96 protein-coding genes, 2 pseudogenes and 1 riboswitch (1 of these 99 only partly in view) are annotated in these 111,654 nt (G+C 71.5%); of the genes and pseudogenes, 41 read left to right on the top strand and 57 right to left on the bottom strand.

What is annotated here, in order from left to right; translation table 11 throughout:
- Positions 1–312 precede the first annotated feature (312 nt).
- Positions 313–870, top strand: a complete 558-nt coding sequence (locus ACWCPI_RS07555; RefSeq protein ID WP_451037195.1) for a VanZ family protein — start codon at positions 313–315, stop codon at positions 868–870.
- Positions 871–957: 87 nt separating this feature from the next.
- The gene (locus ACWCPI_RS07550) at positions 958–1,164 is read left to right on the top strand and encodes a PspC domain-containing protein (protein ID WP_388809121.1); all 207 of its coding nucleotides are present in this window, start codon (positions 958–960) and stop codon (positions 1,162–1,164) included.
- A 64-nt stretch (positions 1,165–1,228) separates the two neighbouring features.
- Here the strand turns inward: ACWCPI_RS07550 and ACWCPI_RS07545 are convergent, their stop codons facing one another.
- On the bottom strand, positions 1,229–2,503 hold the full coding sequence (locus tag ACWCPI_RS07545; RefSeq protein ID WP_451037194.1) for an MFS transporter: 1,275 nt from the start codon (positions 2,501–2,503) through the stop codon (positions 1,229–1,231).
- A 63-nt stretch (positions 2,504–2,566) separates the two neighbouring features.
- Between ACWCPI_RS07545 and ACWCPI_RS07540 the strand changes: the two genes are divergently transcribed.
- Positions 2,567–3,529, top strand: a complete 963-nt coding sequence (locus tag ACWCPI_RS07540) for a LysR family transcriptional regulator (RefSeq protein ID WP_451037193.1) — start codon at positions 2,567–2,569, stop codon at positions 3,527–3,529.
- A gap of 69 nt (positions 3,530–3,598) precedes the next feature.
- Here ACWCPI_RS07540 and ACWCPI_RS07535 read toward each other — a convergent pair whose 3' ends face one another.
- Positions 3,599–4,360, bottom strand: coding sequence for an alpha/beta hydrolase (locus ACWCPI_RS07535; protein ID WP_451037192.1), 762 nt, complete (start codon positions 4,358–4,360; stop codon positions 3,599–3,601).
- Positions 4,361–4,519: 159 nt separating this feature from the next.
- On the opposite strand from ACWCPI_RS07535, the gene ACWCPI_RS07530 reads away from it, so the two are divergent.
- The 3 genes from ACWCPI_RS07530 (at position 4,520) to ACWCPI_RS07520 (ending at position 7,419) form a co-directional block, all read left to right on the top strand.
- Complete coding sequence (locus tag ACWCPI_RS07530) at positions 4,520–5,683, top strand: adenosine deaminase (RefSeq protein WP_451037191.1); 1,164 nt, start codon at positions 4,520–4,522, stop codon at positions 5,681–5,683.
- Between the two features lie 137 nt (positions 5,684–5,820).
- Positions 5,821–6,180 (top strand): ATP-binding protein, encoded by a 360-nt coding sequence (locus ACWCPI_RS07525; RefSeq protein WP_451037190.1) that lies wholly within the window; start codon positions 5,821–5,823, stop codon positions 6,178–6,180.
- 222 nt (positions 6,181–6,402) lie between these two features.
- Positions 6,403–7,419 carry a sigma-70 family RNA polymerase sigma factor gene (locus ACWCPI_RS07520; protein ID WP_451037189.1) on the top strand — a complete coding sequence of 339 codons (1,017 nt, stop codon included), beginning with the start codon at positions 6,403–6,405 and terminating at the stop codon, positions 7,417–7,419.
- Here the strand turns inward: ACWCPI_RS07520 and ACWCPI_RS07515 are convergent.
- Positions 7,303–7,689, bottom strand: coding sequence for an STAS domain-containing protein (locus tag ACWCPI_RS07515; RefSeq protein WP_451037188.1), 387 nt, complete (start codon positions 7,687–7,689; stop codon positions 7,303–7,305). The genes ACWCPI_RS07520 and ACWCPI_RS07515 overlap by 117 nt on opposite strands.
- A 165-nt stretch (positions 7,690–7,854) precedes the next feature.
- Between ACWCPI_RS07515 and ACWCPI_RS07510 the strand changes: the two genes are divergently transcribed.
- Complete coding sequence (locus ACWCPI_RS07510) at positions 7,855–8,775, top strand: AEC family transporter (protein ID WP_451037187.1); 921 nt, start codon at positions 7,855–7,857, stop codon at positions 8,773–8,775.
- A gap of 7 nt (positions 8,776–8,782) precedes the next feature.
- Here ACWCPI_RS07510 and ACWCPI_RS07505 read toward each other — a convergent pair whose 3' ends face one another.
- The 10 genes from ACWCPI_RS07505 to ACWCPI_RS07460 all read right to left on the bottom strand — a co-directional run bounded on the left by ACWCPI_RS07505 (position 8,783) and on the right by ACWCPI_RS07460 (position 20,686).
- Entirely contained in the window at positions 8,783–9,367 is a 585-nt protein-coding gene (locus ACWCPI_RS07505; protein WP_451037186.1) for a Uma2 family endonuclease, read from the bottom strand.
- 94 nt (positions 9,368–9,461) lie between these two features.
- Positions 9,462–10,739, bottom strand: a complete 1,278-nt coding sequence (locus tag ACWCPI_RS07500; RefSeq protein WP_451037185.1) for a thymidine phosphorylase — start codon at positions 10,737–10,739, stop codon at positions 9,462–9,464.
- Positions 10,740–10,831: 92 nt separating this feature from the next.
- Positions 10,832–11,239: a cytidine deaminase gene (locus tag ACWCPI_RS07495; protein WP_451037184.1), complete on the bottom strand. Its 408-nt coding sequence runs from the start codon at positions 11,237–11,239 to the stop codon at positions 10,832–10,834.
- On the bottom strand, positions 11,236–12,513 hold the full coding sequence (locus ACWCPI_RS07490) for an ABC transporter permease (RefSeq protein WP_451037183.1): 1,278 nt from the start codon (positions 12,511–12,513) through the stop codon (positions 11,236–11,238). Before ACWCPI_RS07490 ends, ACWCPI_RS07495 begins: the two co-directional genes overlap by 4 nt.
- The gene (locus tag ACWCPI_RS07485; RefSeq protein WP_451037182.1) at positions 12,510–13,634 is read right to left on the bottom strand and encodes an ABC transporter permease; all 1,125 of its coding nucleotides are present in this window, start codon (positions 13,632–13,634) and stop codon (positions 12,510–12,512) included. The genes ACWCPI_RS07490 and ACWCPI_RS07485 overlap by 4 nt, the downstream gene beginning before the upstream one ends.
- A complete protein-coding gene (locus ACWCPI_RS07480; protein WP_451037181.1) occupies positions 13,634–15,211 on the bottom strand; it encodes an ABC transporter ATP-binding protein in 1,578 nt (525 codons plus the stop codon). Before ACWCPI_RS07480 ends, ACWCPI_RS07485 begins: the two co-directional genes overlap by 1 nt.
- Positions 15,212–15,419: 208 nt before the next feature.
- Positions 15,420–16,469, bottom strand: coding sequence for a BMP family lipoprotein (locus ACWCPI_RS07475; RefSeq protein ID WP_451037180.1), 1,050 nt, complete (start codon positions 16,467–16,469; stop codon positions 15,420–15,422).
- A 288-nt stretch (positions 16,470–16,757) separates the two neighbouring features.
- The gene (locus ACWCPI_RS07470; protein WP_451037179.1) at positions 16,758–17,819 is read right to left on the bottom strand and encodes a BMP family lipoprotein; all 1,062 of its coding nucleotides are present in this window, start codon (positions 17,817–17,819) and stop codon (positions 16,758–16,760) included.
- 318 nt (positions 17,820–18,137) lie between these two features.
- Positions 18,138–19,358 (bottom strand): M20 family metallopeptidase, encoded by a 1,221-nt coding sequence (locus tag ACWCPI_RS07465; protein ID WP_451037178.1) that lies wholly within the window; start codon positions 19,356–19,358, stop codon positions 18,138–18,140.
- A gap of 380 nt (positions 19,359–19,738) precedes the next feature.
- Positions 19,739–20,686, bottom strand: a complete 948-nt coding sequence (locus ACWCPI_RS07460) for a LysR family transcriptional regulator (RefSeq protein ID WP_451037177.1) — start codon at positions 20,684–20,686, stop codon at positions 19,739–19,741.
- Positions 20,687–20,782: 96 nt separating this feature from the next.
- Between ACWCPI_RS07460 and ACWCPI_RS07455 the strand changes: the two genes are divergently transcribed.
- Positions 20,783–21,964: a nuclear transport factor 2 family protein gene (locus tag ACWCPI_RS07455; protein ID WP_451037176.1), complete on the top strand. Its 1,182-nt coding sequence runs from the start codon at positions 20,783–20,785 to the stop codon at positions 21,962–21,964.
- A 94-nt stretch (positions 21,965–22,058) separates the two neighbouring features.
- Positions 22,059–22,505 (top strand): DUF6086 family protein, encoded by a 447-nt coding sequence (locus tag ACWCPI_RS07450; protein ID WP_451037175.1) that lies wholly within the window; start codon positions 22,059–22,061, stop codon positions 22,503–22,505.
- A 34-nt stretch (positions 22,506–22,539) separates the two neighbouring features.
- Here the strand turns inward: ACWCPI_RS07450 and ACWCPI_RS07445 are convergent, their stop codons facing one another.
- The 4 genes from ACWCPI_RS07445 to ACWCPI_RS07430 all read right to left on the bottom strand — a co-directional run bounded on the left by ACWCPI_RS07445 (position 22,540) and on the right by ACWCPI_RS07430 (position 27,378).
- Positions 22,540–23,610: a hypothetical protein gene (locus ACWCPI_RS07445; RefSeq protein WP_451037174.1), complete on the bottom strand. Its 1,071-nt coding sequence runs from the start codon at positions 23,608–23,610 to the stop codon at positions 22,540–22,542.
- Between the two features lie 153 nt (positions 23,611–23,763).
- A complete protein-coding gene (locus ACWCPI_RS07440) occupies positions 23,764–24,702 on the bottom strand; it encodes an N-acetylneuraminate synthase family protein (protein ID WP_451037173.1) in 939 nt (312 codons plus the stop codon).
- 13 nt (positions 24,703–24,715) lie between these two features.
- Complete coding sequence (locus ACWCPI_RS07435; RefSeq protein WP_451037172.1) at positions 24,716–25,990, bottom strand: cytidylyltransferase domain-containing protein; 1,275 nt, start codon at positions 25,988–25,990, stop codon at positions 24,716–24,718.
- A gap of 41 nt (positions 25,991–26,031) precedes the next feature.
- Positions 26,032–27,378, bottom strand: coding sequence for a DUF6716 putative glycosyltransferase (locus ACWCPI_RS07430; protein WP_451037171.1), 1,347 nt, complete (start codon positions 27,376–27,378; stop codon positions 26,032–26,034).
- Between the two features lie 198 nt (positions 27,379–27,576).
- On the opposite strand from ACWCPI_RS07430, the gene ACWCPI_RS07425 reads away from it, so the two are divergent.
- The 3 genes from ACWCPI_RS07425 to ACWCPI_RS07415 all read left to right on the top strand — a co-directional run bounded on the left by ACWCPI_RS07425 (position 27,577) and on the right by ACWCPI_RS07415 (position 31,200).
- Entirely contained in the window at positions 27,577–28,557 is a 981-nt protein-coding gene (locus tag ACWCPI_RS07425) for a glycosyltransferase family 2 protein (protein WP_451037170.1), read from the top strand.
- A complete protein-coding gene (locus ACWCPI_RS07420; protein ID WP_451037169.1) occupies positions 28,557–29,915 on the top strand; it encodes a polysialyltransferase family glycosyltransferase in 1,359 nt (452 codons plus the stop codon). Before ACWCPI_RS07425 ends, ACWCPI_RS07420 begins: the two co-directional genes overlap by 1 nt.
- 124 nt (positions 29,916–30,039) lie before the next feature.
- Positions 30,040–31,200 (top strand): acyltransferase family protein, encoded by a 1,161-nt coding sequence (locus tag ACWCPI_RS07415; RefSeq protein ID WP_451037168.1) that lies wholly within the window; start codon positions 30,040–30,042, stop codon positions 31,198–31,200.
- 67 nt (positions 31,201–31,267) lie between these two features.
- Here the strand turns inward: ACWCPI_RS07415 and ACWCPI_RS07410 are convergent, their stop codons facing one another.
- The 3 genes from ACWCPI_RS07410 to ACWCPI_RS07400 form a co-directional block, all read right to left on the bottom strand.
- A complete protein-coding gene (locus ACWCPI_RS07410; protein ID WP_451037167.1) occupies positions 31,268–32,611 on the bottom strand; it encodes a polysialyltransferase family glycosyltransferase in 1,344 nt (447 codons plus the stop codon).
- Positions 32,608–33,594 carry a glycosyltransferase family 2 protein gene (locus ACWCPI_RS07405; RefSeq protein ID WP_451037166.1) on the bottom strand — a complete coding sequence of 329 codons (987 nt, stop codon included), beginning with the start codon at positions 33,592–33,594 and terminating at the stop codon, positions 32,608–32,610. Before ACWCPI_RS07405 ends, ACWCPI_RS07410 begins: the two co-directional genes overlap by 4 nt.
- Before the next feature lie 103 nt (positions 33,595–33,697).
- On the bottom strand, positions 33,698–34,348 hold the full coding sequence (locus ACWCPI_RS07400) for a TetR/AcrR family transcriptional regulator (RefSeq protein ID WP_451037165.1): 651 nt from the start codon (positions 34,346–34,348) through the stop codon (positions 33,698–33,700).
- Positions 34,349–34,421: 73 nt separating this feature from the next.
- Between ACWCPI_RS07400 and ACWCPI_RS07395 the strand changes: the two genes are divergently transcribed.
- Positions 34,422–35,834 (top strand): FAD-dependent oxidoreductase, encoded by a 1,413-nt coding sequence (locus ACWCPI_RS07395; protein WP_451037164.1) that lies wholly within the window; start codon positions 34,422–34,424, stop codon positions 35,832–35,834.
- On the opposite strand, the gene ACWCPI_RS07390 is transcribed toward ACWCPI_RS07395, so the two are convergent.
- Both ACWCPI_RS07390 and ACWCPI_RS07385 read right to left on the bottom strand, forming a co-directional pair.
- Positions 35,831–36,403, bottom strand: coding sequence for a Uma2 family endonuclease (locus ACWCPI_RS07390; RefSeq protein ID WP_451037207.1), 573 nt, complete (start codon positions 36,401–36,403; stop codon positions 35,831–35,833). The genes ACWCPI_RS07395 and ACWCPI_RS07390 overlap by 4 nt on opposite strands.
- Positions 36,404–36,502: 99 nt before the next feature.
- Positions 36,503–38,083 (bottom strand): acyl-CoA mutase large subunit family protein, encoded by a 1,581-nt coding sequence (locus ACWCPI_RS07385; RefSeq protein ID WP_451037163.1) that lies wholly within the window; start codon positions 38,081–38,083, stop codon positions 36,503–36,505.
- Positions 38,084–38,231: 148 nt separating this feature from the next.
- Here ACWCPI_RS07385 and ACWCPI_RS07380 point away from each other — a divergent pair, with 148 nt between their 5' ends.
- Complete coding sequence (locus ACWCPI_RS07380; protein ID WP_451037162.1) at positions 38,232–39,047, top strand: L,D-transpeptidase family protein; 816 nt, start codon at positions 38,232–38,234, stop codon at positions 39,045–39,047.
- 228 nt (positions 39,048–39,275) lie between these two features.
- Here the strand turns inward: ACWCPI_RS07380 and ACWCPI_RS07375 are convergent, their stop codons facing one another.
- From ACWCPI_RS07375 to ACWCPI_RS07360, 4 genes are all read right to left on the bottom strand, one after another.
- Positions 39,276–40,388 (bottom strand): hypothetical protein, encoded by a 1,113-nt coding sequence (locus ACWCPI_RS07375; protein WP_451037161.1) that lies wholly within the window; start codon positions 40,386–40,388, stop codon positions 39,276–39,278.
- Positions 40,388–41,050 (bottom strand): RNA polymerase sigma factor, encoded by a 663-nt coding sequence (locus tag ACWCPI_RS07370; RefSeq protein WP_388810084.1) that lies wholly within the window; start codon positions 41,048–41,050, stop codon positions 40,388–40,390. Before ACWCPI_RS07370 ends, ACWCPI_RS07375 begins: the two co-directional genes overlap by 1 nt.
- A 396-nt stretch (positions 41,051–41,446) precedes the next feature.
- The gene (locus tag ACWCPI_RS07365; protein WP_451037160.1) at positions 41,447–42,316 is read right to left on the bottom strand and encodes a hypothetical protein; all 870 of its coding nucleotides are present in this window, start codon (positions 42,314–42,316) and stop codon (positions 41,447–41,449) included.
- A gap of 244 nt (positions 42,317–42,560) precedes the next feature.
- The gene (locus tag ACWCPI_RS07360) at positions 42,561–43,178 is read right to left on the bottom strand and encodes an RNA polymerase sigma factor (RefSeq protein WP_451037159.1); all 618 of its coding nucleotides are present in this window, start codon (positions 43,176–43,178) and stop codon (positions 42,561–42,563) included.
- 264 nt (positions 43,179–43,442) lie between these two features.
- On the opposite strand from ACWCPI_RS07360, the gene ACWCPI_RS07355 reads away from it, so the two are divergent.
- Together ACWCPI_RS07355 and ACWCPI_RS07350 are read left to right on the top strand one after the other, a co-directional pair.
- Positions 43,443–44,327 carry a septum formation family protein gene (locus ACWCPI_RS07355; protein WP_451037158.1) on the top strand — a complete coding sequence of 295 codons (885 nt, stop codon included), beginning with the start codon at positions 43,443–43,445 and terminating at the stop codon, positions 44,325–44,327.
- Positions 44,328–44,634: 307 nt separating this feature from the next.
- Positions 44,635–47,268 carry an FG-GAP-like repeat-containing protein gene (locus tag ACWCPI_RS07350; RefSeq protein ID WP_451037157.1) on the top strand — a complete coding sequence of 878 codons (2,634 nt, stop codon included), beginning with the start codon at positions 44,635–44,637 and terminating at the stop codon, positions 47,266–47,268.
- Positions 47,269–47,341: 73 nt separating this feature from the next.
- Here ACWCPI_RS07350 and ACWCPI_RS07345 read toward each other — a convergent pair whose 3' ends face one another.
- On the bottom strand, positions 47,342–47,737 hold the full coding sequence (locus ACWCPI_RS07345; RefSeq protein WP_451037156.1) for a hypothetical protein: 396 nt from the start codon (positions 47,735–47,737) through the stop codon (positions 47,342–47,344).
- A gap of 166 nt (positions 47,738–47,903) precedes the next feature.
- Between ACWCPI_RS07345 and ACWCPI_RS07340 the strand changes: the two genes are divergently transcribed.
- Positions 47,904–48,398, top strand: coding sequence for a DUF1877 family protein (locus ACWCPI_RS07340; protein WP_451037155.1), 495 nt, complete (start codon positions 47,904–47,906; stop codon positions 48,396–48,398).
- 22 nt (positions 48,399–48,420) lie between these two features.
- On the opposite strand, the gene ACWCPI_RS07335 is transcribed toward ACWCPI_RS07340, so the two are convergent.
- The 3 genes from ACWCPI_RS07335 to ACWCPI_RS07325 form a co-directional block, all read right to left on the bottom strand.
- Positions 48,421–49,026 (bottom strand): hypothetical protein, encoded by a 606-nt coding sequence (locus tag ACWCPI_RS07335; protein WP_451037154.1) that lies wholly within the window; start codon positions 49,024–49,026, stop codon positions 48,421–48,423.
- A gap of 117 nt (positions 49,027–49,143) precedes the next feature.
- Positions 49,144–49,671, bottom strand: a complete 528-nt coding sequence (locus tag ACWCPI_RS07330) for a hypothetical protein (protein ID WP_451037153.1) — start codon at positions 49,669–49,671, stop codon at positions 49,144–49,146.
- A gap of 89 nt (positions 49,672–49,760) precedes the next feature.
- Complete coding sequence (locus tag ACWCPI_RS07325; RefSeq protein WP_451037206.1) at positions 49,761–51,359, bottom strand: beta-N-acetylhexosaminidase; 1,599 nt, start codon at positions 51,357–51,359, stop codon at positions 49,761–49,763.
- A 230-nt stretch (positions 51,360–51,589) separates the two neighbouring features.
- Here ACWCPI_RS07325 and ACWCPI_RS07320 point away from each other — a divergent pair, with 230 nt between their 5' ends.
- From ACWCPI_RS07320 to ACWCPI_RS07270, 11 genes are all read left to right on the top strand, one after another.
- Positions 51,590–52,165 carry a 2-oxo-4-hydroxy-4-carboxy-5-ureidoimidazoline decarboxylase gene (locus tag ACWCPI_RS07320; protein ID WP_451037152.1) on the top strand — a complete coding sequence of 192 codons (576 nt, stop codon included), beginning with the start codon at positions 51,590–51,592 and terminating at the stop codon, positions 52,163–52,165.
- A 188-nt stretch (positions 52,166–52,353) separates the two neighbouring features.
- Positions 52,354–52,734, top strand: coding sequence for a succinate dehydrogenase, cytochrome b556 subunit (gene sdhC / locus ACWCPI_RS07315; RefSeq protein ID WP_388809228.1), 381 nt, complete (start codon positions 52,354–52,356; stop codon positions 52,732–52,734).
- A gap of 5 nt (positions 52,735–52,739) precedes the next feature.
- A complete protein-coding gene (locus tag ACWCPI_RS07310) occupies positions 52,740–53,222 on the top strand; it encodes a succinate dehydrogenase hydrophobic membrane anchor subunit (protein WP_451037151.1) in 483 nt (160 codons plus the stop codon).
- A gap of 23 nt (positions 53,223–53,245) precedes the next feature.
- A complete protein-coding gene (sdhA, locus tag ACWCPI_RS07305; RefSeq protein ID WP_451037150.1) occupies positions 53,246–55,000 on the top strand; it encodes a succinate dehydrogenase flavoprotein subunit in 1,755 nt (584 codons plus the stop codon).
- Positions 55,000–55,761 (top strand): succinate dehydrogenase iron-sulfur subunit, encoded by a 762-nt coding sequence (locus ACWCPI_RS07300; protein ID WP_451037149.1) that lies wholly within the window; start codon positions 55,000–55,002, stop codon positions 55,759–55,761. Before sdhA ends, ACWCPI_RS07300 begins: the two co-directional genes overlap by 1 nt.
- Positions 55,762–55,940: 179 nt before the next feature.
- Positions 55,941–56,555 carry a Uma2 family endonuclease gene (locus ACWCPI_RS07295; RefSeq protein WP_451037148.1) on the top strand — a complete coding sequence of 205 codons (615 nt, stop codon included), beginning with the start codon at positions 55,941–55,943 and terminating at the stop codon, positions 56,553–56,555.
- A 112-nt stretch (positions 56,556–56,667) separates the two neighbouring features.
- A complete protein-coding gene (locus ACWCPI_RS07290) occupies positions 56,668–57,078 on the top strand; it encodes a VOC family protein (protein WP_451037147.1) in 411 nt (136 codons plus the stop codon).
- A gap of 130 nt (positions 57,079–57,208) precedes the next feature.
- Positions 57,209–57,616, top strand: coding sequence for a hypothetical protein (locus ACWCPI_RS07285; protein ID WP_451037146.1), 408 nt, complete (start codon positions 57,209–57,211; stop codon positions 57,614–57,616).
- 12 nt (positions 57,617–57,628) lie between these two features.
- Positions 57,629–58,183 carry a thiol-disulfide oxidoreductase DCC family protein gene (locus ACWCPI_RS07280; RefSeq protein WP_451037205.1) on the top strand — a complete coding sequence of 185 codons (555 nt, stop codon included), beginning with the start codon at positions 57,629–57,631 and terminating at the stop codon, positions 58,181–58,183.
- Between the two features lie 186 nt (positions 58,184–58,369).
- Complete coding sequence (locus ACWCPI_RS07275; protein ID WP_451037145.1) at positions 58,370–59,395, top strand: trypsin-like serine peptidase; 1,026 nt, start codon at positions 58,370–58,372, stop codon at positions 59,393–59,395.
- Positions 59,396–59,432: 37 nt separating this feature from the next.
- Complete coding sequence (locus ACWCPI_RS07270) at positions 59,433–60,182, top strand: TetR family transcriptional regulator (RefSeq protein WP_451037144.1); 750 nt, start codon at positions 59,433–59,435, stop codon at positions 60,180–60,182.
- 51 nt (positions 60,183–60,233) lie between these two features.
- Here ACWCPI_RS07270 and ACWCPI_RS07265 read toward each other — a convergent pair whose 3' ends face one another.
- On the bottom strand, positions 60,234–62,654 hold the full coding sequence (locus ACWCPI_RS07265) for an MMPL family transporter (protein WP_451037204.1): 2,421 nt from the start codon (positions 62,652–62,654) through the stop codon (positions 60,234–60,236).
- Between the two features lie 165 nt (positions 62,655–62,819).
- Here ACWCPI_RS07265 and ACWCPI_RS07260 point away from each other — a divergent pair, with 165 nt between their 5' ends.
- Together ACWCPI_RS07260 and ACWCPI_RS07255 are read left to right on the top strand one after the other, a co-directional pair.
- The gene (locus tag ACWCPI_RS07260; RefSeq protein WP_451037143.1) at positions 62,820–63,545 is read left to right on the top strand and encodes a response regulator transcription factor; all 726 of its coding nucleotides are present in this window, start codon (positions 62,820–62,822) and stop codon (positions 63,543–63,545) included.
- Positions 63,542–65,005: an ATP-binding protein gene (locus tag ACWCPI_RS07255; protein WP_451037142.1), complete on the top strand. Its 1,464-nt coding sequence runs from the start codon at positions 63,542–63,544 to the stop codon at positions 65,003–65,005. Before ACWCPI_RS07260 ends, ACWCPI_RS07255 begins: the two co-directional genes overlap by 4 nt.
- Before the next feature lie 12 nt (positions 65,006–65,017).
- Here ACWCPI_RS07255 and ACWCPI_RS07250 read toward each other — a convergent pair whose 3' ends face one another.
- From ACWCPI_RS07250 to ACWCPI_RS07240, 3 genes are all read right to left on the bottom strand, one after another.
- Entirely contained in the window at positions 65,018–66,574 is a 1,557-nt protein-coding gene (locus tag ACWCPI_RS07250) for an ABC transporter substrate-binding protein (RefSeq protein WP_451037141.1), read from the bottom strand.
- Between the two features lie 234 nt (positions 66,575–66,808).
- Positions 66,809–68,221, bottom strand: coding sequence for a metallophosphoesterase (locus tag ACWCPI_RS07245; protein ID WP_451037140.1), 1,413 nt, complete (start codon positions 68,219–68,221; stop codon positions 66,809–66,811).
- Positions 68,222–68,278: 57 nt separating this feature from the next.
- On the bottom strand, positions 68,279–68,518 hold the full coding sequence (locus ACWCPI_RS07240; protein ID WP_356579840.1) for an SCO4848 family membrane protein: 240 nt from the start codon (positions 68,516–68,518) through the stop codon (positions 68,279–68,281).
- Positions 68,519–68,609: 91 nt separating this feature from the next.
- On the opposite strand from ACWCPI_RS07240, the gene ACWCPI_RS07235 reads away from it, so the two are divergent.
- Positions 68,610–69,893 (top strand): D-alanyl-D-alanine carboxypeptidase family protein, encoded by a 1,284-nt coding sequence (locus ACWCPI_RS07235; protein ID WP_451037139.1) that lies wholly within the window; start codon positions 68,610–68,612, stop codon positions 69,891–69,893.
- Here ACWCPI_RS07235 and ACWCPI_RS07230 read toward each other — a convergent pair.
- The 4 genes from ACWCPI_RS07230 to ACWCPI_RS07215 are packed head-to-tail and all read right to left on the bottom strand — an operon-like array spanning position 69,841 to position 72,785.
- On the bottom strand, positions 69,841–70,794 hold the full coding sequence (locus ACWCPI_RS07230; RefSeq protein WP_451037138.1) for a YihY/virulence factor BrkB family protein: 954 nt from the start codon (positions 70,792–70,794) through the stop codon (positions 69,841–69,843). The genes ACWCPI_RS07235 and ACWCPI_RS07230 overlap by 53 nt on opposite strands.
- Positions 70,782–71,237, bottom strand: a complete 456-nt coding sequence (locus tag ACWCPI_RS07225; protein ID WP_451037137.1) for a GtrA family protein — start codon at positions 71,235–71,237, stop codon at positions 70,782–70,784. The genes ACWCPI_RS07230 and ACWCPI_RS07225 overlap by 13 nt, the downstream gene beginning before the upstream one ends.
- 26 nt (positions 71,238–71,263) lie before the next feature.
- Positions 71,264–72,256 (bottom strand): decaprenyl-phosphate phosphoribosyltransferase, encoded by a 993-nt coding sequence (locus ACWCPI_RS07220; RefSeq protein WP_451037136.1) that lies wholly within the window; start codon positions 72,254–72,256, stop codon positions 71,264–71,266.
- A complete protein-coding gene (locus ACWCPI_RS07215) occupies positions 72,249–72,785 on the bottom strand; it encodes a phosphatase PAP2 family protein (protein WP_451037135.1) in 537 nt (178 codons plus the stop codon). Before ACWCPI_RS07215 ends, ACWCPI_RS07220 begins: the two co-directional genes overlap by 8 nt.
- A gap of 133 nt (positions 72,786–72,918) precedes the next feature.
- Here ACWCPI_RS07215 and ACWCPI_RS07210 point away from each other — a divergent pair, with 133 nt between their 5' ends.
- Both ACWCPI_RS07210 and ACWCPI_RS07205 read left to right on the top strand, forming a co-directional pair.
- A complete protein-coding gene (locus ACWCPI_RS07210) occupies positions 72,919–74,274 on the top strand; it encodes an FAD-binding protein (protein ID WP_451037134.1) in 1,356 nt (451 codons plus the stop codon).
- 24 nt (positions 74,275–74,298) lie between these two features.
- Complete coding sequence (locus ACWCPI_RS07205) at positions 74,299–75,054, top strand: decaprenylphospho-beta-D-erythro-pentofuranosid-2-ulose 2-reductase (protein ID WP_451037133.1); 756 nt, start codon at positions 74,299–74,301, stop codon at positions 75,052–75,054.
- A 130-nt stretch (positions 75,055–75,184) separates the two neighbouring features.
- Here ACWCPI_RS07205 and ACWCPI_RS07200 read toward each other — a convergent pair whose 3' ends face one another.
- Together ACWCPI_RS07200 and trpS are read right to left on the bottom strand one after the other, a co-directional pair.
- Positions 75,185–75,763: a 2'-5' RNA ligase family protein gene (locus ACWCPI_RS07200; protein ID WP_451037132.1), complete on the bottom strand. Its 579-nt coding sequence runs from the start codon at positions 75,761–75,763 to the stop codon at positions 75,185–75,187.
- A 222-nt stretch (positions 75,764–75,985) separates the two neighbouring features.
- Entirely contained in the window at positions 75,986–76,999 is a 1,014-nt protein-coding gene (gene trpS, locus ACWCPI_RS07195) for a tryptophan--tRNA ligase (RefSeq protein ID WP_451037131.1), read from the bottom strand.
- 89 nt (positions 77,000–77,088) lie between these two features.
- Here trpS and ACWCPI_RS07190 point away from each other — a divergent pair, with 89 nt between their 5' ends.
- The 3 genes from ACWCPI_RS07190 (at position 77,089) to ACWCPI_RS07180 (ending at position 79,530) form a co-directional block, all read left to right on the top strand.
- On the top strand, positions 77,089–77,691 hold the full coding sequence (locus ACWCPI_RS07190; RefSeq protein WP_451037130.1) for an RNA polymerase sigma factor: 603 nt from the start codon (positions 77,089–77,091) through the stop codon (positions 77,689–77,691).
- Positions 77,692–77,887: 196 nt separating this feature from the next.
- Positions 77,888–78,721, top strand: a complete 834-nt coding sequence (locus ACWCPI_RS07185) for a hypothetical protein (RefSeq protein ID WP_451037203.1) — start codon at positions 77,888–77,890, stop codon at positions 78,719–78,721.
- A 119-nt stretch (positions 78,722–78,840) separates the two neighbouring features.
- Positions 78,841–79,530, top strand: coding sequence for a hypothetical protein (locus tag ACWCPI_RS07180; protein WP_451037129.1), 690 nt, complete (start codon positions 78,841–78,843; stop codon positions 79,528–79,530).
- A gap of 147 nt (positions 79,531–79,677) precedes the next feature.
- Here ACWCPI_RS07180 and ACWCPI_RS07175 read toward each other — a convergent pair whose 3' ends face one another.
- Positions 79,678–81,126, bottom strand: coding sequence for a glycine hydroxymethyltransferase (locus ACWCPI_RS07175; RefSeq protein WP_451037128.1), 1,449 nt, complete (start codon positions 81,124–81,126; stop codon positions 79,678–79,680).
- Between the two features lie 31 nt (positions 81,127–81,157).
- Positions 81,158–81,260, bottom strand: a riboswitch (ZMP/ZTP riboswitch).
- 162 nt (positions 81,261–81,422) lie between these two features.
- On the opposite strand from ACWCPI_RS07175, the gene rocD reads away from it, so the two are divergent.
- Positions 81,423–82,637 (top strand): ornithine--oxo-acid transaminase, encoded by a 1,215-nt coding sequence (rocD, locus tag ACWCPI_RS07170; RefSeq protein ID WP_451037127.1) that lies wholly within the window; start codon positions 81,423–81,425, stop codon positions 82,635–82,637.
- Between the two features lie 87 nt (positions 82,638–82,724).
- Here rocD and ACWCPI_RS07165 read toward each other — a convergent pair whose 3' ends face one another.
- The 3 genes from ACWCPI_RS07165 to pdxR all read right to left on the bottom strand — a co-directional run bounded on the left by ACWCPI_RS07165 (position 82,725) and on the right by pdxR (position 85,921).
- Positions 82,725–83,909 (bottom strand): glutathionylspermidine synthase family protein, encoded by a 1,185-nt coding sequence (locus ACWCPI_RS07165; protein ID WP_451037126.1) that lies wholly within the window; start codon positions 83,907–83,909, stop codon positions 82,725–82,727.
- Between the two features lie 16 nt (positions 83,910–83,925).
- On the bottom strand, positions 83,926–84,282 hold the full coding sequence (locus tag ACWCPI_RS07160; RefSeq protein WP_451037125.1) for a hypothetical protein: 357 nt from the start codon (positions 84,280–84,282) through the stop codon (positions 83,926–83,928).
- A 202-nt stretch (positions 84,283–84,484) separates the two neighbouring features.
- A complete protein-coding gene (pdxR, locus tag ACWCPI_RS07155) occupies positions 84,485–85,921 on the bottom strand; it encodes a MocR-like pyridoxine biosynthesis transcription factor PdxR (protein WP_451037124.1) in 1,437 nt (478 codons plus the stop codon).
- A 47-nt stretch (positions 85,922–85,968) separates the two neighbouring features.
- Here pdxR and ACWCPI_RS07150 point away from each other — a divergent pair, with 47 nt between their 5' ends.
- The 3 genes and pseudogenes from ACWCPI_RS07150 (at position 85,969) to ACWCPI_RS07140 (ending at position 87,719) form a co-directional block, all read left to right on the top strand.
- Positions 85,969–86,499 carry a carboxymuconolactone decarboxylase family protein gene (locus ACWCPI_RS07150; protein WP_451037123.1) on the top strand — a complete coding sequence of 177 codons (531 nt, stop codon included), beginning with the start codon at positions 85,969–85,971 and terminating at the stop codon, positions 86,497–86,499.
- A pseudogene (locus ACWCPI_RS07145) lies at positions 86,496–86,973 on the top strand (carboxymuconolactone decarboxylase family protein). Before ACWCPI_RS07150 ends, ACWCPI_RS07145 begins: the two are co-directional and overlap by 4 nt.
- Positions 86,970–87,719: an isocitrate lyase/PEP mutase family protein gene (locus ACWCPI_RS07140; RefSeq protein ID WP_451037122.1), complete on the top strand. Its 750-nt coding sequence runs from the start codon at positions 86,970–86,972 to the stop codon at positions 87,717–87,719. Before ACWCPI_RS07145 ends, ACWCPI_RS07140 begins: the two are co-directional and overlap by 4 nt.
- A 3-nt stretch (positions 87,720–87,722) precedes the next feature.
- Here ACWCPI_RS07140 and ACWCPI_RS07135 read toward each other — a convergent pair whose 3' ends face one another.
- The 6 genes from ACWCPI_RS07135 to ACWCPI_RS07110 all read right to left on the bottom strand — a co-directional run bounded on the left by ACWCPI_RS07135 (position 87,723) and on the right by ACWCPI_RS07110 (position 95,712).
- Positions 87,723–88,679 carry an ABC transporter substrate-binding protein gene (locus ACWCPI_RS07135; RefSeq protein ID WP_451037121.1) on the bottom strand — a complete coding sequence of 319 codons (957 nt, stop codon included), beginning with the start codon at positions 88,677–88,679 and terminating at the stop codon, positions 87,723–87,725.
- Between the two features lies 1 nt (position 88,680).
- Entirely contained in the window at positions 88,681–90,630 is a 1,950-nt protein-coding gene (locus ACWCPI_RS07130; protein WP_451037120.1) for an ABC transporter permease, read from the bottom strand.
- Positions 90,630–91,763: a quaternary amine ABC transporter ATP-binding protein gene (locus ACWCPI_RS07125; protein WP_451037202.1), complete on the bottom strand. Its 1,134-nt coding sequence runs from the start codon at positions 91,761–91,763 to the stop codon at positions 90,630–90,632. The genes ACWCPI_RS07130 and ACWCPI_RS07125 overlap by 1 nt, the downstream gene beginning before the upstream one ends.
- A gap of 17 nt (positions 91,764–91,780) precedes the next feature.
- Entirely contained in the window at positions 91,781–93,310 is a 1,530-nt protein-coding gene (locus ACWCPI_RS07120) for a GMC family oxidoreductase (RefSeq protein ID WP_451037119.1), read from the bottom strand.
- A gap of 72 nt (positions 93,311–93,382) precedes the next feature.
- Entirely contained in the window at positions 93,383–94,909 is a 1,527-nt protein-coding gene (locus ACWCPI_RS07115; RefSeq protein WP_451037118.1) for an aldehyde dehydrogenase family protein, read from the bottom strand.
- A gap of 233 nt (positions 94,910–95,142) precedes the next feature.
- Positions 95,143–95,712, bottom strand: a complete 570-nt coding sequence (locus ACWCPI_RS07110) for a DinB family protein (protein ID WP_451037117.1) — start codon at positions 95,710–95,712, stop codon at positions 95,143–95,145.
- 54 nt (positions 95,713–95,766) lie between these two features.
- On the opposite strand from ACWCPI_RS07110, the pseudogene ACWCPI_RS07105 reads away from it, so the two are divergent.
- Positions 95,767–95,901, top strand: a pseudogene (locus ACWCPI_RS07105) (GNAT family N-acetyltransferase); the annotation flags it as partial.
- A 161-nt stretch (positions 95,902–96,062) separates the two neighbouring features.
- On the opposite strand, the gene ACWCPI_RS07100 reads toward ACWCPI_RS07105, so the two are convergent.
- From ACWCPI_RS07100 to ACWCPI_RS07070, 7 genes are all read right to left on the bottom strand, one after another.
- Positions 96,063–98,435 (bottom strand): hypothetical protein, encoded by a 2,373-nt coding sequence (locus ACWCPI_RS07100; protein WP_451037116.1) that lies wholly within the window; start codon positions 98,433–98,435, stop codon positions 96,063–96,065.
- Positions 98,432–100,573 (bottom strand): hypothetical protein, encoded by a 2,142-nt coding sequence (locus tag ACWCPI_RS07095; RefSeq protein ID WP_451037115.1) that lies wholly within the window; start codon positions 100,571–100,573, stop codon positions 98,432–98,434. Before ACWCPI_RS07095 ends, ACWCPI_RS07100 begins: the two co-directional genes overlap by 4 nt.
- Positions 100,574–100,649: 76 nt before the next feature.
- Positions 100,650–103,379, bottom strand: coding sequence for a hypothetical protein (locus ACWCPI_RS07090; RefSeq protein WP_451037114.1), 2,730 nt, complete (start codon positions 103,377–103,379; stop codon positions 100,650–100,652).
- Positions 103,376–107,122, bottom strand: a complete 3,747-nt coding sequence (locus ACWCPI_RS07085; protein ID WP_451037113.1) for a tubulin-like doman-containing protein — start codon at positions 107,120–107,122, stop codon at positions 103,376–103,378. Before ACWCPI_RS07085 ends, ACWCPI_RS07090 begins: the two co-directional genes overlap by 4 nt.
- A 67-nt stretch (positions 107,123–107,189) precedes the next feature.
- Entirely contained in the window at positions 107,190–109,463 is a 2,274-nt protein-coding gene (locus ACWCPI_RS07080; protein ID WP_451037112.1) for a VWA domain-containing protein, read from the bottom strand.
- 270 nt (positions 109,464–109,733) lie between these two features.
- A complete protein-coding gene (locus tag ACWCPI_RS07075; protein ID WP_451037111.1) occupies positions 109,734–110,285 on the bottom strand; it encodes a Pycsar system effector family protein in 552 nt (183 codons plus the stop codon).
- Positions 110,282–111,654: the 3' portion of a hypothetical protein gene (locus tag ACWCPI_RS07070; RefSeq protein WP_451037110.1), read on the bottom strand. Its footprint extends 337 nt past the window's final position; 1,373 of the gene's 1,710 nt are visible here — the last part of the coding sequence; its start codon lies beyond the right edge, outside the window; its stop codon occupies positions 110,282–110,284. Before ACWCPI_RS07070 ends, ACWCPI_RS07075 begins: the two co-directional genes overlap by 4 nt.

Here is a 111,654-nt window from a genome sequence, read left to right as displayed (position 1 = left end):
GTGACCGGCGTCAAGAAACAGCACTTGTCAGGCACCCCCAACCGCCGGTCCGAGGACGGACACCCCCCGGCACGGCCCCGCCCCACCCACCCCCCCGCAGGCGCGACACGCACCCCCACCACCCCGCACAGGCGCCGCAGGCATCCACGCGCACCCCCACCCACCCCGCACAGGCGCCGCAGGCATCAACACACACCCCCACCACCCCCAGCCCCCACGAATCACCCCGAACCCACCCCCCTGTGGCGGACACCTCACCCCATAACGCCGCCCCCCGGAACCGATCCTGCCGGGGGGCGCGTCTAGGGGGGCGTGCAGCGTCAAGGCTCCATCGGCGGCAGCGCCGCGATCAGCAACCCGCTTCGTGTGACGGGCAGCGTCCTGCTGGTCGCCCATCTGGCATTCGTCGCCTGGCTCACGCTGCGCCCGCTCGACGTCCCCTGGGTGATGCCCGCCAACCTCCACCCCTTCGCCGGGATAAGGGCCGACCTGGCCCTGGGCTGGCAGGAGGCCGCCCGACGTATCGCCGAGGGCCTCGCGCTGCTCGCGCCGCTCGGCGTACTCATCCCCATGGCACACGGCAGAATCTGCGCGTCCCCCCTCGGCTCCCTGGTCCGCACGGTCACCGCCGCCGCCCTCATCTCCCTCGGCATCGAACTGCTGCAGACCGGCGTACCCGGCCAGGTCGTGGACATCGACTCCCTGCTCCTGAACACCGTCGGCGTGGCCCTGGCCCACGCGTCGATCGTGCCCGCCTCCCGCGCCTGGCTCCGCCGCAAGTCCCGGCGCGCGCACCGCTCGACGGTCCCTCAGGAGGAGCTGTCTCAGGGACGGACCCCGACGATTCCCAGGGTCGGGATAGCTCCGTAGAGTGACGTTTTGCCCGCTTCGTCGCCGTAGCGTGGATGTCAGTCGAGGCATCCACCTCCCACCGACGTCAAGCGAAGGAGCCGCACCATGACCGCGCTCGCCCGACCCACCCACGGCCGCATGATCGGCGGAGTGTGCGCCGCGCTGGCCCGGCGCTTCGGCACCTCCGCGACGACGATGCGGGTGATCTTCCTGGTCTCCTGCCTGCTCCCGGGCCCGCAGTTCCTGCTCTACGCAGCGCTGTGGATCCTGCTGCCCTCGGAGGACAAGGCGAAGGCCCGCACGGCCTGGTAGCCGCGCAGACGAGTGCGCCCCCGCCGTCGGCGGGGGCGCACCGGGCAGTGTGGTGTCACACGGCTCACGCGGCCGTGACCGCCTCCCGCCGCCGCAAGCGAGCCGCCCGTGTCCCGAACACCGTGATCGTCACGACCCCGGCCACCGCCAGCAGCCCGACCCCGACGGTCCCGGCCCAGCCGCCCGAGTGGAACGCCACCGCGCCCAGCATGCTGCCCGCGCTGGAACCGACGTAGTAGGCGGACTGGTACAGCGCCGACGCCTGGGCCCGCCCGTGCGTGGCGGTCCTGCTGACCGCCGAGGACGCCACGGCGTGGCCCGCGAAGAACCCACCGGTGATCAGGACCAGCCCGAGCAGCACCAGCGGCAGGGACCCCGCCAGGGACAGCAGCAGACCGGCCGCCGTGGTGGCGCCGGCGGCGTACAGCGCGCCGCGCCGCCCCAGCCGGCCCACGAGCCGTCCCGCCGTCGACGCCGACACCGTGCCGACCAGGTACACCAGGAAGATCGAGCCGACGACGCCCTGGGGCAGACCGAACGGCCCTTCCGTCAGCCGGTAGCCGATCACCGTGTACACGCCGCCGAACACCGTCATGAACAGCGCGCCGATGGCGTAGAGACGGCGCAGAAGCGGGTTGGAGAGATGACCCCGCACCGTCCGCACGAGCACCCGCGGCCGCAGCGACCCCGGCTTGAAGTGACGCGGTGCCGGGAGCAGCATCCGGAAGGCCACCGCGCAGGCCACCGCGAGCACGCCGACGACCCCGACGGCGACCCGCCAGCCCCACTCCTGCGCGACCCAGCCGGTGACGACCCGGCCGCTCATGCCGCCGACGCTGTTGCCCGCGACGAACAACCCGATCGCCGTGACCAGCGCCTTCGGCCGGACCTCCTCGGCGAGATAGGCGGTCGCCGACGCCGGCAGTCCCGCCAGCGCCGCGCCCTGGACCGCCCGCAGCGCGACCAGGACGGTGAGGTTCGGCGCGAAGGGGACCAGCAGTCCGACCGTCACGGCGACCGCCAGGGACGCCGTCATGACCGTACGGCGTCCGAACCGCTCCGACACGGCGCTCATCGGCAGCACAAACAGCGCCAGCCCGCCCGTGGCCGCCGCCACCGTCCAGCTCGCCGCGCTCGCCGTGACCCCCAACTCGCCGGAGATCAACGGCAGAAGGGCCTGCGTGGAGTAGAGCAGCGCGAAGGTCGCGACACCGGCGAGGAAGAGGGCGAGGCTCATCCGGCGGTAGCCGGGGCCGCCCGGGGCCATCCGGGAGTCGAGGAAGGGAACGGAGTGCGCGGCGCCCACGAGGGTGGACGCCCCGGTACTGGCGGGAGACATGCTTCGAAGCTACGTACGCCCCTACTCATCCGTCCAATGCATGGATTCGCCATAATCGTTCCCATGGTGCATCAACACAGCTCACAGCCTCGCCTGTCACCGTCCGGTGACACAGAAGACATGGCGGAGATGTCGAGACTGCTCGCGCCCCGCCTCGCGTACTTCGCCGGTGTCGCCCGCACCGAGCACGTCACCCGGGCCGCTCAGGAGATGCGGGTGCCCCAGTCCACGCTGTCGCGTGCCATGGTCCGCCTGGAGCAGGACCTCGGCGTCGACCTGTTCGCCCGCCACGGCCGTACGGTCTCCCTGACCCCCGCCGGCCGCACCTTCCTCGCTTCGGTCGAACGCGCCCTCACCGAGATCGGCCGCGCCGCCGACGAGGTCCGGGCCGACGCCGACCCGGCCACCGGGAAGGTCGCCTTCGGGTTCCTGCACACCATGGGCGCGGAGACGGTTCCCGAGCTCCTGCACGCCTTCCGCGCCGACCATCCCCGCATCCGCTTCAGCCTGGTCCAGAACTACGGCGAGGCGATGATCGAGCGTCTGCGGGCGGGCGAGCTGGACCTGTGCCTGACGTCCCCCGTGCCGGACGCTCCCGACCTGGTGGCCCGCCGCCTGGACGAGCAGAAACTCCGCCTGGTCGTGCCGGCCGACCACCGCCTCGCCGCCCGCAGACGCATCCGTCTGGTGGAAGCGGCCGACGAGACCTTCGTGACGCTGGAACCCGGCTACGGCCTGCGCCGTATCACCGACGACCTGTGCCGGGAGGCCGGATTCAGGCCGCGCGTCGCCTTCGAGGGCGAGGAGGCGGAAACACTGCGGGGCCTGGTCGCGGCGGGCCTGGGGGTGGCGCTCCTGCCTCCGCCGACCGTCCCGCGGCCGGGGGTGGTCGAACTGACGGTCACGGCCCCGAGGGCGGCCCGGGAGATCGGCGTGGCCTGGCTGGCGCACCGCCCGGACACGCCCCCGGTGGCGGCCTTCAAGAAGTTCCTGCTGTCCAGGAGGGGCAACCTGCTGCCGGCCTGACGAGTGGGGAACCACCGGACGATCCGCACCGCGGGCCCGACAGCCGACCCGACAGCCGCCCCGCCCCGGCTACCGGCGCAAGGACTTGCCGAATCCGGCGGCCAGCGGCATGCGCAGCCCCAGCGGCGGCGGAGCGGCGAACGCGTCCACGACCGGCCGCGAGAACGCCCGCCCGAACAGCACCCCCATGACGAAGTCCTCGGCCAGCGCGAGGACTTCGTCCCGATGCTGCTGCAACCCGTGCCGATCGGAGTGCACTTCGAACCGGCACACCTCCCGGTTCGCCTTCTTCGCCCGCGCCGCCAACCGGAACGACAACTCGGGATCGGTCCGCTCGTCGTTCGTGCCGTGCACGATCATCACGCGCCGCCCCCCGAGCTGCTTCACCGGTTCGGGCGACGCCGCCACATCCTCCTCGGGCAGCCAAGGGGCCATCGCCAGGACGGAGTTCACCGCTTCGTGTCCGCCCGCCTGGAGGGCCGCCCGCCCGCCCATGTCGACCCCGGCGAGGCAGACGGGAACGTCGCCGTAGCGCCGTACGACCTCGTCGGCGGCCCACAGCGCGTCGCTGCGGTGGTTCGCGTCGCTGCCGTTCCAGCCGCGGAACCGGTAGTGGACGACATGCGCGGCGAGCCCCTCCTCCCGCCCGGCCCGCGCCAGACGGCGCCCCAGTGTCCGCAGATACGAGGGCGCCAGCAAGATCGCCGGCTTGCGATGTGAGACCTCGTCACCGCCGGGAAGCAGGAGCACCACACCGCTCACCGCTGTCGGCTCCGGTCCGATCGCCTTGCCCAGTCGGGCTCTGCGAACCGGCGTCGCTTGCTGTGCCATGACAGAACAGTGTCAGAAGTGCGGGTGTACGCCACCCGTCCGTGGGGTCACTGTTACGTATCGACGGATTCGTAAAGCGCGGTGCGCGACCGGCGGCGGGCGAGCGGCGACCGTGCCGTCACCCAGCGATCTACGCGGGTAGGCCTTTAGAGTTCGAAAATGACGAGCGAGACTGCCCCGAAGGCACACACCCCGAGCTCGGACCAGATCCGCCGAGCGCCGAAGGTTCTGCTGCACGACCACCTCGACGGCGGGCTCCGCCCCGGCACGGTCATCGACCTCGCCCGCGCTTCCGGCTACTCCCAGCTCCCCGAGACCGACCCCGACAAGCTCGGCGTCTGGTTCCGCGAGGCCGCCGACTCCGGCTCGCTGGAGCGGTACCTGGAGACCTTCTCCCACACCGTCGGCGTGATGCAGACCCGTGACGCCCTCGTCCGGGTCGCGCGCGAGTGCGCCGAGGACCTCGCCGAGGACGGGGTGGTCTACGCCGAGGTGCGCTACGCACCCGAACAGCACCTCGAAGGCGGACTCCGCCTCGAAGAGGTCGTCGAGGCGGTCAACGAGGGCTTCCGGGAAGGCGAGCGGCTCGCCCGGGCGAACGGCCACCGCATCCGGGTCGGCGCCCTGCTGACCGCGATGCGGCACGCCGCCCGCTCCCTGGAGATCGCCGAACTCGCCAACCGCTACCGCGATCTCGGCGTCGTCGGTTTCGACATCGCGGGCGCCGAGGCCGGCCACCCGCCCACCCGGCATCTGGACGCCTTCGAGTACCTCAAGCGCGAGAACAACCACTTCACCATCCACGCCGGCGAGGCCTTCGGCCTGCCGTCGATCTGGCAGGCCCTGCAGTGGTGCGGCGCCGACCGGCTCGGGCACGGGGTGCGCATCATCGACGACATCCAGGTGCACGCCGACGGCTCGGTCAAGCTCGGCCGGCTCGCCTCGTACGTGAGGGACAAGCGCATCCCGCTGGAGCTGTGCCCCAGTTCCAACCTGCAGACCGGCGCCGCCGACTCCTACGCCGCCCACCCCATCGGCCTGCTGCGGCGGCTGCACTTCCGCGCCACCGTCAACACCGACAACCGCCTGATGTCCCACACCAGCATGAGCCGGGAATTCGAGCATCTTGTCGAGGCATTCGATTACACACTCGACGACATGCAGTGGTTCTCTGTCAATGCGATGAAATCATCGTTCATTCCTTTCGATGAACGACTCGCGATGATCAATGACGTGATCAAGCCCGGATATGCCGAACTCAAGTCCGAGTGGCTCTTCCAGCAGACCACGTCTACCAGCGACTCTGCAGCTGAACAGGACTGACCGGGGAGACCGCGCGTACACGGAGCGCAAACGGCATTCACAATCCGTCCTCATTTCGATGTTTGCGGCGGCAGCCGCGGCGTGTTTACGGTCGAGGACCGCTCAGAACCCCGTAACGAATTTCGAGGACGCATTTCATGAAGCAGTCTGCTGCCAAGACCCTCGGTGTCGCCGCTCTCGGTGCCGCCTTCGCCGCCGCGGGTGCCGGCGTCGCGAACGCCGCACCGGTCGGCCCGGAGGCCGCCGGCACGGCGCTGGACACCGTGACCAAGTCGATCCCCGCCGAGAACCTCTCCCAGGCGACGCCCGCCGCCACGGCGGGGCTGGCCCAGGGGCAGGAAGCGGTGACCACCGGCCTCGCCGCCGCGCAGCCGGCTGCCGAGCAGGCGGTCGCCGGAGGCCCGACCGGTCTGGTCGCCGGACTGCTCGGCGGCCTGCCGGTGCAGGGCGGCCTGCCCACCCAGGGCCTGCCGGTGAACGGCCTCCCGGTCGCCTGACCCGTCGTCGCACCCGGCCCGCGCCGCTGGGGCGCACCCTTCTGCGGGGGTGCGCCCCAGCGGCGTTCCGGGACCCTGTGCGCGGCGGCCGCAGCCGGCATCGGGACCCTTTGAGCTGCGCCTTCGCCCGCTCCGGGGGCCGTTGTCAGTGGGCTGCGGTAGCTTCCGAAGTGTGGGGCGCTACGAGGCGCCCCCGGGACAGGCCACAGGGGTGGGTGGACGATGAGCGACGGTACGGCGACGACGACGGACCTCGACGTCAGGCTGGAGAAACACCGCGTCGAACTGACCGGGTACTGCTACCGCATGCTCGGCTCGTCCTTCGAGGCGGAGGACGCGGTGCAGGACACGATGGTCCGCGCCTGGCGCAGCTACGACAAGTTCGAGGGGCGCTCCAGTCTCCGCTCGTGGCTGTACCGCATCGCGACGAACGTGTGCCTGGACATGCTGACCGCCGGCAACAAGCGGGCCAGACCCATGGACCTCACGGAGTCGACGCCGCTCGCCCACGCGGCGCTCTCGCCCCGCCCGGACAACACCTGGCTGGAGCCCATGCCGGACAACCGGGTGCTGCCCACGACCGACGACCCCGCCGAGGCGGCCGTCGCCAAGGAGTCGGTCCGGCTCGCCTTCATGGCCGCCCTTCAGCAGCTGCCGCCCAAGCAGCGGGCGGTGCTGATCCTGCGCGAGGTGCTGGCCTGGAAGGCGAGCGAGGTCGCCGAACTGCTCGGGACCACGGTCGCCTCGGTGAACAGCGCGTTGCAGCGGGCGCGCGCCACGCTCGCCGAGCAGCAGCAGCCGGGCGGCGACGCGGCCGTCTCCGACCCGCTGGACGACGAGCAGCAAAAGCTCCTCGACCGGTATGTCGCGGCGTTCGAGGGCTACGACATGACGGCGCTCACGGCCCTGCTGCACGAGGACGCCATCATGACGATGCCGCCGTTCGACCTGTGGCTGACGGGTGCGCGGGACATCACCGGCTTCATGACGACGCTCGGCGCCCCCTGCGCCGGCTCGCATCTGGTTCCGGTGCAGGTCAATGGGCTTCCGGGGTTCGCCCAGTACAAGCCGGACCCGGAGAAGGGCGGCTTCGCTCCCTGGGCGGTCCAGGTCCTGGAGATCTCAGACGGCCGGATCACCGGGTTCCACTGCTTCCTCGACACACAGCGTTGGTTCCCGCTGTTCGACCTCCCCCTCCACCTCGAAGCAGAGGCCGACGAGGTCGAGGAGGGCGTGTAGCGCGGGATCGGCGTCCCTGAGCCGGATGTGGCCTCCGGCTCGCCGCGCGGCCAGCTGAAGCCGCGCCAGCAGTTCCACGACGCCCAGCCCCGGCGGCCCCAGCCCGCCCACGTCACACACCAGGACCCCGGCCCCGGTGGCCTCCAGCAGCGCCCGCGCCCTCTCGCACAGCCCCGCCACCTCGTCCCGGGTGACGGGGCCGGCCAGCACGAGTACCGCGGGTGTCATGGCGTCCACGACCGGTAGACCGGGCAGGGGCACAGAACTCATCGGACGGCAGGCCCCTCGCCCGGTACCCGGTGTCCGTGCGCGGGATGTCCGCCGACCGGGATCACATTGACCCGCGACCCTCCTGCCCAGGAGGGTTTGCTGTATGCGCCACCTATCAGCACCTCCCCGGATCCACTGTGGTCTTCTCCCCGCCAGGGAGGTCCCGTGCAGGGGGTGTTGACCGGATTCGCGGTGATCGCGGTCGTCATCGGGGTGGGCTATGCGATCGGCCGGCGCGGCCACCTCGGTGTGCACGGCCGGGAAGTCCTCACCAAGCTGGCCTTCCACGTGGCCTCACCCGCGCTGCTCTTCACCACGCTCGCGCGGACCGACCTCTCGGTGATCTTCTCCAGCCGACTGCTGGTCACGGCGCTGAGCACGGCCGCGGCGGCCGGGGTGTTCGTCGCGGTGGGGGCCGTACGGCGCTGGGGCGTGGGCCGTACGACGATCGGCGCGCTGTGCTCCAGCTATGTCAACGCCGGCAACCTCGGCATCCCGATCGCGGTGTACGTGCTCGGAGACGCGTCGCTCGTGGCGCCGGTGCTGCTGTTCCAGCTGGTCGGGGTCACCCCGGTCGCCCTGACGATCCTCGACCTGTCCGGCGGGGGCGGGAAGGGCCCGCTGTGGCACCGGCTGCTCACCCCGCTGCGCAACCCGATCGCGGTCGGCTCCCTGGCGGGCGTGGCGGTGTCGGCGACGGGCCTGAGGGTCCCGGCTCCGGTCCTCGACCCGCTGACCCTGATCGGCGGCATGTCGGTCCCGGCGGTCCTGCTGGCCTTCGGTATCTCCCTGTGCGGCAGCACGATGCCCGGCCGCGGCCCGGACCGCCATCCGGTCCTGCTGTCGGTCGCGCTGAAGTCGCTGGGCCAGCCGGCGGCGGCCTGGGCGCTCGCGGCGGGGGTCTTCGGCCTGCGGGGCGCTTCGCTGCTGGACGTGGTGGTGACGTCGGCCCTGCCTGCCGCGCAGAACCTGTTCACGTACGCGTCGAGTTACGGGGTGGGTGAGCGGCTGGCGCGCGACTCGATCCTGCTGTCGACGGTGCTGTCGGTGCCGGTGCTGGTGGTGGTGGCGGCACTGCTGGGCTGACGGCCAGTCAGTCGACCGGGAACTCGCCGGTGTCGACCGTCACGTCGAAGGGCTCCGGCAGCCTGATGGGGTCACCGAACTTCACGGCGCTCAGGACACGGTAGACGTCCCCCTTCGGCTCACCGAAGAGCGTGGCGGTGGGCCCTCCGGGGGCCCAGCGGTCGATCAGCAGGTAGAGCGGAATCCCGGCGGTGGCGTAGGCGGCGGGCTTGCTGACGCGGTCGTGGTGGGCGTTGGACTCGGAGGTCACCTCGACGACGAGTTCGGCGAGGACGGCCGGGATGTGGGAGTCCGCCTCCGCGCATTCCCGCACGGGAGCCACGAGCAGGTCGGGGATGAGCATGCCCAGACGGGACGGTACGGCGATCGCCAGTGTCTGGAAGATCTCCCAGTCCTCGGGGATCACGGAGTAGAGGCGACGCTGAATACGGGCCGCGATCACGTTGTGGCGGGACGCGGGAGCAGGTGACACGGTGATGATCCCCTCGATGATCTCCACCTTGCTGCCCTCGGGCCATTCCATCTCCTCCCAGAACCGGACGAGCTCGTCCCAGTTCTGGTCGGGGTCCTCGCTCACGGTGAGTGCCCTCATGGCGTCTCCTATCGGTGCTTCACCGATCCCAGCATGCCGAACGGGACCGGCGGGGGGCCACCGATCCCGTTCACCCGATAGGGAAACCGCCTGGTCAGGCGATACGTTCCAGCACCACCGGCGACGCCGTGAAGTCCGTCCCCGCCGCCGCGATGTCGTACGAGCCCTCCACCGACTGGAGCGCGTACTCGAAGCGCTCGGGGGTGTCCGTGTGCAGGGTCAGCAGGGGCTGGCCCTCGGTCACCGTGTCGCCCGGCTTGGCGTGCAGCTCGACGCCCGCGCCGGCCTGCACCGGGTCCTCCTTGCGGGCCCGGCCCGCGCCCAGACGCCAGGCGGCGACGCCGATGTCGTAGGCGTCGAGGCGGGTCAGGACACCGGAGGACGCGGCCTTGATCACGTGCTGTTCGCGGGCCACCGGCAGCTCGGCGTCCGGGTCGCCGCCCTGGGCCGCGATCATGCGGCGCCAGACGTCCATCGCGGAGCCGTCGGCCAGGGCCTTGGCCGGGTCGGCGTCACGGACACCCGCCGCTTCCAGCATTTCCCGGGCCAGGGCGACCGTCAGCTCCACGACGTCCGCGGGGCCGCCGCCCGCCAGGACCTCCACCGACTCACGGACTTCGAGGGCGTTGCCCGCGGTGAGGCCGAGCGGGGTCGACATGTCCGTCAGCAGGGCCACCGTCTTCACACCGTGGTCCGTGCCGAGGCCCACCATGGTGGACGCCAGCTCCCGCGCGTCCTCGATGGTCTTCATGAAGGCGCCGGTGCCGACCTTGACGTCCAGGACGAGGGAGCCGGTGCCCTCGGCGATCTTCTTGGACATGATCGACGAGGCGATCAGCGGGATGGCCTCGACCGTGCCCGTGACGTCCCGCAGGGCGTACAGCTTCTTGTCGGCGGGGGCCAGTCCGTCGCCCGCCGCGCAGATCACCGCGCCCGTGGTGTCCAGGACGTTCAGCATCTCCTCGTTCGACAGCAGCGCGCGCCAGCCGGGGATGGACTCCAGCTTGTCGAGCGTGCCGCCGGTGTGGCCGAGGCCCCGGCCCGACAGCTGCGGGACGGCGGCGCCGCAGGCCGCGACGAGCGGGGCCAGCGGGAGGGTGATCTTGTCGCCGACGCCGCCCGTGGAGTGCTTGTCCGCGGTCGGGCGGGACAGGGACGAGAAGTCCATGCGCTCGCCCGAGGCGATCATCGCGGCCGTCCAGCGGGCGATCTCGCGGCGGTTCATGCCGTTCAGCAGGATCGCCATGGCGAGCGCGGACATCTGCTCGTCGGCGACCTCCCCGCGGGTGTAGGCGTCGATGACCCAGTCGATCTGCGCGTCACTGAGCTCGCCGCGGTCCCGCTTGGTGCGGATGACAGAGATTGCGTCCATGGCCATGGCTTTCCTTCCGGCCGTACGTTCGAAAAACTACGGCCCTTCTGAGCGGCTCGCTCGATGGAGCGCTCAGAAGGGCCGCACGGGAGTTACTTGTCGAGGTGTCCCCGCCCGAAGGCCTGGGGCAGCATCCGCGACAGCGGCAGGATCCCCTCGGGTGTCTCCAGCAGCAGGTCCGGGCCGCCGAACTCGTGCAGCAGCTGACGGCAGCGGCCGCACGGGACCAGGATGTCGCCGTCGCCGTCGACGCAGGTGAAGTGCGTCAGCCGACCGCCGCCCGTGTTCTGCAGCTCCGAGACCAGCCCGCACTCGGCGCACAAGCCGAGGCCGTAGGAGGCGTTCTCGACGTTGCAGCCGGTGATCGTACGGCCGTCGTCGACCAGGGCCGCGACGCCGACCGGGTAGCCGGAGTACGGGGCGTAGGCGCGGGACATGGCGTCCCGGGCCGCCGCGCGCAGCTTGTCCCAGTCGATGTCGTGGGCGGGGGGCGGGGTCACTTGCCCTGCCCCTTCCGGTACGGCAGTCCGTCCGCCTTCGGCATCCGCAGGCGCTGCGCGGACAGCGTGAGGACGACGAGGGTGATGACGTACGGGGTGGCGGAGACGACCTGGTTGGGGACCTCGTCGGTGGTGATGTACCAGGTGAACACCAGGGCGCCGACCACCGCGGTGATCATCGACGGGGCGTACTTCTTGCGGATCACCAGCCAGACGGCACCGATGATCAGCAGCAGGGCGCCGAGCAGCAGCAGCGCGTGGACGTTCTCCGAGCCGCCGCGCAGGTTGAGGCTGTCGGTGTACCCGAACAGGCCGGCGCCGAGGGCGAGGCCGCCCGGCATCCAGTTGCCGAAGATCATCGCCGCGAGGCCGATGAAGCCGCGGCCGCTGACCTGGCCCTCCAGGTAGAAGGGGTTGGCCACGATGGACAGGAAGACGCCGCCGAGGCCGGCCAGTCCGCCGGAGATGACCACGGCGATGTACTTGTACTTGTAGACGTTCACGCCGAGGGACTCGGCCGCGACCGGGTTCTCACCGCAGGAGCGCAGGCGCAGACCGAAGGCGGTGCGCCACAGGATCCACCAGGTCGCGGGGATCAGCGCCACGGCGACGAGGGTCAGCCAGGAGACGTTGGTGACCAGACCGCCGAGCAGGCCGGCGATGTCGGAGATGAAGAACCAGCCCTGGTTGTTGAGGTCCCGCAGCGCGTCGGACAGGCCGGGCACGGTGAAGTTGCCGAGGGACTCGACCGCCGGGGACTGCTTGGCGGAGCCGCCCGCGTGGCCCTCGAAGGCGAGGGGCGCGAGGTAGCGGGTGGCGCCGAGGGCGAGGATGTTGATGGCCACACCGGAGACGATGTGGTTGACGTTGAAGGTGACGGTGACGAAGGCGTGCAGCAGGCCGCCGATCGCGCCGCCGAGGACGCCGACGAGGACGCCGGTCCACGGGCCCCACTGGAATCCGGCCCAGGCACCGAACCAGGTGCCGAGGATCATCATGCCTTCGAGGCCGATGTTGACGACGCCCGCGCGCTCGGCCCACAGGCCGCCGAGACCGGCGAGGCCGATCGGCACGGCGAGCTGGAGCGCGGTGGACATCTGGCTGACGTTGGTGATGCCGTCGGCGCCGGTGATGATGCGGACGATCGAGGTCAGCGCCAGGGCTCCGGCGATGACCAGCAGCAGGACGGGCCACGACAGGCGACGGCCGGTGGGGGCCGCGGGCTGCAGCGTGGGCTGGTTGACGTCGACCGCTGAAGTCTGCGGGGTGGTCATCGGCCCGCCACCTCCTTCGTGGTGTTGTTGTCGGCGCCGAGGACGTGACCGGCGGCCAGTTCGGCGCCCACGCGGCGCTGCTGGCGGCGCAGGCCCCACTCGCGGACGGCCTCGTAGGAGACGACGACCGAGAGCACGATCAGGCCCTGCATGATGACCGCGATCTCCTTGTCGTAGTCGTGGAAGTCCAGCTCGGGCGAGGCCTTGTCGAGCCAGGCCCACAGCAGGGCGGCGAACGCGATGCCGACCGGGCTGTTGCGGCCGAGCAGGGCGATGCCGATGCCGAGGAAGCCGATGCCGGTGGGGAAGTTCAGGCTGTAGGTGTGGGTGTCGCCGAGCAGGATCGGCAGGCCGGCGAGGCCCGCGATGCCGCCGGAGAGCAGCATGGCGGTGAGCACCATGCGCTTGGGGTCGACACCGCTGGCCGCGGCGGCGGTCTCCGAGGCGCCGGAGGCGCGCAGGTCGAAGCCGAAGCGTGTGCGGCTGAGCACGATCCAGTAGGCGATGCCGAGCAGGACGGCGAGGAAGACCAGGCCGTAGATCTCGCCGGCGTCGCCCATGTCGATGCCGGGCACCCAGCCGGACTCGTACATCTCGCCGGTGGTGTTGTTGTTGCCGACCTTGACGCCGAAGACGCTCGGCAGCCACAGGTAGGCGATCACCGAGGTGGCGATGGCGTTGAGCATGATCGTCGCGACGACCTCGCTGACGCCGCGGGTGACCTTCAGGACACCGGCGATGCCGGACCAGAACGCGCCGGTGCACACCGCGGTGAGCAGCAGCAGCGGGATCTGCAGGGCGGTCGGCAGGTTCGCATGGGCGCCGACGATGGCGGCCATCATGGCGGCGAGCTGGTACTGGCCGTCGACACCGATGTTGAACAGGTTCATCCGGAAGCCGATGGCCACCGCGAGGGCGGCGATGTAGTACATCGAGGCCTGGTTGATGATCAGGACCTGGATGTCGGAGAACGAGGCCTGCTCGAACATCAGGGTGTACGGCTCGACCGGGCTCTTGCCCGAGGCGATCAGCACGATCGCGCTGAGCACGAAGGCCACGGCGAGCGCGATGACCGGTCCGGCCACGGCGAGGAGCACGCGCTCCTTGTCGAACTTCTTCATCAGCGGGCCTCGTCTTCACCGGACTCGGGAGACTTGCGAAGGTCGGGAGTCTCGGGGGTCGTCTCTTCGTGCTCCAGGTGCCCGGTGGCGGCACCCGTCATGGCCGAGCCCAGCTCCTCCGGGGTGATGGTGGCGGGGTCGGCGTCCGCGACCAGCTTGCCGTTGTAGATCACGCGGAGGGTGTCGGACAGGCCGATCAGCTCGTCCAGGTCGGCGGAGATCAGCAGTACGGCCAGGCCCTCGCGGCGGGCCTCACGGATGTGGTCCCAGATCGCGGCCTGCGCGCCGACGTCCACACCGCGGGTGGGGTGGGCGGCGATCAGGAAGCGCGGCTTGTGGCTCATCTCGCGGCCGACGATCAGCTTCTGCTGGTTGCCGCCGGACAGGGAGGCGGCGGTGACGTCGATGCCGGGGGTACGGACGTCGTACGCCTCGACGATGCGGCGCGTGTCCTCCTGCGCGGCCTTCGGGTCCAGCCACACGCCCTTGGCGTTGGGCTTCTCGGTGACGTGGCCGAGGATGCGGTTCTCCCAGAGGGGGGCCTCCAGGAGCAGGCCGTGGCGGTGGCGGTCCTCGGGGATGTAGCCGATGCCCTGCTCGCGGCGCTTGCGGGTGGGCCAGGCGGTGATCTCCTCGTCGATCAGCGTGATCGTGCCGGAGTCGGCCGCCTTGAGGCCGATGAGCGCGTCGACCAGTTCGGTCTGGCCGTTACCCTCGACGCCGGCGATGCCCAGGACCTCGCCCGCGTGGATGGTGAAGGTGATGTCGTCCAGCAGGGCCTTGCCGCCGGCCGTCTCCAGGCGCAGCTTGTCCACCGCGATGACGGGACGGTCGGTGACCGTCGACTCGGCGGTCTCCGGGGTGGGCAGTTCGCTGCCGACCATCATCTCGGCGAGCTGGCGCGGGGTGGTCTCGGCGGGCACGGCCGTACCGACCGTCGTACCGCGGCGGATGACGGTGATCTCGTCGGCGACGGAGAGGACCTCGCCCAGCTTGTGGGAGATGAAGATGACCGACAGGCCCTCGGCCTTCAGCTCGCGCAGGTTGTCGAAGAGCGCGTCGACCTCCTGCGGGACGAGCACGGCGGTCGGCTCGTCGAGGATCAGCGTGGTGGCGCCGCGGTAGAGGACCTTGAGGATCTCCACGCGCTGGCGGGCGGCGACGCCGAGTTCCTCGACCAGGAGGTCGGGCTTGACGCCGAGGCCGTAGCGCTCGGAGATCTCCTTGATCTTCTTGCGGGCCTTGGCGCCGATGCCGTACAGCTTCTCGCTGCCCAGCACCACGTTCTCGAGGACGGTGAGGTTGTCCGCGAGCATGAAGTGCTGGTGGACCATGCCGATGCCGCGCACGATGGCGTCGGCCGGCGACGAGAAGGTGACCTTCTCGCCGTCGATCGCGATGGTGCCCTCGTCCGGCTTCTGCATGCCGTAGAGGATCTTCATCAGCGTCGACTTGCCGGCGCCGTTCTCGCCGACGAGGGCGTGGACGGTGCCCTTGCGGACGGTGAGGTGGATGTCGTGGTTGGCCACGACGCCCGGGAAACGCTTGGTGATCCCGGCGAGCTCGACGGCGGTCACCTGACCGTTGACCGCCGCGTCGGCCGGAGGGCTGCTGGACGCGTTGATGGCGCACTCTCCTGGGGACGGGGGTCGTCTACGCGCGTAGCGCCCCTATGGCCTGAAAGGGGGCCGACGCACCGCGACAACGGGGTACGGGCGAACACCCCCCGTACCCCGTCTCGCGGACGTAACCCCTCGGTTACCGCTGCTCAGGGTGTAGCTTCACTCAGCTGGTCTTGACCTTGATCTCGCCGCTGATGATCTTCTCCTTGGCCGTCTTGATGGCTTCCTGGACCTCGGCGTCGTCCGCGAACTTCGGGTTGGAGTTCGACAGGCCCACCTCGCCGGACTTCAGATCGCCACGAACGATACCGGTCTCGGGCTTACCGTCCTTGACCGACTTCGCCAGGTTGTAGACCGCCTTGGCGACATCCTTCATCGCCGAGGTCAGGATGGAGTCCTTGTACTTGGCGAGGGCTTCCTGCTGGTACTGGTCGGAGTCGACACCGATGGCCCACACCTTGTTGGCGGCGGCGGCCTCGATGACACCCTGGCCCGACAGACCGGCGGCCGCGTAGACGACGTCGGCCTTCTTCTCGATCTGGCCCTCGGCGGCGGACTTGCCCTTGTCGGGGCTGGAGAAGCCACCCTCCTCCGCGGTCTGCGTGAGGTACTGGGAGAGGACCTTGACCTTCGGGTTCGTGTCCTTGACGCCCTGCTCGAAGCCCGCCTGGAACTTGTGGATCAGCGGGATGTCCACGCCGCCCACGAAGCCGACCGTGTTCGTCTTGGTGCTCTTGGCGGCGGCGACACCGGCCAGGTACGAGGCCTCCTCCTCGGAGAAGACCAGGTCGGCGACGTTCTTCGCCTCGACCGTGGAGTCGTCCACGATGCCGAAGGTGGTGTTCGGGAACTTCTCCGAAGCGCCCTTGACGGCGGCGGCGTAGGCGTAGCCGACACCGATGACCGGGTTGTAGCCCTTCTTGGCCAGCGACACCAGTCGCTGCTCCTTGTCGGCGTCCGTCTCGCCCTCGGTCGGCTCGACGTCGTCGGTCTGGTAGCCGAATTCCTTCTTCGCCTTCTCCAGGCCCGCGAACGCGGCGTCGTTGAAGGACTGGTCGCCCTTGCCGCCGACGTCGTACGCGATGGCGAGACCCTTGTCGCCCTTCGACTCCGACGACGAGGCGGAGGTGGAGGTGCCGCCGCAGGCGGAGAGCGCGAGGGCCAGGGAGGCGGTCGCTGCGCCTGCGACCGTGATCCGGGAAATCCGGCGCATGTTGTGTGACTCCTGTCGTACAAGCGCCGGACGGTACAGCTCGGTACAGCTTCACAGCAACGGCGCTGGCTTTCGCCGCAGAGTAACGCGCGTAGACCTGCCAGGAAACCCCTTCTGTCCACCTTGTTATGCGCCCGTGGCCAACTCCACTCGCGGCCTTGACCAAGGGCTTGCCGAAAGCAAAGGGAGGGTGGCGCTGGGTGACGCGAGCGAGGCCGGAACGGCGAAACGGACGGGCGGGCACCCTCTCGGATGCCCGCCCGTCCGTACAGAGGTGTACGACCGCTGCTACTCGGTCTTGACCTTGATGGAACCGTCGATGATGCCTTCCTTGGCCTTGGCCACGGCGTCCGTGAGACCCGAGATCTTCGTGAACTCCGGGTTGGACTCGGACAGGCCGACGCCGTTGACCTTCAGGTCGAAGGTCTGGATGCCGGTCAGCGGCTTGCCGTCGTGGACGGACTTGGCCAGCGTGTAGACCGCGCCGCCGACGTCCTTGAGGGCGGAGGTCAGGATGTAGTTCTTGTACGCCGCCAGGGCTTCCTGCTTGTACTGGTCCGAGTCGACGCCGATCGCCCAGACCTTGGCCTTGGCGGCGGCCTCGATGACGCCCTGGCCGGACAGGCCGGCCGCCTGGTAGACGACGTCGGCCTTCTTCTCGATCTGGCCCTCGGCGGCGGCCTTGCCCTTGTCGGGGCTGGAGAAGCCGCCCTCCTCCGCGGTCTGGGTCAGGTACTGCGAGACGACCTTGACCTTGCCGCCGCTGGTGTCCTGGACGCCCTGCTTGTAGCCGGCCTCGAACTTGTGGATCAGCGGGATGTCCACGCCGCCCACGAAGCCGACCGTGTTCGTCTTGGTGGCCTTGGCCGCGGCGACGCCGGCCAGGTACGAGGCCTGCTCCTCAGCGAAGACGAGGGAGGCGACGTTGTCGCCCTCGACCACGGAGTCGACGATGCCGAAGGTGGTCTTCGGGTACTTCTTGGCCACGGCCTCCATCGCGGGGGCGTAGGCGAAGCCGACACCGATCACCGGGTTGTAGCCCTGCCGGGCCAGCGAGGACAGACGCTGCTCCTTGTCGGCGTCCGTCTCGCCCTCGGTCGGCTCGACGTCGTCGGTCTGGTAACCGAACTCCTTCTTCGCCTTCTCCAGGCCCGCGAACGCCGCGTCGTTGAAGGACTGGTCGCCCTTGCCGCCGATGTCGTACGCGATGGCGACGCCCTTCTTGTCGCCGCCGTCGCCGCCGTCGCTGCCGCCGCCGTTGTCACTGCTGGTACCACCACACGCCGTGGCGGCGAGGGCGATCGACGCGACCCCCACCGCGACACGGGTCAGTTTGGATGTCCGACGCATCGTGAAGTCCCCATTCTCCAAGCCCCGCAGTGGGTGCTGAGTTCGGCGCACATTAACGCGCGTAGACACTCCTGGGAACGGGGTTTCGCCGTGCCGTTATCCATTCGTGCCGATGGCCGGTTACGTCCTTGTGAACCACCGGACCGAAAGGTACGCAAGGGGCGACTGCCCCCGGTGCGCACCACGCACTCCCGCGACCTCGCACACCAGGGGTGCCGCCGCCGTGGTGGCGCCCCGGACCGCCCGCCATGGGGCCAGACTCCCTCCGCTTCGCCGGGGCCGCAAGCGGAGGGCGCCGAGGGTCCAGGTCGAGACGGTCTAGCCGGCGGCGTCGAGGAGCGCCGCCGCCGTGAACAGCTCCACGCCGACCTTGATCGCCGACTCGTCGACGTCGAAGTCACCCTGGTGCAGGTCGCGGCCGATCCGGTCGCCCGGATGGCGGACGCCCAGGCGGGCCATGGCGCCCGGGACGCGCTCCAGGTACCAGGAGAAGTCCTCGCCGCCGAGGCTCTGCTCGGTGCCCTGGACGGACTCGGCGCCGAGGCGGGCGGTCATGGCGTCGCGCAGCAGGGTGATGGCGTCCGGGTCGTTGACCACGGGCGGGACACCCCGTACGTAGTTGATCTCCGACTTGGCGCGGTGCAGGTTGGCGACCTCGTCGATGGCGGCGACGACCAGGTCGGCCGCCTGCCGCCAGGTGTCGAGGTCCAGGCAGCGGACGGTGCCGGACAGCTCGGCGTGCTGCGGGATGACGTTCGGCGCGTGACCGGACTCGATACGGCCCCAGGTCACGGAGAGGCCGCTGCGGGCGTCGGCGCGCCGGGCCACCAGCGCGGGCACGTCGGTGACGACCCGGGCGACGGCGGTGACCAGGTCGGTCGTCAGGTGAGGGCGCGCGGTGTGCCCACCGGGGCCGTCCAGGGCGATTTCGAGCCGGTCGCAGGCCGAGGTGATCGCACCCCGCCGCAGCCCGATCTTCCCCGCGTCCACCTTGGGGTCGCAGTGCACGGCGAGGATCCGGCCCACGCCTTCGAGCGCGCCGCACGCGATGGCGTCCGCGGCGCCGCCGGGGAGCACCTCCTCGGCGGGCTGGAAGACCAGGCGGACGGGGCGGGGCAGCTGCCCGCGCCGCAGGAGGTCGGCCAGGACCAGCCCGGCGCCGAGCACCACGGTGGTGTGGACGTCGTGGCCGCAGGCGTGCGCCCGGTCGGGCACGGTCGAGCGGTACGGGCACTCACTCTTCGTGTCCGGGATGGGCAGGGCGTCGATGTCGGCCCGCAGGGCGAGTATGGGCCGCTCGCCGTCCCACTCCCCGATGTCACAGATGAGGCCGGTTCCGGAGGCGAGCACGCGCGGCTGGAGGCCGGCCTTCTCCAGGCGGGCCTTGATCGCGGCGGTCGTACGGAACTCCTGGTTGCCGAGCTCCGGGTGCATGTGCAAGTCGCGCCGGAACTCGATGAGTTCGGCACGGAGCGCCTCCGGCAAGGTGCCGGGAAGGACGGCTTCCCCGGTGTGATCGGCCTCGGACTCTGGGGACATCAGTCGGTTCACCCTCTACAGGGTAGGACGCCGGAGTGGCCAACTCGCCCTCGATCAACAAAAGTTCAACCCGTTGGGGGCAGAAAACCCGGCCGCTCGACGCATGGGCGTGGATGAAGATGGGTAGGTAAGTCTTTTCTCTACGCATACCACGCCGGGAACAGAACCGTCGGTTCTGTTCATCTTTCGGGATCGCGCATCCTCGGTGAACTTCCGGACATCCGTCCACCGCCGCGGGAGTCGGCCCATGCGCGCCGAGTACCCGGAGATCGCCGACTTTCTCGGCGCCACCGGGGCCCTGCGGGCGCCTGCGCCCGCCACGGGCCGCCGGCGTCCGTCCGCCGTGCACATCCCGTACGCGGCTCAGCGCGGGCGCCGTGCTACGGCGGCTCCGGTCGGCCGGCGTCCGTCCCGGCCGGCCGGTGGGCGGCACGGGCCGGACGAACCGAGCCGAACGCCGCCGCGAGATGGCCCAGCAGCGGCGCGACGCAGGGGTGCGGGTCGCGACGCGGTGTGATCGCGTGGATCCCGCGGGTCGGAGGATCGACGAGGCCCACGGTGGTGAGGTCGGCCCGCAGCGCGCACGTCAGCACCCCGGGTACCAGCGCGATGGCGTGGCCCGTGGCGACCAGGGCGGTCTTGCCGGGCAGATCGGCCGCGGTGAGGTCGATGCGGGCGGTGACCCCGGCGCGGGCGGCGTGCTGGCGCAACAGCGCCGCCGAGCCGTCGTTGTCCTCGACCCAGGTCTGGTCGGCCAGCTCCTGGATGTGTACGCGGCCGCGCCCGGCCCGCGGGTGGCCGACGGGCAGCACGACGACCATCTCGTCCATGCCCAGGCACCGTCGTTCGAGACGCGAGTCGTCGGGCAGTCCGGGTGGCGCGTCCGTGACGACGGCGACGTCGAGGTCGCCGTCGAGTACGCGGTCGTGCAGTTGTGCGCTCAGCCCGGGCACCAGGCTCCACCGGACGGGTCCGGCCGTGTCCAGCAGGCTGCGGACCGCGGCAGGCACGACCCCGGCGGCCAGGGACGGCGTCGCACCGACGGCCAGGGGCCGGCTGAGCACGCCGTCCCGGACATCCCGTACGGCACGAACCGCGCGGTCGGCCTCGTTGAGGGCGGCCAGGGCGTGGTACCGGAACGCCTCTCCCGCCGGCGTCGGGCGCACGCCGCGCGGGTGCCTGTGCACCAGCGGCTCGCCGAGCCGGCGCTCCAGCGCGGCGATCTGCCGGGAGACCGCCGACTGCGTGTAGCCGAGCTCGGCGGCCGCCGCCGACAGGGACCCGAGGCGGCACACCGTCACGAACGTCCGCCATTCAGTCAGGGGCATGGCGGCCAGTATGCCCGTCCGCCATGCGTGACGCGCATGGCAGCCCTTCACGATCTGCGCTTTTCGCAACCGCCCGGGGGGCTCAGTCTGGGGTCCATGACCGCACCGCACCAGACCGCACCGCACCAGACCGCACCGCATCGCATCGCCGTCCTCGGCCTGGGCCGCATGGGCGCCGCGATCGCACAGCGACTGTCCGACCGTGCCTGGGACGTCGTCGGCTGGACACGCTCCGGACACACCACAGCGGCCGTCGAGACGACCGGCGACCCCCGCGAGGCCGTGGCGAAGGCCGACACCGTGATCCTGGCGTTGTTCGACGGCCGGGCCTGCGAGCAGGTCGTCGACCACGTCCGCGACGCGCTGCGCACGGACACGGTCGTGGTGAACACCAGCACCGTCGCCCCGGCCGAGGCATCGGGGCTGGCCCGGCGGCTCGGCCCGTCCTACGTCCACGCGCCCGTGCTCGGCTCCGTGCCGGCTGCCGCCGCCGGCACCCTGCAGTTCCTCGCCGCCGCCGGCACCGGCACACTGCACCGGGTCCGACCGGTCCTGGAGGCGCTGGGCACCGTGCGGCGGGTCGAGGGCGCCGCCGACGCCGCCGCGCTCAAGCTGATCGCCAACCACAGCCTCGCCGGTGCCGTCCTCGCGCTGCGCGACTCCTTGCGGCAGGCCGACGCCCTGGAGCTGCCCCGGGCCCAGGTGCTGGACGTCCTGGAACTCGGCCGGCTCGGCGGGCTCGTCGGCGCCAAGCGCCCCTTCCTCACCGGCCGACCGGTCACCGCCACCGCCGAGTTCACGATCGGCGCGCTGGCGAAGGACATGGCGCTGCTGGCCGCCGCGTCGAACATCCCCCTGCCCTGCGCGGCCGACCTGGCGGCCGGCCCTGCCGACGCCGACATCGCCGTGGCGGCCACGGCCCCCGCGGTGGGTGACGCCGTGCTCGAACCCCTCCGGGCCTACGTCCGCGGACACGCCACGGGCGATCCGGCCCACTTCCGCGACGCGTTCCTGCCGACCGCCCACATCGAGGGGGTCAGGGACGGCGCGTTCGTCTCGTGGCGCCTGGACGAGTACTGCGCTCTCTTCCGGGGCCGGCCGGCCCCGGACGAACCGGCGCGCTCCCGCCGTGTCGACGCCGTCGACGTCCACGGCACCGTCGCGACCGCGGCGATGACCCTCCGGCACGGCGCGGACACCTTCACCGACATCTTCCTGCTGGTCCAGGTCGACGAGGGCTGGCGCATCGCCAACAAGGCCTACCACCGGCACTCCTGACACCGGCACGCGCCGACGAGAAGGTGCCGACCGGACGACCACGACCCGCACGATCTTCTAACCTGTGCCGGGTGGCTGAGGAGGGGGATCGGCGATGAGCATGTACTTCGACCTCGGGGACGAGACGCTGTGGAACCCGTCGAACGGTGCCGGCCGCCTCTTCCTGCGGCAGGTCGAGGTCTTCGAGGCCGAACTCGAAACGGCCTCGGGAATCGGCCGGGGCAGGCATGGGGGCGACCCGGACACATGTGAGGTCGATCCGGCCGTGTACGCAAAGTTCGTACGCGCCCTGGTCGCCTGGCACTGCCGGACGGGGCACTCAGTGATCCTCGCGCTCTCCGAAGGGTTCGTGGCGACAGCGGTCGCGCTCGCACGGCGCGCGGGGATCGAGGTGACGGTCCCCGAGTCCGGGTCCGACGTCGGGGGTGGTGGCGTCCGGCACGACGTGCAGGTGCCCCGCAGCCCCCGGACCGCGTCGGCGGCCGACGTCACCGCGCTGGACACCCGAGCGCGGGAGATGGACCGCTGGATGGCCCGCTGAGCCGGTGCACCCGCACCGCTCCCCGCCACGGCGATCACACGGCTGTGACCGCCGACAACCGGTGCACGTCCCGAGCCGTCCCCGTGACCCCCGACAAGAACCCCTGCGCCCGCGGCGAGGCGTTCTCGGTCAGCCATGCCGGGTCGATGTCGCAGACCGCGACACGGACGTCCGTGCCGGTGAGGGCCAGGGGCAGGGTGTGCACGACCGTCGACGGGAAGCTCAGGATCGTTCGGCCGATCGGGCCGCGGCGGGCGATCAGCTCCAGCGGGAGGTCGGGGCGTACGACCTCCAGGCCGGTCTCGACCGCCAGCCGGTGGAGCTTGTCCGCGCTCTCGCGGCGGTGGGCGAAGTAGCGGGTGGCGCCGTGGGTCTTCGCGAGGGAGCCGACGGCCTCCAGGTAGCGGTCGTTGTCCACGACGCCGGTCTCGACGAGGGACGTACCGACCATGTCGGCGCCCTTGGTGATGCGGGGCGGGCCGAAGCGGTCGCGGGTCCAGGCGAAGGTGTTGGCCGTGACCGTGACGCCTCGCGGGGTCTGTTCCATCGGCATCGAGGAGAAGATCTCGACACTGCGGTGGTCGCTCGGGGTGAGGCGCCTGCGGGCGGCGGAGGACACGGGGGCGAAGACCAGGTCGCGGGGGCCGGGACGGCCGCCCTTGCGGTGCCAGCGCACCAGGCGTTCGCCTCGGGCGAGCTGGGCGACGAACTCCATGGTCGCCGTGCCGTCGTCGACGACGACCAGGTCACGGGCCTTGGTGATGGTCAGCAGGAGCTGGACGTAGCGGGAGAACGGGTCGCCCAGGACCACACGGTCGGCCCGGCGCAGCCGGCCCGTGAGACCGCCGATGGTCTGGAAGGGAGCGGCCGCGCCGCCCCGTGCCTCCTCCCAGCGGACCTCGTGTCCGTCCTCGCGCGCCAGTTCCGCCATCCGGCGCAGCTGGCCGCGGGTCATGGGGTCGTTCGGGGCCAGGACGACGAGGGTGACTCCCGCGCCGACGGCGTGTTCGCGGGCGTGCGCCCACTCCAGCACGTTCAGGAGCTGTACCGGGCTCTCGACGAAGGCGAGAGTGCGGGGGCCGGTGTTCCCGGCGCGGAGGCTCATCGACGTACGACCTACCCGTCGTAAGGCGCTCATGCGGCGCTCGTGTGCAGGCTGGGGATCGACTCGTGATCAAGAGCCCGAAGGGCGCCGAGTCCGAGCACCCCGGCTCGGGGCACTCGGACGTCGGCGCGCTCGGACTCGGTGCGTTCCGGCTCAGACCTGGACCGGCTCGCCCGCCGCCGCGGCGATCTCCGCCTCGGCGACGACGCCGGTGACGCGGCGCAGCTTCTTCATCGGGCCGAGCTCGGAGTCGTAGACCTTCTTGACGCCGTCACCGAGGGAGGCCTCGATGGTGCGGATGTCGCGGACGAGGCGGGTCAGGCCCTGCGGCTCGACCGAGGCGGCCTGGTCCGAACCCCACATGGCGCGGTCGAGGGTGATGTGGCGCTCCACGAAGGTCGCGCCGAGGGCGACCGCGGCCAGCGTGGTCTGCAGGCCGGTCTCGTGGCCGGAGTAGCCGATCGGGACGTTCGGGAACTCCTTCTCCAGCGTGTTGATCACGCGGAGGTTCAGCTCCTCGGCCTTCGCCGGGTAGGTGGAGGTGGCGTGGCACATCAGGATGTTGTCGGAGCCGAGGACCTCGACCGCGTGGCGGATCTGCTTCGGCGTCGACATGCCGGTGGAGAGGATCACCGCGCGGTTGGTGGCGCGCAGGGAGCGCAGCAGCTCGTCGTCGGTGAGGGAGGCGGAGGCGACCTTGTGGGCGGGGACGTCGAACTTCTCCAGGAAGGCGACGGCCTCGGTGTCCCACGGGGAGGCGAACCAGTCGATGTTCTTCGACTTGCAGTAGTCGTCGATGGCCCGGTACTCGTCCTCACCGAACTCCACGCGGTGGCGGTAGTCGATGTAGGTCATCCGGCCCCAGGGGGTGTCGCGCTCGATGTCCCACTGGTCGCGGGGGGTGCAGATCTCCGGCGTGCGCTTCTGGAACTTCACGGCGTCGCAGCCGGCCTCGGCGGCCACGTCGATGAGCTTGAAGGCGTTCTCCAGGTCACCGTTGTGGTTGATGCCGATCTCGCCGCAGATGTAGACGGGGCGGCCCGGGCCGACCTCGCGCGAACCGAAGGTGCGGATGCGGGAGTTGGTGCTCATGGCAGAGATGTCCTTACTTGGTGAGGGAATCGAGAGAGGGGCCGAGGATCCAGCTGGCGATCTCTCGGATCGCGCCGTCACCGCCGGGGACGGTGGTGACCGCGCGTGCGGCGCCGCGCACGACGTCGTGGGCGCTCGCGACCGCCACGGGCCAGCCCACGAGGGCGAAGCACGGGAGGTCGTTGACGTCGTTGCCGACGTAGAGCACGCGCTCAGGCGCGATGCCCTGCTCCTCGCACCACTGCTTCAGCGCGAGGTCCTTGCGGTCGATGCCGTGCAGCACGGGAATCTGCAGCTTCCGTGCGCGGGCGGCGACCACGGGGTTCTGCTCCGTGGACAGGATCAGCATGTTCAGGCCGCTCCTGCGGAGGGCCGCGATGCCGAGGCCGTCTCCGCGGTGCACGGAGACGAACTCCTTTCCATCGGCGTCGATGAGCACCCGGTCGTCGGTCTGGGTGCCGTCGAAGTCCAGTACCACCGCGTCGATGTCGTCGGCGGTCGGAAGCGCGCCGGGCCGGTCCGCGTCGAACAGCGGCGCCAGGGCCCGGGCGCGGGCCAGGTCGTGCGGGTCGTCGATCTCCAGCACGCGGGCCGGCTCGGTCCGTACGAGTTCGGTGCGGCCGAAGAAGCGGTGCTGGTGCTTGCGGAAGCCGGGCGCGTCCATCGCGTAGGCGGCGCCGGTCTCCAGCAGGTCCTGGGGGCGGTCCTGGCGGCGGGGGCGGAAGGACTTGTCGTGGTTGACGCCGTACCCGCCGCCGACGGCCGCGTCGGCCTCCGCGACGGAGCCCGCGATGACCTCGTCCGCCGTGTCCTCGGCGTCCCGCCAGATGAAGCCGTGGAAGGGGGCGACGGTCACGGCGGTGTCCGCGCCGTTGTCGACGATCGCGCCCGCCACCCCGTCGATGTCCTCGCGGACGATGAACGGGCTGGTGCACTGCACGAGCAGGACGACGTCCACCGGCGCGCCGTGCAGGGCCTCGTGGGCGTCCATGGCGTGCAGCACGGCGGCCTCGGAGGTGGCGGTGTCGCCGGCGATGGCGGCGGGGCGCAGCACGACCTCGGCGCCGGCCTCGCGGGCGGCGGCGGCGATGGCCTGGTCGTCGGTGGAGACGACCACGTCGGTCACGAGCCGGGAGGCGAGGCACTCGCGTACCGCGCGGGCCACCAGCGGGACGCCGCCGACGGGCAGGAGGTTCTTCGCGGGTACGCCCTTGGAGCCGCCCCGCGCGGGGATCACCGCGAGCACGCGGCGCACCGAAGCGCCTCGGCCCGCTTCCGGGTTGGACATGGATTCTGCTCCTTGACGAGCTCGACGTGGTATCGGGCGGCTCACAGCTCCCCCATCCGCCGGATGACGGGCGCCACACGCTGCACTCCGTGCCGGTAGGCGCCGCGCGCCGCCCGGCGCACGATCTGCCGGACCGGGCCGGGGTCCTTGTCGTGCGCGGGGGCACCGGGCAGCGGGCCGCCGTCGGGGCCGAGGTGGTGGCGGGCGAGGATGCCGGGCAGATAGCCGGGCGCGGTGGCCGGCGTGTAGTACGGGGTGAGGGCGGGCAGCCCGCCGGGCCGGTCCAGCAGCTCGGCGATGCGCTCGCGGGCGGCGTCGAAGGCGGTGGCGTACGAGCCGTCGGCGCAGACGCCCTGCCGGGCCACCCACTGCTCGTCGGGCACCGGCCGGTGGCCGTCGTCGAGCTGGTCCCAGGAGGCCAGGCAGCCGGAGCCGACGAAGTGGTGGTTGCCGAGCACCTCGCGCACGCCGAGGTCGGTGAGGACGACGGTGGGGATGCGGCGGTGCAGCGACTCCAGCGCGGCGGTGGAGCTGATGGTGACCAGCAGGTCTGTCCGGTCGAGGACCTCGCCCATGTTGCCGTACACGAGGCGGAAGTTGGCGGGCGGGTCGAGTCGCTGCACCAGCTTCTGGTACGGCAACTCCTCGATGTGGGTGGTGTGTTCGCCCGGCTTGGAGCGCAGCTTGAGCAGCACCTCGCGCTCGGGGTGCTTGCGGGCGTGCTGGATCAGGCGGTTCAGCAGGTACGTGCGGTCCCGGCGGTTGTCCGGCACCGAGGGTTGGGCGGCGAAGACGACCGTGTAGGGCCCGCGCCCCTGTTCCGCGGACGGGCCGCGTTCACCCGGGTAGGGCTTGCCGCCGAGGAACGGCAGCGCCACCTCGGTCACCGCCGAGGCGTCGGCGCCGACCCCCTCGTACACCGCGCGGAAACGCTCGGCGTCCTGGCGGGAGTTGGCGAGGACGAGGTCCGCGCCGTGCCGCAGCAGCAGGCCGTCGGCGAGCTTCTCGTAGACGACGCCGACGTAGCCGGTGACGACCACGGGGCGCTGCGGCTGTCCCTCCCAGACCCGCTTCAGCCCGTGCAGCACGGCCTGCACACCCCCGCCGACGAGGGCGAGCACCAGGACGTCGTACGGCTCCCGCGCCATGGTGCGCAGAAACTCGACGGCGGTCACCTCACGGAGGAGGTCGGCGTGGACGCCGACTTCCTGGAGCTGGCGCGGGGTGGGAGTGGCCCGGCCGCGCAGGAGGTAGCCGTCCAGGCGGATGTCCGGGTCTTCGGTGTTCGCCTGGGCGATGCGGTTCGCGGTGAGCGCGCCCCATTTCCACCGGGTATCGGAATCCGCGAGTACGGCAACTCGCCGGGTCTTCGTCGCACTTTCTGGCACGTCGAAGACGCTAGGAAGGCATTCCGAGGTTCCGCCCAACCTGAATGCAACAAACGGTTAACAGCACACCGACGAACGGCGAATCGAGGTCCGGGGACGTCGAAAAAAAGCCTGGTTCACGGCATCGCCACGCGTCGTTCACCTGACATCAAGGTCCGGGTAAAGACGGGTGACGGACCGCCCCCTAACGTCCTTCGCGTGGTCAAGCTCTCCGTCATCGTGCCGTTCTACAACGTGCAGCAATACGCACCGGACACCGTGAAGAGCCTGCGTGCGAACGCACGTGAGGACTTCGAGTTCATCCTCGTCGACGACTGCTCGACGGACGCGACCTGGGAGGTGCTCGCGCGCGCGGAGCGCGAGCTGCCGGGTGCGGTGGTCGTCAGACACGAGCAGAACGGAGGACTGGCCACCGCCCGCAACACCGGTATCGACAGGGCGCGCGGCGAGTACCTGACGTTCCTGGACGGCGACGACTGGCTCGCCCCCGGCTACTTCCCGCAGCTTCTCGCCGCGATCGAGGAACTCGGCTGCGACTTCGTGCGCACCGACCATGTGCAGTGCACCGGGCGGGCGCGCAGCGTCCACCGGGTGCCGCACGGCCGGCGCGGGACGGTGATGAACCCGCGGGAGGCGATCCTGCCCGCCGACCGGTCGACGTCGGTGGACTACGCGTACGCCTGGGCGGGCATCTACCACCGCCGGCTGGTCGACCGCGGGCTGCTGCACTTCACCCACGGCTTGCGCACCGCGGAGGACCGGCCGTGGATCTGGAAACTGCACCGGGAGGCGGAGTCGTTCGCCGCGGTGGGACTTCTGGGTGTCTACTACCGGCGCGGAGTGGCGTCCTCGCTCACTCAGATCGGTGATGTCCGGCAGCTGGATTTCATTCGCGCGTTCGACCAGGTAATCGAGGAAACCGCGCGGGATGTGGAGGCGGATAAGCTGCTGCCGAAAGCGGTGCGCACTTATTGCGCCATCATGGCTCACCACCTCGGACAAATCGAGAGGTTCGAACCCGCCGTGGCTCGAAAACTGCGCTCGCTGAGCGCCGCAGCCCTGAAAAGAATGCCGCAGGACGTGCTCGCGGAGGTAATGGACTCGATGGACGCCCAGCGAGCGGCCCGGCTGCGGCGGGTGCGCCGCAGGTCGGTGGGGGCACGGACGGTGGCCGCCTGATGCCGCGCACCACCCAGATCTTCTGTGCCTCGACCCTGTACGGCGCCGCGACCCTCGCCGCCGCCCTGGACGCCGGGCTCTTCGAACCGGCGGACCGCCGGCTGCTGCTGGTCACCAACAACGCGACCAACCCCGAGATCACCCCGTCCGTCGACGCGATGCCGTGCTTCGACCGGCTGCGCGACCGCTTCGACGAGGTGCTCTCCTGGAACGCGACGATCTCCCCGTTCCATCCCGGCGGCTGGTCCCCCCGCGCCGACGACATCCCCCTGTGGGAGCGGTACGTACGGCTGCTGTGGAACCTCGGCGACGACGAGGTCCGCCTCGCGGTCGAGTCCGTCCACGTCAATCCGGCTCTGGCGCTCTGCCGGCTGTTCACCGGCGCTCCCGTCGACGTCTACGCCGACGGCCTCATGAGCTACGGCCCCACCCGCGACAAGATCGACCCGCTGGTCGGCACCCGTGTCGGGCGTCTGCTGCACCTCGACCTCGTCCCGGGCCTCACCCCGCTGCTGCTCACCGAGTTCGGCGTCCCGGCCGTGCCGGTGCCGCATGAGGCGTTCTTGAAGGTGCTCGGCGAACTCGCCGAGGCGGAGCGCGGGTTGCCCGAGGCCGCCGGTGGCGAACAGCCGGCGCTGCTGCTCGGCCAGTACCTCTCGGCGCTCGGCATCCTGACCGACGCCGAGGAGGAGGAACTGCATCTGCAGATGGTGCGCGGCGCGGTCGGGCTCGGCCATCGCAGGCTGGTGTTCAAACCGCACCCCGTGGCGCCGGCCCGCTGGTCGCGGCGTCTGGAGGACGAGGCGGCGAGGCTGGGCGCCGAACTGACCGTGCTGGAACGGCCGGTGCCGGCCGAGGTGGCCTTCCAGCGGCTGCGGCCCGCGCTGGTCGCCGGCTGCTTCTCCACCGCGCTGCTGACGGCCGCCGGTCTGTACGGCGTTCCGGTCGCACGAGTCGGCACCGGGCCCCTCCTGGCCCGCCTCGCGCCCTACCAGAACAGCAACCGGGTGCCCCTGACCATCGTCGACGCGCTGCTGCCGGACATCGCGGACGCCGAGGCGGTCGAGGGCTGGACGATGCCGGCGCGTGCACGGGTGGACGAGCTGACCGCGTTGCTGAAGGCGGTCGGCTTCGCCATGCAACCGAAGATCCACCCGCAGCTGCGCGGCGCGGCCGAGTCCTACCTCTCCCAGCACCTGAACCCGCACACCTGGCGCTACTTCAAGCGCAGGCGCCTGACGTCGCTGGCCCTGCCCGGTGCCGTGCCGGCCCAGCTCTCCTTCCTCCCGCGCAACGCCACCGTACGGCGACTGGCGCGGCGGGCAAAGGCGTTGAAGCGGGCGGCCGTCGGGAAGTAGCCCGCGGAAGGCGTTCATGACGGTGACATCTTCGATCCCCCTGTGCGTCAGCCGTCACTCACCTGCCACCCGTCGGGGGGACATAGCGTTCGTTCACTCGACGCCCCACGAGAAGGGTCCCAGGATGAGCACGGCTGAGCAGGCCACGGCACCGCTGGCACCGCCGGCACCAGCGGCACCCCGGCTGGACCAGGTCCTCGCCGAGCGGCCTCCTGTGCGGCGGCCCCGGGGGGAGAGCCGGCTGCGCGCCTTGGACGGGCTGCGGCTGCTGGCGGCGCTGATGGTGTGCATGTACCACTTCACCGGCAAGAACGGCGAGGTCGCCGCCTCCTGGAACCAGTCCCCCGGCACCGTGTTCCCGACGCTGTCGCAGCTGTCCACCTACGGCAGCCTGGGCGTCCAATTCTTCTTCGTCATCAGCGGCTTCGTGATCTGCATGAGCAGCTGGGGCCGCAGCCTGGGCGACTTCTTCCGGTCCCGGATATCCCGCCTGTACCCGGCGTACTGGGTGGCCGTCGTCATGGTGACCGGCGCGGCGGTGCTGCTGCCCGTCGTCGTCGCCCCGGTCCGGCCGGACGAGTTCCTGGTCAACCTGACGATGATGCAGCAGCCGCTGGGCGTGGAGCGGGTGCTGGGCGTGTGCTGGACGCTGTGGGTGGAGCTGAAGTTCTACGTGCTCTTCGCGTTGTTCGTGATCTGGAAGGGCGTCACCTACCGTCGTGTGGTCACCTTCTGCATCCTGTGGACGCTGGCCGGTGCCTTCGCCCGGGTCGCCGACAACCCGCTCACCGACGAACTGGTGATGCGCGACCACGCCCCGTTCTTCGTCGGTGGCCTCGCGCTGTACCTGATCCACCGCTTCGGCAGCGACCTGCTGCTCTGGGGGATCGTGGGCATGTCGTTCCTGCTGGGGCAGCGCTACTCGGTCATGGCGCTGTGGCACCCCGCTGAGCAGGGCGACTTCCACCGCTCCCCGTACGTCATCCAGGCCGTCGTCTTCCTCGCCTTCGCCGCCGTCGCGGTGGTGGCGCTGGGCTGGACGCGCTGGGCCGACTGGCGCTGGCTGACGGTGGCGGGGGCGCTGACGTACCCCTTCTACCTGATCCACGAGCACCTGGGCTGGTTCTTCATCCGGGTGCTGCACCGGGGCCTCGGGCTGGGCTCGTACACGACACTGGCGCTGTCCGTGGGGAGCCTGCTGTCGCTGGCCTACCTGATGCACCGGTTCGTGGAGAAGCCGTTCGGGCCGAAGCTGAAGAGGGCGTTGCCCGCCGTGCGGTCCTGAAGCGCGAAAGGCAGTGGGGGCGCCCCCGTGACCCGGGGGCGCCCCCACTGCCGTGCACCCGCTTCTTCTACTTGCGAGCCGTCGACCGCAGCTGCCGTACGGCCTTGCGTACCGCCGGATGCCGGCGCAGTGCCTCCGCGCGCACCGGGCTGCCACCGGGCAGGCGCAGGCTGGTCAGGCGACGGCGCTTGAAGTAGCGCTGGTTCCGGTCCAGGTGGGCGGTGAGCCAGGCGGTCACCTCGGCTCGCAGGGCGTGGTGCTTGCGGGACTGCATGCAGTAGCCGACGCTGCGCACCAGCGGCGCCAGTTCCTCGGCCGCGCCGGTGAGTTCGAGCGGTGCGCCGAGTTCGGCCTGCTCCGCGTCGGGCAGGGCCGCGTCGATGATGGTGAGCGGGATGCGGTTGCTGTTCTCGTACGGGGTGATGCGTTCGAGGAGCAGGTCCGTGCCGACGCGGGCGACCGGGATGCCGTAGAAGGCGGCTGCCGTCATCAGCGCGGTGGAGAAGCAGCCGATGACCAGCTTCGGCTTGAGGTTGGCGAAGACGGTCTCGGCGAGCACGGGCTCGTTCAGCACCGCGAGCCGGACGCCGAGTTCGTCCGCGACCGCCTCCAGGGAGTCGTTGAAGACGGCGGGCGCGCTGGGGTGCGGCTTGAACAGGACGTCCCTGTGGCCGGCCCGGGCGGCGGCGCGCAGCATGCGGATATGCAGCTGCTCCTCCTCGTCCTGGCTGATCAGGTCGATGGCCGAGAGGTACTGGCCGAGGAGGACCGCGGTGGGCGGGTTGTCGACCGGGAGGCGCTCGGCGAGGACGCCGGCGCCCACCTCGCCGATCTCCGCGAGGACGTCGACGATCGCCTCGTTGGGAACGGCCTCGGGCTCGACGCCGTACTCGGCGAGGAGCATGGGCGTGAGGCCCGGCACCAGGTCGAGGTGGAGGACGCGCTTGATACGGGTGCTCATGCCGTGCGGGATGCGGTTGCGGGTGGGGCCGTAGCTCATCAGGCCGTCCGCGTACACATGGATCGGGCTGTCCGCGAAGATGTCCGCGACCGCGCGGGAGGGGTTGGCCTGGATGGACTCGCAGGCGATCTCCACGGGCTCGTCGCCCAGGTTCCAGGCGAGGCGTACGGCCTTCTCCCACAGCAGGGTGTCCTGGCCGCGCGGCGACCAGCCGGCCGGATGGTGCGGGGAGATGAACTCGTTCCAGGAGCGCACCTCGTCGAACTCGGGGCGCAGCTTCTCGAAGCCGGCCATCCGGTCCAGCGGGGTGCCGACCTCGGGGACGGCGGAGGTGTTGCTGACGACGAGGATGCGGCGGACGCCCTCGCGCGGTCCGAACTGGCCGGCGCGGATGGCGGCGGTGACGGTCGCGGCCGCGTACTGCGTGGCCGAGAAGAACAGCTGGATCATGCCGCCACTCCCTTCATGCCGCCCCGTATCCGGCGCAGCATGTACACGCGTTCCTCGCCCATCCCGACGAGGGCCTCCTCCAGTTCGTCCTCCGACATCCGGCCCAGCGCCTCGGCGGCCATCTGCTTGAGCCGGGCGGCGATGCTGCGCTCGAACCGGCCGCGGCTGAGCAGTTGGTGGGCGATGACGACGCAGTAGTTGCGCAGCGCCTTCTTGCGCAGCCGGTCCACATCGGGGTCGTCGGCGAGCTCGGCGAGGACGAGGTCGAAGGAGCGGAAGAAGTCCAGCTGGCGCACATCGCCGATCTGGGTCAGCGAACTGGCCACGCCCCGGCGGTAGAAGACCCCGCGCAGGCTGGCCACGGCGTAGGACTCGGCCCTGCGGTGCAGGTCCCAGATCCAGGGGCGGTCCTCGGCGGTCTTGAGACCGTCGTGGAAGCGCAGCATGCCCCTGTCGAGGAGGCGGCGGTGGTAGACGCCTGCCCAGGCGTAGGGGTAGTCGACCATGGTGGTGTCGTCGACGGGGAGGATCGAGGTGCGCGGGTCGAGCGGGGTGTGCCGGCGGCCCTCGGGCGCCCGGTGGACGGTGCGTTCGACGCCTGTCACCTGGACGTGGTCGGTCCGTACGAAGTCGACGTCGAACCGCTCGACGGCGTCCACCAGATCGGCGAGATAGCCCGGCGCCAGCCAGTCGTCCCCGTCGAGGAACGTGAGGTAGCGGCCCTCGGAGGCGTCGATCCCGGTGTTGCGCGCGGTGGCCAGTCCGCCGTTGTGCTCGTGTCGGATCACCCGGCTGTTCCTGAGTCTCTTCGTCAGCGTCAGCAGCGCTTCGTACGTCTTGTCCTTGGTGGACCGGTCCTCGACGAAGATGAACTCGAAGTCGTCCCGTTCGTTGTTGACCAGGCTGGTCACGGTCTCGGGTACGTACGACTCGATGTTGTAGCAGGGAACGATCACGGACAGTGTCGGGGGGCGGTTGGTCACGCGTACACCTGGGCTCTCTCCGGGGGGATCCCTGCGACCGTAGGAGACCTTCGGCGCCGGACACCGACTCCCCGCCGACCACCGGGTGAACGAAAGGTAACGGTCAGCTGATCCCGTATCGCGCCCCGATCCCGGCGATCACCACCGCCAGGCCTTCCTCGAAGTGCGTGTCGTAGTCGGTGAAGATCTCCGCGCCGGCCTGGGCCGACAAGGGGAAGTCAGCCATCAGCCGGGCCCGTTCCGCCACGTCGTACCCCTCCCTGCGCTCCCCCGCCACCGGCTCCACACCCTGCTCCTCCGTGACGAAACCGAGCGTGTAGAGGTACGTCGTCGAGATCGCCCGGACCGCCTGGGCGAGGGTGAGGCCGGCGGCCGTGAACAGGCGCAGGTTGTCCTCCATCTGCTCCGCGTGGTCGGTGCCGGTGAAGCGGGAGCCGCTGAACACCTTCGCGCCGTCGCGGTAGCCGAGCAGTGCCGCGCGCAGTCCGCGGTTGGACCGGAGCAGGCGTTCCCGCCAGGTGTCCGCGGGGTCCAGGGGGGTCGCGGTGACCATCCGGCGGTACATCTCGGTCGCCATCTCGTCGAGCAGCGCCTGTTTGTCCTTGAAGTGCCAGTACAGGGCCGGCGCCTTGACGTCCAGTTCCCTGGCGATGGCGCGCAGGGTCAGGCCGTCCAGTCCGACCTCGTTCAGGAGCCTGAGGGCGGTGTCGGCGACGCGGTGGCGGTCGAGGGGTGCTCGGCGTTCTGCGTTCACGCTTGACAGCTTAACGACGTTAAGGGCACGCTCGTGACCCATGGAACTTAACAGCGTTAAGGGGGATCGCCCGATGCGTCCAGGTAAGGACATCGACGTTCTGATCGTCGGCGCCGGCCCGACCGGCCTCGCCCTCGGCATCGACCTGGCCCGGCGCGGAGTGGACGCGCTGCTCGTGGAACGGGCCGAGGGGCTGTTTCCCGGCTCACGCGGCAAGGGCATCCAGCCGCGCACGATGGAGGTCTTCGACGACCTGGGCGTGCTCGACGCGATCCGCGCCGCGGGTGGCGGCTATCCGGTCGGGATGATCTGGCAGGACGGCGAACGGATGGGCGAGCACCAAATGTTCGACCCGGCCGAGGTGACGGAGGACTCGCCGTACACCGAGCCGTGGATGGTGCCGCAGTGGCGGACGCAGGAGATCCTCCTCGCGCGGCTGCAGGAGCTGGGCGGGAAGGTCGCCTTCGGCCGGGAGGTCGTGGGGGTGACGCAGGACGCGCAGGGCGTGACCGCGCACTTCGCGGGCGGCGAGAGCGTCCGTGCGCGGTACCTCGCCGCCGCCGACGGGGGCCGTTCGGCGGTGCGGCGGGCCCTCGGTGTCGGCATGACCGGGGAGAGCGTCGACCCGAGCCCGATGATGGTGGCGGACGTCAGGATCACGGGCCTGGACCGCGACAACTGGCACATCTTCCCGCCGCGGGGGGAGGGCGAGGGCTTCCTGGCCATCTGCCCGCTGGCGGGTACGGAGGACTTCCAGGTCGTGGCCCGGTTCGCGGAGGGGGCGTCGGTGGACGTCACCCTGGAGGGCATACGCAAGGTCGTCGCGGCCCGGTCCCACCTCGCCCCCGAGGACGTGACCGAGGTGCGCTGGGCCTCGGACTTCCGGCCGCGGGCCGCTCTGGCGGACCGGTTCCGGGACGGGCGGGTGTTCCTCGCGGGCGACGCGGCGCACGTCCATTCACCGGCGGGCGGGCAAGGGCTCAACACCAGCGTGCAGGACGCCTACAACCTGGGGTGGAAGCTGGGGGCGGTACTGCGGGACGGGGCGGACGCCGCTCTGCTGGACACGTACGAGGAGGAGCGGCGCCCCATCGCCGCCGACATGCTCGGCCTGTCGACCGGGGTCCACCGTGGGGAGGTACGGCGCGGCGAGGCCACCCGCCAACTCGGCCTGGGCTACCGCGAGTCGACCCTCACGGAGGAGACACGGGCGACACCGGGTCCGGTACGGGCGGGTGATCGCGCCCCCGACGGCACACTGGGCGGCGTACGCCTCTTCGACGCGTTCCGGGGGCCGCACTGGACGTTGGTGGCGGTGGGCATGGAGGCGCCGGAGGTTCCGGAGACGGTTCGGGTGGTCCGGGGGCGGGCGCAGGAGTCGTACGGCAGCGGGCTGTTCCTTGTGCGGCCGGACGGTTATGTGGGGTGGGCCGGGGGCCAGGCGGCCGGGCTTGTGGGCTACCTGGGCCGGTTCGGGCTTCGTTAGTCGTCGCCGTCGAGGAGGGTGTCTACGGAGAGGTCGGGGGTGACGCCGACGGATTCGGGAACGGGGACGGCTTGGCCTCGCTTGTAGCGGGCGGGGTCGGGGTACTTGCCGTCAGTCGGGTTCCGGTAGAGAAGGACCTCGTCGTGTTTGCGGTCGGCGACAAGGTAAACGGGGATGTTTGCCCGCGCGTAGATGTCGACCTTGGTGGCCGTGTCATTGGTCCAGTTGGAGGAGGTCACCTCCAACACCAGACGGAACACGTGTGGCGCGTAGCAGTTCTTCTCGACGAGTGCGTCTTTGTAGTCGTCGTCTACGACAGAGAAGTCCGGCACTGCGTAATCGTCCGGCCCGGTCGGCAGCCACAAGCCGATGCCCTGCACGTATCTGAGCCCCGCCTGCCTGGCCTTGATCCGCAGAAACTCCTCGATGAGCCAGGTCAGCGTCTCTTGGTGCGCCCCATCCGGCGGTGGTGTCACAACAATGCTCCCGTTGAGGATCTCCACCCGGTGCCCGGGCAGCTCCTCCCAGAGCCGGTCGGCAGCATCGGCAAGCGACGACTCGTGCAGCATCACAGCCACGGCACCCTCCTTTCGGGAACACCCTCCACGAGCGTAACCGGGGGCGGGCGATTTCCGCCCTCGATCGCCCATTCGAGGGAATCGCCCAGCTCAGAAGGCATCCGAGGGAACGTAGGTGCCCCACACCTCGCGCAGGGCGTCGCACACCTCCCCCACAGTCGCCCGAGCCCGCAACGCCTCCCTCATCGGGTACAGCACGTTGTCCTCCCCCTCCGCCGCCTTCTTCAGGGCGTCGAGGGCCGTGTCCACCGCCCCCTGATCCCGCTCCGCCCGCAGCTTCGCGAGCCGTTCCGCCTGCTGGGCCTCGATGGCCGGGTCCACGCGGAGCGGCTCGTACGGCTCCTCCTCGTCCAGCTGGAAGCGGTTGACGCCGACCACGACCCGCTCACCGGAGTCGGTCTCCTGGGCGATCCGGTACGCGCTGCGCTCGATCTCGGCCTTCTGGAAGCCGTGCTCGATGGCCGCGACCGCACCGCCGAGGTCCTCGACCTTCCGCATGAGCTCCACCGCGGCCGCCTCGACGTCGTCGGTCATCTTCTCGATGACGTACGAGCCCGCGAAGGGATCGACCGTCGCCGTCACGTCCGTCTCGTATGCCAGCACCTGCTGGGTCCGCAGGGCGAGGCGGGCGCTCTTGTCGGTCGGCAGCGCGATCGCCTCGTCGAAGGAGTTGGTGTGCAGGGACTGCGTACCGCCGAGGACCGCCGCGAGGCCCTGGACGGCGACGCGCACCAGGTTCACCTCGGGCTGCTGGGCGGTCAGCTGCACGCCCGCCGTCTGCGTGTGGAAGCGCAGCATCAGGGACTTGGGGTTCTGCGCGCCGAACTCCTCCCGCATCACCCTGGCCCAGATCCTGCGCGCCGCGCGGAACTTGGCGACCTCCTCCAGGATCGTCGTACGGGCCACGAAGAAGAAGGACAGGCGGGGCGCGAAGTCGTCGACGTCCATGCCCGCCGCCACCGCCGTGCGGACGTACTCGATGCCGTCGGCGAGGGTGAAGGCGATCTCCTGCACGGGCGAGGCACCCGCTTCGGCCATGTGGTAGCCGGAGATCGAGATCGTGTTCCACTTGGGGATCTCGGCCTGGCAGTACTTGAAGATGTCGGCGATCAGGCGGAGGGATGGCTTCGGCGGGAAGATGTACGTCCCGCGCGCGATGTACTCCTTCAGCACGTCGTTCTGGATGGTGCCGGTCAGCTTGTCGGCACTGACGCTCTGCTCCTCCGCGACCAGCTGGTAGAGGAGCAGGAGCAGGGCCGCGGGGGCGTTGATCGTCATCGACGTCGACACCTTGTCCAGCGGAATCCCGCCGAACAGCACCCGCATGTCGTCGATCGAGTCGATCGCCACGCCCACCTTGCCGACCTCGCCGTGCGCGATCGGCGCGTCGGAGTCGTGGCCCATCTGGGTGGGCAGGTCGAAGGCGACGGAGAGGCCCGTCGTGCCGTGTGCGATCAGGTCGCGGTAGCGGGCGTTGGACTCCCTCGCCGTGCCGAAGCCCGCGTACTGACGCATCGTCCAGGGACGGCCGGTGTACATCGTGGGGTAGACGCCTCGGGTGAAGGGATACGCGCCGGGCTCCCCGAGCTTCTCGGACGCGTCCCAGCCGTGCAGCGCGTCCGGCCCGTAGACCGGCTCGATGGGCAGTCCGGACTCCGACTCGCGCGCCATGGTGTTCCTCCGTGTCGCCGTTCACCGCTGTGTCCCACCATGCCCCGTAGTTCGCAACCGGTCACCCGCGGGGAACATCTCAGGTGACATCAGGGCGGTCGGGGGCGGCCGCGGTGAGACGCCGGGGGTCGGGATGCGTACCAGGGGCATGGGGAGATCGACTGCCGTACTCGCCGCGGGTGCCGCGCTCGTGGCGCTGTGCGGCTGCACGGTCCAGGGCCAGGACGGAGAGCGGCGGTCGCCCGTGCGCATAGAGCTGCCGGACGGCACCCCGTCGCCCAGGTCGGCCCCGCCCGACGACAGACCCGGCGCTCCGGACCCGCCCGCGGCACCGGCCGTGCTGTGGTCGCGGGGCGACGAGGGCCGTGACATACGGGAGCTCCAGGCCCGGCTGCGGCAGATCGCCTGGCTCTTCGACGGGCCGACCGGGACCTACGACGACCTGACCGAACAGGCGGTCAGGGGCTTCCAGGGAAAGCGGGGACTGCCGAAGACGGGAAGGACGGACGAGGTCACCTGGCGTCGGCTGCTGAAGATGACCCGCGAACCCGGCAAGTGGGACCTGTATCTGATGGGCGGCCAGCCGGCCGACGCGCCGGACGCGCGGTGCCTGACCGGCCGGGTGCTGTGCGTCAGCAAGACGAGCCGGACGCTGCGCTGGATGATCGACGGACGGACGGTCCTGACCGTGCCGGTGCGGTTCGGGTCGCAGTACACACCGACACGGGAAGGTGTGTTCAGCATCTATTGGAAGTCCCGGCACCATGTGTCGACGCTCTATGACTCACCGATGCCGTACGCGATGTTCTTCAGCGGTGGCCAAGCGGTGCACTACTCGTCCGACTTCGCGGCGACGGGCTACGCCGGCGCCTCGCACGGCTGCGTCAACGTACGGGACGAGCGGGCGATCGCGGAGATGTTCGCCCAGGTGAGGACCGGCGACAAGGTGGTCGTCCACTGGTGAGGCCGGACGCGGATGTGGGGCGCGGGCGGGACCGGGGGAACGTGTCCCGCCCGCGCCGATGCACGAGCCGCAGGTACGGGGGGAACCCCGGCTCTGTGCGACGGCCGATGACCAGTCGGCTCACTCAGTTCAGCGCCACGGGGGCCGAAAGTGTCACTCCTGGCGCGAGGAATTTTGAAGAGCCGACATAATCGCAGGTCAGCGACTTGCGGGGGCCCGCTCCGGTTCTCAGAGCGCGCCGGACGACGCGTTCGCCGTCACGGGCGCCGGCGCGGCGAGGCGATCCGGTACCAGCGCGGTCACGACGGTCGGGGCGTGCGCGGCGCCGAGCGTGCGGGGATCCTGCCGGCTGCCGTCGCCGTCGCGTCCGGGGTCGCCGCCACGGCCGTGACCGGAGTGGCCGGCGCCGTGCGAGCCTCCGGGGCGGTTGCCGTGGTGGCCCTTGCCGCCCCGGTCGCCGGAGTCGTCCTCGTCCTGGCTCCTGCCCCGGTCCCTCTCCCGGTCCCGGTCACGCTCCTTGTCCCGCTGCGCCCCGGTACCACCGACGGCGAGGTCCAGGACCTTCTTGCAGTACTTGGGCACCCGCTGGGAGCCGCCGGCCGCACCCTCCAGGTCACGGCGGCGGTCGAGGGAGAGCTGTCTGCCGTCACGCATGTCGCGGCAGGACGAGGCGAGGTCCTGCCACCGGCCGTCGGACGACCCGCCGTGCTCCTCGCCGGCATCGTCGCCGTCGCCGCTGGGACCACCGGGTGCCGTGTCCCGGTTGCCGCCGGAGCCCGTGGAGCCCGGCGAGGCGCCCTCGCCGGTGCCGCCGTCGCGCTCGGTGCTCCGCGGCCGGGGTGAGACGAGCGTCCGTTCATGCGGAGCCGGTGCAGAGACCGTGGCGGCCGGGCGAGCCGGTTCCTCCCCGCCGAACGGCGTCGGCAGGACTCCGGTTCCGGCCGCGACCGCGACCCCGCCGACCATGCCGACGGCCAGTGCGGCGGCGAGGGCGAGGCGCAGGGGACGGCCCCGGCGGGGGCGGCGGGCGGCCGGGGCGGACCGGCCGATCCGGACGAGCCCGCCGTCGAGGGCGGGCGAGGCGCCCGGTGCGGAGCGGTGGCCGACCGGCATGGCAACGTCGTCATGACCCGCGCGCGCCGCGCGGAACGCCGCCAACGCGGCGGCCTCTCCGGGCAGTTCCGTGCTGCTCAGCGGAGGTTCGACGGTCAGCGACTCAAGGGTCTTGGCGAGGCGTTCGGCCTGGTCGCGATCGGCCGCGTCGACAGCTTCGAGTGACTCTCCGCGCAGCAAACGCTCCGCCGTTTCGCGGTCCAGCCACCTGTACTGCTCGTCGGCCATCACACATCCTTCTGCGTCCGCGAACGCGTCTGCGTCACACTCGCGGACGTCACCGCGCGGCCGCGCGGTTCTCGCTGGGGAGGCAGGGCGTCGAGCACCCCGGTCGATTCCGGATCGTCGCCGAGCAGCTCGGCGAGCCGCTTCAGGCCACGGTGCGCGGCCGTCCGTACGGCACCCGGCCGCTTGCCGAGCGTCTCCGCGGCCGTCTTGGCGTCGAGCCCCACGACCACGCGCAGGACGACGGCTTCGGCCTGGTCCTGCGGCAGCCGTGCGATGAGGGAGAGGGTGCCGTCGGTGGCCAGGGCCTCCATGGCCTCTCCCGCGGTGTCGGACTCGGCCGCCTTCCCGGTCAGCTCCGTCTCGTCGCCGCCGATCGCGGGGCGGCGGCCGCGCATGCGTATGTGGTCCAGGGCGCGGTTGCGGGCTATTCGGGCGGCCCAGCCGCGGAAGCGGTCCGCGTCCCCGCTGAAGCGCTCCAGGTCGCGCGCTATCTGCAGCCACGCCTCCGACGCGACGTCCTCGGCGTCGGGATCGCCGACCAGCGTCCGTACGTACCCGAGCAGCCGCGGGTGCACGGAGCGGTACACAGTCCGGAACGCGGTCTCGTCCCCGTCCTGCGCCGCAAGCACCGCGGCGGTCAGCTCCGCGTCGTCCCCCAGCACTGGATACCTCAAATTGATGGTCGCGGCATGAAGACCGCAGGTCGTTGCGGTGGTCTTACACCCTCCGCGTCCGGCGCGAAAGGCACGTTACGGCCTGAAAGCGCTGCTCGTCCATGTCCGTACAACATGCAACTACCCGGGAAACGGGGAATGTGTCCCTTCGGGTGTGACAGAAAACGCAGTCACGGCGCTGTAGAGAGTACGGGCCGCCGCGCGGCCCGTGCCGCGCGACGGCCGGGGCCTCTCCTGTGGGGGGTGGCGGCCCCGGCCGTCGCCTCGGCGCCGGCGATCGGTGCGAGCGGTGACCGCGGGAGCGGTGAACGCAGGGACGCACTGCGACTGCGACTGCGACTGCGACTGCGACTGCGACACGTAACCCGGGCGTGGGCCGCGGGGTCAGCCCTTCTTCTCCGAGCTCTGGTCAGAGTTCTGCCCCGAGTCCCTTTCGGAACTCTGCTCCGAGCTGTTCTCGGGATTCTGCTCCGCGTTCCTGTCGGAGCTGTTCTCCTGGCTGTCCTCCGGGCTGTTCTCGGCACCCTCGCCCGGCGCCTGCTCACCCTCGCGGTCCTGCTCGCCCCCGCGGTCCTGCCCGTTCTGGGGCGCCCCGCTCCCGTCCGGCGCCTGGCTCGGCCCGGTCTTGGCGGCCGCGAGCTGCTCGGCGCAGTACGCCTTCACCTTGTCGGCACCGCCCGCCGCACTGACGAGGCGCTCCCAGGCCGCCGCGTCCAGGGCGTTCCCGCGCTCCTCGACCTGGCTGTAGGCACGGCACCTGGCCTCGGTGTCCTGAGCGGTGGAGGGGTGGGCCGGCTTCCCGGCATCGGACGGCCCGGCGGAGTCCCCGGCGGCAGGACGGTCGGGGGCGCCGGACGACGAGGCGGCCCGGCCCCTGTCGCCGGCGGAGGTGTCGGGCGCGTCGGCCGAGCCGATCGCGGCGACGGCCACTCCGCCCAGCGTGAGGCTCACGGCGAACAGGGAGAGCAGGGTCTTCACCGAGCGCGCGAGACGTCGTTGCTCACGGGGCCGCCAGTCGTCCCGGCGCCGGGTGCCGGTCTGAGCAGCCCTCGCCGCCCGGGCGGCCCGGAACGCGGCCACCGCACGCTGCTCGCCCTCGGTGTCCGGGCGGTGCCCGCGCAGCACGGCGGCGACGAGCAGCGCCTCCAGCTCGGCCTCGTCCAGCGCCAGGGCCGGGCCGGGGCCGGAGACCCTGCCGTCAGGGTGCACACGCCGACGGCCGGTGGACCCACCGCCGCTCTGCTGTTCACCCATGTCCGTTCCCGTTCCTGTCCGACCTTGCCCGATGTGCCCCTGGGGGCGTTGCGCGGTCTCCGGGCCTTTCCTGGCCGGAGAAGCACACGTGACCTGTGTGACCCATGTGACGGCTGTGGCTCACGAGTCCCGTAGCCCTGTACGTCACCAGGACGCCGTACGACTCATCGTTCGCTCCGCTCGCTTCAGCGAAGCGCCGCTGCGCCGCTCGCGCCGCTCGGGCCGCCGCCGTCACCCACACTGTTCATTTCGATTCCCCCAGCGTCCGGGGGCCGTCTTCCGTCACACCTTCGACGCCCAGCTGTTTGGCAAGGCGCTTCAGACCCCGGTAGGCGGCCGTCCGCACCGCGCCCGGGCGCTTGCCGAGGACGCGTGCCGCGGCGGGCGCGTCGAGACCGACGACGACCCGCAGCAGCACGGCCTCCGCCTGGTCCCGCGGCAGGCCGCGGACCAGCTCCAGGGCGTACTCCGTGGACAGCGACTCCAGTGCCTGGTCGTACGTGCTGTGCGGACCCGGAAGATCCAGCACGTCCTGTTCCAGCGCCGACGAGCGGGGCCGCACCTTCTGCCGGCGCAGATGGTCCAGTGCCCGGTGCCGGGCGATGGTCGCGCTCCAGCCCCGGAACCCGGCTCCGTCGCCCTTGAACCGGCCGAGGTCCCGGGCGATCTCCAGCCAGGCGTCGGACGCCACGTCCTCCGCGTCGTTGCCGACCAGGCCCCGCAGATACCCGAGCAGTCCCGGCTGCACCAAGCGGTACGCGACCGCGAAGGCAGCCTCGTCACCGTCCTGGGCCCGCGCGACGGCCGCGCCCAATTCCCCGTCGTAGGCGTGCACCCGACGGGGTTCCCCTCCTCGGCCCAAGAACTGTCCTCGTCCGTACCGGTTCGTAGCGAATCCGCACCTTCGGGTACGGCCACCCTTGCCCACGCTCCTCCACGGTCAACAGCGCTCGGGCTCACAGAAGTGTCACAGGGCACGCCTCGCCCGCCCCCGGCTACAACCATCGCGGCCCATCGGCAGTCAGAGACGCCGTGACGCCATGGGAGCCGTGTGACGGCCCCGTCACGGCAATGGCATACGATGCGCGCGTTTCGCATAAAGTTCCCATAAGAGGATGTACACGTCATGGCAATCCGTGCCCCTTATCGTTCCCTTCGCGGCATTTCCGCCGCCGTCGCACTGCTCGCGATCGGCGCGGCGGGCTGCTCGGATGTCTCGGATGCCGTCGACAGCGCCAAGGACGGCGCGAAGAAGGTGGCCCGTCAGCGGTCCGTGTTCACGCTGAACGTCGGGGACTGCTACAACCCGAACACCAAGGGCGAGGGCGAGGAGATACTCGTCGAGATCGTGCCCTGCGACGAGGCACACGCGGGCCAGGTCGTGGCCGACTTCCAGATCACCGGAGTGAAGAAGTACCCCGGCGAGGCCGAGGTTTCGGCGATCGCCGACAAGCGCTGCCCGGTCGAGGCGAACAAGTACGCCCCGGACACCTGGGCGCTCTCCAAGGGGGTCTCCCTCTTCTACTACACGCCGACCCAGCAGAGCTGGCAGACCGGCGACCGTGCCGTGAGCTGTACGTACACCAAGGAGTCGGGCAAGTTCACCGGCTCACTGGCCGGCAAGTCCCTCAAGCCGGAGCAGAAGACGTATCTGAACGGCTCGAACGCGGTCTACGACGCGCTGTGGGCGAACCAGCCCGAGAAGGAGACCGTCGAGGAGGACCTGCCCGGTTACAAGGCGCAGGCCAAGGCCGTCGCCGCCGCTCTGGAGAAGCACCTCGCCGGCCTGGACGGCATCGAGGGCGCGGAGGTCGGCAAGCTGCGCGAGCAGCTGAAGAAGACCGCCGCGCAGTGGAAGAAGGCGGCGAACGCCGCCGACACCGACACGTTCTACATCGCCTACGACCCGGCCTTCACCGGCATCGACCCGAACAAGACGGTCGCCGCCCGCAAGGAGCTGGGCCTGGCCACCACCGTCCCGGCCGACGAGGCCGAGGTCTGGGCGGGCTGACGCCCGAGAAGAGGCGGGGCCATGTCCGACACGGACGTGGCCCCGCTTTCTCGTGGCCCCACACCGTCGTGGCCCCACCACCTCATGGCCCCACCACCTCGTGGCCCCGAGCTCCCCGTCGGCTCGCCACGAACGCATGCGCGAGTGACGTTTTGTGATCACCATGCGCTGGTCCTGATGCCACCTGTGTGACAGGTGATGCTTTCGTGACCATTTCCTAGGGGTGGGACAGTTGAGTCCTAGCAGGACCCGTGCGTACAAACCGCTCAGTCTCAAGAGACGCGCCTGGCTGACGCTGGGAGCCGTCGTGCTCAGCGGCGCCGGCGTCGTCACGTACGCCATCGCGGACCAGCCGGCGCCGGCGGACGCCGAGGCGGGCGGCCGCGAGCCGTCCGTGCACACGCTGAAGCTGAAGGACCGTGGCTCCGGCCGCAAGGGCCTGGCGAAGCAGGAGACCAGCCGGTTCAGCGCGGTGGTGCTGACCTGGAACGACCCCCAGGCCGGCGCCCAGGGCACCCCCGAGGTGCGCACCCGGGACCTCAGGACCGGCAAGTGGTCCGGCTGGCAGCGAGTGACCGTCGAGCCCAGCCAGGCCGACGGCGCCGAGGGCGAGCGGGCCGCCCTGCGCGGTGGCACGGAGTCGGTGTGGACCGGTGACGCCGACGGCATCGAGGTGCGGATCGTCGACGCGGACGGCACCGAGGCCGGAGGCCAGCCGGCCGGCATGGACGTCAAACTGCTCGACCCGGGCACCGACCCGCGGGACGAGTTGAAGCCGGCCGCGTTCGCGGCGGAGGAGACCGCCGAGCCCACGACCGCGGCGCCCACGACCGAGTCCCCGGTGCCGACCGACCCGCCCACGACACCCGGAGAGCCGACGCCGACCGACACCCCCACCACGCCGGGAGAGCCGACGCCGACCGGTTCCGGCACGCCCACCGACTCGGCGTCCCCGACCGCCTCCCCGACCCCGACCTCCACCGTCCCCGCCCCCCGGCCGTCGACGGTCGTCAAGCCGCCGGTCATCACCCAGACCGAGTGGGGCGCGTCGACCGAGTACGACGGCACCCCGGAATACGGCAGCGAGATCAAGGCCGCCGTCATCCACCACACCGGCGTCGACAGCGACAACACCCTGTCCTGCGCCGAGTCCCGGGCACGGCTGCGTTCCATCCAGCAGGCGCACATCAGCCAGGGCTACTTCGACATCGGCTACAACTTCGTCGTCGACAAGTGCGGCCAGATCTTCGAGGGTCGCAGCGGCGGCATGGAACTGCCGGTGACCGGCGCCCACGACGCCGGGTTCAACACCGACACGGTCGGCATCTCGTACATCGGCAACTTCGAGACGGCCGCGCCGAGCCGCGCCGGCATGGACGCGATCTCCCGGATCGTGGCCTGGAAGTTCGGGATGTACGGCATCGACCCGACCGGCAAGGTCACACTGACGTCCGGAGTCCCGCAGGGCTACAGCGGCAACAAGATCCCGCAGGGCACGTCCGTCACCCTGCCCCGGGTCCTCGGCCACCGGGACACCAACTCCACGGCCTGCCCGGGCGCCAACCTCTACCCCAAGCTCAGCCGGATCGCCCAGGTCGCCAAAGCCCCGGGCATCTCGCACGCCCTCGCCACCTCGGACTTCGACCGTGACGGCATCAGCGACCTGGTCGCCGGCACGCCCCGCGCGCTGAGCAACGGCGGCACCCTCACCGTCCTCCCGGGCGGCATCGACGGCCCGGTCACCGCGGCCAAGGTGACGCTCACCCAGAACAGCACCGGCGTCCCCGGCTCCCACGAGTCCGGCGACAACTTCGGCGCCGCCACCGCATGGGGCGACGTCAACGGCGACGGCTACGCCGACCTCGCCATCGGTGCGCCCGGCGAGGACGACACCAGCGGCCACGCCGACCGCGGCTCGGTCACGGTGCTCTACGGCCCGGCGCTCGGCTCCGGGTTCTCGTACACCACGTCGGGCAGTGTCACGGCGACCGGCGCCAAGCTCGGTTCGACGGTCACCGTCGGCGACTTCAACGGCGACGGCAAGGCGGACGTGTTCGCGGCCGGCACCGGCAAGGGCGGCAACTGGCACGCGCGGCTCACCGGCGGCGCCACCGCGGCCGGCACGCTCACCACGGCCACCGGCTCCGTCGCCCATCTGGACGCCGCGACCGGCGACTTCAACCGGGACGGCTACGCGGACGTCGCCCTGAACTACCGCGACACCGGCGGCATCGGCCGGATCGTCCGCTTCGCCGGCTCGGCGACCGGCCTCACCAAGGCCGGCGTGCTCTCCGTCAAGGGCGGCCGTTCCCTCGCCGCGGGCGACGTGAACGGCAACGGCTACGACGACATCGTCATCGGCCAGCCGGTGGCCGCCGAGTCGGGCGGCAGGTCCGGCGGCCAGATCACCATGGTCCCGGGCACGTCCACCGGCTTCACCACCACCGGCATGACCACGATCCACCAGGACACGACGAACGTCGCGGGCGGCAACGAGTCCGGTGACGACTTCGGCGCCTCCGTCTCGGTCGGCGACTACAACGCCGACGGCTTCGCCGACGCCCTCACCGGCGTTCCCGGCGAGGACTTCCCGCGTGGCGGCGTGAACCAGTCCGACGCGGGTGACGTGCTGCTGGTCAAAGGCACCGCCTCCGGCCTCACCGGCACCGGCTCGATCCGTATCTCGCAGGAGACGTCCGGCGTCCCGGGCACCGCGGAGGGCGGCGACCTGTTCGGCTCCGCGGTCTCTCTGACCGACCTGTCCGGCTACGGGCGCGCCGACCTGACACTCGGCGCGCAGGGCGAGGACGGCACGGACGGCATCGTCCTGTACCTCCCGAGCAACAGCACGGGCCTCGGCTACAGCCAGGCGGTCATCTACAGCAAGACCGTGCTGGGCACGCCGACGGACGCCCACCTCGGCCAGACGCTGACGCCATGACCGCCGGGTGAAAGCCGAACCGGCCGGGGTCCCGCCCATTCACGGGACCCCGGCCGGATTCCGTCGGCCCGCCCTACCGCACGGACCCGCCCTGCGTGGCGTCCCGGCACAGCAGCCGCAGCGAGCCGTCACCCGCGAAGCACCGGCGGGCCTCGTCGATGGGATCCCACAGTCGCCCGTCGGGCGTACGGATCCAGTGGTCGCCGCCGGACGCCCACCACTCGGCGCCCGTCTGACGGGCGATCACCTCACCGGCGTACGCGCCGAGTCCGCGCAGCGTGGTCTCGACGGCGGCGTACGGCGTTCCCTCGCCGCGCAGTTGGTCGATCATCCGGTCGACCCGCCACAGGCTCTGCGCCGAGTAGTCGAGCCTCAGCCGCGCCCCCTCACGCATCACCGACACGGCGTCCGCCGCCCACCGCACCGGCTTCGTCGCAGCTGAGGGCCTGGTCTCCGCTTGAGTCGTCACATACTTGGCAGCGCGGCCCGGTCACTTTTCGTCACGCGGATCCCCGGGCTGCCCAGGACCGGTGCAGGACCGCCGCACCCCGCCCCCAGGACGGTCACAGGACTCCCCCAGCGGCCGGGTTTACCCGGGAGTGACGCTTCGCCGCCGCCGTGCGCTCCTGTCACTGATGAGCATGTACTTCCATCTCCGCGCCGTGCCACCCTCGGCCCTGCGCAACAGCGCCTCCTGGTTCCAGCGCCTGTTCGAGGACGACTGGAACACCGTGCGGGACCGGATCGGCCGGCACCGCGAGGAAGTGCTCGACAAGCAGTACGGCGATGTCGAGCTCCTCTACTGCGGTGCTCCTCCGCACCATGCGCCGGAGGGCCCCCGGACCCAGGTGGTCCTGGGCGGTCACCCGCTGTCCCACACGGACGCGTCCCAGCCGCCGTTCCTGCTGCTCACCGCGGCCCAGGTGACCGGGGTCGCCGCGTACCTGAGCGCGTCCGACTTCGACGACCTGTGGCAGCGCGCGCGCACGAAGCTGCTGCGGCCGTACCGCCTGTCCGACGCGGAGCCCGAGGTCCGCGGCCTCTTCGCCGCGACGCACCGCGACCTGACCGCCTTCTACGCGCAGTCGGCGCACCACGGCGACGCGGTGGTCAAGTGGCTGGTGAGCTGACCACGCCGGAGGCGACGGCGCCTCAGCCCCGCCCCCGGGCACGCCGGGACACCACCGCCCGCAGCACCCGGCGCCCCTCCGTCGACACCTCCAGTGCCCGGCGCAGTCCGCCCGCGCCATGCCCGGCGAGCAGTTCCAGGACGCTGATCTGCCGGCGCAGTTCGGCGGCGACGAGCGGTGACATGCCCTCCGTACGCCCGCCGACGGGAGCCCCGCCCGCGCGCACCGAGTCGAGCGCCTGCGCACCCGCGGGGGGCGCATCGCCTTCCGCGGGGTCCAGGAGCCGGTGTATCTGCAGGGCGGCGACCGAGCAGGCGTCGGCCCAGATCCGCGCCTCCGCGGCGGACCGTACGACGGGGGCGGCGGCCAGCATCCGCCGGGCGAGCAGCGCGGCCTCGTCCTCGGCGCCCTCGTCGTCCACGACCTCGGCGACGCCCAGCTTCGCGCGCACCTGGTCCAGCAGCTCGCCCCACTCGGCCGGGTCGCCGACCGCCGCGAGGTTCGCCCACAGGGGTCTGAGCACCTCGTCGTCCCCGCCCAGCAGGGGCACGCACCGATCCAAACAAGCCAACCCGCTGGCGGCCAATCCGCGTTCGTCGGCCTGAGCGATCAGTTCCACCAGGCTCATCCACGCCTCCCTTAGCGGGTCGTCTTCGAGGGTCTGGGTCCCCGCGCAGGACCCGAACGGGCCCGTTCCTTAACGGAGCCCGCACTTCCCCTTACTGCGTGCAACGGCCCCGGATTGTCACAGCGGCACCACACCGAGCCGGTCGAGCAGCCGGAAGAAGAGGTTTTCGGCCAAAGGATCCGCTTCAGCGGTGAGTACGTCGACCAGCGAGTCGGCGTTCACCTCGTGCCCCGCCTCGGCCGCCCAGGCGACGGCCCGCGCGGCGGCGTCTTCCGGTTCGAGGAAGTAGTCCTCCAGGGTGAGTCCCGCGCCCTCCTCGCCCGCGCCGTCGCCGTCCCCGGCGCCGAGGTGGGCGGCCATGGCGGCCCGCCCCAGGCAGGTCGTCCACGCCCCGCTCTCCGGCGCCGCCGCCTCCACCACCACCGAGGCGCTGTCCATGACGTAGCCGAAGAGCGCGGGCGCCCCGGTCTCGCGGGCCAGGTCGTTCATGTTCCCGATCCCGCCGTCACCGCTCGGGTACTCCCACACCTGCCAGCCGCCCGGAGCCCGGCCGCGCAGGGTCATGCCCCCGGCATCCGACAGCGCGTCCAGCTCCGCCAGCGACCGCTCGTCCCGGCCCACGACGAAATAGCCCCAGTAGCCCATTCGCGGATCCCCCCGGCTGTTCGGTTCGCCTCGGGCCGAATACACCACAGTCGTACGGGGGTTCGCAGCCGTATGGGCCGATCCGCAGCTCAGCCGAGCCGGTCCGCGAGCTCCCTGAAGCGCTCCCAGGACAGCTCGGGCCGCCCCTCGTCCCACAGCTTCTGTGCCGTCGCCCGCAGCGGCATCCTGATCCCGGCCGCGACCTGGGCCTGCGTCTGTGAGTTCGCGAGGTCGCACCAGACCGCGAAGGACCCGCCGAGGATCTGGTCGTCGTACGTGGCCGGCACGGCCGTGGTCCCGCGTACGACCCGCGGCGTCCACTGCTCGTAGATCCGCCGTCCCGTCGGATAGACGAAGGTCTGCGGCTCCCCGAGCACGTAGTAGAGGAACTCGTCGTTGTAGTTGATCAGCTTGCGCCCGGCACGCAGGTACTCCACCGGCACCCGCGCGCCGATCTCCTTGCCGGTCCAGTACGCCACCTGGATGTCCTTGTCCGGCTGGACGGAGGTGTTCCGGAAGAACCCGTCGTTCCACGCCCTCGGCGTGCGGTCGTGGGCACGGACGGTGGCGGCGCGGTCGTTGAGCCACTTGGTGGTCAGGTCGGCGACGGTCCCGCCGGCTCCGAACTCCTCGCGCGCGGCTGCCGCGAGCTGCGGATAGGCCGCCTGCGGGTCGGACACGGTCAGCGCCTGGTACTCGTCGCCGCCGAGATGCCACTGGTCGCCGGGGAACAGAGCGGCGTACTCGTCGAGCAGGTCGTCGACGATCCGCGCGGACTTCGGGTCGGAGATGTCGATGGCCCCGCGCGTGGCGACACCCGACGCGTTCCGCAGCTGGAGGTCGGGGTGCGCGGCGATCACCGCCCCGAGGTGTCCGGGCGAGTCGATCTCGGGCACGACGGTGATGTGCCGGGCGGCCGCCAGCTCGACGATCTTTTTGACCTGGGCCTTGGTGAGGTGCTGCCGCGAGACGACCTCGGGGTGCGAGTCGGACTCGACACGGAAGCCCTGGTCGTCGGAGAAGTGCAGCCCGAGCTGGTTGAACTTCAGGTCGCCCAGCTCCCGCACCCGGTCCTCGATCCAGTCCGCGGTGAAGTGCTTGCGGGCGATGTCGAGCATGAACCCGCGCACCGGCTTGGCCGGCTCGTCGCGCACGACGCCCTCCGGCGCCGTACCCCCGCCCTGCACCGCCTGCTTCAGCGTCCGGGTCCCGTAGAAGACCCCCGCCTGCCCCGGCCCGCTGACGGTCACGCGCCCGCCGCGCACGGTCATGGTGTACGACTCCGGGTTCGCGCCCCGGTCACCGCCCAGCGTCAGCCGTACGTCCCCGGCACGCGCGTCGTCCTTCTCACCGGCGTACGTCAGCCCCAGCTCACCGGCGACGAGCCGCCCCTCGTCGGCGAGATCGGCGTCGCCCACCACGACGCGCTGCCCGCGCGCGGGACGCCAGCCGGGCCCGCGCTCGGCCGTGTGGGCACCGACGGCGGGGATGGTCTGCGGAGTCTTCGACAGCGGGTACGACCGGCTGGGCGTCGGCGTGGGGGCGCCGGGCCGCTTCGGAGCCGACGGGGAGACGTCGCCTGCCGCGCCCGGCGTGGATCGCCCTTGCTCCGAGGCCGCGGACCCGCTGTCGTCGGTGGTCGCCAGGAGTCCGAGGCTCACCCCGGCGGCGACCGTCACGACGACCACCGCGACGATCAGCGCCCAGGTCTGCTTGAGCGCTTTCTTCGCCGGTTGCCGGCGCCTGTGCTTGTGCTGGCTCACGGCGCCAACCTAGGCCCTGTGAGCTCGGCCGGGCGTCCACCACACGTTCCGAAACTCTCCCGTTCGACTGAAATTCGGGCATCCGTCGGACACCTCACGTCCACACTCGATAACGTGGCGCCACTCCTCTCCCAAAATCCTCTGCCGAAACCCACGTGACGCCCACACACCTTCCTGGCCGAGTGGCCATACCGTCGCTCCCCGAGCAGACCCGCACTCCACCGTCTCCGAACGCGCTGGAGTCCTTCAACACCGCCTCCGCCGACGAGGTGAAGCGGACCCTCCTCACCTGCCTGCACAGCGTCCGCTGGGCCATCCGCATCGCGGACCACCGCCCGTATCCGGACGTCGACTCCCTCTTGGCCGCGTCGGACGAGGCGGCGTACGACCTGTCGCCGGCTGATCTGACGGAGGCGCTGGCAGGAGAAACGTTGCCTGTGCTGCCGGAAGGGGTCTACGGGGCGGCCCATACGGCACTCAACGCGGCAAACGCCGCATATGAGGCCAAGTTCGGCCACGCCTTCGTCATCTGCCTGGACGACCTGCCACCGGCGGAGGCCCTGGACCACGTTCTGCACGCCATCCGGTCTCGATTGGCGAACGATCCGGACGACGAGCGAGCCCTGACGGCAGAGGAACTGCGGCGCCTCGCGAAGGGGCGGTTGGTGCGCGCCCTCAGGGGCGCGGGGAACCGCGCGACCAGCCCCAACGGCACCGCACCCGGCAGATAACCGCACACACTTTCCCATTAGCCGCCAATCACCCATCCGCGTGCCAGTTTGATCACACCACCTGCCCCCCGCTCAGCCCAGCGGCAGCGCATGGCTACGATGCTGGGGGCCGGTGGACCGTACCCGGCCGGGCCCGACCGACAGCACAAGCCGGCGCGGCCCCAATCCCCGCTCCCGGAGGAACTTCCGTGCCGGCTGGAACGCTGTACCGCGGCCGGGAAGGAATGTGGTCCTGGGTGGCTCACCGAGTCACCGGCGTCCTCATTTTCTTCTTCCTGTTCGTTCACGTGCTGGACACCGCCCTCGTCCGTGTCTCCCCCGAGGACTACGACAAGGTCGTAGCCACGTACAAGACGCCGATCGTCGCGCTGCTGGAGTACGGCCTCGTCGCCGCCATCCTCTTCCACGCGCTCAACGGCCTGCGCGTCATCGCCGTCGACTTCTGGTCCAAGGGCCCGCGCTACCAGAAGCACATGCTCTGGTCCGTCGTCGGCCTGTGGGTCGTGCTGATGATCGGGGCGATCTACCCCGTGCTCGGCCACGCCGCTCGTGAACTGTTCGGGAGCTGACGCGCATGTCCATCACTGAGAAGACCGCGTCCGGGATCGGCCCCGTCGAGGGCGGCTCGGTCTACAACGTCGACAACCCGGCCCCGTTCATCGAGGCCCCGCGCAAGCGCACCAAGAAGACCCCGCGGTCCACCCGCGGCAACTTCGAGATGGCCGCCTGGCTGTTCATGCGCCTGTCCGGCATCGTCCTCGTCGTCCTGGTCATCGGCCACCTGCTGATCCAGCTCGTGCTGGACGGCGGCGTCTCCAAGATCGGCTTCGCCTTCGTGGCCGGCCGCTGGGCGTCCCCGTTCTGGCAGGTCTGGGACCTGCTGATGCTCTGGCTCGCGATGCTGCACGGCGCCAACGGCCTGCGTACGGTCATCAACGACTACGCGGAGCGCGCGAACACCCGGCTGTGGCTGAAGGGCCTGCTCTACACCGCCACGGTGTTCACCATCCTGCTGGGCACGCTGGTGATCTTCACCTTCGACCCGAACATCCGCTAGGCACGGGGCTGAGGCAACCACTCATGAAGATCCACAAGTACGACACCGTCATCGTCGGCGCCGGTGGCGCGGGCATGCGCGCGGCCATCGAGTCGACGAAGCGCAGCCGCACCGCCGTGCTGACCAAGCTCTACCCCACCCGCTCCCACACGGGCGCCGCGCAGGGCGGCATGGCCGCCGCGCTGGCCAACGTGGAGGAGGACAACTGGGAGTGGCACACCTTCGACACGGTCAAGGGCGGTGACTACCTGGTCGACCAGGACGCCGCCGAGATCCTGGCGAAGGAGGCCATCGACTCCGTCCTCGACCTGGAGAAGATGGGCCTGCCGTTCAACCGCACGCCCGACGGCACGATCGACCAGCGCCGCTTCGGCGGTCACAGCCGCAACCACGGCGAGGCCCCGGTCCGCCGGTCCTGCTACGCCGCGGACCGCACCGGCCACATGATCCTCCAGACGCTCTACCAGAACTGCGTCAAGGAGGGCGTGGAGTTCTTCAACGAGTTCTACGTCCTGGACCAGCTGATCACCGAGGTCGACGGCGTCAAGAAGTCGGCCGGTGTCGTCGCCTACGAACTGGCGACCGGTGAGATCCACGTCTTCCAGGCGAAGGCCGTGATCTACGCCTCCGGCGGCTGCGGCAAGTTCTTCAAGGTGACGTCGAACGCGCACACGCTGACCGGTGACGGCCAGGCCGCGGTCTACCGCCGGGGTCTGCCGCTGGAGGACATGGAGTTCTTCCAGTTCCACCCGACCGGCATCTGGCGCATGGGCATCCTGCTGACGGAGGGCGCCCGCGGTGAGGGCGGCATCCTCCGCAACAAGGACGGCGAGCGCTTCATGGAGAAGTACGCGCCGGTCATGAAGGACCTCGCGTCCCGTGACGTCGTCTCGCGCTCCATCTACACGGAGATCCGCGAAGGCCGCGGCTGCGGCCCCGAGGGCGACCACGTCTACCTGGACCTCACCCACCTCCCGCCGGAGCAGCTGGACGCCAAGCTGCCCGACATCACGGAGTTCGCGCGGACGTACCTCGGCATCGAGCCCTACACGGACCCGATCCCGATCCAGCCCACGGCCCACTACGCGATGGGCGGCATCCCGACCAACGTCGAAGGTGAGGTCCTGGCGGACAACACCACCGTGGTCCCCGGCCTGTACGCGGCCGGCGAGGTCGCGTGTGTGTCCGTGCACGGCGCCAACCGCCTGGGCACCAACTCGCTGCTGGACATCAACGTCTTCGGCCGCCGGGCGGGCATCGCGGCGGCGGAGTACAGCCAGCGGGCCGACTTCGTCGAGCTGCCGGAGGACCCGGCGCGGCTGGTGATCGACCAGGTCGAGCGGCTGCGCAGCTCCACCGGCACCGAGCGGGTGGCGACCCTGCGCAAGGAGCTCCAGGAGACCATGGACGCCAACGTCATGGTGTTCCGTACGGAGCAGACGATCAAGACGGCCGTGGAGAAGATCGCGGAGCTGCGCGAGCGCTACAGGAACGTCTCGATCCAGGACAAGGGCAAGCGGTTCAACACGGACCTGCTGGAGGCCATCGAGCTCGGCAACCTGCTCGACCTGGCCGAGGTCATGGCGGTCTCCGCGCTGGCCCGCAAGGAGTCCCGCGGCGGTCACTACCGCGAGGACTACCCCAACCGCGACGACGTCAACTTCATGCGCCACACCATGGCGTACCGCGAGGTGGGTGACGACGGCTCCGAGACCGTCCGTCTCGACTACAAGCCGGTCGTCCAGACCCGCTACCAGCCGATGGAGCGTAAGTACTGATGGCTACCCCCGTTATGGACAAGGCCGAGGCTCAGTCCGCGGCCTCCCCGTACATCACGGTCACGTTCCGGGTCCGCCGCTTCAACCCGGAGGTCTCGGCCGAGGCCACGTGGGAAGACTTCCAGCTGGAGATCGACCCCAAGGAGCGTGTCCTCGACGGCCTCCACAAGATCAAGTGGGACCTGGACGGCACGCTGACCTTCCGCCGCTCCTGCGCCCACGGCATCTGCGGCTCGGACGCGATGAGGATCAACGGCAAGAACCGTCTCGCCTGCAAGACCCTCATCAAGGACATCAACCCCGAGAAGCCGATCACGGTCGAGCCCATCAAGGGCCTGACGGTCCTGAAGGACCTGGTCGTGGACATGGAGCCGTTCTTCCAGGCGTACCGGGACGTCATGCCCTTCCTCATCACGAAGGACACCAACGAGCCCACGCGCGAGCGTCTGCAGACGGCCGAGGACCGTGAGCGCTTCGACGACACGACGAAGTGCATCCTCTGCGCCGCCTGCACGTCCTCCTGCCCGGTCTTCTGGAACGACGGCCAGTACTTCGGTCCGGCGGCCATCGTCAACGCGCACCGCTTCATCTTCGACTCGCGTGACGAGGCCGGCGAGCAGCGCCTGGAGATCCTCAACGACAAGGACGGCGTCTGGCGCTGCCGGACGACCTTCAACTGCACGGACGCCTGCCCGCGCGGTATCGAGGTCACGAAGGCGATCGCCGAGGTGAAGCGGGCGCTGATCACGCGCCGCTACTGAGGCCGTTCTCGGTACGGCTTCCCGTACGGATGTGAGGGCCCCTCTTCCCGGGCCGGTACCCGGGAAGAGGGGCCCTTCGGCATGGGCTCACACGTTCGAGTGGACGCGATCGTTCCGGACGGGCGGGCGGTGCCCGGCCTACGATGATGCTCTCGACACCAGCCCCTAGGAGGCACGCGATGTCCGCTGCATCCGTCGAGCAGCCCTTCGACGACGACGAGCCGTTCTCCCTGACGGCCATCGCCGACGAGATCATGGAGCGCCATCCGGGCTACCGCGTCGAGATCATCGGAGGCCACCTCCTCGTGACCCCATCACCGGATGCCCCGCACGCGCGTGCCCTGACGAAGCTCATGCGCCCCTTCATCGCTGCAGGGCTCGACGACGACGGAACCGAAGTCCTCCAGAACGTCGGCCTCTGGCTCCCCACCGGCGACGAGGACTACGCCATCCCCGACCTCGTGGTGGTGGACGCCGACATCGACGACCACTTCGTCGAGAACAACGCGTACGACCCGGGCTGCTTCCGCCTGGTCCTGGAAGTCACCTCCGGGAACTGGAAGGACGACCTCAAGACCAAGGTCACCGCCTACGCCAGGGCCGCGGTTCCCGTGTACGTCGTCGTCGACCGCAAGCACCAGCGGCTCCACGTCCTCACCGACCCCGCCGGGGACACCTACGAGAGCCACCGTCCCCACGCCCCCGGCGAGATCGTCACTCTTCCGGACTCCATCGGCGCCAAGGTCACGCTGGACGTGGCGGAGATCCTGAAGGCGGGCCTGCCGAAGAAGTGAGGTGGCGGGGCAGCCGAACGGGGGGTGACGGGCCACCCCCGGCACCAGCGCGGGTGCAAGCCACCCCTGCACAATCACGGCCTCCGGCCGATCATCCCCTTATTCTGACGCCATGTCAGATGACGAGTCCTACGAACTGCTCGGTTTCGACAACATCCTGCTGCCGGTCGGCGACCTGGGTGAGGCCGTCCGGTTCTACGAGTGCGCCGGGTTCGCGGTCGGTTTCCGACTGGACGAGGCCGGGATCGCGCTGCTGAAGGTCGGGGGCGAGACGCCGGGCATCCTGCTGCGGCACGAGGAGGCGCTGGGGCATCAGCCGCCGCCGTGGCCCTCCCCGCGGGTCTGGCTGGAGGTGCCGGACGCGCGGGCGGCGGCGCAGGCGCTGGCGGACACCGGCATCACTCCGCTCGACGCGCCCTTCTCCGGGGCCACCGGCTGGACCGTGGAGATCGCCGATCCCTGGGGGAACGTCATCGGGTTCACGGACTACAGCAAGCGACCGGAGCTCGGGCGCAGGCCGTGAACAAAGCCCCGCACTGGCGACCGACGGAGACGTGACACAAGCCTCACCCCACCGAGTTGAACACGTTCAAAGACGGGGTCTAGAGTCTTCCTCGTCAGCATTTTGAACGTGTTCAAGAAGGGTGGGGGCAATGGACCGCACGGTCATCGCCTACGTCATCTACCTGGTCGTCAGCATCGCCCTGACCGTCTGGGTCGCGCGCACACTCAGCCGCAACGGACGGATCTTCCTCGCCGACGTACTGCGTGGGAACGAGAAGCTCGCCGACGCCGTGAACCACCTCCTGGTGGTCGGCTTCTACCTCGTCAACCTCGGCTTCGTCGCCCTGTACCTCGGCGACGACGAGACCGTCGTCGACACCCGCGGCGTCTTCGAGGCCCTGTCGACCAAGCTCGGCGTGGTGCTGCTGGTGCTCGGCGTGATGCACCTGGGCAACGTCTACGTGCTCAACAAGATCCGGCGGCGCGGTGTGATGGAGCGTGAGCAGGTGCCGCCGGTCGCGCCGCAGAACTGGGTCGCCCCGACGGTCGGGGCGTGAGCGGTGAGCGACGTGACGGACGACGCCGTCGCGGCCGGCGGACCCGGCGCTCCGCGCCCCGGGCCCGCCGCCCCGGTCCGACGGCTGACCGTGCTCTACGACGCCCGGTGCTCCCTGTGCGCCTTCCTGCGCGACTGGCTGGTGCGGCAGCCGCAGTTGGTGCCGCTGGACCTGGTGCCCGCCGGGTCCGACCAGGCGCGGCAGCGCCACCCCGACCTCGACCACGGCGCCACGCTCGACGAGATCACCGTCGTCGGTGACGCCGGCCAGGTCTACCGGGGGCCCGCCGCATGGATCGTCACCCTGTGGGCGCTGCGCGAGCACCGGCCGCTCGCCCATCGCCTCAGCACTCCGGCAGGGGCCCGGCTCGCCAGGGGAGCCGTGCTCGCCGCCGCCAAGTGGCGCGAGGGGCCGTGGGGCACGGCGGCGCAGGGCGGGGGTCAGTGGCACGAGCCGCAGTGGGGCGGGCGCGTCTACCGGGCGGCGGACGGGTGGTCGTACGACCCTCGCGCGGGCTGGACGTACAACCCGCCGGCATGCGACAGCGGTGCCCGCACCACTCGTTGACGCCCGGGTCAGGGCACCGACGCGTCCGACGGGCCGGCTTTCGAACCCGATTTGGCATGCACCCTTCCAAAACGGGGCGGGAGTTGGCACTCTGCCCCCGGTTCTCCACTCCGCACTCGCACCGACTGTCTGTCAGCCGGGCGGCTCACCCCGGCCGCCCGGGCCCCCATCGCAGAAGGAGTACGCGTGAGAGGCACACCCGGCGTCACCCGCATACCCCGCCCTGTCCTCGGCACCCTGGTCGGCGTCACCGCGCTGGTCACCGCGGGCGCCCTCGCCGTCCCCGCGAGCGCCGCGCCGAGGACCGGCACCTCGAACAACGTCAGCTCCGTCCCGGCCGGTGCGCAGCAGCAGGCCCGTGACTTCTGGACCGCGGAACGGATGCGGGCGGCGACCCCGCTGGACCTGGTCACCGTCGACGGCCGGGCAGACGGCGGCAAGGCCCTGAGCAAGGGCACGCCGTCCACCGTCGCGCCCAGCGCCCCGGCCAAGGCGCTCGGCAAGGCCGTCGGCGACATCGGGCTGATGGCCTTCCCCAACAGCGGCGGCCAGTGGACCGGCGGCGGTGCGGTCGTGTCCACCGCGGGGCGGGTGTTCTTCACCCACCAGGGACGTACGGCGTCCTGTTCCGGCAACGCCGTCACCAGCGCCAACAAGAGCACCGTGATCACGGCGGGCCACTGCGTGAAGCTGCAGGGCGCCTGGCACACCAACTGGGTCTTCGTGCCCGGCTACCACGACGGGCAGGCCCCGTACGGGCGCTGGAGCGCGACGAAGACCCTGTCCACGCCCCAGTGGACGGCGAGCGAGGACATCAACCACGACATCGGCGCCGCGGTCGTGGCCCCGCTGGACGGCAAGAAGCTGACGGACGTCGTCGGCGGACAGGGGCTGGCGTTCAACACCGGCTACAACCTGCGCATGTACTCGTTCGGCTTCCCGGCCGCCGCCCCGTACGACGGCGAGAAGTTCATCTACTGCAGCGGCACCACCAACCGGGACTTCCTGCTCTCCGCCGACCACGGCATGAACTGCAACATGACCGGCGGTGCCAGCGGCGGCCCCTGGTTCACGCGGTTCGACGAGGCCACGGGAACCGGCCTGCTGTCCTCGGTGAACAGCTTCAAGTACAACTTCCTGCCGAACCGGATGTACGGCCCGTACTTCGGTACCGACGCCCAGAACCTGTACCAGACGGCGCAGGCCTCCTGACGGTCGGCCGAAACGCCACTCGTTAGGCTCTCTTTCCGTGCCCTCGAAGAACGACAGCCCTGAACAGGGCGACACGCCCAGCAAGTCCGAGCAGACCCGTGCGCTCATCCTGGAGACCGCCATGCGGCTGTTCCAGGAGCGGGGCTACGACAAGACGACGATGCGGGCGATCGCCCAGGAGGCCGGGGTCTCCGTCGGAAACGCGTACTACTACTTCGAGGGCAAGGAACACCTGATCCAGGGGTTCTACGACCGGATCGCCGCCGAGCACCAGGCGGCGGTCCGGCCGATCCTGGCCCGGGAGACCGACCTGGAGGCGCGGCTCGCGGGCGTGCTGAAGGTGTGGCTGGACATCGCCACGCCGTACCACGAGTTCGCCGTGCAGTTCTTCAAGAACGCCGCCGATCCCGACAGCCCGCTCAGCCCCTTCTCCGCCGAGTCGGAGCACGCGCGCGTGGAGGCCATCAGCATCCACCGCCAGGTCCTGGCGGGCGCGAAGACCAAGGTGCCCGAGGAACTGCGGGACGTGCTGCCCGAGCTGATGTGGCTCTCCCAGATGGGGCTCGTCCTGTACTGGGTGTTCGACCGCACCGAGGGGCGCGAGCGCAGCTACCGGCTGGCCGAGCGAGGGGCCCGCCTGACCGCGCGGGGCGTCTCGCTGGCCCGGTTCCGGGTGCTGCGGCCGCTGGTGCGTGAGGTGCACGAGCTGTTCACGGACTTCCTGCCCGGGATGACGAACGCGCTCCCGGATCCGGCGAAGAAGACCGGCGGGAAGGCCGGCACATAGGCCACCGGCAGGGGGCGCCCGCCGAGGACGAGCGCCCCCGAAGCGCCCTCGTCAGGGCCGCCTGACCGCGTCCAGTTCCCCTTCCGCCAGCTCCACGTCGTACACCAGCGGGCCGTCCGCCACGACCACCTGCCCCGCCCGGGAGCCGTAGGGCTCGGCGGTCGTCGCCAGCAGATACGTCCCCGGACCCGGCACCGAGACGATGTACGAGCCGTCGGCGAGCGAGGTCACCCCGTCAAGCCGACGGCCGCCCACGGTCAGCAGCGTCACCGCCGCGCCGTCGACCGGCTCACCGTCTGCCGTGCGGATGAACCCGTGGACGACCGAGGACCTGCCCGCGGCGTCCGGCTCCGCCCCGGCCACCGGCGGCGCCTCGTCCTTCGGCTCGACCGCCAGGTGCGGCAACCGCTTCTCCAGCCAGTCCGGCAACCACCAGTTCGCCCTGCCGAGCATGTGCATCGCGGCCGGCACCAGTGCCGTCCGCAGGACGAAGGCGTCCAGGGCGACGGCGGCCGCGAGACCCACGCCCGCCATCGCGCCCTCCATGTCACCGCTCAGCACGAACGCGCTGAACACACAGATCATGATCAGGGCGGCGGAGTTGATGACCCGGCTGGTCTCCGCGAGGCCGACGCGGACGGCACGGGCGTTGTCCTTGGTGTGCACCCACTCCTCGTGCATCCGGGAGACCAGGAACACCTGGTAGTCCATGGAGAGGCCGAAGAGCAGGGAGAGCATGATGACCGGCAGGAACGAGGTGATCGGTCCCTCCTTGCCGACGCCGATCAGCTCGGTGCCCCAGCCCCACTGGAAGATCGCCACCAGGACGCCGAAGGACGCGGCCGCCGCGATGAGGTTCATCAAGGCGGCCGTCAGCGGCACCACCAGCGACCGGAAGGCCACCAGCAGGAGCAGGAAGCCCAGGGCGATGATCGTCGCGACGAAGTACGGCAGGCGCTCGCCGGTCACCGCCGCGAAGTCCTTGAAGACCGCGGTCACGCCGCCGACATGGGCCTCGGCGCCGGAGTCCGGGATCACGTCCTCGCGCAGGCGGTCGATGAGCCGGTCCGTCTGCTCGGACTGGGGTGAGGTGGTCGGGACGACCTGGATCACCGTCACGCCGTTCGCGGGCGGGACGGCTGCCACGTGGGCGACTCCCTCGGCCGACCGGATGCCGTCGACCAGGCCGGCGGGGGCGTCGCCCTCGACGACGACCTGCAGGGGGCCGTTGACGCCGGGTCCGAAGCCCTCGGCGAGCAGGTCGTACGCCTGGCGCGTCGTGGTCGACTCCTGGTGGTTGCCCTGGTCGGTGGCGCCCAGACGCAGGGACAGCACGGGTATCGCGAGGGCCGCCATGACGACGACGGCCATCGCCGCGATCGGCCGCGGGCGCCTTTGGACGTACGACGACCAGCGCGCCGCGAGCCCGCTCGTCTCCTCCGGCTCCGGCCCCGCCGCCGCGAGCCGGCGCCGCTGCCGCCTGCTGAGCACCCGCATGCCGAGCAGGCCGAGGAGGGCGGGCAGCAGGGTGATGGCGGCGAGCACGCTCAGGACGACAGTGAGCGAGGTCGCGATGACCACGCCGTCCAGGAACCGCATGTTCATCACGAGCATGCCGGCGAGCGCGATACAGACCGTGCCGCCCGCGAACAGCACCGCGCGGCCCGAGGTGTTCAGGGCCGTGACCGCCGACTCCTGCGGCTTCATGCCGCGCAGGATGCCGCGCCGGTGCCGGGTGACGATGAACAGGGCGTAGTCGATGCCGACGCCGAGGCCGATCAAGGAGCCGAGCAGCGGGGCCACTTCGGGCACGTCCGCGACATGGCTGAGCAGCATCGTCCCGATCAGGCCGGTGCCGACGCCCGCGATCGCCACGACGATGGGCAGCAGCATCGAGAAGAGCGAGCCGAAGGCGAGGAAGAGCACGAGCGCCGCGGCGAGGATGCCGACCGCCTCCGCCGTGCCCTGCGGCGGCTCCTGTGTGCGGGCGATGGCCTGACCGCCGAGTTCGACCTGGAGTCCGTCGCCTCCGGCGGCCTGCGCGGTCTCGACGACGTCCTCGATCAGTTCCTTGGGGATGGCGTTCGCCTGCTCGGTGAAGGTGATCTGCGCGTACGCGATGCGCCCGTCCCGGCTGATCTGCGCGGCTCCCCGCGCCGCGTACGGGTCGGTGACCTCGCCGACCCCCTCCATCCGCCCGATCTCCTCGAGGGCGGGCCGGATCCGGGACCGTACGGACTCGTCCCGCACCGATCCGTCGTCCACCTTCCACACCACCGTGTCGGTGTCGCCCGCCCGCTGCGGGAAGGCCTTCTCCATCAGGTCGTACGCGGTCGCGGAGTCCGTGTCCGGGAGGGAGAAGACGTTCGCGTAGTTCGTGCCCGCGGCCGAACTCGCCGCGCCCAGGCCGAACAGTGCCCCCAACCACAGCAACAGGACCACCAGCCGGTGCCGATAGCACCACCGTGCCAATGCCGCCACGCTCAACGCTCCTTAATCGGTCTCGGTCGGTCCCCCAGGTCCTGGGCAACAGGATGGGTGGCGGGACGCTCGTGTGGCAGGCAACGGCCATATCTCTCAAGGAACTCCAAAGGGCGAACCCGCCCGGTTGTCGGTGGCCGCGTCGATACTGGGGCCATGACGACGGCTCCCGGCACCGTGCTGGTGGTGGAGGACGAGGAGAGCATCGCGGACGTCCTCGCCATCGCCCTGCGCTACCACCGCTTCGAGGTCGTGATCGCGAGCACGGTCCGCGAGGCGCTCGCCCTGACCGAGCGCATCCGGCCGGACGCGGCGCTGCTCGACGTCATGCTCCCGGACGGCGACGGCCGCGCCCTCGGGCGCGCACTGCGGGAACGCCGGCCCGACCTGGCGCTCGTCTTCCTCACCGCGCGCGACTCGCCCGCCGAGATCGTCGGCGCCCTCGGCTTCGGCGACGACTACATCACCAAGCCGTTCAACATCGACGAGGTGATCGCCCGCGTCACGGCGGTGCTGCGCCGCACCCTCCCCCACGCTCGAACCGGCTCGCGCGCCGGCACCCCCACGGCCGACGTCCTGCCGCAGCGCCCACCGCTTCGCTACGGCGACCTGGAACTCGACGAGACGACGTACTCGGTGCGCCGCGCGGGCCACACCGTCGAACTCACGCCCACCGAGTACGCGTTGCTTCGCTTCCTCGTGCGCAACGGCGGCCGGATCGTACCCAAGGACCAACTGCTGCGCCATGTGTGGCAGTACGAGCACACCCCGCCCGAGTCGACCGTCGTGGAGACCTACATCAGCTACCTGCGGCGCAAACTGGACGCCCTGGGACCGCCGGTCATCACCACCCGGCGGGGCGTCGGATACGGGCTGAAATGAGGCTGCGGGGACTGCGGGGCAGACGCGGTGTCCACTCGCTGCGCGGCAAGCTGACCCTGGCGAACGTGGCGCTGCTGGCGGTGGGCATCGCCGCGGCGACCGCGATCAGCCTGATGACCGCCCGTTTCTACCTGCTCGACAAGGTCGACAGTGAGCTGAAGGGGGCCCGCACCACGCTGCACAGCGCCGACTTCACCCTGCGGCAGATCGAGTCGCTCAGCGAACTCGGCATCGCCCTGGACAAGTTCACCGACGGCGGCGCCAAGGACACCGATCCGCTGCCGAACCCGACGATGGTGTACGTCGCCCTCGACTCCGCCGGGCAGCCGGTGGCCCTGGGCCCGCTCGAACCGACGCCCCGCCAGCACGCGCTGGCGGCGGCCGCGGAGGATCCGGTCGCGCTGGCCGCCGACGAGGAGCCGCGGAACGTACGGGTCGAGGGCGACCGTCACCGGATGGTCGGCGCGCGCCTGTCCGACGGCACCGTCGTGCTGATCGCCGTGCCGACCGAGGGCCTGCACGAGGGCATGGGCAAGGCGCTGCGGATGGACCTCGCCGTCGGCACCGTGCTGCTGGCGCTGCTCGCCTGCCTGACCATGTTCGGCGTGCGCCGCCGGCTGCGGCCGCTGGAGGACATGGTGGAGACGTCGTCGGCGATCGCCGAGGGCGATCTGACCCGGCGCATCCCCTCCAGCCGCGAGCCCACCCTGGAGGTCGAGCAGCTGCGGGTCGCCCTCAACTCCATGCTGCACCAGGTGGAGTCGGCGTATCGCACGCGCGAGCGCAGCGCGGCCCAGCTGCGGCGCTTCGTCGGTGACGCCTCGCACGAGCTGCGCACCCCGCTGTCCGCGATCCGCGGCTACCTCCAGCTGTACGACAGGGGGATGCTCCGGGAACCTGCCGAGCGCAAGCGCGTCTGGGACCGGATGAACGGCGAGGTCGACCGTATGGGACGCCTCGTCGAGGAGCTGCTCACGCTCGCTCGTCTCGACCAGCGGCCCGAACTGCGGTTCCGCAACGTCGACCTGGGCCGCCTGGTGCGGGAGGCCGCCGAGGACCTGCGGGTTCAGCAGCCCGAACGGCCGATCACCGTCGGCGCCGAGGGCACCCTGCTCGTGCACGCCGACGAGGCGGGGCTGCGCCAGGTGCTGGGCAACCTGCTGAGCAACGTCCGCACCCACACGCCCGCCGAGGTGCCGGTGCGGCTCGGGATCGAGCGGGCGGACGGGGTCGTACGGCTGTGCGTGCAGGACGAGGGGCCGGGGCTGCGCGAGGAGGACGCCGCACGCGTATTCGACCGGTTCTTCCGGGCCGGCGGGGGCGCGGGCAGCGGTCTGGGGATGGCGATCGTGCAGGGGGTGGTGGAGGCCCACGGCGGCGGGGTCACGGTGCGAACGGCGCCGGGCGAGGGACTGGCGGTGACGGTGACGCTGCCGGCGGGGACGGCGGTGCGCCCGTGACCCGGCGGAGCGTCAGATCCAGGTGAGACGCCAGAGCCGGAACACTCCGGTGCCGTCGGACAGGTACTGGCCGCCGCCGACGTCCTCGCTGGTGACCACGTACTCCTTGGCCTGCCACAGCGGGATGACCGGGACGTCGCGGGCGACGGTCTCCTGCAGCGAGCGGAAGTCCCGGGTGGCCTGGCTGCGGTCGGCGAACCGCTGACTGGCCGTGATCAGCCGGTCGACGGCCTTGTCGCTGTAGCCGGTGTTCATGGTGCCGTCGGTGCCGACGAGCGGGCCGCCGTAGGTGTCCGGGTCGGGGAAGTCGGCGACCCAGCCGACGGCGTACGCGTCGAGCTTGCCGCTCGCCCAGCGCTTTTGGAAGTCGGTCCACTCGTAGCCCTTGACCGTCACCTTGAACAGGCCGCTCGACTCCAGCTGCCGCTTGATCTCGGCGGCCTCCGCGGCTCCGGCGCCCCGGCCGGTGGCGTATCCGTAGGTGAAGCGGACGGGCAGGCTCACGCCCGCCTCGGTGAGCAGGGCGCGCGCCTTGGCGGGGTCGAGCTCGGGGTAGGTGTCGAAGAACGACGTGGTGTGGCCGGTGATGCCGGTGGGGATCAGCGAGAACAGCGGGTCGACGGTCCCCTTGTACACGGTGGCCGCCAGCCGGTCCCGGTCGATCAGCCAGGCCACCGCCTGGCGCACCCGGACGTCGTGCAGCGGCGACGATTCGCGGGTGTTGAAGTACAGGTTGCGGATCTCGGAGCTGTCGGCCTCGGACACGCGCTGGCCCGGGTCGGCGGTGTTCAGTCCGGCGAGGACCTCGGGGGGCAGCGTCCGCGTGGCCACGTCGATCCGCTTCGCCTTCCAGGCGGCGTCGAGGGCGTCCGCGTCCGCGTAGTAGCGCAGCTCGACGGGGCGGCCGCTGTCCTTGAGAGCGCCCTTGTAGTGCGCGTTGGGGGCGAGTTCCGCCCTGGCGTCCTTCGAGAAGGCGGTCAGGGTGTACGGGCCGGTGCCGTCCACGAAGTCACCCTTGCGCAGCGTGTCCGCCGGGTACTTCTCGCGGTCGACGATGGCGCCGGCTCCGGTCGCCACCTTGAGCGGGAACGTGGCGTCGGGCGACGACAGACGGAAGGTGACCGTACGGCCGCTCGCGTCCACCGAGCCGAGCGTGTCCAGCAGGGAGGACGGGCCGACGTCCGACTTGATCCGCTTGACGCGGTCGAAGGAGTACTTCACGTCCTCGGCGGTCATCGCGCGCCCGCTCGGGAAGGTGAGCCCCTCGCGCAGCTCGCAGCGGTAGGTGCGCAGTTGGCTGCCGACGAAGCCGCAGCTGCGGGCCGCGTCGGGCACGGGCGTGACGCCGCCCGGCTCGAAGGTCAGCAACGACTGGAAGACGTTGCTGAACAGCGCCCAGGAGCCGGCGTCATAGGCGCCGGCCGGGTCGAGCGACGTGACCGCGTCCGTCGTACCGACCGTGATGGTTCTGTCCTCGCCCTGCTGTGACGACCACAGTTGCCAGCCGCCCACTCCCACGGCCGCCGGCACGAGCAGCGACGCGAGAATCCGCATGCGAACCGTACGCATGGGTGTGCCCTCTCCCCGGCCCGTGACGGGCCCCCGCATGAGCTGTGAATTCGAGCCACTCCCCTAAGCGGCGCGCACACCTAATCACACGTTTTTCACCGGGGGGAAGGGGATTTCGGGGACATGGACAAGAACTTACCTACGGGTGTTTCCGGCGAGTTTCACAGACTGCCCACAGGCGCGGCGGGGCGGGCGGGGCCGCCGGCTGACGGCCCGCAACGGTCAACGGCGCACTCAGGCCTGACGGGACGCCAGCTCGATCACCGTGATGTCCGACGGCGCTCCCACGCGGGTGGGCGGGCCCCAGGCGCCCGCGCCCCGGCTGACGTACAGCTGGGTGTCGCCGTAGCGTTCCAGACCGGCCAGCGTCGGGTTCGCCAGCTCCGCGACGAGGTTGCCGGGCCAGAGCTGGCCGCCGTGGGTGTGCCCGGAGAGCTGGAGGTCGACGCCGTGCTCGACGGCGTCGTGGATCTGCACCGGCTGGTGGGCGAGGAGCACGCAGGCGCGTGCGGTGTCCCGGTCGCCGAGCGCTCTGGCGAAGTCGGGGCCCTGGCCCTCGCTCTCGCCCGCCACGTCGTTGACACCGGCCAGGTCGAAGTGGGGCAGTTCCGTGCGGGCGTTCTCCAGGGGTCTCAGACCCAGGCGGCGTACCTCGTCGACCCACTGCCCGGCGCCCGAGAAGTACTCGTGGTTGCCGGTGACGAAGAACGCCCCGTGCCGCGCCCGGAGACCGGCGAGCGGCGCCGCGGCCGGGCCGAGGTCCTGCACGCTGCCGTCCACCAGGTCGCCGACGACCGCGATCAGGTCGGGCTGGGTGCCGTTGATCGTGTCGACGACCTTCTGGGCGAACCCACGGCCCAGGACCGGGCCCAGGTGGACGTCGCTGACGACCGCGATCCGGTAACCGTGCGCGGCGCGCGGCAGCTTGGCCAGCGGGACGGTGACCCGCTTCACCTTCGGTCCGCGCAGCACGCCGTACGTGCCGTGTCCGACGGTGCCCACGGCGGCCGCGGCGGCGGCACCGGCGATCACCCGGGAGACGAAGAGGCGTCGGGTGGGGGCGGCCAGGGGGCGGGACGGGTCGGTGGCGTCCGGGGCGGGCGCCGGGTCCGGGTGGGGGTCGCTCGCCGCGGGTCGCTCGGCACCGGGCGTCGAGGGCCGCCCGGCTGTGGGCGGGTCGGTCGTGAGCGTGGCGGAGGTGTCGGGCGTGAGCACCGGAAGCGGCTGAGGGCCGGCCGGTGCGGCGGCGGGTGGCGTGGCCGCCACGGCTCCCGCCGGCACGGGCTGCGGTACGGCACTCTCGTGCACGCCCGCCCCGGCGCGCGCCCGTCGCTCGACCCACCGGCGCAGCAGCGGGCGTACGACCTCACCCGCCACCACCCCCAGCAGCAGGTACATCGACAGGGCCAGCCACAGGAAGCCCGGCCAGGCCAGGACCTGCTGGAGCCAGAAGGGCGCGCCCGAGCGCTCGGCGACCAGGGCCCCGATCGTCAGCGCCCATCCGCCGGCGATCATTACCACTCCCGCGCGGCGTACGAACCCGGGGCCACGGGTCGTGTCGCGGAACAGCCGACGCCACATCAGCCAGTTGCCCGCCACGACGACGGACAGCACGAGCAGTGCGACGAGCGCGAAGACGATGACCACGCCGACGTTCCCTTTCCTTTGCGTGCTGAGTGAACGTCCGGATCCGCGGCCGAGTTCCTATGACGTGCGGCGCAGTGCGCGCAGTCCACGCAACCCGATGACCCCGATGACCGTCCCCAATACGAAGGAGACGACGGCGAGCAGCAGGTGCACCCAGAAGTACGCCGTCGGGTGACCGTCCTCGAAGGCGAGCCCGCTGCTGTCCTTGATCAGGTTTTTGACGAAAGTGACCCAGATGACCCAGCTCCACACCCCGAAGGCGAGCAGGAACCAGGAGACGGGGCGGCTGAGCTTCATACGTTCAGTATCGCCGTCGCGTGTTCGGTTCCCCCTCCGGGGTGGGGGCGGAAGCGGGACTTCCGTGCAAACGGCAGGTACGTTCTCGCTCGTGCCCGCACCCAAGAAGACCGCCAGGCGATCCCTGCTGGTCGCTTCCGCCGTCCTGTCCTCCCTCGCACTGACCGCGCCCCTCTCCCATGCGGCGCCGAAGCCCTCGCCGAGCACGAGCCCGTCGGCCACTCCTCCGGCGAACATGTCGACGGTGGGCGGTGAGCGGCTGGGCAGGCCCGGCACCCAGGTGAACCTCGCCGGCGGTGTCCCCGTCCTGCCCAAGGACGTGAGCGCCCGCTCCTGGGTGGTCGCCGACGCCGAGACGGGGGACGTGCTCGCCGCGCACAACGCGCACTGGCGGCTGGCACCCGCGAGCACCATGAAGATGCTGTTCGCCGACACGGTCCTGCCGAAGTTCCCGAAGACCATGACGCACAAGGTCGTCCCGTCGGACCTGGCGGACGTCGGGTCCGGGTCCAGCATGGTCGGGATAAAGGAGGGCGAGACGTACTCCGTCCACGACCTGTGGCTCGGTGTCTTCCTGCGCTCCGGCAACGACGCCGTGCACGTGCTGTCCAAGATGAACGGCGGCATCGAGACCACCGTGGAGGAGATGAACGAGCACGCCGAGGAACTCCAGGCCCTCGACACGCACGCGGTGTCCCCGGACGGCTACGACGCCCCCGGGCAGGTCTCCTCGGCGTACGACCTCACCCTGATCGCCCGGTCCGGGCTGCAGAAGAAGGACTTCCGCGAGTACTGCTCGACCGTCACCGCGAAGTTCCCGGGCGAGACCAAGAAGAAGAAGGGCAAGTCGGTCCGCGAGTCCTTCGAGATCCAGAACACCAACCGGCTGCTGGCCGGGGACAGCGACGTCCCCGTCTACCAGGGCATCGCGGGTGTCAAGAACGGCAACACCACGAACGCCGGCTCCACGTTCACGGGCGTGGCCGAGCGAGACGGAAAGGTGCTGCTCGTCACGGTCATGAACCCGGAGAAGAGCGAGCACAACGAGGTCTACAAGGAGACCGCAAGGCTGTTCGACTGGGGCTTCAAGGCGGCCGGCAAGGTGCAGCCGGTCGGTGAGCTGGTACCGCCGCGGAGCGCGGCGCAGGCCAGCGCGCAGCCGGGTGCGAACGACGCCGGCGAGGCGGGTGGCGCCGGGGACTCCGGCGGATCCGCCGAGCCCGCCGTGGGAGCGTCGGCGGCGAGCGGTTCGAGCGGCATCGGGGTCGCTCTCGGGATCACCGGCGGGCTGCTGGTGCTGCTCGCGGCGGGCGCGTTCCTGATCAACCGCCGGTGGCCGCTGCCGGACCTGGTGCGCCGTCGGAACCGTTCCTGACGCGGGGGCTCGCGGGGACTTCGGGGTTGTCAGGGGCCTTTGCGAGTTCGACCTCCTTGCTCTGCGTCGCCGTCCAGGCGGCGCAGAACACGACCAGCTTCGACGTGAAGTTGATCCACAGCAGCAGGGCGACCGGCACTCCGAAGGCGCCGTACATGCTCTTCGTCGCCACGCCCTGCATGTAGCCGCTCAGCAGCAGCTTCAGCAGCTCGAACCCGATCGCGCCGGTCAGCGCGGCCACGATCAGCCGGCGGCGCGGCGGTTCCACGCCGGGCAGCAGGGTCAGCACGTACAGCAGGATGAGGAAGCCGGCGAGCACGGCGACGAGGAACGCGGCCACGCGCAGCAGGACCCCGCCCCAGCCGCCCTCGTCGATGCCGACCTGCCGGGTGGTCCAGCCGACCGTCGCGGACGCGACCGTGGAGGCCAGGATCGTCACGAGCACGGCGCCGCCGAGGCCGACCAGGACGCGCGCGTCCTTGGCGTAGCGCAGCAGGGGGTTCTCCTCCTCGTCGGGCAGCTCCCACACCGCGCGCAGGCACTCGCGCATGGACCCGACCCAGCTGATGCCGGTGAACAGCAGCACGGCCCCGGCGATGAGGCCGATGGTGCCGGCGTTCTGGACCAGGCCGTCGATGTCCAGCTGGTCGGAGATGCCGGGCACCTGGTCGGCGAGCTTGTCCTCCAGCCTGGCCTGCTGCTCCTGGCTGAGCGTCGCGGCTGCCACCGCGGCGGACACGGTCAGCAGCGGGAAGAGCGCGACGAAGCTGGTGAACGTCATCGCGGCGGCCAGCTGCGTCCACTTCACACGTTCCATGCGCTCGAACGAGCGCCACGCGTGCGTGGTCATCAGCCGTGTGAACAACGGCCCCACACCGGGAAGTCTCTTCAGCCAGTCCATGATCCGACTCTGCCCTCCGTCCGGAAGACCAATGTCCGTGTGCCCCAAAACCGCAGCGCCGTAGCCAGTGCCATGCCGATTCCCGCGCCGGAGAGGGTGTCCGCGCGCTGGGAGGTGAGGCCGAGGCCGTAGTGGCTGATGGTGAGGCACAGCAGCTGTACGGCCGCCCCGGCGGCGTTCACCGCGAGGAAGAGGGCGCAGGGCCGCAGGCCCCGCGGCCGGGTGTGCCGGTAGGTGCCGAAAGCGTTACCGCCGTAGGCGACGGCGCAGCCGGCCGTGAAGGAGAGGGCTTTGGCGGTGAGGGGGTCGAGGGCGGCCGGGCCGCGCAGGCCGGTGAAGAGGGCGAGGTCGACGGCGTAGGCGAGGAGGCCGACGGCGGCGAAGCCGAGGAGTTCACGGCGGGTGGTCCTCGGGCCGGTGAATCGTCGCCGGGCAGGGGTCACGTGTCGGTCGTCCCACGCGCGCGTGCCTACCAATCGGCCACCGCCAGCCCGTACATCGCCAGCCACACCACCCCGATGACGGTGAGGGCGCGGTCGCGCAGGACGACGTCCTCCGGTTCGCCCGCCGTGCCGCGGTCGGCGAAGACGGCGTAGCGCAGGATCGCGAGGATGAAGGCGACCACGGACAGTTGGCGCCAGGGCAGTACGCCCGTGTGCGGGACGCCGCCCTCCTCCAGCGCCCACAGGCAGTACCCGAGGACGGCGACCCCGGCCGCCAACTGCCAGACGAAGCGCAGGTATCCGGTCGTGTACTCGGTCAGCAACGCGCGCGTGGCGCCCACCTTCCCGGCCATCTGCACGGCTTCGGAGTAGCGCTTGGCCGCCACCATGAACAGCGCACCGAACCCGGTCGTGATCAGGAACCAGCGCGACAGCGGGATGGCGAGCGCGAACCCGCCGACCATCGCCCGCATCAGGAACCCGGTCGTGACGACGGTGAGATCGACGACCAGGACGTGCTTGAGGCTGACGCAGTAGGCCAGTTGCATGCCGATGTACGCCGTCAGCAGCGCCGCCACGGCGGGCGAGGTCGACCAGGCAGCGGCGACGGGAGCGAGGACGGCGAGGGCGCCGCCGACCGCGTACGCGACGGGCACGGGCACCTGGCCGGCGGCGACCGGGCGGTGACGCTTGGTGGGATGCGCGCGGTCCGCTTCGGCGTCGCGCGCGTCGTTGATCAGGTAGACGGCGGCGGCGCAGGCGGTGAACAGGACGAAGACGAGGGCGAGTTGGGTCAGAGCGTGGATCGAGAAGAGCCGGCCGGCGGCGGCCGGGGCCGCGGCGACCAGCGTGTTCTTGACCCACTGCCTGGGACGAGCGGTTCTGAGCAGCCCGGCGAGGAGCGCGCGAGGGCCGCCTCTGCGGGGCGGTGGCGGAGCACCTCGCGTGGGCGTGCGCTGCCCGTGGAGCGCCGCTTGCCTGGTGCGCGCCGCGCCGGCGAAGGGCGCCGTCTCAGTCATGGGCGCTCCCCCGCCTCATCCAGCCCGTTGCGACGGATGCCGTGAGTGCCCCGAGGGCCGCGCCCGCCGCCACGTCGGAGGGGTAGTGCACGCCGACGACCAGGCGTGACAGGCACACCGCGGCCGCGAGCGGCGGGATCGCGTACGCGCCGAGCGTGCCGTAGGCGACGGCGGCTGCCGCTGCGGAGGTCGCGTGGGAGCTGGGGAAGGAGTGCCGGCCGGCGGTGCGCACGAGGGGCTGGACATGCGTCGGGCGGGGGCGCCGCACCACCCGTTTCACCCCCATGCTGACGACGTGGGCTCCCACGGTGAGCGCCGCGCCACGCAGCCAGGCGCCGCGTCTTCCGCTGTCCACGGCCGCTCCCGCGAGGCCCGCCGCGAGCCAGAGCGCTCCGTGCTCACCCGCCCACGACAGGGTCCGCGCGGCGGTCGCGACGCGTGGGTCACTGCCGTGGGCATGGAGCGCCGAAAGGATTCGCCGGTCCGCGCCCCGAAGGCTTCGGTGGTCCATGTCGTCGAGGTGATCCATGTGGACTCACTGTTCACGCCGACCACGCCAGAATTACGGCAATATAGAGCGACATCCCATTAATCACCCATTTCGGGGAGAGTAGGCATGTTTCAGAAGTAGTCGCTCATCCATCGGCACTACGGTCGCCGACATGCCTGCCGAGACCGCCTCCGTCACGGGATGGGGCCGCACCGCCCCCACCACCGCCCGTCTGATCCGTCCACGGACGTACGAGGAGGCCGCGGCCGCCGTCCGGGACTGCGGGGTCCGCGGGGGCATCGCGCGGGGCCTGGGACGGGCGTACGGGGACGCGGCGCAGAACGCGGGCGGCACCGTGCTCGACATGACGGGACTGGACCGTATCCACGCCATCGACGTCGCCGGCGGCACCGTGCTGTGCGACGCGGGTGTCTCCCTGCACCGGCTGATGGAGGTGCTGCTGCCGCTCGGCTGGTTCGTGCCGGTGACGCCCGGCACCCGCCATGTCACCGTCGGCGGCGCGATCGGGGCCGACATCCACGGCAAGAACCACCACGTCTCGGGCTCCTTCTCCCGGCACGTGCTGTCGCTGGAGCTCCTCACCGCCGACGGCGAGGTCCGCATGGTCCGCCGCGGCACCCCCCTGTTCGACGCGACCGCCGGCGGCATGGGCCTGACCGGCCTGATCCTGACGGCGACGGTCCGGCTCCAGCCGGTGGAGACCTCGCTGATGTCGGTCGACACCGAGCGCGCGCGGGACCTCGACGACCTGATGGCACGCCTGGTCGCCGGCGACGACCACTACCGCTACTCGGTCGCGTGGATCGACCTGCTGGCGCGGGGCGCGGCCACCGGGCGCGCGGTACTCACGCGCGGCGACCACGCACCCCTGGAGGCACTGCGCGAGGGCACGCGCGCGCGTAGGGACCCTCTCGCCTTCCGTCCCTCCCGACTGCCCGCCGCGCCCGCCTTCCTCCCGGCAGGACTGCTGAGCCGCCGTACCGTGGGCTGGTTCAACGAGCTCTGGTACCGCAGGGCGCCACGCGCGCGTACAGGTGAACTGCAGACGCTCTCCGCCTTCTTCCACCCCCTGGACGGCGTGCCCCACTGGAACCGGATCTACGGCCCGGGCGGTTTCGTGCAGTACCAGTTCGTCGTCGGACACGGCCATGAGGACACCCTGCGCCGGATCGTGCGGCGCATCTGCGAGCACCGCTGCCCCTCGTTCCTGGCCGTCCTCAAGCGCTTCGGGGACGCCGACCCCGGCTGGCTCTCCTTCCCCGTGCCCGGCTGGACGCTGGCCCTCGACATCCCGGCCGGACTGCCCGGCCTCGCCGTCCTCCTGGACGAGCTGGACGAACAGGTGGCCGCGGCCGGCGGACGCGTCTATCTGGCCAAGGACTCCCGGCTGCGCCCCGAGCTGCTGGCCGCGATGTACCCCCGCCTGGACGCTTTCCGCGCACTGCGCGCGGAACTCGACCCGCGCGGGGTCTTCATGTCCGACCTGGCCCGCCGCCTCGGCTTTTGACACCCGGATCATCAAGGAGCTGTCGTGAAGGACGCCTTCGGCCTCCCGCAATCCCTGCTCGTCCTCGGCGGTACGTCCGAGATCGCACTGGCCACCGCACGCCGCCTGATCGCCCGCCGTACCCGTACGGTCCGGCTGGCGGGCCGCCCGTCGCCCGCCCTGGAGCGGTCCGCGGCACAACTGCGCGCCCTGGGAGCCGACGTGCACACCGTGCCCTTCGACGCGCTCGACCCCGAGTCCCACGAGGCGGTGCTCGGCAAGGTCTTCGCCGAGGGCGACGTCGACATGGTGCTGCTCGCCTTCGGGGTCCTCGGCGACCAGGCGCGCGACGAACGCGAGCCGCTCAACGCGGTGCGCGTCGCCCAGACCAACTACACCGGGGCCGTGTCGGCGAGCCTGGTCAGCGCGGGCGCCCTGCAGGCCCAGGGCCACGGCTCACTCGTCGTCCTCTCCTCGGTCGCCGGTGAACGGGCCCGTCGCGCCAACTTCATCTACGGCTCCAGCAAGGCCGGCCTCGACACCTTCGCCCAGGGTCTGGGCGACGCACTGCACGGCACGGGCGTCCACGTCATGGTCGTACGTCCCGGCTTCGTGCGCTCGAAGATGACGGCAGACCTGCCGGAAGCCCCGCTGTCGACCACCCCGGAAGCGGTGGCGACGGCGATCGAGGTCGGACTGCGCCGCCGCTCGGAGACGGTGTGGGTGCCCGGGTCACTCAGGATGGTGATGGCGGCGCTTCGGCACCTACCGCGAGGGCTGTTCCGACGGCTGCCGATCTGAGCCTCGACGGCCCGGCCTCGTGGTAGGCCACGGGCCGGCGACGCCCCGGGGCGCGGGGAACGGCGCGGCCGGCCGCACGGCACCGCGGACGATCCACGGCCGAGCGGGGCATCGCCTTGCGGTCGGCCCTTCAGTTCGCGGGAATCGACCCGCGCTCCACATGACCCGCCTGCGGCGGCACCACCGCGCCGCCGAACGCGAAGTCCCTGAGCTTGCGCCACACACCGTCGGCGCCCTGCTCGTAGAGGGCGAAGCCGGTGCAGGCCCAGTGCGCCTCGTAGTCGGCGAGTTCCTCGAAGGCGCGGTCCATCGACGCCTCGTCGATGCCGTGCGCGACCGTGACATGCGGGTGGTAGGGGAACTGCAGTTCGCGCGCCACGGGCCCGGAGGCGTCGCGGACCTGCTTCTGCAGCCAGGTGCAGGCCTCGGCGCCCTCGACGACCTGGACGAAGACGACCGGCGACAGAGGCCGGAAGGTTCCGGTGCCGGACAGCCGCATCGTGAAGGGGCGCCCGGCGGCCGCGACGTCGACGAGGTGCGCCTCGATGGCGGGCAGCAGCGAGGCGTCGACCTCGGTCGGCGGCAGCAGCGTGACATGCGTGGGGATGCCGTGAGCCGCGGCGTCGCCGAAGCCCGCGCGCCGCTCCTGGAGCAGGCTGCCGTGAGGCTCCGGGACCGCGATCGACACGCCGATCGTTACGGTCCCCACGTCGTCTCCTGTCGTCTGTCGGTGAGCTCGTCTGTCGAGGAGCTCGTCCTGTTGTGAGCTCGTGCGTCGGTGCGCGCGAGCGGCCGCCGAAACGGCCACCCGGCTATCGACTGTACGGCCACGGCTGTGCTGCGGGCAGGCGCAACCGTAGTGATGTGCAGCGCTGTGCGGTGGTACAGCGGTGTTCCGGCCGCTGTGTGCCACCGCGTGCCGCGGTGGGCGTCAGTGCTTGGCGGGCAGGAAGCCCACCTTGTCGTACGCCTGGGACAGCGTCTCCGCGGCGACGGCCCGCGCCTTCTCCGCGCCCTTGGCCAGGATCGAGTCCAGCGTCTCCGGGTCGTCCAGATACTGCTGGGTGCGCTCCCGGAAGGGCGTCACGAACTCGACCATGACCTCGGCGAGGTCCGTCTTGAGCGCACCGTAGCCCTTGCCCTCGTACTTCTGCTCAAGTTCCGCGATTCCCGTGCCCGTGAGGGTCGAGTAGATGGTGAGCAGGTTGCTGACGCCCGGCTTGTTCACGACGTCGTAGCGGATGACCGTCTCGGTGTCGGTGACCGCGCTCTTGACCTTCTTCGCGGTGGCCTTGGGCTCGTCGAGCAGGTTGATCAGGCCCTTCGGCGTGGACGCCGACTTGCTCATCTTGATCGCCGGGTCCTGAAGGTCGTAGATCTTCGCCGTCTCCTTGAGGATGTACGGCTTCGGGACGGTGAAGGTCTGCCCGAAACGGCCGTTGAAGCGCTCGGCGAGGTCGCGGGTGAGCTCGATGTGCTGGCGCTGGTCCTCACCGACCGGGACCTCGTTGGCCTGGTACAGCAGGATGTCCGCGACCTGAAGGATCGGGTACGTGAACAGGCCCACCGAGGCCCGGTCCGCGCCCTGCTTGGCGGACTTGTCCTTGAACTGCGTCATGCGGGACGCCTCGCCGAAGCCGGTGAGGCAGTTCATGATCCAGGCGAGCTGGGCGTGCTCGGGAACGTGGCTCTGAACGAAGAGCGTGCAGCGCTCGGGGTCGAGTCCGGCCGCGAGGAGCTGGGCGGCCGCCAGGCGGGTGTTGGCGCGCAGCTCCTTCGGATCCTGCGCAATCGTGATCGCATGCAGGTCCACGACCATGTAGAACGCGTCGTGGGTCTCCTGGAGAGCCACCCACTGGCGGACGGCACCGAGATAGTTGCCGAGGTGGAACGAGCCTGCGGTGGGCTGGATTCCGGAGAGCACGCGGGGACGATCAGAGGCCATGCTCACCATTCTCTCAGGTTCCGGGGGGCGGGCTGGAACTGGTCGGAAACAGGTGGGAACCGATCCGTCCCCGGCGGTGTAACAAAGGTGTGAGGACGCGGGAGGGGGGCCGCATCGTCGATGAGGCTGCGGTGATCGCACGTGTACGCGCCGGGGAGCCGGAGGCGTACGCGCAGCTGGTGCGGGCCCATACGGGCATCGCGCTCAGGGCGGCCGCGGCGCTCGGGGCGGGTGCGGACGCGGAGGACGTGGTGCAGCAGGCCTTCGTCAAGGCGTACTGCTCGCTGGGCCGGTTCAAGGACGGCTCGGCGTTCAAGCCCTGGCTGCTGGCGATCGTCGCCAATGAGACGAGGAACACAGTGCGCACGGCGGCACGGCAGCGCACGCTCGCCGGTCGCGAGGCCGCGTTCGTGGAGGCGGCACCGCTGATACCGGAGTCGGCGGACCCGGCGGTGGCCGCGCTGGAGATAGAGCGCCGCGCCGCGCTCCGGGCCGCCCTGGGCAGGCTCAGCGAGGAGCACCGCCTGGTCGTCACCTACCGCTATCTCCTGGAGATGGACGAGTCCGAGACGGCCGAGGCCCTTGGCTGGCCACGGGGCACGGTGAAGTCCCGGCTGAACCGCGCCCTGCGCAAGCTGGAGCGTCTGCTGCCGGGCTTTCAGCCTCGGGAAGGGGGTGATGAGCGTGAGTGACGGATGGAAGCCGTCCCAGGGTGAGGGACGCGGCGGGTACGGCGGTGACGGCAGGCACGGCGGTGACGGGCGGCGCGCGTACGAGCGCGACGGCGCCAGGAGCGGCGGCGGTCCGAGCGGGCAGGGCGGACACCTCGGCAGTGAGGGCCCCGGCGATCACGAGGGTCGTTCGGCTGCGGCGCGGCTTCCGCAGGAGCTGCGGGCTCTCGGGCGTTCACTGGACCCGCCGGGTGCGGCGGACAGCGCCGAGACGATGGTCGAGCGGGTGCTGGGACAGCTACTCGCCGAGCAGGTGCCGGTTCCGGTGGCCGAGCGGCCGGGCGCCGCAGAGCGGCTGCGGGCGGTGCGGCGCTGGACGCGGGCGCGGTGGCGGTCGCTGACCGCGGCCCTGTGCGGCCTGCTGACCGTGCTCGCGCTCACTCCCCCGGTGCGGGCGGCGGTCCTCGACTGGTTCGGTGTCGCCGGGGTCGAGGTGCGGTACGACCCGTCCGCGGTGCCGTCGCCCGGCGCCGGGACCCCCGGCTGCGGCCGCTCGGTGTCGCCGGCGGAGATCGAGCGGCGGGCCGGTTTCCGGCCCGTGGTGCCCAAGGCGCTGGGGACGCCGGACGCGGCGACGGTGAGCAGGCTGCCGCAGGGCCGGTCCCTGGTGAGCCTGTGCTGGCGCGAGCGCGGGGGCACGGTACGGCTGGACGAGTTCCGGGCGCGGCTGGACCCCACCTTCATCAAGGGGGTCCGCGAGCAACCGGTGGTGCTGCCCCCGATCGGTGGCGCTCAGGTCGACGAGGTGCCGGACCCGGTGCTGTGGTTCCCCCGGCCGCACCTGCTGAGCTTTCCGCTGGTGGATCCGGACGGCGGTCACTACACATGGCAGAAGCGCACAGCCGGGCCGACCCTGCTGTGGACCTCCTCGGACGGCGACGGTGTGGTCACGCTCCGGCTGGAGGGCGTGGAGCCGAGGGAGCGCGCGGTGGAGATCGCGGAGTCGGTCGCGGGCGGGGCGGCCGGGTCTGCGACGGCCTGGCCCGATTGAGGCGCGCGAAGTGGGAACCCCGAGGGGCCGGGCGGTGTACCAGAAGTGACAGGCGGCCCGGTGACGGGTCGCACGGATCAGTTGCTTCGGGGGTTCGGATGCGCCGGTGGAAAGACTTGGTGCGGGGACTGACCGCGTGGACGGGGACGCTGGCGGCGAGTCTGGCTCTGGTCGTGGTGGCGGCCTCGCCCGCCCCTGCGGGAGGGCCGACGAGCGCGCTCGTGGTGTCGCCGGGGAGTGGGGAAACGGCGTCGCTGCACTACGACGACAAGGAGTACGAAGAGCTGCAGCGGCTTCTGGGCGGGGGCGAGGGGACGCGCACCAAGCCCCCGGAGGCCGTTCTGGAGTCCTCCCGCCAGATCAATGTCACCTGGTTGATCCACGATGTGACCCCCTGGCGGGTCGACTATGTGTACCTGGCGGCCGACAGCCGGAACATATGGGTGCACACCACGACAAAGCCGACCGGCTCCTTCGACGGTCTCTGGCATCGCGCCCACAAGCCCGCCCAGCTCCGGCAGCTGCTGAAGGAACTGGGGGTCATGGGAGCCTCAAGTGAACGCCCCTCGGGGGTGGCCCCGGCACCGGCCCGGACAGGCGGCGGCCCGGCCGACACGACGGCCCCGGTGGCCCCGGCGGCCGGCACCCCGGTGACCCGGGCGGACGAGGGGACCGACGGATGGTGGGCGCTTCCCGGCGCTGCGGCCGGAGCGGTGCTGGCCCTGGTCCTGCGGCCGTTCGTGTCACGGATACCGGCGAAGCTGCGCCGCCGTGAAACGGGACCGCGGCAGGAACTGCTGGACGCGTGACGGGAATCGGCAGGCGGCGCGGTCATGCGGAGCGGCGGCCCGGCGAGTGGCCGGACCGCCACGGCAGGAGCAGCGCCACGGCTGACGGATCCGTGAATAACGCAGGGCCCCGGGCCGCCCTGGACCTGCAGGTCGACCCGCGGGCCGTCAGCCCAGGTCGATCTCCGGGTACAGCGGGAAGCCGGCCACGAGGTCGGTGGCGCGGCGCGAGATCTCGTCGGCGATCTTCGGGTCGAGCACGTGCTGCGCCTTGGAGGGAGCGCCCTTGCTGGTGGTGCCGGGCTCCGTGGTGGTGAGGACGCGGTCCATGAGGGCGGCGACCTCGTCCATCTCGGCGGTGCCCAGGCCACGGGTGGTCAGGGCCGGGGTGCCGATGCGGATGCCGGAGGTGTACCAGGCGCCGTTGGGGTCCGCGGGAATGGCGTTGCGGTTGGTGACGATGCCGGACTCGAGAAGGGCGGCCTCGGCCTGGCGGCCGGTGAGGCCGTAGGAGGAGGCGACGTCGATCAGGTTGAGGTGGTTGTCCGTGCCACCGGTCACCAGGGTGGCACCACGCCGCATGAGGCCCTCGGCCAGCGCCCGGGAGTTGTCGACGATGCGCTGGGCGTAGTCGCGGAAGGACTCCTGACGGGCCTCGGCCAGGGCGACGGCCTTGGCGGCCATGACGTGCGGGAGCGGGCCGCCGAGGACCATCGGGCAGCCGCGGTCGACCTGGTCCTTGAGCGAGTCGTCGCACAGGACCATGCCGCCACGGGGGCCGCGCAGCGACTTGTGGGTGGTGGTGGTGACGATCTGGGCGTGCGGGACCGGGTCGAAGTCGCCGGTGAGCACCTTGCCGGCGACGAGCCCGGCGAAGTGGGCCATGTCGACCATGAGCGTGGCGCCGACCTCGTCGGCGATCTCGCGCATGATCCGGAAGTTCACGAGACGGGGGTAGGCGGAGTAGCCGGCGACGATGATGAGCGGCTTGAACTCGCGGGCGGAGGTACGCAGGGCGTCGTAGTCGATCAGCCCGGTGGCGGGGTCGGTGCCGTAGGAGCGCTGGTCGAACATCTTGCCGGAGATGTTCGGGCGGAAGCCGTGGGTGAGGTGGCCGCCGGCGTCCAGGGACATACCGAGCATGCGCTGGTTGCCGAAGGCCCGGCGCAGCTCGGCCCAGTCGGCCTCGGAGAGGTCGTTGACCTGGCGGACACCGGCTTTCTCCAGGGCGGGGGCCTCGACGCGGGCGGCGAGGACGGCCCAGAAGGCGACGAGGTTGGCGTCGATGCCGGAGTGGGGCTGGACGTAGGCGTGGCGGGCGCCGAAGAGCTCGCGGGCGTGCTCGGCGGCGAGGGACTCGACCGTGTCGACGTTGCGGCAGCCGGCGTAGAAGCGGCGGCCGACGGTGCCCTCGGCGTACTTGTCGCTGAACCAGTTGCCCATCGCCAGCAGGGTGGCCGGGGAGGCGTAGTTCTCGGAGGCGATCAGCTTGAGCATCTCGCGCTGGTCGGCGACCTCCTGGCCGATGGCGTCGGCCACGCGCGGCTCGACGGCGCGGATCACGTCGAGGGCGGAGCGGAAGGCGGTGGACTCGGTGGAGAGGGGCTCGGCTGACATGGGGACCTCCGGACGTCGTGTACAGCGATCACGGTACGGCCCAGGCGCACGGCACTCGGTGCTGGACGAGAGGGTCCAGTGGGCCGCTCCCCGATGGTCGGTCCCATCCCAGCGCGCCAGTCACGGCCCGTCGATCAGCCTACCGGGCGCGCCGACGCGGCATGGTGCCGCGTCCACCATGCGAGCAACGATAGGAAGGGGGCCGCAAAGCACTCGAACGGTCGGAAATGGACAGTGGCCACAAGCCCCGGGACCGCCGCAGCGCGGGCCCTCGTGGTGGCGGAACGGAGAGCCCCGTGAGTACGTCGAGCACCACCGAATCCCTGATCGCCACCGCCGAGGCGCACACCGCGCGCACCTATGAGCCGCTGCCGGTCGTGGTGGCGACGGCGGACGGGGCATGGATGACGGATGTGGAGGGGCGGCGGTATCTGGATCTGCTGGCCGGGTATTCGGCGCTGAACTTCGGGCACGGCAACCGGCGGATCCTGACGGCGGCGAAGGCGCAGCTGGAGCGGGTGACGCTGACGTCGCGGGCGTTTCACCACGACCGGTTCGCAGCGTTCTGCGAGCAGCTCGCGGAGCTGTGCGGCATGGAGATGGTGCTCCCGATGAACACGGGCGCGGAGGCGGTGGAGACGGCCGTGAAGACCGCGCGGAAGTGGGGGTATCGGGTCAAGGGAGTGCCGGCGGAGATGGCGAAGATCGTGGTCGCGGGCAACAACTTCCACGGCCGTACGACGACGATCATCAGTTTCTCCACCGACTCGGAGGCGCGGGCGGACTTCGGCCCGTACACGCCGGGCTTCGAGATCGTGCCGTACGGGGATCTCACGGCGATGCGCAAGGCGTTGACGGAGAACACCGTCGCCGTGCTGCTGGAGCCGATCCAGGGGGAGGCGGGGGTGCTCGTTCCGCCGACCGGTTATCTGCCGGCGGTGCGGGAGCTGACGCGGGAGCGGAACGTGCTGTTCGTGGCGGACGAGATCCAGTCGGGGCTCGGACGCACGGGTCGTACTTTCGCGTGCGAGCACGAAGGGGTGGTGCCGGATGTGTATGTGCTCGGGAAGGCGCTCGGCGGCGGGGTCGTGCCGGTGTCGGCGGTGGTGTCGTCGGCGGATGTGCTGGGGGTGTTCCGGCCCGGGGAGCACGGGTCGACGTTCGGCGGGAACCCGCTGGCCTGTGCGGTGGCACTGGAGGTGATCGCGATTGTGCGGACGGGTGAGTTCCAGGAGCGGGCGGCGGAGCTCGGTGAGCATCTGCTGCGGGAGCTGGGCGCGTTGGCCGGGACGGGGCGGGTGACGGCGGTACGTGGGCGTGGGCTGTGGGCGGGCGTCGACATCGCCCCGCGTTACGGCACGGGCCGGCAGGTCTCCGAGAAGCTGTTGGAGCGGGGGGTGCTGGTGAAGGACACCCATGGGGCGACGATCCGGATCGCGCCGCCTCTGGTGATCGGGAAGGAGGACCTGGACTGGGGGCTCGCCCAGCTGCGGGGGGTGCTCGGGGTGTGAGTCGGTGGGCTGGCGGCACGCACTCGGCTCGGCTCGGCCCGGCCCTGCCTAGCCAGGCTCGGCTCGGCTCTGCGGCAGGCTGTCCGTCTAGAGGATCACGTGGGGAAGGAAGCGCGCGTACTCGTCGGTGATCAGGCCGGACGACTCACGGATGCCGAGGCCCGCCGACTCGTCCTCGACGACCCACGCGCCGAGGACGACGTGATGGCCGTCGAAGGCGGGCAGCGGCGCCAGCTGCTGGTAGCAGCAGGGCTCGTCGCGTGTGACGGGCTCGGTGCCCTTCTCGTGCACGGTCACTCCGGCGCCCTCCCTTCCCAGGAGGGGCTTGGCGACGTAGCCCGTGGTGCCCGCCAGCTCCCTCGGACCGTCGAGGTAGGCGGGGAGGAGGTTGGGGTGGTCCGGATAGAGCTCCCAGAGGATGGCGAGGAGTGCCTTGTTGCTGAGGAGCATCTTCCAGGCCGGCTCGATCCACAGGGTCGTGCCGGTGCCGCCGCCGTTGTCGAGGGTGTCGAGGACGTGGTCCGCGAAGCGGTCGGTGGTGAGCCACTCCCAGGGGTAGAGCTTGAAGCAGCTGCGGATGAAGCGGAGCCGGGTGTCGACGAAGCGGCCGGAGAGGCGGTCCCAGCCGATCTCCTCCATGGAGATCCAACCGGTGTCCAGGCCCGCCTGCTCGGCGGTCTCCTTGAGATAGGCGACCGTCATCATGTCCTCGCCGAGTTCGTCGGCGGAGGAGTACGCGAAGTACAGGGGGCTGCCCGGCGGGAGAAGGGCGGACTGCTTCTTCCAGGCGGCGACGAGGCGTTCGTGCAGGGAGTTCCACTGGTCGGCGCCGGGGAAGCGTTCCTCCATCCAGAACCACTGCGGTGAGGCGGCCTCCACCAGTGAGGTGGGGGTGTCCGCGTTGTACTCCAGGAGCTTCGCCGGGCCGGTGCCGTCGTAGCGCAGGTCGAAGCGGCCGTAGAGGGAGGGGAGTTCGGCGCGGCGGCACCAGGACTCGGCGACCGCGTCCGCGACGCGCCGGTCGCTGATGCCGAGGTCGGCGAAGCGGTCGCGGGCGACGATGTGCTCGGCTGCCGTCAGGCACATGCCGTGCAGTTCCTCGACGACCTCTTCCAGCGCCTCGACCTCCGCCAGGGAGAAGACATAGTGGGCGCTCTCGTCCCAGTACGGGCGCAGGGAGTTGTCGGGGTGGCGGGTCAGGGGGTAGATGAGCCCCTGCTCTTCCACGGTCTGCTGCCAGCCGGGGCGAGGCTCGACAGTGCGGCGCTCCATCGGTCCGTCTCCCCGCTCAGCCGCCGCCGCTGCCGGAGCCCGAGCAGCCGAAGCCGCCCCGGTCGACGGCCTCGCTGCGGCTGAAGGTGCCGTAGTCGGCGCGGCCCGCGGAGACGTCGGCGTCGTAGTACCAGGCGGCGTCGGAGCCGCCGGACCGGGTCTTCTTGCCGCCCCTGGAGTACGAGGAGCTGGAAGTGGAACCGGACTTGCAGTTCTTGTCCGCGATGACCTTGTAGCCCTCGTAGGTGTAGCTGTCGCGGTCCACGCAGCGGCGGTCGGGGTCCGAGCCGCAGGAGGTCAGGGCCGCCGCCATGACCCCCATGCCGCCGAGTACGACCGTGCTCGAACGCAGCCTGCGCCGTGTCTCTGCCATGTGCGACTCCCCCGATGTTCCGTTCACGATCACCCGGCCACCCGAGCGATCCATGCGATTTTCGGTCGACAGCCTAAGGATCGACGATCGAGAGGCGCGCGAGGCCCCCCGTCAACCCCCTCACCCCGCAGTCGCTTTGTGCTCTTTGAAGTGATCTGCACTGTTGCGCACATCCGGTAGTGCGCGTCGTGCGCCCGGCAGGTCACGGCAGCACCCGGCACAGCGCCTCCAGGGCCCCCGCCCACGCATGGTCCGGTGGGGTCCCGTACCCCACGACCAAGGCGTCCGCCGGGTCTGTCGTGGCGGCCTCGTGGCGGAAGAACGTCAGGCCGTGCAGGGCGAGGCCCTGCCAGGTCGCCGCCTGGACCACGGACTGCTCCGTCCCGGGTGGCAGACGCAGCAGGACGTGCAGTCCGGCCGCGATGCCGGTGACCTCCAGGTGCGGGGCCTGGGCGGCCAACGCCCTTACCAGGGCGTCCCTTCGGCGCCGGTAGCGCAGCCGGGCGGCGCGGACGTGCCGGTCGTAGGCGCCGGAGGTGAGGAACTCGGCCAGGGTCAGCTGGTCCGGGGCGCCGCAGGTGTCGGTGCCGCCCTTCGCCGCCGTCACCTCCTCCACCAGCGTCGGCGGCAGCACCATCCAGGCCAGGCGCAGCCCCGGGGCCAGGGACTTGCTGGCCGTGCCCAGGTAGACGACGTGGTCGGGCTCCAGGCCCTGGAGCGCGCCGACGGGCTGGCGGTCGTAGCGGAACTCCCCGTCGTAGTCGTCCTCCAGGACCAGGCCCCCGGTGCGGCGCGCCCAGTTGACCACCGTCGCCCTGCGGTCGCGGTGCAGGGGCACGCCCATGGGGAACTGGTGGGCGGGGGTGAGCAGGACGGCCCCCTCGTCGGTCAGGGCGGCCGGATCCGTGCCGAGTTCGTCGAAGGGCAGGGGGGCGGTGGTCAGACCGGCCGCCGTCAGCTGCTTCCAGTGCGGAGGCAGGCCGTAGGACTCCACCGCGATCGTGGCCGCGCCGCGCGCCCGCAGGACCCGGCCGAGCAGTTGCAGGCCGTGTACGAAACCCGCGCACACGACGACGTGTGCGGGGTCGGCGCGCACGCCCCGGGCACGGGCGAGGTAGCCGGCGAGGGCGGTGCGCAGTTCGGGGCGGCCGCGCGGGTCGCCGTAGCCGAGGGCCTGGTGCGGGGCGCCGAGGAAGGCGCGGCGGGCCGCCTTGAGCCATTCCGTGCGGGGGAAGACGGAGAGGTCGGGGGTGCCGGGGACCAGGTCGTGGGCGGGGCGGGGGCGCTCCCGGCGGGGCGGGGCGAGTGTGCGGGCGTGGCCACGGCCCGGGGCGGGTGTGCGGGGCGGCGCGGTGGCGTCGGGCGACGGCGTCACCGTGCGGTCGGCGACCCGGGTGGCCGAGCCCTGGCGGGCGGTGAGCCAGCCCTCGGCGACCAGGTCGGCATAGGCCTCGGCGACCGTGTTGCGGGCGATGCCCAGGTCGGCGGCGAGGGAGCGGGAGGACGGCAGCCGGGTGCCCGGTGCGAGGCGTCCGGTGCGGACGGCGTCGCGCAGGGCGTCGGTCAGTCCCCGGCGCAGGCCGCTACCCGCCGGTTCCAGGTGGAGGTCGATGCCCAAAGTGGCCCAGGGTTTCGCCATGGAAGTGGACCATACTCCTGGGCTGCTTGGCTTCTAGGGTCGAGATCATGACGACGACCCCGACGGCTCCCCGGACAGCCACCCGCACAGCGACCGAGGTGGAGTACGCCTGCGAGCACCCGGCCCGGCTGCAGTGGGCCCAGCTCGCCCCCGACGTGTACAAGGCGATGATCCGCCTCGACACGGCCGCGAAGAAGGGCCTCGACCACCGGCTGTACGAGCTGGTGAAGATCCGCGCCTCACAGATCAACCACTGCGCGCTGTGCGTCGACATGCACAGCAAGGACGCGCTGGCGGCGGGCGAGAGCGTCGAGCGGATCATCCAGCTCAGCGCCTGGGACGAGTCGCGGCACTTCTACACCGAGAAGGAGCTCGCGGCGCTGGAGCTGACGGAGGCGGTGACCGTCCTGACGGACGGGTTCGTGCCCGACGACGTGTACGAGAGGGCCGCGAGGCACTTCGAGGAGGCCGAGCTGGCCCAGTTGATCTCCGCGATCGCCGTGATCAACGCGTGGAACCGGTTCGGGGTGACCTTCCGTATGGCGCCGGGTCACTATCAGCCCGGACAGCACGGGTGACGGCCCGGACCCGGCTCCTCGACCGGGACGTCGGGCAGGCCATGTCCGCGCTCGGCGCGACCGCGGAGAGTGGTCTCGGCGACCCCGCGCTCGCCGAGCCGGTCGTGATCCGTGCCTCGCAGCTCAACCACACTGCGCCTTCCGCCTGGACATGCATCTCGCCCTCGCCCGGGAGCACGGCGTGCCCCGAAGGCAGCTCGACCTGCCGGCCGCCTGGGAGGAGGCCGAGGACGTCTTCGACGAGCGGGAGCGGGCCGCGCTCGCGCCGACCGAGGCGGTCACCGTCCTGACCGGGGCACCTCCTCGGTTTGCGGGTCCGGGGGAGGCTTCGTGCCCGACGCGGTGTACGAGCGGGCCGCCCAGTACTTTGACGACATCCGACTCGCCCATCTCGTCGGGCTGATCGTGGCCATCAACAACTGGAACCGGGTGATGGCCGGCCGACGCGTTCCACCAGGGGGACACACACCGTGACTCAGTCCGTGACCAAGATCGAGGCCTTACGAGCCCTGCACCGACGCACCGCACCCGGCGACCCGCTCGTCCTGCCCGGACCGTGGGACGCCGCCAGCGCCCGGGTCTTCGTCGAGGCCGGGTTCCCGGCGCTCGCCACGCCCAGCGCGGGCGTCGCCGCCGCCCTCGGCCACGAGGACGGGCAGACCCCGGCCGACGAGATGTTCGCGGCGGTGGCCCGGATCGTGCGGGCGGTCGACGTGCCGGTGTCCGCGGACATCGAGGGCGGGTACGGGCTCGCGCCGCGGGAGCTGGTGGAGCGGCTGCTGCAGACCGGTGCCGTGGGCTGCAACCTGGAGGACTCCGAGAAGGGGGAACTCAAGGATCCGCAGCGGCACGCCGACTGGCTCGCCGAGGTACGCCACGCCGCCGCCGACCGGCTCTTCGTCAACGCCCGGATCGACACCTTCATCCGGGCGAGCGGTGACGCCGACCTCAAGAAGGTCGCCGAACAGACCATCCGGCGGGCCGCGTTGTACGTCGCCGCGGGCGCGGACTGCGTGTATCCGATCGGCGCCCCCACCGACGTGCTGCCGCTGCTGCGGTCCGGCATCCAGGGGCCGATCAACGTGCACGGCACGGTGACCGGGGGCCCCTCGCCCGCCGAACTCGGTGAACTCGGGGCCACCCGCGTCACGTTCGGCCCGCAGCTCCAGCGCAGCGCCGCTCAGGCACTGCGGGACATCGCCGCCGAACTCACGCCGTGACCGTCAGGACAGCCACGTCTTCCATGTGGACTCGTGGCTGTCCACCCACTTCTTCGCCGCCTCCTCGGGTGACAGCTTCTGCTCGGCGATCATCAAGGAGACCTCGTTCTGGTCCTCGGTCGTCCACTTGAACTTCCTCAGCAGGTCGGCCGCCTTTCCGCCGCTCTTGGCGAAGTCGGCGTTGAGGTACTTCTGCAGCGGGGTGTGCGGATAGGCGCAGGCGACCTTCTCCGGGTCGGCATCGCAGCCCTCCTTGTACGCCGGCAGCTTCACCTCGGTCATCGGTACCTTCTCGAACAGCCACTGCGGCTCGTACCAGTACGTCAGGAAGGGCTTCTTCTCCTTGGCGAACTGCTTGATCTGCGTGATCTGCGCGGCCTCGGAACCGGCGAACACCACCTGGTAGTCCAGGTTCAGGTTCTTCACCAGCGCCTTGTCGTTGGTGATGTAGGAGGGCGAGCCGTCCATCAGCTGGCCCTTGCCTCCGCTCTCCGGGGTACGCAGCCGGTCGGCGTACTTGTTCAGGTTCTTCCAGTCGGTGACGTCCGGGTGGGCCTTGGCGAAGTACGTCGGGACGAACCAGCCGATGTGCCCGGTGACGCCGAGGTCGCCGCCGTTCACGATCGTCTTCTTGTCCTTGACGTACCGCTGCTCCTCCTCCGGGTGCCCCCAGTCCTCCAGGAGCGCGTCGACCCGCCCCTGACTGAGCGCGTCCCAGGCGGGCACCTCGTCGATCTGGACGGTGTCGACGCGGTAGCCGAGCTCGTGCTCCAGGAGGTACTGGGCGACGGCCACGTTGGCCTGTGCGCCGACCCAGGACTGGACGGACAGGGTCACCGACTTGGCGCCCTGCGCGTTGGCGAACGGCGAGGCCTGCTTCGTCATGTCGGCGGCGCCGCAGCCGGTGAGCAACAGCAGCGAGGACGCCCCGGCCACTACGGCGGTGGTACGAAGTCGCATGTCACGCTCCCTTCTTCGCGCGGCGCCGGGTCGGCTGGGTCACCCGGTCCAGCATCAGGCCGAGGCACACGATGGCCGCACCGGCCACCAGACCGGTCGCGAGGTCGCCCTGCGCGAGGCCGAAGACGACGTCGTAGCCGAGCGCGCCACCGCCGACCAGGCCGCCGATGATGACGACGGCGAGGACTAGGACCACGCCCTGGTTGACGGCGAGCAGCAGTGCCGGGCGGGCGAGCGGGAGCTGGACCTGGCGCAGTTGCTGCAGCGGGGTCGCACCGAGCGAGCGGGCCGATTCCAGGGCGGCCGGGTCGACCTGGCGCAGGCCCTGGGTGGTGATGCGGACGACCGCGGGCAGGGCGTAGACGACGGCCGCGGCGACCGCGGGCGCGCGGCCCACGCCGAACAGGGCGACGACCGGGATCAGGTACACGAACTGCGGCATCGTCTGGAAGACGTCCAGGACGGGGCGCAGCAGGCGCTCGACCCGGTCGCTGCGCGCCGCCGCGACACCGGTCGCGAAGCCCAGGACCAGGGTGACGGCGACGGCCGCGAGGACCTGGGAGAGGGTGTCGAGCGAGGGGCCCCACACGCCCAGGACGCCGATCGCGGCCATGGCGAGCACGGCGGTCAGCGCGGTGCGCCAGGTGCCGATCAGCCAGGCGAGGGTGGCGACGACGAGCAGCAGCGACCACCAGGGCAGCCACTGCAGGCCGTCGCGCAGGGGGTTGAGGACCCAGGTGGTGAAGTGGGCCGCCCAGTCGGCGGTGCCGCCGATGACGGGGACGCCCGAGTAGAGGTGGGCGGTCATCCAGTCGACGGCGCGGTTGACCGGCTCGGCGATGTTCATGGTCCAGGTCTCGGGCCAGTCCAGGCGGCCCGCGAGACGACCGGCGACGGCCACGGCCACGGCGGCGAGCAGGGCGTACAGCCAGCGCGCCCGGCCGTTCGGCTGGGGTTCGTCGGCGAGGGCCTGCCCGGCCGCGCCGGTCACCCGGTCCAGGACGACGGCGAGCAGCACGATGGGGATGCCGGCCGCGAGGGCCGCGCCGACGTCGACCGTGGCCAGTGCCTGGTAGACGCGGTCACCGAGGCCGCCGGCGCCGATGACCGACGCGATGACGGCCATGGACAGCGCCATCATGATCGTCTGGTTGAGGCCGAGGAGGAGTTCCTTGCGGGCCAGCGGGATGCGCGCGGTCAGCAGGCGCTGCCGTGCGGTGGCGCCCAGGGACTCGACCGCTTCCAGCACCTCCTTGTCGGCGCCGCGCAGACCGAGGGCGGTGAGGCGGGCCATCGGCGGGGCGGCGTAGACGACCGTGGCCAGGACGGCGGCGGGGACGCCCATGCCGAAGACCAGCACGACCGGGAGGAGGTAGGCGTAGGCGGGGAGCACCTGCATGGTGTCCAGGACGGGGCGCAGCATCCGGTCCATACGGTCGGACAGCCCGGCGGCCAGGCCCAGCAGCGCGCCCACGACGACCGAGGCGAGCACCGCCACGACCATGAGCGCGAGGGTCTGCATGGTCGGGATCCACATGCCGAGGAACCCGCAGGCCAGGAACGCGATGCCGGTACCGGCGGCGAGGCGCGGGCCTGCGACACGCCAGGCTGTGAGGCAGGCGGCGGCGGTGACGCCGGCCCAGCCCGCGGCGAGCAGCACGAGGTACACGGCGCGCACGCAGAGCACGACCGCGTTGCTGATGTGCCCGAAGAAGTAGAGGAACAGCGGGTGGCTGTCCCGGTTGTCGATGACCCAGGTGCTGGCGTTGGTCAGCGGCTCGGAGACGTCGACGGTCAGCGCGGCCGGCCAGCTGCCGCTCGCCCAGCGGGCGTCGGCCAGCGGGACGAGGATCGCGGCGACGAGGGCGAGCAGCGCGAGCTTGCGGAAGGCGGGACGTTTGAGGGCGCCGGGCACGGTGACCCGTGGGGCCGGAGCGGTGACGGTGGCCATCAAGCGACCTCCTTGCTCTTCCCAGCCCCCGCTACGACACCTTGCTGCGCCCCCGCTGAACCGTTTTGTTCCGTGCCCGCCACGACCCCGAGAAGCCGCTCGTGATCGACGACACCCAGACAGCGCGCCCCGTCCATGACGCGGGCCGGCGAACCGGTGCGGGCCACCGCCTCGATGGCCTCCGACACCGTCGCGTCCGGTGCGACCGCCGGGCCGCCGCCGGTCTCGTCCACGGAAGCCGGGCGCATGGCCGTACGGACGGTCATGACCTGCTCGCGCGGGACGTCGCGGACGAACTCGCGGACGTAGTCGTCCGCCGGGGAGCCCACGATCTCCTCGGGGGTGCCCAGCTGGACCACGCGGCCGTCGCGCATGAGGGCGATGCGGTCGCCGAGCTTCAGGGCCTCGCTGAGGTCATGGGTGATGAAGACCATGGTGCGGCCCTCCTCCCGGTGCAGGCGCACGACCTCCTCCTGCATGTCCCGCCGGATGAGCGGGTCGAGGGCGCTGAACGGCTCGTCGAAGAGCAGCACCTCGGGGTCCACCGCCAGCGCCCGCGCGAGGCCGACGCGCTGGCGCTGACCGCCCGACAGCTGACCGGGCCTGCGGTGCTCCATGCCCTCCAGGCCGACCTTGGCGACGACCTCGGCGGCCCGCTCGCGGCGCTCCGCCTTGCCGACGCCCTGGATCTCCAGGCCGTAGGCCACGTTGTCCAGGACCGTGCGGTGCGGCAGCAGGCCGAAGTGCTGGAAGACCATCGCGGCGCGGTGGCGGCGCAGTTCGCGCAGCCGGGACTTGTCCATGGCGCGTACGTCCTCGCCGTCGATGGCGATGGTGCCCGCCGTCGGCTCGATCAGCCGGGTCAGACAGCGCACCAGCGTGGACTTGCCGGAGCCGGACAGGCCCATGACGACGAAGACCTCGCCCTTGCGCACGTCGAAGGAGACGTCCCTGACCGCTGCCGTGCAGCCGGTGCGGCTGCGCAGCTCGGCGGGTGCGAGCGCGGTCAGCTCCGGGTCGGCGGGGACCCGGTGCGCCTTGGGGCCGAAGACCTTCCACAGGCCTTCCACGGAGAAGACCGGTGTCCCGGTCGGGGGCTTGCGGGTCTCGGGCGTCGTGTTCCGGGGCGTCATCTGCGCGTTCGTGCTCATCACGCCTCACCTCCCATCAGATCCGCCGCCTTCTCCCCGACCATGAGCACCCCGATCATCGGGTTCACCGCGGTCATGGTCGGGAAGACGGAGGCGTCGGCGATTCGAATTCCGTCAAGGCCGCGGATCCGCAACTGCGGGTCGACCACGGCCAGTTCGTCGTCGGCGGCTCCCATACGGCAGGTTCCGGCCGGGTGGTACACGGTGTGCGCGACCTTGCGCGCGTACTCGCTCAGCTCCTCGTCGCCCGTGACGTCCGGGCCGGGGCAGACCTCGCGCTTGAGCCAGCCGGCGAGCGGCTGGGTCCTGGCTATCTCACGGGCGATGCGGATGCCGTCGACGAGGGTGCGGGCGTCGTAGTCGTCCTCGTCGGTGAAGTACCGGAAGTCGAGTGCGGGCTTGACCTCCGGGTCGGCGCTGGTCAGGTACAGCCGGCCACGGCTCTTCGGCTTGGGGATGTTCGGGGTCATGGAGACGCCGAACTCCGGGCGCTCGTAGCCCAGTCGCTCCGGGTTGTCCGTGAAGGGGATCTGGTAGAAGTGGAACATCAGGTCGGGGCCCTGGTGTTCGGGGTCGCGACGCACGAACAGGCCCGCGTCGGAGTCCATCGCGGAGTTGTCGGGAATCGGACCGTTGGTCTCCCAGACGATGACGGACTCGGGGTGGTCGAGCAGGTTCTCGCCGACGCCCGGCAGGTCGTGGACGACCGGGATGCCCAGCTCGGTGAGGTCCTCCCTGGGACCGATGCCGGAGTGCAGCAGCAGGCGGGGCGAGTCGACGGCGCCCGCGCACAGGACGACCTCGCGCCGGGCACGGATCAGCAGCTCCTCGCCGTCCTTGGTGCGCACGTGCACGCCCTCGGCGCGGGTGCCGTTCAGCTCCAGCTTGTACGCCCACGTCTCCAGCAGGATCGTGAGGTTGTCCCGCTCGTCCATCACCGGGTGCAGGTACGCCACCGACGCCGACGAGCGCTTGTTGTTCTCGGGGTGGTAGGCGAGGTCGAAGAAGCCGACGCCCTCGTTGAAGGGCTGCTTGTTGAAGCCCTCGACGCGCGGGACGCCGAGCGCGCCCTGGGCCGCGTCGACGAAGTCCCGGGCGATGGCGTTGCGGTCCTTCTCGTCGACCGGGACGATGTTGTTCTTCAGCCGGGCGTAGTACGCCTCCATCGGCACGGCGCCCCAGCCCTTGGCGCCGGCCTCCTCCCACTCGTCCCAGTCGGACGGCAGCGGCTTGAAGGAGATCAGGGTGTTGTGGGAGGAGCAGCCGCCGAGCACGCGGGCACGGCTGTGCCGGATGTGCGAGTTGCCTCGTGGCTGCTCGGTGGTGGGGTAGTCGTAGTCCAGCTCGCCGCCGAGCAGGCCCAGCCAGCGGCGCAGGGTGAGGACGTCGTCGCGGTCGACGTCGCTGGGGCCGCCCTCGATGACGGCGACGGTGACGTCGGGGTTCTCGGTGAGGCGGGAGGCGATGACGGAGCCTGCGGTGCCGCCACCTATGACGACGTAGTCGTAGACATGGGGGTTCTCGGACATGGGCGGGTAACTCCAGGGATCTTGCGAAGTCTTGCTCGGTGGGGGGCGGACGGCCGGAGGGGACCGGAGCGGTCAGCCGGTGAACCAGCGGACCGGCTTGGGGGCGAGGTTCTGGTAGACGTGCTTGGTCTCGCGGTACTCGGCGAGTCCGGCGGGGCCGAGTTCGCGGCCCACACCGCTCTTGCCGAAGCCGCCCCACTCCGCCTGCGGGAGGTAGGGGTGGAAGTCGTTGATCCAGACGGTGCCGTGGCGCAGCAGACCCGCGACCCGGCGGGCGCGGCCCGCGTCGGCGGTCCAGACGGCCCCGGCGAGGCCGTACTCCGTGTCGTTGGCGAGGGCGACGGCCTCTTCCTCGGTGCGGAAGGTCTCGACGGTGAGGACTGGTCCGAAGACCTCCTCGCGTACGACCCTCATCTCGCGGTGGCAGTGGTCGAGCACGGTCGGCTCGTAGAAGTAGCCGCTCTCCGGCCGCTCGGGGGACGGCTCGGGCCGCTTGCCGCCGGAGCGCAGCACGGCGCCCTCCTTGAGCGCGGAGTCGACGTACGCCTCGACCTTCGCGCGCTGCTGCTCGGAGACGAGCGGGCCGCACTCGACGCCGTCGGCGGTGCCCCGGCCGAGGCGGATCCTTTCGGCACGGCGGGCGAGTTCGGTGACGAAGCGGTCCCGGACGGACTCCTCGACGATGAGGCGGGCGCCCGCGGAGCAGACCTGGCCGCTGTGGATGAAGGCGGCGTTGAGGGCCTGGTCGACGGCGGTGTCGAAGCCCTCCTCGGTGGCGCACGCGTCCGCGAAGACGACGTTGGGGTTCTTGCCGCCGAGTTCGAGGGCGACCTTCTTGACGGTGGGTGCCGCGGCCTGGGCCACCTTGGTGCCGCTGACCAGTCCGCCGGTGAAGGAGACGAGGTCGACGTCGGGGTGCTCGGCGAGCCGGGCGCCGACCGAATGGCCGGGCCCGGTGACGATGTTGGCGACCCCTGTCGGCAGGCCCGCCTCGATCAGCAGCTCGATCAGGGCGATCGTGGTCAGCGGGGTGATCTCACTGGGCTTGACGACGAAGGTGTTTCCGGCGGCGAGCGCCGGGGCGATCTTCCAACTCGCCTGGAGCAGGGGGTAGTTCCAGGGCGTGATCAGCGCGCAGACACCGACCGGTTCATGGACGACGACACTGTGGATGTCGGGTGAGCCCGCGTCGACGACCCGGCCCGGGGCCTCGCCCGCGACGAGGTCGGCGAAGTAGCGGAAGGCGTCGGCGACGCAGTCGATGTCGACGCGGCCCTCTTCGACGGTCTTCCCGGCGTCGCGGCTCTCCAGCAGGCCGAGCTGCTCACGGTCGCGCACGAGCAGGTCGGCGACGCGGCGCAGCACGGCGGCGCGCTCGGCGACGGGGGTGCGGGGCCACTCACCCCGCCCTCCGTCGAAGGCGCGGTGGGCGGCCGCCACGGCCAGATCGGTGTCCTTCTCGTCACCCTCCGCGACCACGGCGAAGGGTGCGGCGTCCGCGGGGTCGAGGATCTCACGCGTTGCTCCGGAGACGGCCGCACGCCATTCCCCTCCCGCGTGGATGGTGGTGCGCGCCTGGAGTTCCGTTCGTTCCGCCATGATCGAGTGTTGCCTTCCGTTCCTGTTCAGAGCCCGTGTGTCACACAGGTGTCACTCACGGGACCGAGTGCGCATGCCCCCTGCCCCCCGATGCATGCGCGATCCGGGGGCGAAAGTGCGCTGTGTCACTGGACATGCGGACGAACCGGGCGGAATCGGTTCGGTCGGCGACGCACAGCGACACCGCTGTGACAGGTGCACCCCCGCGAGGAGACGCAGCCGTCCCCTACGACTCAGGGAACCGGGAAGTCGGCCGGCGGGTCCTCCCCCACCCGGCCGTCGAGTGACTCGCGGATCATGTCGGCCTGCCCGACATGGCGGGCGTACTCCTCGATCAGGTCGACCAGGATGCGCCGCACGCTGGGCGTCCGGCCGTCCGGCCAGGTGTGGCGGACCGGCTGGTCCACCCCTGCCTCCAAGAGCACTCGGCGCAGGTTCTCCCGGGAGCGGGCCACCGCGTCACGCCACAGCGCGTACAGGTACTCCGGCTCGTCCTGCGCGGCCGACCGCCACTCCCAGTCGGGGTCCGCGTCCCAGTCGACCGCGTCCCACGGCGGGGGCATCGCGACGCCGAGCAGACGCCGGGTGAAGTACTCGTCCTCGACGAGGGCCAGGTGCTTGAGCAGCCCGCCCAGGGTGAGGGCGGAGGGCGCGAGCCGGGCGCCCAGGCCCGCCGCGTCCAGGCCCTCGCACTTCCAGGCGAAGGTTCGGCGCTGCCGTTCCAGGGAGCCGATCAGGGTCTCCGCCTCGGACCCGGCGACGGGCGGCTCGACAGGGACCGGCGGTTCGGTGTCGTAGGTCATGACGGGCAGAGTAGGAGCGATTCCGGTCGATCGGCTTCCGGAATTGTGGGCGTCATGGTCCCCGTGGGCTGCGGAGCGCTCCGGCGTCCGGAGCCCGGCGTCGGCGAGATCCGCCACGTCCGGGTGCACCCCGGCGCCCGACGCCTCGGCCTCGGCCGCCGGCGGCTCGACGCCCTCGAAAGGGAGGCCGCCGCCCGGGACCTGCGGGTCGTACGCCTCGACACGCACGCCGCGCTGACCGGGCGCAGGCGATGTACCGGGCGTGCGGGTACACCGACATCCCGGCCTACGACGACAACGTCTACGCCAGCCACTGGTTCGAGAAGCGCCTGGCTCCCTGAGCGGAACGCTCAGCTGAAGAACCAGGCGATCACGAAGACCGTGCTGATGACGCAGAAGCCGACGCCGCCCGCGAGCAGGCAGCCCGCACCGCCGATCCGGCCGGGGATCCTTGCCTTGAACGGTTTCGGCGGGTGGTCCGGCGGTTCCGGCGGCACGACGGGAGCCGGCGCGGCTCGGGGCACCGGAGGGACCTGAGGTGCCGGCGTGGCCGGGTGCGGTCGGTCGGCCCGCAGCAGCGCGTTCCCCAGAAGCCGCCCCCAGACCTGCGGGGGCAGGTCCGGGACCTGGCCCCCCGGCGGCTCGACGATGCTCTGCCGGAGCCAGTTGCCCGTGGTGGGGTGGGGGTCGCGGCTCATGCGGTACAGGAGTTCCTGAAGGGGCCGCAGATGGCGCTCCTCCCGGGCCAGCGGGGCGACGGCCCAGGTGAAGAGATGAGCCGCACGGGACGCCCGGTCCGCCCCCGACCTGCCGTCCGTGCCGGGTCCGTGGGGGGTGAAGTACAGGTCTTGGCGCAGCACCTCGGTGCACAGCTCGTGCCGCAGCTCCAGCGGGCGGGCCCGTACCCGGTGGGGCTCTCCCAGCACGTCCAGCAGCAACTCGACGGAGTCCGGCGGCAGATCACCGGAACGCAGTTCGTGCAGCAGGAGTTCGTCGGGCTGCCTGCGCAGTTCGGCCAACAGCACGCTCCGTCCCATGACGTCACCGCGCCGGTGGCCGCGCAGCTCCCGCCGGAGAGCGCCCGTGTCCGGACCGCCCGGGTCGGGGACGGACCGCTGGAGGGGCTGCGCGGGAGCGGCGGAGGGAGAAGAGGGGGCCGTGGAACTCGACTTCGGCGTCACACCGGGATCCGCGTAGGGCTCCCCGTACGCGTCCGTGGTGCGTCCCTCCGGACGCGGGTTCGGGTACGGCTCCTGGTACCCCTCGGCGTGCGGTTCGGGACGCGGCTCCCGATACCCGTCCCCGAGCGGCTCCGGACGCGACTCCCGATACCCGTCCCCGACCGGCTCTGGACGCGACTCCCGATACCCGTCCCCGACCGGCTCTGGACGCGACTCCCGATACCCGTCCCCGACCGGCTCCGGACGCGACTCCGGGCGCGGCTCCCGATACCCCTCCCCTACCGGCTCCGGACGCGACTCCCGATACCCGTCCGCGAGAGACTCCGCGCGCGGCTCCGGGCGCGGCTCGCGGAATCCGTCCGCGAGAGACTCCCGGCGCGGCTCCCGATACCCGTCCCCGACCGGCTCCGGACGCGGGTTCCGGTGCGGGTCCACGTACGGCTCCGGGGCGAGCGCCGCTCGGGTCGGGCCGCCCGTCAGGTCCCGTTCCCGCTTCCGCTCCCGGTCCCGGTCCCGGTCGCGCCCCCGTTCGGGTTCCCGCACCGGCTCGCGGTCCCGCTCCGAGGGCTGCCGGCGGTCCGCCCGCCGCGGTGCGGGCGTGGGGATCCTCGTACCGGCCGGGGGTGTGCGATCGGTGCCGAGGATCTGCTGGAGACGGACACGCCGTCGCTCCCAGTCCATCCGCGCGCCGCCCGCCAGTTCCTCGACCAGCTGCGGGACACCGGGAGGCGCCTGCCGGTGGCCGAGGAGGTGCCTCACCAGCTGGGCCGCCGCCCGGTGCTCGAACTGGGGCTGGACCTGCCTGCCCTTGACCCGGGCCAGCGGGCCGGAACCGCCCGCGTCCTCCTCCCAGCGCGGGACGGCCATCAGCCGCAGGGGATGCGCGTCCGCCGTGTCGCAGGTCGCGAACGTCCACTCGTGTCCCAGCCAGTCACCGAACAGCAGGAACAGCCCGAGGTAGACCAGCGGGACCGCGTCCCGGTCCGGCCAGTCGCGCGGGGGCTCGTCCTCCAGGAGCAGCGACACCCGCTGGGCCGGATCACGCAGCAGCTCCGCGGTGGCGAGGATCAGCGCGTGCTCGACCTTCTGCAGTTGCTCCAGCATCCCCGGAAGCCGGCTCCGCGCCAGCTCGTGGAGGTAGGTGCCGTCGAACTCGGGCAGCCGCCCGGAGGCCTGCTCGGCCTTCTCCTGCCTGCGCCAGCCGCCGTACGCGAGCCCGAGACACTGCCGCACCTTCAACGTGCCGCGGTCACCGACCAGGACGTGGCTGACCGTGCTGGGCCGGCCGCCCCGGTCGGTGGTGGGCCAGCGCTGGACGAGCAGGACGTCGCCGTCGCGGGACAGCGTGCGCACGACGCTCGGCCGGGCCGCCGCCGCACCGGACACCCACAGCAACGGGCCCAGTTCCCGGCCCAGTTCCTCGGCGCGCTCGGCGTCGCAGGAACGGGCGACGGCGTTCATGCCGGTGCCCTGGCGGCCGTGGTTGCCGTCCCACCGGTAGACGACCTGCTGCACGGGTCCCCTGCCCTGGAAGTCGTTCACTGACGTTCCCCTCCCTCGGATCCCTCGGGCTCCTCGGGCCCTTCAGACCTCTCGAACAGCTCGGCTTCGTCCCACGGCACCGCCTCCAGCGCGGGCGCCTCCCCCAGGGCAAGCGCCTCCGTGCCGCCCGGCACCTGGATCAGCCCATGCATGGCCAGCAGCGCCAGCAGCGGCTCCAGCACCCGCCGGGGCCCCGCGCCCGCGGGATAGCGGCCGTGGTCCTCCTGGCCGCCGGTGGCCGAGGCGATGTGCAGGGTGCACCGGCGGATCGCGTCGAAGGGACGCAACCACGCCTGCCCGGCGTGCCGACGCAGCAGCCCGTAGAGGTCCCGGCTCTCCTCGCGCACCAGTTCCGGGTCCAGGGAGGTGGCCGGCGGCCGGGTCAGCCAACGGTCGACGGGCGGCTGGAACCTGAGCAGGTCGGCCTTCCCGAGCACCATCGCGGCCGGCACGTCCAGATACCCGCCGCTCTTGGGCAGCCGGTCCAGGACCGTGCCGAAGGCGAGGTCACCGTCCCGGTTCACCTCCACCCCCCAGCGTTCCCTGGCGTGGTCCAGCTGAGGCAGTGGCAGGGCCAGTGCCGGGTCGACCACGAAGACCAGGGCGTCCACACCGAGCAGGAAACGCAGCGCCGCATCGGTCCGTACGAGGTCCTCGCCGCCCAGGTCGAAGAACGCGACCGGGCGTACCTGCCCCCTCGGGTCGGTGATCAGCAGCGACTCCACGAAGCGGGCGAAGTCGTCCATGCCCAGGGCGGGGGTGTGGTCCAGGACCTTGCCGTTGCGCAGCGGCTGCACCCGGTCCCGTACGAACCTGGCGTGCTGCTCGGGGTTGACGGACTGCCACTTCAGGCCGAACGGCTCCAGGCCGCCGTCCGTGATCGCGGCGATCATCTGGGTCAGCAGATGGCTCTTGCCGGTGGAGGACTGGCCGACCATCGCGACGGTCAGCGGGCGGCCGTACGTCAGGTAGGGCACGGGGATGTAGTGCACGGGGAACTCAGGGTCCGCGCCGCACTTCTGGACGGCCCCGCGCATGATGTCCGTGCGCCGCACGGGGTTGGTGATGCCCTTGAGGTCGAGCGGCTTGTACTGCATCCGGCTGTCGGTGACGTACAGCTTGGTGAGGTCGAGACGGATGGTCTCCAGGCAGTACGGGCAGAGCACCTCCCCGTTCGCCTGTTCGGAACCGGTCGTGGCCCGGGAACGGGCGGCGGGCGCCTGCCGTTTGAGGGACAGCGCCTGCTCGAAGGCCTCGTGGTGCGGGCGGCTCTCGTCGGGCGGCACGGCGACCCGGACGCGGTGGGCGGCGCCCGGCGCCACGAGTTCGAGGACCTGGGCGGGTGTGGGCCGGGCCGCCGCCCTCGGGGCGAACGCGGCCCGCAGCGTCTGGTCGAGCTTGCGGTGCTCGGCGAGGTCGGCGGGCGGCCGGTCGGCGGGGCCGGGCCGCCCGGTCGCCAGCCGGTAGAGCACCTGGGCCGCGCTCCACACCGCGTCGCGCGGGTCGGCCGGTCCCTCGCCGGCGCGCTGCTCGGGCGAGCAGAAGGGCGAGCGTCCCCATGGGCGCCGCGGGCGTCCGATCCGGGTCACCGACTCCAGGCCCCACAGCTGGACCCGGGCTCCGTCCCACAGCACGGTGGCGGGGGAGACACCGCGCGGCACCAGGCCCTGGGCCTCCAGCAGGCACAGGGCCAGCATCAGATCCCGGGTGAAGACCTCCTGGTCGGCCGCCCCCATCACATGGATCCGCGACACGGCCGAGCCGCGCGGCGGGTCGTACAGCAGGAAGGGCTCGGCCGTGTCCAGCTCGTAGCCGATGAGCCTCGGGAAGAGCGCCGCGTACTCGGAGTCGCCCAGCGCCTGGTTGAGCTGGACGGCGGTGCCCGCCTCGGTGTCCAGCAGGGCGCGCGCGGCCGGGTTCGCGGCGTCCTTGGCGGTGAGCCGGACCTGCACGCACTGCTGTCCGTCGTCGTCGAGCACGGCCTTGCGGAGCAGTTGGGGCAGCAGCCGGTCGCGGCGGAACTCACGGCCGACCCGGACCGGGGTGACGCGCCGCCGACCCGAGGGCTCGGTGAAGGCGAGCTTGTCCGGAGGCGGCTCACCCGACCCCGGCGGGCGTGCCTGCGTGGTGCTGGTCACCGGTGGTCCTTTCGTTCGTACCTGTGCGTGGGGCCGTACGGGACGGTGTGCGGTGGGCCGGGACGCCGGCTGCCGGTCACCAGCGGTCGCCGTCCCCTCGGTCGCGGTCGCCCGGGCGGTCGGAGCCCGACCAGTCGTCCGAATCGAGCCAGTCGTCCGCGCCCGCCCGGTCGTACGGCTCCGCCCGGTCGTACGGGTCCCTGCCCGCGCCCCGTCCGGGCCGGTCGTACGGCTCGGTCGTGACGTCGTCCGTGTCCGTCCCGTCGGGTCCCGCACCGTGCCGGGGGCGGACGGTGTGCACCACGCCCATCCGCAGCGGGGTGAGCCGCACCAGTCCGGCGTACCGGCCCGACGACGTCCACAGGACCTCCTCGGGGTGGACCGAACCGCTGGTCCGCCAGGACTTCTCGACCTCGTCGCGGACCGCCGCGGGCGCGAACCTGAGCCACACCGCGGCCTGTGGATCCCGGCTGAGCAGCGTGCCCTGCTCGGGGGTGGACAGCTGCACCACGGTCTGCCGGTCCGCCTGCGCGCCGACCAGCTCGGCCAGTCCGTACGGGTCGGTGCCGAGCAGGTTCGCCGACGAGGCACGCACCCGGCGCGGCGCGGCGAACGGAGGCGGGGCCAGAACCCCGTTGTGCCGGAGGTGGTGGCGGGCCGTGGCCAGCAGTTCGCGCACCCGTTCCTCGGTGCGCCGGACGGCACGGGCACCGGCCTGGCCGCGCTCGACGGCACCCCAGTAGTGCTTCATGGCCTCCAGGGCGGCGTCCGTCAGATCGGCGGACAGGGTGGAGACCAGTTCCGGCCCGCCCTCACCGCTCTCCCGCTCCAGCCAGCGCGGAACGCTCCTGGGACGATTCCCCCCGGAGCTCTCGTGGCCCTCGTCCCGCTCCTTCTCCTCGGCGGGCCCGTCCCACGACCCCCCGTCCTCCCAGGCGTACACGCTCGCCCAGTCGCTCTCCCCCTCGTCGGCCCCGGCGTAGGCGTCCTCCGGTTCCACCTCGGGGTCGCTGAAGAGCCAGTCGTCGTCGACGGGGGCCGGCCCGCCGGACGCGCCGAAGGAGTCGAACGCCCCGGTGGCCGCGCGCCGGGCCGGCTCGGGCGCCGCCTCCGCCTCGGCCGCGGCCGCCGTCGCCCGCAGCATGCCGGCCACCGAACGTGCGGCGTCGGCGCAGTACAGGCGCTCCTCCACGGCCCAGTGCTCCCGGACCGCCTCGGCCAGCAGGGCGTCCAGGCCGTCGAGGGCCCGGCGCAGCACGGCGGTCGTACGCCCCGGCGCCCAGGCGTCGGCCGCCGCCCGCCAGAGCCGCCGTACGGTCTCCCGCGCGACACCGCCCGCCAGCAGCAGGCCGATGGTGCCCACCCAGAGCGGCGGTTCGGTCGTGTACCCCACGGCCGCACCGACGGCGGCGCCGCCGAACGCCGCGACCCGGGGAGCCACCGCCCAGCGGCTGGGGCGTCCCGCCCCCCGCAGCCGGGCCGCCCCGAGCATCGCCATACCCGAGAACAGCAGCGGCACGACGAGCGCCAGCGCGAGGAACGGCCCCGACCACAGCGCCCCGAGCAGTCCCGCTCCGGCCGCGGCCGACGGGCCGGCCACCGGCATCCCGGGCGCGGCCGTGCCGGTCACGCCCGCCGTCTGCCGGGCCACGGCCTCGGCGGAGTGCGGGGCGAACTTCGGCAGCAGTGCCGAGCTGGGCAGCGGCTCCACCCGCCCGGCCAGCCCGGTGAAGCGCTGGGCCACGGAGCGCAGGGCGAGTCCCTGGCCGAGCAGTTTCACGGCGAACTCCCGCAGACCCTCGCCGATCCGCTCACCCATGCCCTCGGCCGACGGCACCCGCAGCCCGAGGGCCGCCAGCCGGGTGGCCGCCTCGGCGGCGGAGGGTGCCGTGCCGCCTCCGCTGCGCAGGGCTGTGGCGACGAGGTCGCGGTAGCCGTCGAGCGATGTGCGTGCCTGGTCGACCTCCGTCTCGAACGTCTCCCGGCGGGAGGCCCGCACCAGTCCGGGCAGGGTCCGCAGCCCGGCCAGCGCGTCGTCGGCGTAGTGCAGGGCGTCCGCGCAGGCGCGGTAGGCCTCGTCCGCGATGCCGCCGGGCTCCCGGTGCCCGACCTCCCGGCCGCCCCGGCCCGCCACCAGATGGCGCAGCGGCTCGGGCAGGTCGGCTCCGGACGAGGCGGTCAGCAGCACATCCGGCGCGAGGTCGTCGTCCGCCCCGGCGAACCGGGTCAGCGCGTCGCGCCAGGCCCGGTCGCGCACTTCCGGCGGCAGGTCCTGCTCCAGCAGCCGTACGCCGGGCGCGGCGACGGCCTCGGGCAGCGCCTGGACGCTGTCGAGCACGCTGAGGTAGACGTCCGGGACGGACAGCACGTCCACGAGGACCGCCAGCGCGTCCGGGTCGTCGGGTGCGGGCTGTTCCCGGGCGGTGCGGGCGGAGCGCAGATCACCGACCCACAGCAGTCCGGCCCTCGATTTCCGCAGCACCGCCGGCCGCAGCAGCCGCCGGTCGGGCTGGAAGTCCCCTTCCACGCCGGCGAACGAGCCGGGCGCGCTCCCCACGAGGAGCACGAGCAGTCCGACGTCGCCCACCGCCCGGTAGCCGGTGAGCAGTTCGTACTGCGTCTGGTGGTCGGTGAGCCCGGCCGGGGTGTCGACCACCAGGAACAGCAGGTCGTCGGGTTCCGCCGCCCCGGCCCGGCCCAGCTCCTGGGCGACCCTGGCACGCAGGGCCGAGGGGCTGTTCAGCGCCGCCGCCCCGATTCGCAGGTCGAGGTGGATGACGATGCGCGGGGGCTGGTTCCTCTTCACTGGGCGTCACCGTCCCAGGGGGCGCGGCGGTCGGGGTCGCCGGGCTCGTCCTCCCACGGTGCGCGCCGCCCGCCCTCGCCCCGGGGGCCGGCCAGGTCGGGGTCGTCGTAGTCGTCGCGGCGGCGCTCCCCGCCGGGCCTGCCGTAGTCCTCGCGGGCGTCCCGGTCCTCGTGGTCGTCGTGCCGGCCACCGGTGCGGGGCCCGGCCTCACCGGCGCCCCAGACGTCCCCGCCGTCCCGCTGCCCCGCCCGGCGTTCACCGGCCGGCGGCCTGTCGTAGTCGTCGTACTCGTCCCGGCGGCGCTCCCCGCCGGCACCCCCGTGGTCGTCGTCGGCGTACCCGTCACGCCGACCGCTCCCCCGGGCACCGCTCTGCGGCCTGTCGTACTCGTCCCGGCGGCGCTCCCCGCCGGCACCCCCGTGGTCGTCGTCGGCGTACTCGTCACGCCGACCGCTCCCCCGGGCACCGCTCTGCGGCCTGTCGTAGTCGTCGCGCGTCCGGCCGCGTGGCGGGACCGGGGTGGTGCCCCAGTCGTCCTCGTCGGGCTTCGGGCGCCGGGGTGCGGAGTAGCCCTCGCGGTCGCGCGGTCCGCCCGGACTGCCGCCGCGGACGTGCTCCAGCAGCGTGCGCAGGGTCGGCTGGACGGCTCGCTGGTCGCCGAACTCGGTGTCCAGGGCGGCGGGGAGGGTCTCGGCCCAGAACTCCCACAGCGGGCGCACCCAGCCCTCGACCCGTTCGCCGCCCCGTTCCCGGCGCTCCGCCAGCAGCTCCAGCTGACGCGGGGCGACCTTCTCGACCAGGTCGACGAAGAGCGGATGCGGTTCGCTGCCGGCCCGGGCGAGCCCGAGGGGCTGAGCCCCCATCAGCTCCCGGCAGTAGTCCTCGACGATCCGCTCGTCGTCCAGGACCGTCCAGCGCTCGTACGACCGCAGCAGCTCGGCCCAGCTGGAGACGCCGCCCGGGAAGTCCCCGAGCCGCAGCCGTACGCCGGGAACGTGCGCGTCCTTCTCGGGGTGCAGCCGCAGCCGGATCCGGTCCGGCGAGGACGGGTCGCCGTCGACGACGTCGACCTGGCCGTTCCACATGCAGCACAGCAGGCGGTGCAGGATGACGCGGCGGTCCTCCTCGGCGCTGACCATCCAGCTGTCCCGCCAGCCGAGCCGCTGCCGCCACCGCAGCACGTCCTGCGCCTGCTCGTTGTCCTTCGCACGGGCCCACTGGCGCAGCACCTTGCGGGCCTCGGGCACCTGGGTGAGGCTCATCTCGCTGCGGAAGAGGACCACGGTGATGGAGTCGCTCTCCACGCCCCGGTACTCCACGGAGTTCTTCGCGTCCGCCGGCAGCCGCAGCGTCTTGCCGAGGAACTCCTGCACATCCTCCACCGCCTGCACCCGCGGATGGGTCACCAGGACCCGCAGCAGTCCGGTGCCCTCCGGGGTGAACCCGACCGGCAGCAGCCCGGCCAGCTTGCGGTCGAACAGGTCGAGCGCCTCCTTGCTGACCTGGTCCTTGGCGTCGGCGTCGCCCGCCGCCGCGGCCAGCAGCGTGCCCATCGACGGCAGCAGCGGCCGCTCCTCCAGATGGGCGCCGCTCTCCGCGAACAGCCGGGTGATCCGGGCCTCCAGCTGCCCCTTGACCCGGGCCACGGCGCCCTCCGGGTCGCGCCGGCTGATCCCGTGGACCTGGCGCCAGGTGTCGCCGTCGACGAGCTTGAGCAGCAGTGCCGCCTCGTCGTCGGTCTCGCGCAGCCCCTCCCGGCGCACCAGCCGGACGACCACGTCCTCGTAGAAGTGGTTGAGGGTGCGCTGCGGCGGCAGCAGATACGAGATGCCCGTGCGGTCCTCGTAGAGTTCGTGGGCCTTCTGCTGGGCGCTCTTGCTCTCCTGGTCGCTGTGCCTGCGGAAGGCGTTCACCAGCCGTCCGAGGTCGGTACCGGCCGCGTCCGCGTGGGGCTGCCAGTGCTGCTGCTGGTCGCGCCAGGCCTCGTGCCAGATCGTCCGGCAGCGCCACTGGTACCAGGCGTTCTGCTCCTGGAGGGCCGCCTGCACGTCGTCGTCGCCCCAGCGGGCCGGCGCCAGACCGCCCAACTGCCCCTTGATCCGGGGGATCTTGGGCGGCTGCTCGGTCACCCCGGCCGGGCGCTGCGGGTTGCGGGCGCGATGGTCCAGCATGCCGAGGAAGCCGAGCCGGGCGATCGGCTCGTCGCTGTCGGGGACGCCCCTGACGACGCGTTCGGCGAGGAAGGGGTCCACGGTCTGCAGCAGTTTCTCGATGGCGGGACGCGGTGCGAACCGGTCGGCCATCGCGATGGCCGCGCGCTCCGCCTGACCGCGCAGGTCGGACAGCAGCCGCTGCATGTCCGTGATGCGTTCGCCGAGCGCCTGCTCGATGTTCTTGCCGCCGCGCGGCAGCGGATCGGGGTCGGGTACCTGCAACTGCCGGCGCTCCCACAGCTCTTCGAGGTGGGAGTCGGCGAACAGCTGCTCGATCATCGGCACCGCCTGGTCCCGCAGCTCCGGGCGCGGCCGCTCCGCGAGGTCGGTGACCGCCAGCCGGAGCAGCCGCCCGGCCACCAGGTCGGCCAGCTGGTCCATCGGAGCGGTCATGGAGGCGACCAGGCTGGTGGAGACGCCCTGCCGGCCGATGCCGGTCGGAGAGAGGGCGCTGCGCTGCACGCCCCGGTTGATGAAGCTCGCGGCGAAGGTCTGGTAGTCGTCGTCGGCGGCCGTCTTGCGGCCCCGGGAGCGGCCGTCGCCCAGCTCGGTGCCGATCAGTGACATCACCAGGGAGACGATGGAGCGGCGCAGGTCGTCCGCGCGGATGCCGGCGGTGGGGCTGAACAGGAACGCCGTCGGCAGGATGCCGGTGCGCAGCCGGATCGACGTGGGGCCCGGGTAGCGGATGCCGATCCCGAGTTCCTGGTCGAGGTCGCCGATCTCGTGGCCCTCCGACGGCGCGTTCTGCGTGTCCACCAGCCGGAACAGGTCGACCAGCGCCCGGGCCGCGTTGAGTTCGGCCTCGCGTCCGCCGCCGGTGGCGGCGGAGAACGACGACGGCATGACGACCAGCGGGTAGATCTTCACGCCGTCGAAACGGCGCAGCTGGAAGGCGTGGTTGATCAGGTGCAGGTAGTCCAGGAAGATCCCGGCGCCGGTGCCGCCGGCCACCGAGAAGGCGACGAACACGTCGCAGCCGTTGACCTTGCCACCGCCGAGTTCGCTCAGTTCGCCCGCCGACTTGGCGATGGCGTCGATCGCCTGGAGCAACGGCTCCAGGACCGGGGCGAGGCTGTGCCGGAGCGTGGCGAACAGGGCCGCCCGTCCCACGGTGGGCAGCTGGCCGGCGCCGGCGTGCAGCGGGGTGACCTTCGGCTCGTCGACGCGTGGCGGCAGCCATTCGGCGACCTCGTCGCGCAGCACCGCCCGCAGCATCTTGGTGACTTCCGGGGAGGCGTCGAAGTTCGGCAGCAGGTTGTGGGTGGCCCGGGACGTACGGGCGTAGGCGGCCCGCAGCGACGGGTCCACGTTGAACTGCGGGAGCCGCTGCAGGTCGCTCTCGCTGTAGTCCGCGTACACGAACTGAAGGCAGTCGGGCAGCTGGTACGGGGCGTGGCCGCTCTGCCGGCTGAGCGCCATGCCGTCCGGGCCGCACAGTTCGGCGCGCAGTCTGCGTTCCAGTTCGGCACCGACCAGGCCGCCGGTGCCGCCCAGGCCGACGAAGAGCATCGGCTGGAAGATCTTCATGGGTTCCTCCCCGCTTCACGGCCGAGTCGGCCGCAGGTTCGTGCTCGGTACGTCCGTGGTGTGCGCGTCACAGGTACGAGGTGAAGGGGCTGTCGCTCTCGCTCTGGCCGGACCCCGTCGAGGGGCCGGCACCGGCCGGCGCGGTGGGCGGCCTTCGGCGGTCGCGGCGGCCGGGCCGGGTGTCCTCGCCGAGGGCGAGGCTGAGCGTGTCCGTCAGCTGGGCCTGGCCGTTCGCGGGCAGCGGGGTGCGGCCGCTGCCCTGCTTGCGCAGCACCGCTCCCCCGTCGCGGCTGCGCTGGACGGCGTACTGCCCGTGCGGGCGCCGTTCGATGCGCGGGCTGCGGTGGGCCTCGACGACGGTGAACTCGTACCACTGCTTGCTGTTGCCGTGGCCCGCCAGGTGCTCGTTGACGACGCGGCCGTCCTCCGAGAGCAGTTGGAGCGTCAGGCCGTACGGGTCCTTCTGGCGGTGGCGCAGCCGCCGCCAGGCCAGCAGAGCCGCGGCGGCCAGCCCGATCAGGACCGCGCCGGCGACGAACGCCCACCAGTACTTCGCCCAGATGCCGGGCTCGGGCGTGACCCGTACCGAGACGGGGGCCCGTTCGAGGGTGCGGTCGTCGGTGGTGTCGACGACGGTGAAGGTGCCGGAGAGGTCGAGGCCGTCGCCGAGGCGGTCACCGAAGGCGCTCTCGGGGGAGACCCTGACCGTGACCTTGCGGGTGCCGCGCTCGCCGGCCTTGAGGGTGATCTCGTTCGGCTCTACGGAGAGCAGCCCGTCCTTGACGTCGGCGACGGACAGCCGCAGCTTGTGCGGGGTGTCGGTGGTGTTGCTGACGTCCAGGGTGCCGGTGACCGTGCCGCCGGGGTGGGTGTCGCCCTCGGGCAGTTCGAGCGGAGCCTTGACGGGCAGTTCGCCCGGGGCGACCTCGCCGGTCTCGCTGCGGGTGTCGGCGCTCAGCCCCGAGGCGGTCAGCGTGGCGCTCACCGTCAGTGTCCCGTCGGCCTTCTGCGGGATGGTCGCGGTGCCGGTGAAGGAGCCGTCGCTCGCCTCGGGGTCGGACGCCTTGCCGTCGTCGGCGAGGTCGAGCTCCAGCGGGGCGAAGCCGTCCCCGGTCAGCTCGCTGCGCACCCGCAGACCCTCGTAGTCGCGCGGGTCCTTGATCTCGTAGCCCTCGCGCGTCTGCAGCCGCATGGTCACCGTGACCTTCTCGCCGGCCTGCGGCGAGGGCGGGTCCATGGTGATGGCGCCGCGCAGCTCGCCCTGCCACAGCACACTGACGGCGACGGGCAGCGAGCGGTGGCCCTCCGGGGCCTCGGCCTTCACCTTCCAGGTGCCGGGCAGCGGGTCGACGATCTTCAGCGCCTCGACCGTCCCGGTGGCGCCCGCGAGTTCGAACCGGGACTTCTTGAACGTCTCCTCGGAGGTCGGGACCTCGTCGCCCGCCGGGTCGATGTAGGTGATCTTCACCTTGGGGTCGCCCTTGTCGACGACGATGCTTCCGACGGTCGCCAGCGGCGAGATGCCGATCTCCAGGGTGGCCGGCGGTCGCTTGCTGGGGCCCTCCTCGTGACGCAGGCAGTGAGCGGCGGCGAAGATCTTCTCCAGTGTGGTGCCGACGTCCTTCGCCCCGTCGACCTTGTGGGCCCTGGGCTTCGCGGAGGGCAGCTCCACGCAGCCCTTCTGGTAGCCGCCGGCGGCGATCTGGTCGAGCTGCTTCTTGTCGGGGTCGGATCCGAAACCCAGCGGCCAGATCTGCACGTTCTGCGCGGCGGCTTCGTCGAGCGCCTCGGCCAGCTGCCGTTCGCCCTCGGCCACGCGGTGCGCGGGGTCGCCGTACTTGAAGCTGTGCCTGACGTCCATCTTGCCGTCGGTCAGCAGGAACAGCACCCGGGGCACCGAGGCGTCCGAGCCGTCGGTCAGGTCGTCGATGCCCTGCCGGATGGCGGTCGGTAGGTCGGTGCCGGTCCCCTCGCTCTTCTTGCGGCTGCGCAGTTCGTCCACGCACCTGCCGACCTCTTCGCGGCCTGCCGCGTCCAGCGTGGTGCGCGGGCAGACCGGGTCCACCGCGCGCTGGCCGCGCTTCTCGGCGGCGGCGAAGCCGAACACCGTGACCTGTGAGGACGAGGAGACGTCGCCCAGCGCGATGCGCTTGGCCGCGGCCTTCTCCGCCTTCATGTCCTCGGGTGCGAGGCTGGCCGACTCGTCGACGGCCACCGCGTAGTTGACCGCCGGGAACGCGCGTGTGGTCTCCGCCGCCGGCACCGGGCCCTGACCGGCCGGTGCCAGCAGGGACACGAACACCGCGGTGCCGCCCAGCACCGAGGCCGCGGCGCGGCGCACCCCTGGCCTTCCTGTCTGCCGTTTTCCCGTGACTCTTCCCACGGCCGTCCCCTTGGTCTTCGTGAAGTTGGTGCTCGAATTTCGTGCGTGAGGTTCGCGCCGGTGTGTGCTTCGGATCCGTGCCGGCGCACGTGTGCGTGGATCGTGCTTCGTGTGTGGTGCGTAGGTGGTGACGCGCCGGGCGGCGTGCCTGGTGCGTGCCGGTGTCATGTGCGGTGAAGCGTTGGCGTGCGGGCGGTGGTACACCGGTGTCGCGCGCGCCGTCCGTGATCAGCCCGCGGTCAGCCCCCAGACCACGGCGAGGGCCGCCGACGGGGCGAGCGAGCCCACGCCCCAGCGGATGGCCCGGTACTTGGCGGACAGGATCGAGCTGACGTCCACGGCCTGGACGAGGAGCCACCTGGCCGGATCGCTCCCGGCCTCGTCGACCCGGGCGGAGAGCCCCGCGACGTCACGGGGCCCCACCAGGTCACCGAAGTACGTCAGCCCGTCCCCGCCGCGGACCGTGCCGGTGCGCGGCATGAGCGCCCCGACCAGCGCGGCCACCGCGACGGCCCAGCACACCCCGGACAGGACCAGCGTCACGTCGGCGATCCCGTCCCAGGCGGGGGTGCCGCGCCACCCGGCCAGGAAGGCCGGCAGCGCGAGCGTCCCCGACAGCAGCACCGCCGCCTTGGAGTCGGCGCGGCCGAGGTCCTCCCGGACCGTGGTCAGCAGCCGCTCGGCGATGCGCTCCCCCGCCCGGTCGTGACAGTGCCGACCCCCGTCCGGCACGGTCACGGCCGGGTCGGGGGAAGTCCCGGCCCGGTCGTCGGCCGTCATCGGTCCTCCTCCGCCCAGGACCAGCCGTCGTCCTCGGCCCGCCTGCGGCGGCGCGGCCGGTCCCACTCCCGCTCGTCCTGCGGGGGGTACGGCTCCGGCCGATACGTCCGCCGGCCCCCGCCGTCGCGATCGGGGTCACCGTCCGCGTCGTACGGCTCCGGCCGATACGTCCGAGGGCCCCCGCCGTCGTGGTCGGCGTCCGCGTCGGTGCGGTACGGCTCGGACCGGTGGGCCGGGCCCCGGCGGCCGTCGCGGCGCTCGTCCGCCTCGCGGTCGAAGTCCGTTTCCCCGGCGGAGAGTTCCGGCCGGCGAGGGCGGCGGCGCCCCCCGGCGGGGCCGCCGTCGTCGTAGGCGTCCGCGTCGGTGCGGTACGGCTCGGACCGGTGGGCCGGACCCCGGCCGCGGGAGCGCGGCTCGTCGTCGTGGTCCGGGTCCTGGGGGTAGGGATGTTGCCGGTACGGCCGCTGCCGGGCCGCGGTGCGCGGCTCGTCGAAGCCGTCGTCGTCGCGGCCGTCGGCCCGGTAGGAGTCCGGCCGGTAGGATTCCGGCCGGTAGGAGTCCGGCCGGTGGCCGCGGCGCCGGGTGCGGGTGCCCGGCTCGTCGTAGGCGGCGTGGGCGGTGTCGGCGGTGTCGGCGGTGTCGTCCTCGGAATACGGCTCGCTTCCGTCCCGTTCCCGTCCGCCGGGCCCATGCCGCTCGGACCCGCCTCGGGTGGGTGCCGTCCGGTGGGGCGGGCGCCTGGGCGGTTCGTCGGACGCCCAGTCCGGGTTGAAGGGCCGGTCGGCGGCGGACGCCTCCAGTTCCCGGGACCTGCGTACGGGCGCCGTCCCGATGGGCCCCAGCACCGGCCGCCCGTCGCCCCGGTTGAGCAGGTTCAGCACCTGCGTCTCCACGTCCGCGGTGGCCAGTTCGCCGCTCGCGGCCATGGCGAAGAGCCGGGCCACCCGGTCCTTCTCGTCCTGCCTTCCCTCCTGGCGGATCTTCTCCAGGAAGTCCTTGGCACCCTCGGGATCGGCCGCCAGCATGAAGCTGAGCTGTTCCAGATCCCCGCCTTGCAGCATGCGCCGGTACGAGTCCTGCCGCAGCCGGAGCATCCTGGCCCGGGCATGGGCGTTGCGCTCCTCATCGGCGTGCTCGATGGTCCGGTCGTCCACCCGCAGGCGCACGTACAGCCGTACCCTCAGCCCGAGTTCGGACCCCAGGTCGGCCCACCGGCCGCCGGCGCACTCACGGGTGATGGCCCGGTTGGCCTGCTCCGCCTCGGTCACCCGGTAGGTGGTGGTGACCTCGCGCAGCCGTTCCAGTACCGGCGAGGTCAGCCGGCCCGCGACATCGGTGACGACCTCCAGGGCGGCCAGATGCGGATCGG

This window comes from Streptomyces sp. NPDC001920 (assembly GCF_053594495.1).
This window is presented reverse-complemented; position numbering and strand designations above follow the sequence as displayed.

Bases quoted from the DNA above. Each gene is read 5' to 3' on its own strand.
- ACWCPI_RS07550 (WP_388809121.1), top strand. From the start codon at position 958: ATGACCGCGCTCGCCCGACCCACCCACGGCCGCATGATCGGCGGAGTG.
- ACWCPI_RS07545 (WP_451037194.1), bottom strand. From the start codon at position 2,503: ATGTCTCCCGCCAGTACCGGGGCGTCCACCCTCGTGGGCGCCGCGCAC.
- ACWCPI_RS07540 (WP_451037193.1), top strand. From the start codon at position 2,567: ATGGTGCATCAACACAGCTCACAGCCTCGCCTGTCACCGTCCGGTGAC.
- ACWCPI_RS07535 (WP_451037192.1), bottom strand. From the start codon at position 4,360: ATGGCACAGCAAGCGACGCCGGTTCGCAGAGCCCGACTGGGCAAGGCG.
- ACWCPI_RS07530 (WP_451037191.1), top strand. From the start codon at position 4,520: ATGACGAGCGAGACTGCCCCGAAGGCACACACCCCGAGCTCGGACCAG.
- ACWCPI_RS07525 (WP_451037190.1), top strand. From the start codon at position 5,821: ATGAAGCAGTCTGCTGCCAAGACCCTCGGTGTCGCCGCTCTCGGTGCC.
- ACWCPI_RS07520 (WP_451037189.1), top strand. From the start codon at position 6,403: ATGAGCGACGGTACGGCGACGACGACGGACCTCGACGTCAGGCTGGAG.
- ACWCPI_RS07515 (WP_451037188.1), bottom strand. From the start codon at position 7,689: ATGAGTTCTGTGCCCCTGCCCGGTCTACCGGTCGTGGACGCCATGACA.
- ACWCPI_RS07505 (WP_451037186.1), bottom strand. From the start codon at position 9,367: ATGAGGGCACTCACCGTGAGCGAGGACCCCGACCAGAACTGGGACGAG.
- ACWCPI_RS07500 (WP_451037185.1), bottom strand. From the start codon at position 10,739: ATGGACGCAATCTCTGTCATCCGCACCAAGCGGGACCGCGGCGAGCTC.
- ACWCPI_RS07490 (WP_451037183.1), bottom strand. From the start codon at position 12,513: ATGACCACCCCGCAGACTTCAGCGGTCGACGTCAACCAGCCCACGCTG.
- ACWCPI_RS07485 (WP_451037182.1), bottom strand. From the start codon at position 13,634: ATGAAGAAGTTCGACAAGGAGCGCGTGCTCCTCGCCGTGGCCGGACCG.
- ACWCPI_RS07475 (WP_451037180.1), bottom strand. From the start codon at position 16,469: ATGCGCCGGATTTCCCGGATCACGGTCGCAGGCGCAGCGACCGCCTCC.
- ACWCPI_RS07470 (WP_451037179.1), bottom strand. From the start codon at position 17,819: ATGCGTCGGACATCCAAACTGACCCGTGTCGCGGTGGGGGTCGCGTCG.
- ACWCPI_RS07465 (WP_451037178.1), bottom strand. From the start codon at position 19,358: ATGTCCCCAGAGTCCGAGGCCGATCACACCGGGGAAGCCGTCCTTCCC.
- ACWCPI_RS07460 (WP_451037177.1), bottom strand. From the start codon at position 20,686: ATGCCCCTGACTGAATGGCGGACGTTCGTGACGGTGTGCCGCCTCGGG.
- ACWCPI_RS07455 (WP_451037176.1), top strand. From the start codon at position 20,783: ATGACCGCACCGCACCAGACCGCACCGCACCAGACCGCACCGCATCGC.
- ACWCPI_RS07450 (WP_451037175.1), top strand. From the start codon at position 22,059: ATGAGCATGTACTTCGACCTCGGGGACGAGACGCTGTGGAACCCGTCG.
- ACWCPI_RS07445 (WP_451037174.1), bottom strand. From the start codon at position 23,610: ATGAGCCTCCGCGCCGGGAACACCGGCCCCCGCACTCTCGCCTTCGTC.
- ACWCPI_RS07440 (WP_451037173.1), bottom strand. From the start codon at position 24,702: ATGAGCACCAACTCCCGCATCCGCACCTTCGGTTCGCGCGAGGTCGGC.
- ACWCPI_RS07435 (WP_451037172.1), bottom strand. From the start codon at position 25,990: ATGTCCAACCCGGAAGCGGGCCGAGGCGCTTCGGTGCGCCGCGTGCTC.
- ACWCPI_RS07420 (WP_451037169.1), top strand. From the start codon at position 28,557: ATGCCGCGCACCACCCAGATCTTCTGTGCCTCGACCCTGTACGGCGCC.
- ACWCPI_RS07415 (WP_451037168.1), top strand. From the start codon at position 30,040: ATGAGCACGGCTGAGCAGGCCACGGCACCGCTGGCACCGCCGGCACCA.
- ACWCPI_RS07410 (WP_451037167.1), bottom strand. From the start codon at position 32,611: ATGATCCAGCTGTTCTTCTCGGCCACGCAGTACGCGGCCGCGACCGTC.
- ACWCPI_RS07395 (WP_451037164.1), top strand. From the start codon at position 34,422: ATGCGTCCAGGTAAGGACATCGACGTTCTGATCGTCGGCGCCGGCCCG.
- ACWCPI_RS07390 (WP_451037207.1), bottom strand. From the start codon at position 36,403: ATGCTGCACGAGTCGTCGCTTGCCGATGCTGCCGACCGGCTCTGGGAG.
- ACWCPI_RS07385 (WP_451037163.1), bottom strand. From the start codon at position 38,083: ATGGCGCGCGAGTCGGAGTCCGGACTGCCCATCGAGCCGGTCTACGGG.
- ACWCPI_RS07380 (WP_451037162.1), top strand. From the start codon at position 38,232: ATGGGGAGATCGACTGCCGTACTCGCCGCGGGTGCCGCGCTCGTGGCG.
- ACWCPI_RS07375 (WP_451037161.1), bottom strand. From the start codon at position 40,388: ATGGCCGACGAGCAGTACAGGTGGCTGGACCGCGAAACGGCGGAGCGT.
- ACWCPI_RS07365 (WP_451037160.1), bottom strand. From the start codon at position 42,316: ATGGGTGAACAGCAGAGCGGCGGTGGGTCCACCGGCCGTCGGCGTGTG.
- ACWCPI_RS07355 (WP_451037158.1), top strand. From the start codon at position 43,443: ATGGCAATCCGTGCCCCTTATCGTTCCCTTCGCGGCATTTCCGCCGCC.
- ACWCPI_RS07340 (WP_451037155.1), top strand. From the start codon at position 47,904: ATGAGCATGTACTTCCATCTCCGCGCCGTGCCACCCTCGGCCCTGCGC.
- ACWCPI_RS07335 (WP_451037154.1), bottom strand. From the start codon at position 49,026: ATGAGCCTGGTGGAACTGATCGCTCAGGCCGACGAACGCGGATTGGCC.
- ACWCPI_RS07330 (WP_451037153.1), bottom strand. From the start codon at position 49,671: ATGGGCTACTGGGGCTATTTCGTCGTGGGCCGGGACGAGCGGTCGCTG.
- ACWCPI_RS07310 (WP_451037151.1), top strand. From the start codon at position 52,740: ATGTCCATCACTGAGAAGACCGCGTCCGGGATCGGCCCCGTCGAGGGC.
- sdhA (WP_451037150.1), top strand. From the start codon at position 53,246: ATGAAGATCCACAAGTACGACACCGTCATCGTCGGCGCCGGTGGCGCG.
- ACWCPI_RS07300 (WP_451037149.1), top strand. From the start codon at position 55,000: ATGGCTACCCCCGTTATGGACAAGGCCGAGGCTCAGTCCGCGGCCTCC.
- ACWCPI_RS07295 (WP_451037148.1), top strand. From the start codon at position 55,941: ATGTCCGCTGCATCCGTCGAGCAGCCCTTCGACGACGACGAGCCGTTC.
- ACWCPI_RS07290 (WP_451037147.1), top strand. From the start codon at position 56,668: ATGTCAGATGACGAGTCCTACGAACTGCTCGGTTTCGACAACATCCTG.
- ACWCPI_RS07285 (WP_451037146.1), top strand. From the start codon at position 57,209: ATGGACCGCACGGTCATCGCCTACGTCATCTACCTGGTCGTCAGCATC.
- ACWCPI_RS07260 (WP_451037143.1), top strand. From the start codon at position 62,820: ATGACGACGGCTCCCGGCACCGTGCTGGTGGTGGAGGACGAGGAGAGC.
- ACWCPI_RS07255 (WP_451037142.1), top strand. From the start codon at position 63,542: ATGAGGCTGCGGGGACTGCGGGGCAGACGCGGTGTCCACTCGCTGCGC.
- ACWCPI_RS07250 (WP_451037141.1), bottom strand. From the start codon at position 66,574: ATGCGTACGGTTCGCATGCGGATTCTCGCGTCGCTGCTCGTGCCGGCG.
- ACWCPI_RS07240 (WP_356579840.1), bottom strand. From the start codon at position 68,518: ATGAAGCTCAGCCGCCCCGTCTCCTGGTTCCTGCTCGCCTTCGGGGTG.
- ACWCPI_RS07230 (WP_451037138.1), bottom strand. From the start codon at position 70,794: ATGGACTGGCTGAAGAGACTTCCCGGTGTGGGGCCGTTGTTCACACGG.
- ACWCPI_RS07220 (WP_451037136.1), bottom strand. From the start codon at position 72,256: ATGACTGAGACGGCGCCCTTCGCCGGCGCGGCGCGCACCAGGCAAGCG.
- ACWCPI_RS07215 (WP_451037135.1), bottom strand. From the start codon at position 72,785: ATGGATCACCTCGACGACATGGACCACCGAAGCCTTCGGGGCGCGGAC.
- ACWCPI_RS07210 (WP_451037134.1), top strand. From the start codon at position 72,919: ATGCCTGCCGAGACCGCCTCCGTCACGGGATGGGGCCGCACCGCCCCC.
- trpS (WP_451037131.1), bottom strand. From the start codon at position 76,999: ATGGCCTCTGATCGTCCCCGCGTGCTCTCCGGAATCCAGCCCACCGCA.
- ACWCPI_RS07175 (WP_451037128.1), bottom strand. From the start codon at position 81,126: ATGTCAGCCGAGCCCCTCTCCACCGAGTCCACCGCCTTCCGCTCCGCC.
- ACWCPI_RS07165 (WP_451037126.1), bottom strand. From the start codon at position 83,909: ATGGAGCGCCGCACTGTCGAGCCTCGCCCCGGCTGGCAGCAGACCGTG.
- ACWCPI_RS07160 (WP_451037125.1), bottom strand. From the start codon at position 84,282: ATGGCAGAGACACGGCGCAGGCTGCGTTCGAGCACGGTCGTACTCGGC.
- pdxR (WP_451037124.1), bottom strand. From the start codon at position 85,921: ATGGCGAAACCCTGGGCCACTTTGGGCATCGACCTCCACCTGGAACCG.
- ACWCPI_RS07150 (WP_451037123.1), top strand. From the start codon at position 85,969: ATGACGACGACCCCGACGGCTCCCCGGACAGCCACCCGCACAGCGACC.
- ACWCPI_RS07135 (WP_451037121.1), bottom strand. From the start codon at position 88,679: ATGCGACTTCGTACCACCGCCGTAGTGGCCGGGGCGTCCTCGCTGCTG.
- ACWCPI_RS07130 (WP_451037120.1), bottom strand. From the start codon at position 90,630: ATGGCCACCGTCACCGCTCCGGCCCCACGGGTCACCGTGCCCGGCGCC.
- ACWCPI_RS07125 (WP_451037202.1), bottom strand. From the start codon at position 91,763: ATGACGCCCCGGAACACGACGCCCGAGACCCGCAAGCCCCCGACCGGG.
- ACWCPI_RS07120 (WP_451037119.1), bottom strand. From the start codon at position 93,310: ATGTCCGAGAACCCCCATGTCTACGACTACGTCGTCATAGGTGGCGGC.
- ACWCPI_RS07115 (WP_451037118.1), bottom strand. From the start codon at position 94,909: ATGGCGGAACGAACGGAACTCCAGGCGCGCACCACCATCCACGCGGGA.
- ACWCPI_RS07110 (WP_451037117.1), bottom strand. From the start codon at position 95,712: ATGACCTACGACACCGAACCGCCGGTCCCTGTCGAGCCGCCCGTCGCC.
- ACWCPI_RS07085 (WP_451037113.1), bottom strand. From the start codon at position 107,122: ATGAAGATCTTCCAGCCGATGCTCTTCGTCGGCCTGGGCGGCACCGGC.
- ACWCPI_RS07075 (WP_451037111.1), bottom strand. From the start codon at position 110,285: ATGACGGCCGACGACCGGGCCGGGACTTCCCCCGACCCGGCCGTGACC.